This window comes from Sphingobacterium litopenaei (assembly GCF_014692495.1).
Classification (GTDB): Bacteria; Bacteroidota; Bacteroidia; order Sphingobacteriales; family Sphingobacteriaceae; genus Sphingobacterium; species Sphingobacterium litopenaei.
Genome location: NZ_JACOIJ010000011.1, coordinates 1 through 106335 on the forward strand (window position 1 = coordinate 1; position 106335 = coordinate 106335).

At 35.5% G+C, this 106335-nt stretch carries 98 protein-coding genes, 3 tRNA genes and 1 pseudogene; 43 read left to right on the plus strand and 59 right to left on the minus strand.

Going from position 1 to position 106335, the window contains the following annotated elements; all coding sequences use genetic code 11:
• Nucleotides 1-250 (plus strand): transposase (locus tag H8B04_RS07450; RefSeq protein ID WP_190301942.1); only part of this gene is annotated, 250 nt, incomplete at its 5' end.
• A gap of 242 nt (nucleotides 251-492) precedes the next feature.
• On the opposite strand, the gene H8B04_RS07455 is transcribed toward H8B04_RS07450, so the two are convergent.
• Nucleotides 493-582 (minus strand) — tRNA-Ser (locus H8B04_RS07455).
• 126 nt (nucleotides 583-708) lie between these two features.
• Entirely contained in the window at nucleotides 709-2838 is a 2130-nt protein-coding gene (locus tag H8B04_RS07460) for an HD family phosphohydrolase (protein ID WP_165291089.1), read from the minus strand.
• 166 nt (nucleotides 2839-3004) lie between these two features.
• Here H8B04_RS07460 and rpe point away from each other — a divergent pair, with 166 nt between their 5' ends.
• From rpe to H8B04_RS07495, 8 genes are all read left to right on the plus strand, one after another.
• The gene (gene rpe, locus H8B04_RS07465) at nucleotides 3005-3685 is read left to right on the plus strand and encodes a ribulose-phosphate 3-epimerase (protein ID WP_165291090.1); all 681 of its coding nucleotides are present in this window, start codon (nucleotides 3005-3007) and stop codon (nucleotides 3683-3685) included.
• 329 nt (nucleotides 3686-4014) lie between these two features.
• Nucleotides 4015-6777, plus strand: coding sequence for a bifunctional aconitate hydratase 2/2-methylisocitrate dehydratase (locus H8B04_RS07470; RefSeq protein ID WP_190301943.1), 2763 nt, complete (start codon nucleotides 4015-4017; stop codon nucleotides 6775-6777).
• Nucleotides 6778-7067: 290 nt separating this feature from the next.
• Complete coding sequence (locus H8B04_RS07475) at nucleotides 7068-9335, plus strand: aconitate hydratase (protein ID WP_190301944.1); 2268 nt, start codon at nucleotides 7068-7070, stop codon at nucleotides 9333-9335.
• Between the two features lie 126 nt (nucleotides 9336-9461).
• On the plus strand, nucleotides 9462-10169 hold the full coding sequence (locus tag H8B04_RS07480; protein ID WP_190301945.1) for a DUF6683 family protein: 708 nt from the start codon (nucleotides 9462-9464) through the stop codon (nucleotides 10167-10169).
• A 58-nt stretch (nucleotides 10170-10227) separates the two neighbouring features.
• A complete protein-coding gene (locus H8B04_RS07485; protein WP_165291094.1) occupies nucleotides 10228-11358 on the plus strand; it encodes an SPFH domain-containing protein in 1131 nt (376 codons plus the stop codon).
• A gap of 15 nt (nucleotides 11359-11373) precedes the next feature.
• Nucleotides 11374-12498 carry a zinc finger domain-containing protein gene (locus tag H8B04_RS07490; protein WP_190301946.1) on the plus strand — a complete coding sequence of 375 codons (1125 nt, stop codon included), beginning with the start codon at nucleotides 11374-11376 and terminating at the stop codon, nucleotides 12496-12498.
• A gap of 80 nt (nucleotides 12499-12578) precedes the next feature.
• Nucleotides 12579-12704 carry a hypothetical protein gene (locus H8B04_RS17265; protein WP_262891409.1) on the plus strand — a complete coding sequence of 42 codons (126 nt, stop codon included), beginning with the start codon at nucleotides 12579-12581 and terminating at the stop codon, nucleotides 12702-12704.
• Nucleotides 12705-12901: 197 nt separating this feature from the next.
• Nucleotides 12902-13399 carry a hypothetical protein gene (locus tag H8B04_RS07495; RefSeq protein ID WP_165291096.1) on the plus strand — a complete coding sequence of 166 codons (498 nt, stop codon included), beginning with the start codon at nucleotides 12902-12904 and terminating at the stop codon, nucleotides 13397-13399.
• Nucleotides 13400-13469: 70 nt separating this feature from the next.
• On the opposite strand, the gene H8B04_RS07500 is transcribed toward H8B04_RS07495, so the two are convergent.
• Genes H8B04_RS07500 through H8B04_RS07520 form a run of 5 tightly spaced genes read right to left on the minus strand, consistent with a single transcriptional unit; the run spans nucleotide 13470 to nucleotide 17154 of the window.
• Entirely contained in the window at nucleotides 13470-14459 is a 990-nt protein-coding gene (locus H8B04_RS07500; protein ID WP_190301947.1) for a bifunctional riboflavin kinase/FAD synthetase, read from the minus strand.
• Between the two features lie 8 nt (nucleotides 14460-14467).
• The gene (gene truB, locus H8B04_RS07505) at nucleotides 14468-15193 is read right to left on the minus strand and encodes a tRNA pseudouridine(55) synthase TruB (protein WP_190301948.1); all 726 of its coding nucleotides are present in this window, start codon (nucleotides 15191-15193) and stop codon (nucleotides 14468-14470) included.
• Nucleotides 15193-15987, minus strand: coding sequence for an undecaprenyl-diphosphate phosphatase (locus tag H8B04_RS07510; protein ID WP_190301949.1), 795 nt, complete (start codon nucleotides 15985-15987; stop codon nucleotides 15193-15195). Before H8B04_RS07510 ends, truB begins: the two co-directional genes overlap by 1 nt.
• 17 nt (nucleotides 15988-16004) lie before the next feature.
• Nucleotides 16005-16238: a DUF3098 domain-containing protein gene (locus H8B04_RS07515; protein ID WP_165291100.1), complete on the minus strand. Its 234-nt coding sequence runs from the start codon at nucleotides 16236-16238 to the stop codon at nucleotides 16005-16007.
• Between the two features lie 37 nt (nucleotides 16239-16275).
• On the minus strand, nucleotides 16276-17154 hold the full coding sequence (locus H8B04_RS07520; protein WP_165291101.1) for a cell division protein FtsX: 879 nt from the start codon (nucleotides 17152-17154) through the stop codon (nucleotides 16276-16278).
• Between the two features lie 222 nt (nucleotides 17155-17376).
• On the opposite strand from H8B04_RS07520, the gene H8B04_RS07525 reads away from it, so the two are divergent.
• A complete protein-coding gene (locus H8B04_RS07525; RefSeq protein ID WP_190301950.1) occupies nucleotides 17377-20349 on the plus strand; it encodes a leucine--tRNA ligase in 2973 nt (990 codons plus the stop codon).
• Nucleotides 20350-20401: 52 nt separating this feature from the next.
• Here H8B04_RS07525 and H8B04_RS07530 read toward each other — a convergent pair whose 3' ends face one another.
• Nucleotides 20402-21097, minus strand: a complete 696-nt coding sequence (locus H8B04_RS07530; protein ID WP_190301951.1) for a carboxypeptidase-like regulatory domain-containing protein — start codon at nucleotides 21095-21097, stop codon at nucleotides 20402-20404.
• Nucleotides 21098-21246: 149 nt separating this feature from the next.
• On the opposite strand from H8B04_RS07530, the gene H8B04_RS07535 reads away from it, so the two are divergent.
• Together H8B04_RS07535 and H8B04_RS07540 are read left to right on the plus strand one after the other, a co-directional pair.
• Complete coding sequence (locus H8B04_RS07535; protein WP_190301952.1) at nucleotides 21247-22365, plus strand: glycoside hydrolase family 88/105 protein; 1119 nt, start codon at nucleotides 21247-21249, stop codon at nucleotides 22363-22365.
• Nucleotides 22366-22374: 9 nt separating this feature from the next.
• Nucleotides 22375-24294, plus strand: a complete 1920-nt coding sequence (locus H8B04_RS07540) for a DUF2264 domain-containing protein (protein ID WP_190301953.1) — start codon at nucleotides 22375-22377, stop codon at nucleotides 24292-24294.
• A 45-nt stretch (nucleotides 24295-24339) separates the two neighbouring features.
• Here H8B04_RS07540 and H8B04_RS07545 read toward each other — a convergent pair whose 3' ends face one another.
• From H8B04_RS07545 to mazG, 6 genes are all read right to left on the minus strand, one after another.
• Entirely contained in the window at nucleotides 24340-25608 is a 1269-nt protein-coding gene (locus H8B04_RS07545; RefSeq protein WP_190301954.1) for a TolC family protein, read from the minus strand.
• 3 nt (nucleotides 25609-25611) lie between these two features.
• Nucleotides 25612-26745, minus strand: coding sequence for an ABC transporter permease (locus tag H8B04_RS07550; RefSeq protein ID WP_190301956.1), 1134 nt, complete (start codon nucleotides 26743-26745; stop codon nucleotides 25612-25614).
• 1 nt (nucleotide 26746) lies between these two features.
• Entirely contained in the window at nucleotides 26747-27697 is a 951-nt protein-coding gene (locus tag H8B04_RS07555; RefSeq protein WP_190301957.1) for an efflux RND transporter periplasmic adaptor subunit, read from the minus strand.
• Nucleotides 27678-28379: an ABC transporter ATP-binding protein gene (locus H8B04_RS07560; RefSeq protein WP_165291109.1), complete on the minus strand. Its 702-nt coding sequence runs from the start codon at nucleotides 28377-28379 to the stop codon at nucleotides 27678-27680. The genes H8B04_RS07555 and H8B04_RS07560 overlap by 20 nt, the downstream gene beginning before the upstream one ends.
• Nucleotides 28380-28427: 48 nt before the next feature.
• Nucleotides 28428-28934, minus strand: coding sequence for a pyridoxamine 5'-phosphate oxidase family protein (locus H8B04_RS07565; RefSeq protein WP_190301959.1), 507 nt, complete (start codon nucleotides 28932-28934; stop codon nucleotides 28428-28430).
• A gap of 367 nt (nucleotides 28935-29301) precedes the next feature.
• A complete protein-coding gene (gene mazG / locus H8B04_RS07570; RefSeq protein ID WP_190301960.1) occupies nucleotides 29302-30111 on the minus strand; it encodes a nucleoside triphosphate pyrophosphohydrolase in 810 nt (269 codons plus the stop codon).
• 94 nt (nucleotides 30112-30205) lie between these two features.
• Here mazG and H8B04_RS07575 point away from each other — a divergent pair, with 94 nt between their 5' ends.
• The 3 genes from H8B04_RS07575 to H8B04_RS07585 all read left to right on the plus strand — a co-directional run bounded on the left by H8B04_RS07575 (nucleotide 30206) and on the right by H8B04_RS07585 (nucleotide 31775).
• Nucleotides 30206-30511 (plus strand): hypothetical protein, encoded by a 306-nt coding sequence (locus H8B04_RS07575; RefSeq protein ID WP_165291112.1) that lies wholly within the window; start codon nucleotides 30206-30208, stop codon nucleotides 30509-30511.
• Complete coding sequence (locus H8B04_RS07580) at nucleotides 30512-31060, plus strand: DUF1543 domain-containing protein (protein ID WP_206366845.1); 549 nt, start codon at nucleotides 30512-30514, stop codon at nucleotides 31058-31060. It abuts the gene before it with no gap.
• A gap of 70 nt (nucleotides 31061-31130) precedes the next feature.
• Complete coding sequence (locus tag H8B04_RS07585) at nucleotides 31131-31775, plus strand: MgtC/SapB family protein (RefSeq protein WP_165291113.1); 645 nt, start codon at nucleotides 31131-31133, stop codon at nucleotides 31773-31775.
• A gap of 57 nt (nucleotides 31776-31832) precedes the next feature.
• Here the strand turns inward: H8B04_RS07585 and H8B04_RS07590 are convergent, their stop codons facing one another.
• The 4 genes from H8B04_RS07590 to H8B04_RS07605 form a co-directional block, all read right to left on the minus strand.
• Nucleotides 31833-33506 carry a sodium/sugar symporter gene (locus tag H8B04_RS07590; protein ID WP_165291114.1) on the minus strand — a complete coding sequence of 558 codons (1674 nt, stop codon included), beginning with the start codon at nucleotides 33504-33506 and terminating at the stop codon, nucleotides 31833-31835.
• 30 nt (nucleotides 33507-33536) lie between these two features.
• Nucleotides 33537-34694 carry a galactokinase gene (gene galK, locus H8B04_RS07595; RefSeq protein ID WP_190301961.1) on the minus strand — a complete coding sequence of 386 codons (1158 nt, stop codon included), beginning with the start codon at nucleotides 34692-34694 and terminating at the stop codon, nucleotides 33537-33539.
• A gap of 2 nt (nucleotides 34695-34696) precedes the next feature.
• Nucleotides 34697-35734 carry a UDP-glucose--hexose-1-phosphate uridylyltransferase gene (locus tag H8B04_RS07600; protein ID WP_165291116.1) on the minus strand — a complete coding sequence of 346 codons (1038 nt, stop codon included), beginning with the start codon at nucleotides 35732-35734 and terminating at the stop codon, nucleotides 34697-34699.
• 146 nt (nucleotides 35735-35880) lie between these two features.
• Nucleotides 35881-38427 (minus strand): TonB-dependent receptor, encoded by a 2547-nt coding sequence (locus H8B04_RS07605; RefSeq protein WP_223815320.1) that lies wholly within the window; start codon nucleotides 38425-38427, stop codon nucleotides 35881-35883.
• 484 nt (nucleotides 38428-38911) lie between these two features.
• Between H8B04_RS07605 and H8B04_RS07610 the strand changes: the two genes are divergently transcribed.
• Nucleotides 38912-42196 (plus strand): TonB-dependent receptor, encoded by a 3285-nt coding sequence (locus H8B04_RS07610; RefSeq protein ID WP_190301962.1) that lies wholly within the window; start codon nucleotides 38912-38914, stop codon nucleotides 42194-42196.
• Nucleotides 42197-42312: 116 nt separating this feature from the next.
• On the opposite strand, the gene katG is transcribed toward H8B04_RS07610, so the two are convergent.
• Both katG and H8B04_RS07620 read right to left on the minus strand, forming a co-directional pair.
• Nucleotides 42313-44595: a catalase/peroxidase HPI gene (katG, locus tag H8B04_RS07615; protein WP_190301963.1), complete on the minus strand. Its 2283-nt coding sequence runs from the start codon at nucleotides 44593-44595 to the stop codon at nucleotides 42313-42315.
• Nucleotides 44596-44936: 341 nt separating this feature from the next.
• Nucleotides 44937-45010 (minus strand) — tRNA-Arg (locus H8B04_RS07620).
• A gap of 211 nt (nucleotides 45011-45221) precedes the next feature.
• Here H8B04_RS07620 and H8B04_RS07625 point away from each other — a divergent pair.
• The 3 genes from H8B04_RS07625 to H8B04_RS07635 all read left to right on the plus strand — a co-directional run bounded on the left by H8B04_RS07625 (nucleotide 45222) and on the right by H8B04_RS07635 (nucleotide 46514).
• On the plus strand, nucleotides 45222-45746 hold the full coding sequence (locus tag H8B04_RS07625; RefSeq protein ID WP_165291119.1) for a YceI family protein: 525 nt from the start codon (nucleotides 45222-45224) through the stop codon (nucleotides 45744-45746).
• A gap of 91 nt (nucleotides 45747-45837) precedes the next feature.
• A tRNA-Ser gene (locus H8B04_RS07630) sits at nucleotides 45838-45922 on the plus strand.
• A 304-nt stretch (nucleotides 45923-46226) separates the two neighbouring features.
• On the plus strand, nucleotides 46227-46514 hold the full coding sequence (locus H8B04_RS07635) for a WYL domain-containing protein (RefSeq protein WP_190301965.1): 288 nt from the start codon (nucleotides 46227-46229) through the stop codon (nucleotides 46512-46514).
• 282 nt (nucleotides 46515-46796) lie between these two features.
• On the opposite strand, the gene H8B04_RS07640 is transcribed toward H8B04_RS07635, so the two are convergent.
• The 4 genes from H8B04_RS07640 to H8B04_RS07655 form a co-directional block, all read right to left on the minus strand.
• Nucleotides 46797-47492, minus strand: coding sequence for a DUF4397 domain-containing protein (locus tag H8B04_RS07640; RefSeq protein ID WP_190301966.1), 696 nt, complete (start codon nucleotides 47490-47492; stop codon nucleotides 46797-46799).
• 206 nt (nucleotides 47493-47698) lie between these two features.
• The gene (gene nhaA, locus H8B04_RS07645; RefSeq protein WP_190301967.1) at nucleotides 47699-48880 is read right to left on the minus strand and encodes a Na+/H+ antiporter NhaA; all 1182 of its coding nucleotides are present in this window, start codon (nucleotides 48878-48880) and stop codon (nucleotides 47699-47701) included.
• A 34-nt stretch (nucleotides 48881-48914) separates the two neighbouring features.
• Nucleotides 48915-50255 (minus strand): ABC transporter permease, encoded by a 1341-nt coding sequence (locus H8B04_RS07650; protein ID WP_190301969.1) that lies wholly within the window; start codon nucleotides 50253-50255, stop codon nucleotides 48915-48917.
• Nucleotides 50242-51171, minus strand: a complete 930-nt coding sequence (locus H8B04_RS07655; protein ID WP_190301970.1) for an ABC transporter ATP-binding protein — start codon at nucleotides 51169-51171, stop codon at nucleotides 50242-50244. The genes H8B04_RS07650 and H8B04_RS07655 overlap by 14 nt, the downstream gene beginning before the upstream one ends.
• 101 nt (nucleotides 51172-51272) lie before the next feature.
• Here H8B04_RS07655 and yihA point away from each other — a divergent pair, with 101 nt between their 5' ends.
• The 5 genes from yihA (at nucleotide 51273) to cmk (ending at nucleotide 56326) form a co-directional block, all read left to right on the plus strand.
• Nucleotides 51273-51896, plus strand: coding sequence for a ribosome biogenesis GTP-binding protein YihA/YsxC (gene yihA, locus H8B04_RS07660; protein WP_190301971.1), 624 nt, complete (start codon nucleotides 51273-51275; stop codon nucleotides 51894-51896).
• The gene (locus H8B04_RS07665) at nucleotides 51893-52756 is read left to right on the plus strand and encodes a UbiA-like polyprenyltransferase (RefSeq protein WP_190301972.1); all 864 of its coding nucleotides are present in this window, start codon (nucleotides 51893-51895) and stop codon (nucleotides 52754-52756) included. The genes yihA and H8B04_RS07665 overlap by 4 nt, the downstream gene beginning before the upstream one ends.
• A gap of 81 nt (nucleotides 52757-52837) precedes the next feature.
• Nucleotides 52838-55234, plus strand: a complete 2397-nt coding sequence (gene topA, locus H8B04_RS07670) for a type I DNA topoisomerase (protein WP_190301973.1) — start codon at nucleotides 52838-52840, stop codon at nucleotides 55232-55234.
• Nucleotides 55235-55236: 2 nt separating this feature from the next.
• Nucleotides 55237-55650 carry a hypothetical protein gene (locus H8B04_RS07675; protein WP_165291128.1) on the plus strand — a complete coding sequence of 138 codons (414 nt, stop codon included), beginning with the start codon at nucleotides 55237-55239 and terminating at the stop codon, nucleotides 55648-55650.
• 1 nt (nucleotide 55651) lies between these two features.
• The gene (cmk, locus tag H8B04_RS07680) at nucleotides 55652-56326 is read left to right on the plus strand and encodes a (d)CMP kinase (RefSeq protein WP_165291129.1); all 675 of its coding nucleotides are present in this window, start codon (nucleotides 55652-55654) and stop codon (nucleotides 56324-56326) included.
• A gap of 44 nt (nucleotides 56327-56370) precedes the next feature.
• Here the strand turns inward: cmk and H8B04_RS07685 are convergent, their stop codons facing one another.
• The gene (locus H8B04_RS07685; protein ID WP_190301974.1) at nucleotides 56371-56799 is read right to left on the minus strand and encodes a VOC family protein; all 429 of its coding nucleotides are present in this window, start codon (nucleotides 56797-56799) and stop codon (nucleotides 56371-56373) included.
• A 185-nt stretch (nucleotides 56800-56984) separates the two neighbouring features.
• Between H8B04_RS07685 and H8B04_RS07690 the strand changes: the two genes are divergently transcribed.
• Complete coding sequence (locus tag H8B04_RS07690; RefSeq protein WP_223815321.1) at nucleotides 56985-57908, plus strand: sugar phosphate isomerase/epimerase family protein; 924 nt, start codon at nucleotides 56985-56987, stop codon at nucleotides 57906-57908.
• A 134-nt stretch (nucleotides 57909-58042) separates the two neighbouring features.
• Here the strand turns inward: H8B04_RS07690 and H8B04_RS07695 are convergent, their stop codons facing one another.
• From H8B04_RS07695 to H8B04_RS07715, 6 genes are all read right to left on the minus strand, one after another.
• Nucleotides 58043-58840 (minus strand): HAEPLYID family protein, encoded by a 798-nt coding sequence (locus H8B04_RS07695; RefSeq protein ID WP_190302006.1) that lies wholly within the window; start codon nucleotides 58838-58840, stop codon nucleotides 58043-58045.
• 119 nt (nucleotides 58841-58959) lie between these two features.
• A complete protein-coding gene (locus H8B04_RS07700) occupies nucleotides 58960-59289 on the minus strand; it encodes a hypothetical protein (RefSeq protein ID WP_190301975.1) in 330 nt (109 codons plus the stop codon).
• A gap of 146 nt (nucleotides 59290-59435) precedes the next feature.
• Nucleotides 59436-59663, minus strand: a complete 228-nt coding sequence (locus tag H8B04_RS17050) for a hypothetical protein (RefSeq protein WP_223815323.1) — start codon at nucleotides 59661-59663, stop codon at nucleotides 59436-59438.
• An 8-nt stretch (nucleotides 59664-59671) separates the two neighbouring features.
• Nucleotides 59672-60295, minus strand: a complete 624-nt coding sequence (locus H8B04_RS07705; protein WP_223815324.1) for a penicillin-binding transpeptidase domain-containing protein — start codon at nucleotides 60293-60295, stop codon at nucleotides 59672-59674.
• Between the two features lie 132 nt (nucleotides 60296-60427).
• Complete coding sequence (locus H8B04_RS07710) at nucleotides 60428-60634, minus strand: hypothetical protein (protein ID WP_190301976.1); 207 nt, start codon at nucleotides 60632-60634, stop codon at nucleotides 60428-60430.
• Between the two features lie 213 nt (nucleotides 60635-60847).
• A complete protein-coding gene (locus tag H8B04_RS07715; protein WP_165291133.1) occupies nucleotides 60848-61636 on the minus strand; it encodes a Cof-type HAD-IIB family hydrolase in 789 nt (262 codons plus the stop codon).
• Nucleotides 61637-61733: 97 nt separating this feature from the next.
• Between H8B04_RS07715 and H8B04_RS07720 the strand changes: the two genes are divergently transcribed.
• Nucleotides 61734-62915 (plus strand): class I SAM-dependent methyltransferase, encoded by a 1182-nt coding sequence (locus tag H8B04_RS07720; protein ID WP_190301977.1) that lies wholly within the window; start codon nucleotides 61734-61736, stop codon nucleotides 62913-62915.
• Between the two features lie 135 nt (nucleotides 62916-63050).
• On the opposite strand, the gene H8B04_RS07725 is transcribed toward H8B04_RS07720, so the two are convergent.
• The gene (locus tag H8B04_RS07725) at nucleotides 63051-63950 is read right to left on the minus strand and encodes a hypothetical protein (RefSeq protein ID WP_165291135.1); all 900 of its coding nucleotides are present in this window, start codon (nucleotides 63948-63950) and stop codon (nucleotides 63051-63053) included.
• Between the two features lie 368 nt (nucleotides 63951-64318).
• On the opposite strand from H8B04_RS07725, the gene H8B04_RS07730 reads away from it, so the two are divergent.
• The 8 genes from H8B04_RS07730 (at nucleotide 64319) to H8B04_RS07765 (ending at nucleotide 71466) form a co-directional block, all read left to right on the plus strand.
• On the plus strand, nucleotides 64319-64495 hold the full coding sequence (locus H8B04_RS07730) for a hypothetical protein (RefSeq protein ID WP_190301978.1): 177 nt from the start codon (nucleotides 64319-64321) through the stop codon (nucleotides 64493-64495).
• A 154-nt stretch (nucleotides 64496-64649) separates the two neighbouring features.
• Nucleotides 64650-66275, plus strand: coding sequence for a tetratricopeptide repeat-containing sensor histidine kinase (locus H8B04_RS07735; RefSeq protein ID WP_223815325.1), 1626 nt, complete (start codon nucleotides 64650-64652; stop codon nucleotides 66273-66275).
• A 13-nt stretch (nucleotides 66276-66288) separates the two neighbouring features.
• Entirely contained in the window at nucleotides 66289-66954 is a 666-nt protein-coding gene (locus H8B04_RS07740; RefSeq protein ID WP_165291138.1) for a response regulator, read from the plus strand.
• A gap of 174 nt (nucleotides 66955-67128) precedes the next feature.
• Nucleotides 67129-69213, plus strand: a complete 2085-nt coding sequence (locus H8B04_RS07745; RefSeq protein WP_190301980.1) for a phospholipase D-like domain-containing protein — start codon at nucleotides 67129-67131, stop codon at nucleotides 69211-69213.
• A 15-nt stretch (nucleotides 69214-69228) separates the two neighbouring features.
• Nucleotides 69229-70215, plus strand: coding sequence for a hypothetical protein (locus H8B04_RS07750; RefSeq protein ID WP_190301981.1), 987 nt, complete (start codon nucleotides 69229-69231; stop codon nucleotides 70213-70215).
• Between the two features lie 32 nt (nucleotides 70216-70247).
• Nucleotides 70248-70781: a thermonuclease family protein gene (locus H8B04_RS07755; protein WP_165292600.1), complete on the plus strand. Its 534-nt coding sequence runs from the start codon at nucleotides 70248-70250 to the stop codon at nucleotides 70779-70781.
• A 48-nt stretch (nucleotides 70782-70829) separates the two neighbouring features.
• Complete coding sequence (locus H8B04_RS07760) at nucleotides 70830-71129, plus strand: DUF2752 domain-containing protein (protein WP_190301982.1); 300 nt, start codon at nucleotides 70830-70832, stop codon at nucleotides 71127-71129.
• Nucleotides 71116-71466 (plus strand): TM2 domain-containing protein, encoded by a 351-nt coding sequence (locus H8B04_RS07765; RefSeq protein WP_165292598.1) that lies wholly within the window; start codon nucleotides 71116-71118, stop codon nucleotides 71464-71466. Before H8B04_RS07760 ends, H8B04_RS07765 begins: the two co-directional genes overlap by 14 nt.
• Nucleotides 71467-71472: 6 nt before the next feature.
• Here the strand turns inward: H8B04_RS07765 and gloA2 are convergent, their stop codons facing one another.
• Together gloA2 and H8B04_RS07775 are read right to left on the minus strand one after the other, a co-directional pair.
• Nucleotides 71473-71859 (minus strand): SMU1112c/YaeR family gloxylase I-like metalloprotein, encoded by a 387-nt coding sequence (gene gloA2, locus H8B04_RS07770; protein WP_165292597.1) that lies wholly within the window; start codon nucleotides 71857-71859, stop codon nucleotides 71473-71475.
• Between the two features lie 3 nt (nucleotides 71860-71862).
• Nucleotides 71863-72762 carry a DUF72 domain-containing protein gene (locus H8B04_RS07775; RefSeq protein WP_190301983.1) on the minus strand — a complete coding sequence of 300 codons (900 nt, stop codon included), beginning with the start codon at nucleotides 72760-72762 and terminating at the stop codon, nucleotides 71863-71865.
• 194 nt (nucleotides 72763-72956) lie between these two features.
• Here H8B04_RS07775 and H8B04_RS07780 point away from each other — a divergent pair, with 194 nt between their 5' ends.
• A complete protein-coding gene (locus H8B04_RS07780) occupies nucleotides 72957-73838 on the plus strand; it encodes a tyrosine-type recombinase/integrase (protein WP_190301984.1) in 882 nt (293 codons plus the stop codon).
• A 14-nt stretch (nucleotides 73839-73852) separates the two neighbouring features.
• On the plus strand, nucleotides 73853-74194 hold the full coding sequence (gene hpf / locus H8B04_RS07785) for a ribosome hibernation-promoting factor, HPF/YfiA family (RefSeq protein ID WP_165292594.1): 342 nt from the start codon (nucleotides 73853-73855) through the stop codon (nucleotides 74192-74194).
• 72 nt (nucleotides 74195-74266) lie between these two features.
• Here the strand turns inward: hpf and H8B04_RS07790 are convergent, their stop codons facing one another.
• From H8B04_RS07790 to H8B04_RS07840, 11 genes are all read right to left on the minus strand, one after another.
• Nucleotides 74267-74755 (minus strand): GNAT family N-acetyltransferase, encoded by a 489-nt coding sequence (locus H8B04_RS07790; RefSeq protein WP_190301985.1) that lies wholly within the window; start codon nucleotides 74753-74755, stop codon nucleotides 74267-74269.
• A gap of 6 nt (nucleotides 74756-74761) precedes the next feature.
• Nucleotides 74762-75580 carry a ZIP family metal transporter gene (locus H8B04_RS07795; RefSeq protein ID WP_165291959.1) on the minus strand — a complete coding sequence of 273 codons (819 nt, stop codon included), beginning with the start codon at nucleotides 75578-75580 and terminating at the stop codon, nucleotides 74762-74764.
• 237 nt (nucleotides 75581-75817) lie between these two features.
• Complete coding sequence (locus H8B04_RS07800) at nucleotides 75818-78016, minus strand: glycoside hydrolase family 3 N-terminal domain-containing protein (RefSeq protein ID WP_190301986.1); 2199 nt, start codon at nucleotides 78014-78016, stop codon at nucleotides 75818-75820.
• Between the two features lie 240 nt (nucleotides 78017-78256).
• Nucleotides 78257-79390: a TlpA disulfide reductase family protein gene (locus H8B04_RS07805; RefSeq protein ID WP_190301987.1), complete on the minus strand. Its 1134-nt coding sequence runs from the start codon at nucleotides 79388-79390 to the stop codon at nucleotides 78257-78259.
• 19 nt (nucleotides 79391-79409) lie between these two features.
• Nucleotides 79410-80435, minus strand: a complete 1026-nt coding sequence (locus tag H8B04_RS07810; protein WP_190301988.1) for a hypothetical protein — start codon at nucleotides 80433-80435, stop codon at nucleotides 79410-79412.
• A 2-nt stretch (nucleotides 80436-80437) separates the two neighbouring features.
• The gene (locus tag H8B04_RS07815) at nucleotides 80438-80854 is read right to left on the minus strand and encodes a PKD-like family lipoprotein (RefSeq protein ID WP_190301989.1); all 417 of its coding nucleotides are present in this window, start codon (nucleotides 80852-80854) and stop codon (nucleotides 80438-80440) included.
• Entirely contained in the window at nucleotides 80854-81675 is an 822-nt protein-coding gene (locus tag H8B04_RS07820) for a DUF4843 domain-containing protein (RefSeq protein WP_165291956.1), read from the minus strand. Before H8B04_RS07820 ends, H8B04_RS07815 begins: the two co-directional genes overlap by 1 nt.
• Before the next feature lie 3 nt (nucleotides 81676-81678).
• A complete protein-coding gene (locus H8B04_RS07825) occupies nucleotides 81679-83175 on the minus strand; it encodes a RagB/SusD family nutrient uptake outer membrane protein (protein WP_190301990.1) in 1497 nt (498 codons plus the stop codon).
• Between the two features lie 18 nt (nucleotides 83176-83193).
• Complete coding sequence (locus H8B04_RS07830; protein ID WP_223815326.1) at nucleotides 83194-86565, minus strand: SusC/RagA family TonB-linked outer membrane protein; 3372 nt, start codon at nucleotides 86563-86565, stop codon at nucleotides 83194-83196.
• 147 nt (nucleotides 86566-86712) lie between these two features.
• Complete coding sequence (locus tag H8B04_RS07835; RefSeq protein ID WP_190301991.1) at nucleotides 86713-87894, minus strand: FecR family protein; 1182 nt, start codon at nucleotides 87892-87894, stop codon at nucleotides 86713-86715.
• A gap of 49 nt (nucleotides 87895-87943) precedes the next feature.
• The gene (locus H8B04_RS07840) at nucleotides 87944-88558 is read right to left on the minus strand and encodes an RNA polymerase sigma factor (protein WP_190301992.1); all 615 of its coding nucleotides are present in this window, start codon (nucleotides 88556-88558) and stop codon (nucleotides 87944-87946) included.
• A 246-nt stretch (nucleotides 88559-88804) separates the two neighbouring features.
• Here H8B04_RS07840 and H8B04_RS07845 point away from each other — a divergent pair, with 246 nt between their 5' ends.
• Together H8B04_RS07845 and H8B04_RS07850 are read left to right on the plus strand one after the other, a co-directional pair.
• Nucleotides 88805-89749 carry a fasciclin domain-containing protein gene (locus tag H8B04_RS07845; RefSeq protein ID WP_190301993.1) on the plus strand — a complete coding sequence of 315 codons (945 nt, stop codon included), beginning with the start codon at nucleotides 88805-88807 and terminating at the stop codon, nucleotides 89747-89749.
• A gap of 200 nt (nucleotides 89750-89949) precedes the next feature.
• Complete coding sequence (locus H8B04_RS07850) at nucleotides 89950-91158, plus strand: mandelate racemase/muconate lactonizing enzyme family protein (RefSeq protein WP_165291951.1); 1209 nt, start codon at nucleotides 89950-89952, stop codon at nucleotides 91156-91158.
• A gap of 69 nt (nucleotides 91159-91227) precedes the next feature.
• On the opposite strand, the gene H8B04_RS07855 is transcribed toward H8B04_RS07850, so the two are convergent.
• Entirely contained in the window at nucleotides 91228-91518 is a 291-nt protein-coding gene (locus H8B04_RS07855; protein WP_165291950.1) for a hypothetical protein, read from the minus strand.
• A 188-nt stretch (nucleotides 91519-91706) separates the two neighbouring features.
• On the opposite strand from H8B04_RS07855, the gene H8B04_RS07860 reads away from it, so the two are divergent.
• Nucleotides 91707-92519, plus strand: coding sequence for an alpha/beta hydrolase (locus H8B04_RS07860; protein ID WP_165291949.1), 813 nt, complete (start codon nucleotides 91707-91709; stop codon nucleotides 92517-92519).
• Between the two features lie 122 nt (nucleotides 92520-92641).
• Nucleotides 92642-93682 carry a fatty acid desaturase gene (locus H8B04_RS07865; protein ID WP_190301994.1) on the plus strand — a complete coding sequence of 347 codons (1041 nt, stop codon included), beginning with the start codon at nucleotides 92642-92644 and terminating at the stop codon, nucleotides 93680-93682.
• A gap of 85 nt (nucleotides 93683-93767) precedes the next feature.
• On the opposite strand, the gene H8B04_RS07870 is transcribed toward H8B04_RS07865, so the two are convergent.
• Both H8B04_RS07870 and H8B04_RS07875 read right to left on the minus strand, forming a co-directional pair.
• The gene (locus H8B04_RS07870; RefSeq protein ID WP_165291947.1) at nucleotides 93768-94472 is read right to left on the minus strand and encodes an LOG family protein; all 705 of its coding nucleotides are present in this window, start codon (nucleotides 94470-94472) and stop codon (nucleotides 93768-93770) included.
• Nucleotides 94473-94566: 94 nt separating this feature from the next.
• Complete coding sequence (locus H8B04_RS07875; RefSeq protein WP_190301995.1) at nucleotides 94567-94848, minus strand: SelT/SelW/SelH family protein; 282 nt, start codon at nucleotides 94846-94848, stop codon at nucleotides 94567-94569.
• 92 nt (nucleotides 94849-94940) lie between these two features.
• Between H8B04_RS07875 and recR the strand changes: the two genes are divergently transcribed.
• Entirely contained in the window at nucleotides 94941-95555 is a 615-nt protein-coding gene (recR, locus tag H8B04_RS07880) for a recombination mediator RecR (protein ID WP_165291946.1), read from the plus strand.
• 99 nt (nucleotides 95556-95654) lie between these two features.
• On the opposite strand, the gene H8B04_RS07885 is transcribed toward recR, so the two are convergent.
• The 3 genes from H8B04_RS07885 to H8B04_RS07895 form a co-directional block, all read right to left on the minus strand.
• Nucleotides 95655-96860: an MFS transporter gene (locus tag H8B04_RS07885; RefSeq protein ID WP_190301996.1), complete on the minus strand. Its 1206-nt coding sequence runs from the start codon at nucleotides 96858-96860 to the stop codon at nucleotides 95655-95657.
• A 119-nt stretch (nucleotides 96861-96979) separates the two neighbouring features.
• On the minus strand, nucleotides 96980-97927 hold the full coding sequence (locus H8B04_RS07890; RefSeq protein WP_165291944.1) for a bifunctional metallophosphatase/5'-nucleotidase: 948 nt from the start codon (nucleotides 97925-97927) through the stop codon (nucleotides 96980-96982).
• On the minus strand, nucleotides 97902-98654 hold the full coding sequence (locus H8B04_RS07895; RefSeq protein ID WP_190301997.1) for a 5'-nucleotidase C-terminal domain-containing protein: 753 nt from the start codon (nucleotides 98652-98654) through the stop codon (nucleotides 97902-97904). The genes H8B04_RS07890 and H8B04_RS07895 overlap by 26 nt, the downstream gene beginning before the upstream one ends.
• A gap of 214 nt (nucleotides 98655-98868) precedes the next feature.
• Here H8B04_RS07895 and metA point away from each other — a divergent pair, with 214 nt between their 5' ends.
• Nucleotides 98869-99816: a homoserine O-acetyltransferase MetA gene (gene metA, locus H8B04_RS07900; RefSeq protein WP_165291942.1), complete on the plus strand. Its 948-nt coding sequence runs from the start codon at nucleotides 98869-98871 to the stop codon at nucleotides 99814-99816.
• 107 nt (nucleotides 99817-99923) lie between these two features.
• Here metA and idi read toward each other — a convergent pair whose 3' ends face one another.
• The 7 genes from idi to H8B04_RS07935 all read right to left on the minus strand — a co-directional run bounded on the left by idi (nucleotide 99924) and on the right by H8B04_RS07935 (nucleotide 105190).
• Nucleotides 99924-100463 carry an isopentenyl-diphosphate Delta-isomerase gene (gene idi, locus H8B04_RS07905; RefSeq protein WP_165291941.1) on the minus strand — a complete coding sequence of 180 codons (540 nt, stop codon included), beginning with the start codon at nucleotides 100461-100463 and terminating at the stop codon, nucleotides 99924-99926.
• Nucleotides 100456-101166, minus strand: a complete 711-nt coding sequence (locus tag H8B04_RS07910; RefSeq protein WP_190301998.1) for a lycopene cyclase domain-containing protein — start codon at nucleotides 101164-101166, stop codon at nucleotides 100456-100458. The genes idi and H8B04_RS07910 overlap by 8 nt, the downstream gene beginning before the upstream one ends.
• Complete coding sequence (locus H8B04_RS07915) at nucleotides 101163-101579, minus strand: sterol desaturase family protein (protein WP_394354877.1); 417 nt, start codon at nucleotides 101577-101579, stop codon at nucleotides 101163-101165. Before H8B04_RS07915 ends, H8B04_RS07910 begins: the two co-directional genes overlap by 4 nt.
• A gap of 38 nt (nucleotides 101580-101617) precedes the next feature.
• Complete coding sequence (locus tag H8B04_RS07920; RefSeq protein ID WP_190302000.1) at nucleotides 101618-102067, minus strand: hypothetical protein; 450 nt, start codon at nucleotides 102065-102067, stop codon at nucleotides 101618-101620.
• Nucleotides 102064-102900: a phytoene/squalene synthase family protein gene (locus tag H8B04_RS07925; RefSeq protein WP_165291937.1), complete on the minus strand. Its 837-nt coding sequence runs from the start codon at nucleotides 102898-102900 to the stop codon at nucleotides 102064-102066. The genes H8B04_RS07920 and H8B04_RS07925 overlap by 4 nt, the downstream gene beginning before the upstream one ends.
• 11 nt (nucleotides 102901-102911) lie before the next feature.
• The gene (locus H8B04_RS07930) at nucleotides 102912-104387 is read right to left on the minus strand and encodes a phytoene desaturase family protein (protein ID WP_190302001.1); all 1476 of its coding nucleotides are present in this window, start codon (nucleotides 104385-104387) and stop codon (nucleotides 102912-102914) included.
• Nucleotides 104388-104518: 131 nt separating this feature from the next.
• Nucleotides 104519-105190, minus strand: a complete 672-nt coding sequence (locus H8B04_RS07935; protein ID WP_165291935.1) for a MarR family winged helix-turn-helix transcriptional regulator — start codon at nucleotides 105188-105190, stop codon at nucleotides 104519-104521.
• Nucleotides 105191-105406: 216 nt separating this feature from the next.
• Between H8B04_RS07935 and H8B04_RS07940 the strand changes: the two genes are divergently transcribed.
• Complete coding sequence (locus H8B04_RS07940) at nucleotides 105407-105934, plus strand: YciE/YciF ferroxidase family protein (protein WP_190302002.1); 528 nt, start codon at nucleotides 105407-105409, stop codon at nucleotides 105932-105934.
• 212 nt (nucleotides 105935-106146) lie between these two features.
• On the opposite strand, the pseudogene H8B04_RS07945 reads toward H8B04_RS07940, so the two are convergent.
• A pseudogene (locus tag H8B04_RS07945) lies at nucleotides 106147-106335 on the minus strand (IS256 family transposase); the annotation flags it as partial.

Consider the following 106335-nt stretch of genomic DNA (forward strand, 5'->3'; position numbering starts at 1 on the left):
TAGAAAAAATATGAAGGGATTAAATCTTTCTCAGACAGATAAAATTATGCTACGAAAACGAGCTATAATTGAATGTGTAAATGATGAATTAAAGAATATATGCAAACTACAACACACTAGACACAGGTCTGTAAATAACTTCTTATTGAATATTTTGGGAGCTTTAGCTGCCTATGCTTTCTTCCCTAAAAAACCTTCTCTAAATATTCAGTTTCAACAGCAAGAAAAGCAATTATTCCTTGCTGCTTAAACCGAACTCACGTTAAAATAAAAGCGTTCAGGAGTCAGTTTAGAGGGGTTGGTGATATTAATTTTTTCCTATTCAGATTGACTAAATTATTTGCTTAGTCCACAACTTTTGTACATGATCCTAAATCGAACCCTGCGGGTTCTCATCCCTTGGGTCTGCTAATTAGAAAATGTTGTGAAATATATTTCTGAGGTGGTGTATAACAAAAAAGCTCAATCTTTCGATTAAGCTTTTCAAAGTCTTGGCGGAAGGGGCGGGATTCGAACCCGCGGTACCGTTTCCAGTACGACAGTTTAGCAAACTGTTCCTTTCGGCCTCTCAGGCACCCTTCCGTGTTTCGACATTGCAAACATAAAGCAAAAAATCGATTCTACAAACTTTAAAGCGAGTTTTTTTAATATTTTTTTGTCGTTTCTTATTAACAATCTGAGAGTCAATAATAATGCTTTTTGGCTTGTTTAATCTTTTCTTTTGTTGATATCGTAATCGATGCGCACATGATAGATACTCATCAACATATTTTTAAATATTGTACTCACATCGCTAATATCTTTCAGCGTAATATTCGCATTGCTGAACTGTTTCTGCGCTAATTTATGGTCTACAATCTTGTCCACAAGGTTGCTGATGGAATCTTTTGTAGGCTCTTTCAACGATCTTGCGGCTGCTTCTACCGAATCGGCAATCATCAATACCGCTGTTTCTTTGGAAAATGGGATAGGACCAGGGTAGTGGAAAAGTGTTTCATCCACCAGCTTATCTGGATTATTCTGAATAAACTCATTGTAGAAATAATCCACACGCGTCGTACCGTGATGTGTCTTTATGAAATCAATAATAACCTCAGGCAATTGATGACGCTTGGCAATCTCAATACCTTTAAGCACATGCGAAATAATAATCTGCGCGCTTTGTTCTGACGTCAGTTCTTGATGCGGGTTGGTACCAGTCTTTTGATTTTCGATAAAATATAGCGGATTGACGATTTTTCCAATATCATGGTATAAAGCGCCCGCGCGAACCAATAGGGAGTTTCCGCCAATTTTGTAAATCGCAGCTTCCGCTAAATTGGCTACTTGCAAAGAATGCTGGAATGTTCCAGGAGCTTTTAAAGATAGCTCACGCAGTAATTTGGAGTTGGAATTGGTTAATTCCATTAAGGTCAAATCGGACACTATACCAAATAACTTTTCGAAAGCATAAATTAATGGATACGCCAATAAAGTTAAACCTACACTGACAAAAAAAGGTAAAATATCGCCCCAATAAATGCTGGTGAATGAACCGTTACGCGTCAATACCAAACCAATATGTCCGATGATATAAGTCGCTAAGATCAGTAAACTGGAAATAAGGAACTGTTCGCGCTTTACCATAGTCTTGATACTGTAAATCGCCACTAACCCAGACATAAATTGTAAAAACACAAAGTCGTAACTGTTTGGAACAAACAATGCCGTAATCAACACCATTAAGAGGTGAATATTTAAGGCAACACGCGTATCAAAAAGAATACGGAAGATGATCGGAACACCACAATACGGAATAAAATACAGACTGGACACACGAAGATGCAATGCCCAAGAAAATACCCCAAGCATTCCGATAATTACGATATAGATAATGGCCAATAAACGGTTGTTGTTGTAAATGTTTTTTCGGAAGAAAAACAAAAACACCATCAATAAGCTCATCGCTAAACCTACAACTAAGAATTGTCCCAAGGAGACATAAGTCTTATTACCCGAAATGCGAGCTTCATCTTCAAAGACTTTACGTAAGGATTCCAATTTTTGATAGGTGTCGTTGTTGACAATTTTATCTTTTTCAGCGATTAATTCACCTTTTTGAACCATACCACGCGTGGTGGAAATATTACTTAGCGCTGTTTGTTCAATTTTATTCGTTAAAGACTCGTTAAAGATATAATTAACTGTAATGTAGTTTTTCAGGACTTCTTCCAACCAACGTTTCTTACTGATCGTGGCATCTTTCTCCAATGCATGATGCGCGTATTCTATAGCGGATTCTATCGTAAAACAGTCCGCTGTATTTTTCTGTGTAGCAAGGTTATTATCAATTAAAGTAAAGTTATAGTTTGCTTCAGTTTCACTCACTTTTTCAGAATCCTCACCTTTATTTTGGTACCTGTTATTTAGCGAAAGAATACCGCGAGTGTACACGTAAGACAGGATATCTACACCTTTTTGCTTATACTTTTGAATATCCAAAGAAGGAACGGTATCCATTTGGCTGCTTTGCCATTTTTCGGCGATATCCGTCGTAAAAAGATCGATTTGTTCTTTGCTAACGGAAGATTGCAGATTATATACGGGCTGTACCGTCTTCAAAATATGCTGACGGTCACGGTCCAGCTCTTCTTTAGTTTTGTTGATAGCAAAATTGTAAGGAGAAACTAGATTCTCATGATTCCAGGCTTTTCCTTTTTGGAATTCATACTCAAATCGAGGTTGTTTGGGAAGAAACAGACAAATTAAAAATACGGTAAGTACAAGCATCCCATATTTCAGCACAGGGGAATCGTTCTTCCATTTATTATCTATATAGTTGATCTTAAGTTTTGCCACGCACTATAAAAATTGAGTAGTATACAATGATATAAACAAAAGTAATTAATTCTGTCCTTAATCTTGTAGTCTCGCAGATTATTAAGGAAATGTCAATAAGTAGATTTTGTTTGATAACGGAAAATTTTCGAAGTATCTTTGTGCAAAATTTTAATAAAAGATATTCATGTCAAATAATAAACATTTAATTGCTCCTTCGGTTTTAGCGGCAGACTTCGGGAATTTAGCGAGAGATGTTCAGATGGTTAATGCGAGTGAAGCAGACTGGTTTCACATCGATATTATGGACGGTGTTTTTGTTCCAAATATTTCTTTTGGCTTTCCGGTGATGAGCGCTATTGCGAAACACGCACAAAAACCTTTGGATGTGCACCTGATGATTGTAGATCCAGATCGTTACTTGAAAACGTGTAAAGATAATGGTGCTGAAGTGATTACGGTTCATTATGAGGCATGTACACATTTGCACCGCACGCTAGCGGCAATCAAAGAATTAGGTTGTAAAGCAGGGGTAGCATTGAACCCGCATACACCAGTTCAATTATTGAAAGATGTGATCCAAGATATTGACTTGGTATGTATCATGTCTGTAAACCCTGGTTTCGGCGGTCAAAAATTCATTTCACATACCTACACTAAAATCAAAGAATTGCGTGCACTTGCTTCAGGTGTTAATGATGATTTATTGATTGAAATTGATGGTGGAGTGACTACAGCAAATGCTGCTCAATTATTAGAAGCTGGAGCCGATGTATTGGTGGCTGGTTCTTTTGTATTTACTGCCGAAGATCCTATAGCAACTATAGCATCCTTGAAAGCGGTGGATATAACATTAAAACAAGCATAAACGAAATAAAGGCGGCAAATCGAAGGAAATGCCGCCTTTGTTTTTTAAAGGAATTAAATCGTCAAATTCTAATTTGTTTAGAATAATTCCAAATTAAGTTTGCCGTATTGACGACTTGTTATTAGCTGTTGATTTTTAGTATTTTTGTGCGCGAATTGACTTGCTGATAAATAATAAAACGTACAGCAAACGAGGGAAGTAAGGGGCTAGAAAATGCTGGATAGTGGGTAATCGTTATTCAATTTTTGTTTTAGCTTATTTTGTAACACATCAGGTAGTTTGAGGAATTTGACTTTTCAAACTGCTTTAAATTTTAGAAGACTAAATATATGAGTATTTACAACGGTTACGTACAAGAGGTTGTAGAACGAAAAGGTCAAGGATTACATCCTAAACCAATTGACGGAGCAGAACTTTTGAGCGAAGTTATTGCCCAAATCAAAGACACAAACAATGAACACAGAGAAGAGTCTCTACGTTTGTTCATTTACAACACATTGCCTGGTACTACTCCTGCGGCAGCTGTGAAAGCTCAATTCTTAAAAGAAATTATTTTAGGTCAAGAAGTAGTTGCGGAGATCACACCAACTTTCGCATTTGAGTTATTGTCTCATATGAAAGGTGGTCCTTCCATCAAAGTATTATTAGACATCGCATTAGGTGCTGATGAGGCTGTTGCAAAACAAGCTGCTGAAGTATTGAAAACACAAGTTTTCTTGTACGATGCCGATACTAATCGTTTGAAAGTTGCTTACGAAACGGGTAATGCTATCGCAAAAGATATCTTAGAGAGCTATGCGAAAGCAGAATTCTTTACCAAATTACCTGAAGTTCCAGAAGAAATTAAAGTAGTTACTTACATTGCTGCTGAAGGTGATATCTCTACGGATTTATTGTCTCCAGGTAACCAAGCGCACTCTCGTTCTGACCGTGAATTGCATGGTAAATGTATGATTACTCCTGCTGCACAAGAGGAAATCAAGGCATTACAAGCTTTACATCCTGATGCTAGCGTGATGTTGATCGCTGAAAAAGGTACTATGGGTGTAGGTTCTTCACGTATGTCGGGTGTAAATAACGTAGCACTTTGGACAGGTAAACAAGCTTCTCCATACATTCCTTTCGTCAATATCGCACCTATCGTAGCGGGTACAAATGGTATTTCACCTATTTTCTTAACTACAGTTGATGTAACGGGTGGTATCGGTATCGACTTACAAAACTGGGTGAAGAAAACTGACGAAAACGGTAACGTAGTTCGTGATGAAAACGGTGATGTAATTTTAGAACAAGCTTACTCTGTAGCTACAGGTACAGTATTGACTATTAATACAAAAACTAAAAAATTATACAACGGTGATGTTGAATTAAAAGATATTTCTAAATCATTCACACCACAAAAATTAGAGTTTATCAAAGCAGGTGGTTCTTACGCTATCGTATTTGGTAAAAAAATCCAAACTTTCGCTGCTCAAACTTTAGGTATTGAAGCTCCTCAAGTATTTGCGCCAGCAAAAGAAATCACTAAAGAAGGTGTAGGCTTAACTGCTGTGGAGAAAATTTTCAACAAAAATGCAGTAGGTGTTGCTCCAGGTAAAACATTACACGCTGGTTCTGACGTTCGTGTGAAAGTGAACATTGTAGGTTCGCAAGATACTACAGGTTTAATGACAGCACAAGAGTTAGAAGCGATGGCTGCTACAGTTATTGCGCCTAGCGTAGACGGTGCTTACCAATCAGGTTGTCACACAGCATCAGTATGGGATAAAAAAGCGCAAGCTAATATTCCTAAATTGATGAAATTCATGAATGAATTTGGTGTAATCACAGCGCGTGACCCTAAAGGTGAATATCACTCTATGACTGACGTTATTCACAAAGTATTGAATGATATTACAGTGGACGAATGGGCTATCATCATCGGTGGTGACTCGCACACGCGTATGTCTAAAGGTGTAGCATTCGGTGCTGACTCTGGTACTGTAGCTTTAGCTTTAGCGACTGGTGAAGCTTCTATGCCAATTCCTGAGTCTGTGAAAGTGACTTTCAAAGGTCAAATGAAAGAGCACATGGACTTCCGTGACGTGGTGCATGCTACACAATTACAAATGTTGCAACAATTCGATGGTGAGAATGTATTCCAAGGTCGTATCATCGAGGTTCATATCGGTACTTTATTAGCGGATCAAGCGTTCACATTTACAGACTGGACTGCAGAAATGAAAGCGAAAGCTTCTATCTGTATTTCTCAAGATGAGACTTTAATCCAATCGTTAGAAATTGCTAAGTCACGTATCCAAATCATGATTGATAAAGGTATGGACAACAAAAACCAAGTATTACAAGGTTTAATTGACAAAGCAAACAAACGTATCGCAGAAATCCGTTCTGGTGAGAAACCAGCTTTACAACCTGATGCTAATGCTTCTTATTATGCTGAGGTGGTAGTGGATTTGGACATTATCGATGAGCCAATGATCGCTGACCCAGATGTAAACAATGCTGATGTTTCTAAACGTTATACACACGACGTAATTCGTGGATTATCATACTACGGAGCTGATAAAAAAGTAGATTTAGGTTTCGTTGGTTCTTGTATGGTACACAAAGATGACTTAAAAATCGTTTCTCAAATTCTTAAGAATGTAGAAGCGGAAAAAGGTTATGTATCATTCAATGCACCGTTAGTAGTTGCTGCGCCAACTTACAATATCATTGATGAGTTGAAAGCGGAAGGTGACTGGGAATTCTTACAAAAATACTCTGGTTTCGAATTCAACGATGCATTGCCAAAAACTGCAGCCCGTACAGAATACGAAAACATTATGTACTTAGAGCGTCCTGGTTGTAACTTATGTATGGGTAACCAAGAGAAAGCGGCTAAAGGTGATACCGTATTAGCTACTTCGACTCGTCTTTTCCAAGGCCGTGTAGTAGAAGATAGAGATGGTAAAAAAGGTGAATCTTTATTAGCTTCTACTCCAGTAGTTGTATTATCAGCTATCTTAGGTCGTATCCCTACTGTAGAAGAGTACAAATCAGCTGTGAAAGGTATCAACTTAACGAAGTTCGCCCCAATCCCGACTAAATAGTTCGTTCTTAGAAATTTACTATATAAAGCGAGGTTTCCCGATAGGCGAACCTCGCTTTTTTGTTGTGTACACTTAAGAGTATATATATATATATTTATTCCTTTAATTGGTAATTTCTAATTATAATTCCCTTATCAGGAACTTTGTCTCCTTTTGTTTGTTAAAGAATAAATAACCTAATTTAATTAGAATTATTTTAAATTCAGTAAATGACAATTTCTAAACTAAACTTATTAAAAAATAATAGTAAATTGTCTTGTCAATTTTAGAATTAAATTATAATAAGAGATATGGCTTTTGATATAGACATGATCAAAAAAGTTTATTCTCAATACGATGAGCGCATTGCTGCTGCTCGTCAAGTTGTGAATAAACCCTTGACACTTTCAGAGAAAATTTTGTACGCACACCTTTGGGATGGTAGTGCTACTGAGGCGTACGAGCGCGGAAAATCTTATGTGGATTTCGCTCCAGACCGTGTGGCGATGCAAGATGCAACAGCGCAAATGGCACTATTGCAATTTATGCAAGCTGGACGCGCTAAAGTTGCTGTTCCTTCAACGGTACACTGTGATCACTTAATCCAAGCGAAAGAAGGTGCGGAAAAGGATTTGACTCGTGCTAAGAACGAAAGTTCCGAAGTATTTAATTTCTTGAGTTCTGTTTCCAACAAATATGGTATCGGTTTCTGGAAACCAGGTGCTGGTATTATTCACCAAGTAGTATTGGAAAACTACGCTTTCCCAGGTGGTATGATGATCGGTACGGATTCACACACGGTGAATGCTGGCGGTCTAGGTATGGTGGCAATCGGTGTTGGTGGTGCTGATGCTTGTGACGTGATGGCGGGTTTACCGTGGGAACTTAAATTTCCAAAATTAATCGGTGTTAAATTAACTGGTAAATTATCGGGATGGGCAGCACCAAAAGATGTAATTTTGAAAGTAGCGGGTATCTTAACTGTAAAAGGTGGTACTGGTGCTATCGTAGAATATTTTGGTGAGGGTGCTGAATCTTTGTCTTGTACAGGTAAAGGTACTATCTGTAATATGGGTGCAGAGATTGGTGCTACGACATCTACTTTCGGATATGACGAATCGATGGAACGTTATTTACGTGCTACAGGTCGTGCCGAAGTTGCGGATGCAGCAAATGCTATCAAACAACATTTGACAGCTGACCCTGAAGTTTATGCGGATCCAGAACAATATTTCGATCAAATTATTGAAATCAATTTATCGGAGTTAGAGCCATCATTGAATGGTCCTTTTACACCAGATTTATATACTCCAGTGTCACGCATGCGTGAAGAGGCACAAAAGAACGGTTGGCCTTTGAAAGTAGAATGGGGCTTAATCGGTTCTTGTACGAACTCTTCTTACGAGGATTTGACACGTGCGGCTTCAATCGCAAAACAAGCTATTGACAAAGGTTTGGTAACAAAAGCAGAATTTGGTATCAATCCAGGTTCGGAGCAAGTACGTTACACAGCAGATCGTGATGGTTTATTGAAAACCTTCGAAGATTTGAATGCGACAATCTTTACAAATGCATGTGGACCATGTATTGGTATGTGGGATCGTGCAGGAGCGGAGAAACAAGAGAAAAACACTATTGTACACTCATTCAACCGTAACTTTGCGAAGCGTGCCGATGGTAACCCAAATACTTATGCATTCGTAACTTCACCAGAAATGGTAGCAGCTATTGCTATTTCAGGGGATTTAGGTTTTAACCCTGTTACGGATACATTGACTAATAGAAATGGTGAGCAAGTGAAATTAGATCCACCTACCGGTGAAGAATTACCAGCATTAGGCTTTGATGTAGAGGATGCAGGTTACCAAGCGCCAGCGGAAGATGGTTCTTCGGTAGTGGTAGAGGTGTCTCCAACTTCAGACCGTTTGCAATTATTAGCGCCATTTGCTGCTTGGGAAGGAACAGACTTAACTGGTTTGAAATTATTAATCAAAACTAAAGGTAAAACAACGACTGACCACATTTCTATGGCAGGTCCTTGGTTGAAATATCGTGGTCACTTGGATAATATCTCGAACAACTTGTTAATTGGTGCCGTTAACTTCTTCAATGATAAAACAGACAATGTTAAAAATCAATTGACAGGCGAGTACGGTGCTGTACCAGCTACACAACGTGCATATAAAGCTGCTGGAATTGGTTCTATCATCGTGGGTGATGAAAACTATGGTGAAGGTTCTTCACGTGAGCATGCGGCTATGGAGCCTCGTCACCTTGGTGTGCGTGCGGTATTGGTAAAATCTTTTGCACGTATTCACGAAACGAACTTGAAAAAACAAGGTATGTTGGCTTTGACATTCTTGAATAAAGATGATTATGATAAAGTGCAAGAAAACGATAACATCGATATTGTGGGCTTGACTACTTTCGCTCCAAATACACCATTGACTATAGTGTTGAATCATGAAGACGGCTCAAAAGATGAAATCTTGGCGAACCATACGTATAATGCACAACAAATCGAATGGTTTAAAGCTGGTGGCGCATTGAATATTATTCGCGCGAACCAAGCGAAATAGTTATTTATAACATCTTAAAAAGCAAACCCCGACAGATTTTTTCTGTCGGGGTTTGCTTTTTAAGAAGATTATTATTGTAAATACGGCATTATTTATGAGTAGAGTTAATAGCTAACTATTGCGATTATGAACTTCAGATTATTACTCATCATAATTTTGATTCCATTTTATACCTTCGGGCAAGAAGTTATTACTTCTGGTGATGCCTTATACAGAACCACTTTCAGTTTGATAAATGGCTCCATTATGGAAGCAACTATCAAAAATTCCAAAACATCAAAGAGTAAAACGTCAAAAACCAAAGCTAAAATCAAAGATCTGACTTTTGAACGCTCAGAAAATCTGAGTAAAGAAATCCAAAAAAAATTTATTGCGAGTATGATTAGAATACAGCCTGAGCTAAAAGGTCCATTGGTTAAATCTTTTGAGAATAATAAGCTTCGAAATCAGTTTGATAGGCTATTAGCCGGATATAATTATTCAGCAACTGATATGGCCGACGTGGTAACAGCCTATTTAGTAATTTCTTGGCAAATCGTGCATAACAAGAATTTTGACGATAAAAATGGATTTAATGCAGTTCGAACTTGGGTAAGAGATATTCTCTTGAAAAGTGAGCAACTAGCCGTAATGGATAATGCTACGAAACAACTCTACGCAAAGGCATATGGCTACCAAACCATGTTGTGTTTTAACTCGTACAAAACTTTAATTGCCAAAAGTGATCAAAAAGGATTAGATCATTTAAGGAACAATTTGTATAAAAGTGTAAGAGATAGCTTTATCGATCTTAAATCTGTAAAATTAACCCACACAGGATTCGTCAAAATTTAATTTATCATTCTGTCTATTTTCTTATATTTAAGTATTATAAACTTAAATAAAAAAGCTAATGGGCCTTTTTGATAAATTAAGAAATGAATTTATTGATATCATTGAATGGGTAGACAACAGCCAGGACACCATCGTATGGAAATTTCCTAGATATCAGAACGAAATAAAAATGGGGGCACAGTTGACTGTTCGTGAAGGTCAAGCTGTTGTATTCATGAATGAAGGTGTGATTGCTGATGTATTTAGCGCAGGAAGATACGAACTCAGCACACAGAATATGCCTATCCTTACCACTTTAAGAGGTTGGAAATATGGTTTCAATAGCCCTTTCAAAGCGGATGTATTTTTTGTTAGCTTACGCCAATTCACAAATCAGAAGTGGGGAACGAAAAATCCGATTATGTTGCGTGATGCGGAATTTGGTCCAGTCCGTCTACGTGCTTTTGGAACCTATTCATTTAGTGTAAAAGATCCAGCAGTATTTTTGAAAGAAATAGCAGCTACAAATCCTGATTTTTCGGTTGAAAACATCAACGAGCAGCTGCGTAATTTAGCGGTATCACGGGGTATGGATGCTATCGCGGAATCTAAAATTCCAGTTCTGGATTTGGCATCCAATTACGATGAAGTTTCAAAAGTTATTCAAGACAAAATATCTCCTGAATTTAATGAAATAGGACTTAACCTGAACAAATTCCTAATTGAGAATATTTCCTTGCCAGAAGAAGTAGAGAAAATTTTGGACAAACGTAGCAGTATGGGAATAGTGGGAGATATGGGGGCTTTTGCGCAATTCCAAGCTGCAAATGCAATGGAAAAGGCTGCTGAAAATCCAAACGGGGGCGGAATTATGGGCGCTGGCATGGGAGCAGGTATGGGAATGGGCATGATGGGGCAGATGGGTAATGTCTTTCAGGAACGTAAGTTCGAAGGCAATCCTCAACAGCAGGCTTCTTCTGCACCACCGCCAATTCCTGGTCAGACACAAGTAAGTTTTTATTACGTCAGTCAGGGACAACAACAAGGGCCTGTCTCATTAGTTGAATTACAAAATTTGGTTTCCACTGGAGCTGTTCAGAAAGATACATTAGTATGGTATGCAGGTCTAGCAGCTTGGGAAAAAGCCGGAGATAACGCCGAAGTAGCTTCTTTATTCCAAAATACACCTCCTCCAATTCCAGGAGTTTAATTCGTTTGGGAAACTATGTCTTTTGAAGATAAAACTGCGGAGATTAAGAAAAATTTGCAATGTGCTGGCTGTGGTGCGCCTTTGCATTACTTGCCAGGCACTTCATTTATGTTGTGTTCGTATTGTGGTGCTAAGAATGAGATCCCTCAAATGGATGTCACACAGCTTACGCTCAATTTGACACCAATTCCAATAGAAGACTATTCAGCTGCTTTAGCCAACAAAAAGGATGATGTGCTGCATCAAGAAACAGAAATAGCAAGTTGTACGAATTGTGGTGCAAGTACGACTTTAGATTCTCACATTGTATCTACTAATTGTCCATTTTGTGCTTCGCCTTTGGTAATTGATCATCATACCGAGCGAGTTATTCGCCCTAATGCACTATTGCCTTTCGGAATAGATTATAAAATCGCTTTAGCCAATCTTAAAAAGTGGGGAAAGACACTTTGGTTTGCTCCAAATGATTTGAAATACGTGCTGGATGCGCATTCGGTCAATGGATTAAAAGGCTTATATATACCGTATTGGAGTTATAATGCTTTCGTAGAATCAGAATACGAAGGGGAAAGGGGGGATTATTATTATGAAAATCGAACAGTGCGCGATAATGATGGTAAAACCCGTACCATCCAAGAGCGAAGAACTAGATGGCGCCGTACCTCTGGTGTAGTTTCAGGTCAGTTAGAAGATATTTTGATTAGTGCGTCTACATCATTGTCTCAGTCTGATGCTAACAAAGTTAATTCTTGGAATTTAGAAAAATTAGTTCCTTTTGACGAGAAATATTTATCAGGTTTTCTGGCGCAAACTTTCCAAAAGAATCATCAGGATGGTTTTGAGCTGGCGAAAGAAGTGATTGATCAAGAAGTGCAATATTGGATTCGTCGGGATATTGGTGGGGATGAGCAACGAATACGAGATTATGATATGGAGCTCAGTGATGTCACCTTACGCTATATTTTATTGCCCTTATATATGTCTTCCTATCAATATAAAAATAAGACTTATAGTGTACTAATCAATGCTTTCTCTGGTAGAGTGTATGGTGCTCGACCATATAGTTTTTGGAAAATATTCTTCTTAGTTGTCACTATCTTAATTGTATTAGCTATATATTTTGCCACTACTGGATCTTAACTTTAGTCCTTTTGTCAGATATACCACTTTGGCGCGGTTATTGTTGTATATATAACAAATGATTAAAAGAAAGGTAAAATATGATCAAAAAACAAAAGGAAAAACAACACCTCGTGACAAGAAGCCCGTACATGTATTATGTAACTAACTGGGGATTCGTAGAAAAACCAACCAAACCAGAACAAAAACAAAATCAGAAACGTTAACAACGGAGTTAACTTTCTGATGAAAGTTAAAAATGATGTGCTTTTCCATACGAAAGCATTTTTTTGTTTATAGACCTTCCTAATTCCCTTTTTTTCTTCTTAACAATTTTTAACTAAACCCAGATTAAACAATTTGATTGTTTTCGCATCTATTGTGATATAAAGTTTATAATTAAAAAAGAAGGGAGAACATTAAAATGAAAAAGTTTTTATCTATTGCAATACTATTATCAGGAATTACATTTGGTGCATTTGCTCAAGAGGGAGCTCGCAAACCTGTAGATAAAAAATCATATGTACGCAAGGAGTTTGTTCGCAAGGACATGGTAAAAATGACACCAGAACAAATTGCTAAAAAACGTACAGATCAGCTTGAAAAAGAATTGAAATTGACTTCAAAACAACGTAATGAAGTGTACAAATTACAATTGGATCAAGCTAAGAAATTTAAAAAACAACAAGACGCTCGTGTTAAAGATCGTGAGAAAGCACGTAAAGAGCATTTAGCACAACGTGAGAAATTTGAAAAAATTCTTACACAAGAGCAACGCTCAATATTAAAAAATAAAATGGCGAAACGTTCGGAGCATAACTTCAAAAGAGGGGATGAGCGCAAAAAAAACTTCGATCGTCGCGATGATTCAAAACGTAGAATAGAAGGTAAAAGAACAGACCGTGATCGTAGAGTAGGTTAGTTTAATATAGTTTATTAGTTGGTTAGTTAATGAAAAGCCTTAATCGAAAGATTAAGGCTTTTGTATGTTATTAAGATTTTTGTTCTTCTTTAAAGTAAGCTCGAATCTTGAGTTCGTCTTCTTTGATTTGATGTTGTAATGCTTGTAAACTATCAAAACGCTCATCTTCGCGAATAAATTTCTTGAATCGAATACGAACAGTTCTGCTGTAAAGATCTTCGTCAAAATCTAGTAGATTGACTTCAATCTTGCGGTTCATACCGTCAACAGTCGGTCTTGTTCCAATATAACACATACCTATCCCTCGTTTAAGGATTTCAGTTTCCTGAAAATCGCCAGAAACAACATGAGGTACATGGGGATAAATATCCACTTCCACAGCATAAATTCCATAAGCTGGAATCAATTTATGTGATTCATGAACATTTAGATTCGCTGTTGGGAAACCAATTTGGCGACCTATTTGGTCACCTTTTTCTACAGTTCCAGTCAATTCAAAAGGATAACCTAAATAGCGATTAGCAATATCAATATCCCCTTTAATTAATGCTTCACGAATACGCGTTGAAGATACAGCTACATCTTCTATATCTTGTTTAGCAATTTCTTGCACCTGAAAATCAAAAATATGCGAGAAGTGAACTAAATCTTTGATGGAACCTTTGCGATCTTTGCCAAAATGATGGTCATAACCGATGATTATCGTTTTTGTACCTAATTTTTCTATCAGTACATTGCGAATGTATTCTTCTGGGGACATATTAGAAAAATCGCGAGTAAAAGGTGTTATAATCAAATGATCTAATCCACACAAGGCTAATTGATGTGCTTTCTCCTCGATATCATTGATCAGACGAAGGCTGTCATCACTTGGATTGATAATCAAACGAGGGTGAGGAAAAAAAGTTAATAATACTGTTTCGCCACCTGTCTCTTTTGCACAATCTACCAATTGCTTTAGTATCTTTTGATGACCAATATGCACACCATCAAAAGTACCAATCGTTACAATGGCATTTTTTAGGGGCTCAAACTCTTCTAAGCTTCTATATATTTTCATCGGATATACTATACAGTTTGTGTTGTTTCAGCCTTTTGAGCTCGGATAGCGGCGATTAATTCTTCTAAATTCCATGCCTTATCCACATGAAAATCGCCACTCATCGTACGGCGCAAACTCGATAAATGAGAACCATTATTTAAAGCTTTTCCAAAATCGTGTGCTATCGAGCGGATATATGTTCCTTTAGAACATTTGATTTTGAAATATACTAAAGGTAATTCTATCTTTTCTATTTCAAATTTTTGAATAGTAACTTGTCTTATTTTTAAAGCTACTTCTTCGCCACGTCTCGCTTTCTCGTACGCACGTTCACCATCAATCTGAACAGCAGAATGTGCTGGAGGATATTGTTCAATATCACCTTCAAAAGATTTTGCCGCAGCGTAGATTTGTTCTTTGGTGATACCCGAAATATCGAAAGTTTGATCAATTTCAGTTTCTAGGTCGTAAGATGGAGTAGTGGCACCCAATGTAATAGTTCCTGTATATTCTTTATCTTCCGCCTGGAATGAATCGATTTGTTTTGTTAATTTACCTGTACAGACAATCAACAAACCTGACGCTAAGGGATCTAAAGTTCCGGCATGGCCTACTTTCAATTTTAGTGGTTTCATCGTATTACGAAGTTTGCCCACTACATCAAAACTTGTCCACGTTATTGGTTTGTCGACCAATAAAACTTCTCCTTCAGTGAAAGCGAATACTTTGTCTGTTTTTTGAATTTCTTCCATTAAATAATCTGTAAGCTATGACCACTTAAAAGCATAGCTATAATCACTAACCCAACCACAATTCTATACCAACCAAACATTTTGAATCCATATTTGGTCAATAAATCTATAAATGTCTTGATGGCAATAATGGCAACCACAAAGCCAACAAGGTTTCCTACAATAAGTAAGTTAATTTCTTCTCCAGTGAACGTATGTCCTTCCTTGAAGAATTTGTACAATTTAACGACAGAAGCCCCCAACATCATGGGAATAGCCAAAAAGAATGAAAATTCTGCAGCTGCTTTGCGTGATAATTTTTGTGTCATACCACCCACAATCGTACTCGCCGAACGAGATGTGCCTGGTATTAAGGCCAAACATTGATAGCATCCGATAATAAAAGCTTGTTTGAAAGAAATATCATCCGACGATTCTGTAGTAGGTTTATTAAACCATTTGTCTACGAATAATAAGATCACACCACCAATAACTAGCATAACACCAACCATCAATGGGCTTTCTAATAAAGAATCAATAAAATCATTAAATACTAAACCTAAAATGGAAGCTGGAATAGCTGCCACAACAAGTTTGTAATAGAAATCCATTGATTTGAAAAATCTTTTCCAGTATAATACTAAAACGGAAAGAATAGTACCTAATTGTATAACGATAGTAAATAACTTGACAAATGCTGATGGTTCTAATCCCATCAACGCAGTGCCAATAATCATATGTCCAGTGGAAGAAACAGGTAAAAATTCGGTAAGGCCTTCTATTATTGCTAATATAATAGCTTCAAAATAACTCATTAGGTAAAAAAGAAAATTTATTTTTTGGGTTTATACAATATTGCTACGAATCCGATGGCAAATCCTAAAACGACAACTAGTGGTGCTAAAGTGATTTTAGTAAAACTATAAATGTCTTTAGTACCCATCATTAGTAAGAAACCAATTGCCACGACGATAATGCTAGCAATAAAGATGAGATAATTTACTTTTTGGAATACAAAAACCGAAGTCTTTTTATCCGAATTTGAAATTGTTTTATTTTCTGCCATAATTTTAAATCACAAAGGATTAATTTTTGATTTGATATTAACGATAAAGGCTATGCGATTTAGCTTTTAAATATTTCGTTACCGCAAAGTAAGTACTCAATGCTGAGATTAAAATACCTAATCCCACTACGACAATAAAGATAGCCACAAATTGTCCCCAGTTTTGTAAGAAAATTAATTCTGGAACTTGTTTTTGCGCAAACTGTAATGTGAAAATCAATAGTAAAATAGCAATTAATGCACCAATTAAGCCATGAATAATACCATAAATGATGTAGGGCTTGCGGATGAAACCTTTAGTTGCCCCAATTAATTGCATACTTTTAATCAAGAAACGTTGCGAATAAATCGCTAAACGAATGGTATTATTAATCAATGCTATTGCAATAACCAATAAAATAACCGTGAAAGCTAATACCACGATGGAGATAATGCGAATGTTTTTGTTCACCATATCAATCAAAGATTCCTGATAAACAATCTCTTTTACGCGACTATTTTTAGCAACTTTATCAATAAAAGGCTGAATACTGTCTGCATTTGCATATTGCTCTTTCAAGTAAATATCGATAGATGGTAATAGGGGATTTGTGCCCAAATATTCGACGAAATCTTCACCCAAATCTTCTTTTAGGTTTTTCGCAGCCAACTCTTTGGATACATATTCCGTACGCAAGACGTATTCTTCTTTTTCCAAATCTTTCTGTAAGGATAGTACATCGCCCTCATTGACATTATCATTTACGATTACATTCAATACGATGTTTTCTTTTACATACTTCGAAAGATTCTTTGCATGCACTAAGATTAACCCTAAAAGTCCTGTCATTAGCAATACCAATGCAATACTAATTACAGTTGAAATGTATACTGATTTTGTTTTTTTTCTTGGAGAGCCTTGTTCTATTACTGACATAAAGCTTGTGTTTTTAATTAGTGCGAAAGTAACGATTTCTGATGATTTTCGGGGAATAAATGTCAACTAATATGCGACGTTATGTTATAATTTAACATTTATTTACTTTTTATGGATGCGGGGAGTGACTCCATATCTCAAAATAATCCGTTTGTCGAAAAGTAATATTCAAAATTTGCCTTAAAATCGCTATTTTCGCAATTCTTTTATAAGGTACTAGAAATGGATTATTCGCATAAATCAATTGAGCAAAAGTGGCAAAAATTCTGGGCTGAAAACGGTACATTCAAAACCGCGGAGTCTACAGAAAAGCCTAAATATTATGTTTTGGATATGTTCCCTTATCCATCTGGAGCAGGGTTGCACGTAGGGCACCCACTGGGTTACATCGCTTCAGATATTTTTTCACGTTACAAAAGATTAAAAGGTTTCAACGTATTGCACCCAATGGGCTATGACTCATTCGGACTTCCAGCTGAACAATACGCTATCCAAACTGGACAGCACCCAGCGATCACGACGGAAACAAACATTAATCGTTATCGTGAGCAATTAGATAATATTGGTTTTTCGTACGATTGGTCTCGTGAAGTGCGTACTTCAGATCCTTCTTACTACAAGTGGACGCAATGGATTTTTATGCAATTGTTCAATGCTTGGTACAACAAAGAAACGGATAAAGCAGAGTCAATTGAAACTTTAATTACGAAGTTTGAAACTGCTGGTTCACAAAATATTAATGCGGAATCAGATGAAGATGTGTTGACTTTCACAGCTGAGGAGTGGAAAGCATTTTCGGAAGAAGAACAACAAAGAGAATTATTAAAATATAGATTAGCTTATCTACGCGAATCTACTGTAAACTGGTGCGCTGCATTGGGTACAGTATTGGCAAATGATGAGGTCATCAATGGGGTATCTGAGCGTGGTGGTTATCCAGTAGAGCAAAAGAAAATGATGCAATGGTCTATGCGAATCACCGCATATGCTGACCGTTTGTTGCGTGGTTTGGATACTATCGATTGGCCCGAGCCTTTGATTGAGATGCAACGCAACTGGATTGGTAAATCTGTAGGTGCATCTGTTAAGTTTCCAGTTCCTCAATTGGATACGAATATTGAAGTTTTCACGACTCGTGTTGATACTATTTTTGGTGTTTCATTTATTGTATTAGCGCCCGAACATGAGTTAGTTTCTGCTTTAACTACTGATGCTCAAAAAGCTGAAATAGAGTTTTATATCGATAAAACTTCGAAGAAATCGGAATTGGATCGTATGGCTGATACGAAGACAGTTTCAGGTGCTTTCACAGGCTCTTATGCGAAACATCCAATCACAGGTGAAGACGTACAAATTTGGATAGCGGATTACGTGTTAGCTGGATACGGAACAGGTGCTGTCATGGCAGTTCCTTCAGGGGACCAACGTGATTATGTATTCGCAAAACATTTCAATTTACCTATTATTCCGATTTCGGATTCTCAAAATATTGAAGAAGAAGCTGATCCAAATAAGGATGGTAAATACATCAATTCCGGCTTCATAAATGGTATGACATACCAAGAAGCTGTTCCAGCTTTAATTTCGAAGTTGGAAGGGTTGAAATTAGGTAAAGCCAAAATCAACTTCCGTATGCGCGATGCGATCTTCGGTCGTCAACGCTATTGGGGAGAACCAGTTCCAGTTTATTTCAAAAATGACTTGCCTTATTTGATTAAAGAAGAGGAATTGCCGTTGTTGCTTCCTGAAGTGGATAAATATTTACCAACTGAAACAGGTGAGCCACCTCTAGGTCGTGCTGAAAACTGGAAATACCAAGATCAGTACGAGTATGAATTGAGTACGATGCCTGGATGGGCAGGTTCGTCATGGTATTGGTTCCGCTATATGGACCCTAAAAATGCAGAGAGCTTTGCTTCTAAAGAAGCTACTTCATATTGGAAAGCTGTGGATTTATACATTGGTGGTTCTGAGCATGCTACAGGTCACTTGTTGTACTCAAGATTTTGGAATAAATTCCTGAAAGATTTAGGTTTCCACAATGAAGAAGAGCCTTTCAAAAAATTGATCAACCAAGGTATGATCCAAGGTCGTTCAAACTTTGTGTATAGATTGTCAAATTTTGGAACTATCAATTCAGATGTAAAGTTTAATAATATAATTGTTTCATATAATTATTATAAAGCTTTCATTGATTACTTTAACTCTTCTAAACTTGATGAAATTTATTTAGGTCAAGATGGGTTTTATGAGGATATAAATCAGGAAATTTTAATTTTTTCTTTAGATAAATTTGGGAAAGATTTAGCCAATATTGTCTTTGCAAAAGATTCATCATTAGAAAGATTAACTCTAAGGTATAACTCATTTACTCCTTTGCACGTAGACGTAAATATCGTGAGCAACGATATTTTGGATACAGAGAAATTCAAATCATTCCGCCCTGATTTTGCGGATGCAGAATTTGTGTTGGAAGATGGTAAATACATCTGTGGTACTGAGGTAGAGAAGATGTCAAAATCGAAATTCAACGTCGTAAATCCGGATGATATTATTGCGAATTTCGGTGCGGATACGCTACGTTTGTACGAAATGTTCTTAGGTCCATTGGAGCAGTCAAAGCCTTGGAACACAAATGGTATCGAGGGTGTATATAAATTCTTACGTAAGGTATGGCGTTTGTTCCATGATGCAGAAGGAAACTTCAATGTATCGGACGAAGAGCCTACCAAAGCAGAATACAAAGCCTTACACAAAATCATTAAAAAAGTAGAAGATGATATTGAGCGTTTCTCGTTCAATACTTCGGTTTCTGCCTTTATGATTTGTGTGAATGAATTGACGGATTTGAAATGTAACAAGCGCAAAATCCTTCAAGATTTAATTATCGTGTTGGAACCTTATGCTCCTCATATCACAGAAGAGCTTTGGGCATTATTAGGTAATGAGGCAGGAACTATTTCTTATGCTGTATATCCTAAGTTCAATCCTGAATATTTGGTAGAATCAGAATTTGCATATCCAGTATCTGTGAATGGTAAGATGAAAATGAATCTTCCGTTGGCATTAGATTTAGATGCGAAAGCAGTAGAAGAAATCGTCTTAGGCAATGCCGATGTACAACGTTATTTGGATGGTAAAGCCGTTAAGAAGCTAATCTTTGTAAAGGGTAAGATTATCAATATTGTAGTTTAAGTAAAATTACAGCATAAATGAAAGCCTCGAAATATCATTTCGAGGCTTTTTTTTAGTTGTTATCCCTGACGTTAACGATATTGAAAAATCTTTCTATCTTAAATTTTATTCTTTTTCTGAGACTAAATTGAGCTTTAACAACAACTTCACCAATTGTATCATCACTTTCTTCAAGTGTTATTTTAGTAATATTGTTAAAGTTTTGTGAATTTATATTTATTATTTTTGAATTATACCCAATATAATCAATCTTTAATTTATAATTTTTATCGTTCTCAATTGGGAAATGTACTATACCACTTGTATCTGATAAAAAATATTTTCCTGTATTCGGAATTTTAACAACAACATTAGATAATGGAACGTTTGCTGAGTCAACAAACTTAAGTAGAACTGTATCTTGTATATATTTATATTTTTTATTCAGAGTATCTTCATTTTGAATACCGATATCTACATATGATTTTTCTACAGCTTTCGCTGTGTTAAAGTTTGTAAAGAGAATAAATGAAGCAGTTATAGATAACCAATTATTAAATGTGAAATAGTTATTAGTTTTTTGTTGGGTAGACTTTAACCTACCACAAACCTTCTGATTAGATTTTTGAATATACGCTACAATATCCTTAGTTTCCCAACTCGTGAAATCAACGACTTCTGTATTGCAGACTTTACACATTCTTCCAAGTTCGGAAGGAGACATGTCATTATATTTTTCTGTGCAGGGATTGGGGATGTTTACTTTCATGTTGTAGGCTTATATTTTAGCTAAATATACTCGAAATTTAGCTTTTTTTTGAATAATCAAGCCAACATGAGTATCTTGATGGTTTAATTGATTCGAAAGAATAAGTCCGAATCAATTTTTTACTAGTCATTATATATCAAGCAAAACCTATGAAATCTAAGCTGAAGCTTTTTTTATTGTTATTATTTCTACCGAGCTTTCTAGTAGCTCAGAAACTTCCGAAGAAAAAAGAAGTCCTTCGTGTTCTCAATCTATCCAATAACTATTGGCAGGAAAAAAATCCAGCTGAAAAGTGGGCGTTTTGGGATATTGCGGCTTACCATACTGGAAATATGGAAGCTTATAAAATTACGAAGAATAAAAACTTTTTGGATTATTCAATTCGTTGGGCTGAACACAATGAATGGAAAGGTGCAAAATCGAATAATAAATCTGAATGGAAATATAGTTATGGAGAAAAAGACGATTATGTGTTGTTTGGTGATTGGCAGATTTGTTTTCAGACCTATATTGATTTATACAATCTAGCACCTGCGGATCACAAGATAGCACGTGCTAAAGAAGTCATGTCTTATCAGGTTAGTACAGCACAAAATGATTATTGGTGGTGGGCAGATGGCCTATATATGGTGATGCCCGTAATGACCAAATTGTATAAGTTGACAGGAGAAGAAATCTATTTGGATAAATTGAATACATACTTTGAGTATGCTAATAGCATCATGTTTGATGCGGAAGAAAATCTTTACTACCGAGATGCTAAGTACGTGTATCCTAAACATAAATCAGCAAATGGTATGAAGGACTTTTGGGCAAGAGGTGACGGTTGGGTTCTTGCAGGATTAGCGAAAGTTTTACAGGATTTACCTAAAGATTCTAAATATAGATCGACGTTCGAAGAAAAGTATGTTAAGATGGCTAAAGCAGTGAAAAATGCGCAACAGCCTGAAGGTTATTGGACGCGTAGTATGTTGGATAAAGATCATGCTCCAGGTCCCGAAACAAGTGGTACGTCTTTTTTTACTTATGGAATTTTGTGGGGTATTAACAATGGTTATTTGAGCAAGAAAGAATATTTAACTGCTGTTCAAAAATCCTGGAATTACTTAACGAAAGTAGCTCTACAACAAAACGGACATTTGGGTTATGTACAGCCAATTGGCGAACGGGCTATTCCAGGTCAAATCGTAGATCAGAATTCTACAGCACCTTTTGGGGTAGGAGCATTCTTATTAGCTGCTTCTGAAATGTATCGTTTAGTCAAATAATTGAAAATCATGTATACTAAGAACTTTAAATATATTTTCTCATTTTTATTCTGGATCATTCTATTGCATGTAGAAGCGCAAACTGTCTTCGAAGTTAAGAATCCAGATAAACAACTAAGTCCATTGACAGGGATGAATAGGGAGCATTGGAAAGATGCAGCAAAATATTTGTTGAATGGCGCTTTTTCATATGTTCACAGCATAGATGATCCATTTATTTTTCCAAAACAACCAGGACGTAGCTATCCACGTGATGGAAAACATAATGCTACGGAATTGCTGGAAGGTTTATGTAGAACTTTATTTCTAGGTTCTCCTTTGTTAAAGGAGGAACCGAATTTGAAATTAAATAATATCGCTTTAGCAGAATACTATAGAAACCAAATTATAAAGCTTTCTGATCCAAAAAGTCAGACCTATATTGCACATCGCGCAAAAAATGGAGGTCCTAGTCAGATTTTGGTGGAATTTGGTGCATTGTCTATTTCGTTGAAAGCTGCGCAAGAAGTACTATGGGATCCATTGTCAAAAGATCAGAAAGATCAATTGGCAGCGCTAATGTTAAGTTATGGCGATGGACCGACTATTGATATGAATTGGCGGTTCTTTAATATTTTTATTTTAAGTTTTTTCAAAGATCAGGGGTATAAGGTTAATGATGCCAAGTTGGAAGAGCTTTTGCAAAAGGTACTTAAAGATTATAAAGGTCAAGGTTGGTACACGGATAGTCCTTTTTATGATTACTACAGTATGTGGGCTTTTCAGATGTTTGGAGGTCTTTGGTCAGATATGTTTGGTCAGAAATACTATCCACAATATGCGAGTCAATTTATGCACAATTTGCGTGATTTAGCAGATACTTACCCGTATATGTTTGATCAGAAGGGACACATGATTATGTTTGGTCGTAGTATAGCTTATCGAATGGGTGCAACTAGTCCTTTACCATTGTTGGCACATTTGAAAAATAAGGAAGGGATTAACTTTGGATGGATGAGACGAATTGCTTCAGGCACAGTTTTGCAATTTCTTGAGCATCCAGAATTTTTAAAAGATGGACTGCCAACGTTGGGTTTCTATGGACCTTTTGAACCAGCGGTACAAGAATATAGCTGTAGAGCAAGTGTATTTTGGTTAGGTAAGGTGTTTATTACTTCTTTATTATTGCCAAAAGATAATATTTTCTGGACCGCGAAAGAAAATAATGGCGCCTGGGAAAAGGAAATTCCAAAGGCAAAGCTAGTTCAAAAATATTCCGAAGGATCTAATGTGTTAATTACAGATTATGGTAATATTGGTGCTTCTGAAATACGTGCTTGGGCAGGAACTTGGAAGATGGGTTATTATGAAGGAACAGAAAATTATACCAAACTTTCTTATAGCAGTATATTCCCTTGGCAAGCTGATTCCAAGGATGGTACTGTCTCGATGAATTATGCGATTTCAAAAGCAGATAATACGTATGAGACCTTCCGTTATTATGTATTTCAGAATTATGCGGATAACGTATATAAAAGAAGGGCAATCTGGGCTACAGATACTACAGTACAAATAAAATTGGCAGACGTAATGCAATCAAATGGTATTGTGCGAAGAGATACCTTATTAAATGCTAAAGGTAAGAAAGTGAATTTTGGACATTATGCTTTACCTGAATTCGCAGGGAAGACAGTAATTCAAAAAGAACAAAAAATTGGTGGACTTCAGGCAACAATTATTGACAATGGAAAATATCAATTGGCTTTAATTCCCAAAAAAGGCTGGGATAGCGTAAATGTTGTGAAATCTACAGGTTTGCATCCAGAATCGAATGTAAGTTATGTGATTCAAGCTTCAGCGGATATTAAAGAATATAAACATGTCTTCGAAACGATTTTACTCTTCAAAAATTCTGGGGAGAAATGGTCTAAAGCAGATTTGCAAAAATAACTAAAATGCCTTCAATAATATGAAGGCATTTTTATTTGGAAGTTATTAATCAATCAATAATTTTAATAAATCGTATTGCGCCTGCCAAACATCTTGTTTGGCTTTTTTGTAGCTCATCAGCACTTGGCTGTAATCTGTTAAAAGAATTCTTCCAGCTTTATAAGCTTCTTGTTGCTCTTGTTTATTCTGCAAAGCTAAAGTTTCTATTTTTTTATACGCTTCCAGTTTCTTCTCCGCAGCGGAGATTTTAAGTTTATTTTGCGTATTGTCAATTTCTTCATTGCGCGTAATTTCCTGGATTTGTTTGTCGATTAATTCGGCATTCAAAGAAATTTTGCGAATCGTTGGCTGTGAGGTGAAATATCCTGAAAGGGGAATGCGTAATGCCAGATTGACAAAGCTATTTCCAAACCATTCTTCTTTTCGTGCAAGTTTAAGTTCGTTGCTGAAATATTGTTCTCCTAAATAACCATTGAATGTTAAAGTAGGGAGCAATTGTTTCCTAACAGAAGCTAATTGCAGTTCCGAAATGCTTTTATCCACCTCAAGGGATTTGATGTCGTAATTTGTATTATCAAAACCTTGAATATTCCTTAGAATTTCCTCAAAATTAGAAGACAATTGCTGTATCGAATCTAGATTAGTGTATTTTCTTAATTCTTGGTCAGCTTCTTTCAACACAGACCAAGCTTCATAAACCTGAATATTATGTCTTTCTAATTCTTGTTGGGCTGCTATATAGCTCGATGAAAGTTCTCTACCTGCCTCGTATCTGGCTTTGCTGATTGACACAAGTTCTTCGTAAAATTGGGTGTCTTCTTGCGTAGAATTGTACTGTTCTGTAGCAAAAACAATAGAGGCGTAAGCTAGCGTAGCGTCTTTTTTCCAGTTTTGTAAAGTAAGTTGTAGATCGAGTTCTGATTTCTGAATTTCTAATTCTTTCTGACGCTCTTCAACTTTTCTGGTTGGATTAAAAATATTCCATTCGACTTGCACGCCTGCTTTTGATGACCATTTGGTTGCAAATTTTAAAGGAATAATTGCGCCTTCCTGCGCATTTGGATCAAACGCAATAGCCGGAACTGGGGTTGTCGGAATTATTAAATTTCGTTGTAGGTTTGCATCTATATAAAAAACTGGGATACGATTGGTTTTTATTTCCAAAAGTTCTTGTTGCGCTATTCTAGATTGCAGTTGATTTTGTTGGTATTTAAGGTTTTGATTCGCATTTTGCCATAGTTGTTCAATACTCAAAGTTTGACCTTGAACAGAGAAAGGAAATGCAAGTAATATATATGGAATTATTTTTTTCATAGTTTAAAAAACTGATGCTGGTTCAAGTTTAGCTATTTTACGAACGGCAAATAAGGATCCTCCAACAGATATAAGAAGCGTAATAAATAGCAGAAACAATGAAAATCCTAAAGTAATATCTATTGCTAATCCAGAATTAGCCACACCAAATTTGAATCCGTATAATAATAACATTGCTATAGCATAGCCTATAATGGCATATAAAAAGGCTTGTGCAATGATTAGTTTGTTGACATAGCCTTTGGTAGCGCCAATAGCTTTTAAGGTGCCATAATCTTTAATTCTGTCCAATGCAGAAGAATAAAGTGTTAATCCTATAATAAAGAAACCACTTATCATCGCAAATACCACCAAAGTACCAAAGCTCATACCCATATTGGAACTTATCAAAATCTCTTTAACAGTTGAATTTTTTAGTTTCTGCGCATCCCAAGCACGCAATTGCGGGAACAGTTGTTGTATATCTTGCTGAACCTGAGCTTTTGAAACCGTATCATTTAAATTAGCTATGATAATACTTACTTTAGAAGGAGAGGCATTCCCCAAAACATAGGCATTTTCCATTGAAGTATACATCAAACTAGCCCCGAACGCCTGCGCATTTTTAGTAATTACGGCTATTTTGGCACTTTTTCCATTGATTTCAATAGGTTTGTTTAAGAAAATGTCTGTTTTCCATGTTTTGGCATTGTACATTTCTGCTGATACCGAAAAGGGTTGTACTAAGTCTGCAATATGACCTTCTTCAATCTTTTCCTGAACTGGTCCCATTATAAATTGAGGTGAATTCGTGCCCACTAAAGTAACACCTGCCGTTTTACCATCTAAGAACGAAGCCTGGCCTGCAGTAAGTACCACAGGATGTGTAGATTCTATACCCGGAAGACTCCCAATTTGCTGTACCAAACGCTGATCAATAGCGTTGACAGCATTGATATTTGTACTTTGCGCTTCGATGATCCAAAGTTGATTATCTGTAACTGGGGCATTGCCCACAAGATTTCCCATTAAACCCATCAAAAAGAAAAGTAAGCTTAGTTGCTGACCAATCAAAAAGATACTGATTACAATAGCAGTGACAATACCAATACTTTTGGCGCGATCGTATTTGATAAATTTAAAAGCTAACCCAAGCATATTATCTTATTCTAATACTGCAATCTACTTTTGCATTGATGGTTAAATTCTTACCTTGGTCAAGACGGATCTTTATTTTTCGAACCCTTCTATCTTCGCCTTCGTTTGCACTTTCGTACAAAATGGATTTATTGGATAGAATAGGATTTGCATAGAATATCGTTCCTTGACCTAACGTATCTTTTCTACCCACAGGAGATATAATTACTTTCTGTCCTAACTGAATGTCATTTGCAAAAAGTTCATCCACTTCAGCTTCAATAATGGGATTTTCGATATTGATAATTTTTCCCAATTCCTGCGAAGAACCTATACTTTGACCTAATTTAGCCGTAAGATCAGTTATAATTCCTGTACTTGCCGCTTTGACTGTGAAGTCTGAAATTATATTTTGTGCTTTATTGATTTGAATTTGTTGTTCTGATTCAGTCAATTTCTGTGCACTAAGTTGCTTGCGTAAACCACGTAAGTTTGCTTCTTGCTGTTGCCAATTGGAGTAATCGGTTTCTAATTTTTCTTTAGTTTCGGCATTTTTGGCAACCAAGAGTTTTGAAGTTTCGTATTTTTCTTTTAGCTCTCGGGCATAAATTTCTGCTTTGGCAATATCCTCCGCTATGGTTTTGTTTTGTGCTCGAAGACTATTCAGTTGTGCTGTTGCTTGTTTTACATCCAATGAAGAATTCCCATATTCCAATTCGAATAGTATTTGATCTTTTTGAACAGAATCTCCTTCTTGTACAAATAGTTTAGCTATTCTACCTGCTGTAGCACTAGAGATAATAGCATAATCTTCCGCCGGCACTACTTTACCAATCGCTTTGACTTCATTGACCTCTTGCAGTATCTGTTCATTTGTTTTGCTATTTTCATTTTCCTTTTTGTCGGACGAACAAGCATACGCCAATGAACCCAGTATTAAAATTAAACACAGGTTATTTATAATCTTCTTCATTTTTGATGGTATTGGAAACTTGACCTTCTTCCACATATATAACTTTGTCTGCAAACTTCCGTAAGCGCAGATCGTGGGTAACAATAATAATAGCTTTGCCGCTGGTCGCTAAAGATTTTAATTCGTTCATAATTACTTCAGCACTTTTAGAATCTAAAGACGCGGTAGGCTCATCGCAAAGTATCATAGATGGATTTGTCACTAATGCACGAGCAATTGCCACTCGCTGCTTTTGTCCTCCGCTTAATTTTTTTGGAAGGTTGTACATCCTTTCTCCTAAGCCAACTTCATGCAATGCTTTTTTTGCTTTTTCTGTGGCTTCAGCTTTTGGAATACCTTGTAAAATCATGGGTTGCTTGACATTTTCAAGTGCATTAAGAGGTTCGATGAGGTTGAATTGTTGAAATACAAAGCCAATTTCGCGAAGACGAAGATGTGCTAAATCTGATTCTTTCAGTTTAGTTACTTCTTTTTCTTTGTAAAAGACTTGGCCCGAAGTAGGGTAGATGACGCAACCCAGAATGGAAAGTAAAGTAGTCTTTCCACTTCCGGATGGCCCCATAATTAGTGTCAATTTGTTTGTCTCAAAACTAATAGTAGTTTTATCTAAAGCTGTGATGGTCGTATCGCCAGTTTGGTAAATTTTGTTTACATCTATAAGTTTTACGATTTCTTTTTCCATCAGTAGAACTCGACTAAGTGTGAAAGTTTTTGAGACACAATAAATATACTAAATATTTAATTCTCCTTCACGTCCAATATCTACTTTTTGACCTGTTACAGCTGCCGAAGCCACTTTTACTAGCGTCATAAATTTGTTGGTCTTGGTATCCCAATAGTGTGCATCCAAAGGTGTTACTTTTAATACACGAATAGTTGGATCTACTTTTCCTCTTTCAAAGTAGACTTCCACAAATTTGCTCCAATACTTTTCAATGCGTTCTTGATCTCTGCTTGCTTCGGCAATACCATCAATGCTTACAAATGTGTATGATCCGGGATCTCCAAAAGCTAAAGAAATCTTAGGATCCACCTCAAGATTCTTATATGTTTCACTGTCAGATGATATCAAATACCAGATATTACCTTCTTCATCCACCTCTTGACGACTCATAGGAGTCTTATAAGGGTATTGTGCTCCTTTCGGGTAGGTGATCATCATCGCTACGTCAATACTATCAATCAATTCTCTTAATTTTTCGATAGCTTCTTGATTACTTAAATTTTCTGTACTCATATCTATATGTTTTGATATAAAACAATTTTAACCCCCAATATGTTCTATAGGTGGAGGTCAATATTTATGATTTTACAATTAAATCCCACTATCTATGTCGATACACCACTGGGAAAAGGGCACGCTTTATTTATAATTGATTATGGAATGCATCAAAACTCATGCTGGGTAGTTACCTTGGAGAGCAATGGAATTGTCAAGCATTTTGATGCAAACGATGTTATTATTTGTACAAACTTCACTTATCATATCAACAACGAAAGAAATGGTTTCGAAGTGGAACATGCGTCGTGATTGTTATGCAATGGGTGAAAAAACAAAAGGTTGGAAATGTATTCCAACCTTTTGTTTTTTTATGAAAGGAAGATTATAATCCTTTTGCTTTTGCTTCATTCCAGAATACATCCATTTCTTCCAAAGACATATCCTGCAATTTCAATTCTCTTGTAGCAGCTTGTTCTTCTAAATAAGTAAATCGGCGAATGAATTTCTTATTAGTACGTTCTAAAGCATTTTCGGGATTGATACCAATATGTCTGGCGTAATTCGTCAATGCAAAAAGTAGGTCCCCAAATTCCTGTTCTGCTTTTTCAATATCAATATTCGTGTTTTCGACGATGTTGTATTCCGTTTTGAACTCTTGCAATTCTTCTTCAACCTTTTTCCAAACTTCCCTTTTATCATTCCAATCAAAACCAACACCACGCACTTTATCTTGGATACGGTAAGCTTTTACTAGCGCAGGAAGACTTTTGGGTACTCCCGAAAGAACTGATTTATTGCCTTCTTTCAATTTGATTTGTTCCCAATTGGCTTTGACATCTTCGTCATCATTAACTTGAATGTCTCCATAAATATGGGGATGTCGAGTGATTAATTTATCACAAACTGAATTTAAGGCATCGGTGATGTCAAATGCATTTTGTTCTTCGGCAATTTTAGCATAGAAGACCATGTGCATGAGCAGGTCGCCTAATTCCTTTTTGACTTCGTCAAGATCATTTTCCAATATAGCATCCGCTAATTCATACATCTCTTCGATAGTGAGATGGCGAAGACTTTCCATCGTTTGTTTTTTGTCCCAAGGACATTCGATGCGTAAGGTATTCATTACATCTACTAATCGTTGAAAAGCGGAGGATGGAGTGTACTGAGTTTCGGGAGCTTGATGTGCCATAGTAATTTGATTGTGTACAAATTTACGATAAATGAAGTTAATCTAAACACTATGCTATACTTATCTGTTATACTGCTATAATAATACGAGAACTATGGAAACTAAATATGATTATCTCACTACAGCTGCGGCTTTAGAAGAATTAAAAGAATTAGGCTACGATAAAGATTTTAATATCGATTTTGATGAATTGCTTTTCTATGCAGAAGATTATGTGATAGACTATTTGTATAGATACGAAGGTATTACAGACCCAAGTGACGAATCAACAGTTTATGGACTACGTAATGTCAAGTCAGGAACAAAAGGCGTATTTGTGGTTGGAGATTTATCTTTGGTAGAAGGAAAAAAACGAGATATCATTATTAACTTAGAGATTAAATCAAAATCTCAAGCTTAAATGATCGATTTATACATGATAATTTTGGGATGTAATCTTAAAAACCGTTTTACAGAACAACATGATGTGTTTTTTGATATAGCTCCTTCCATAAAAGAACTAAAACAAAATATGTATGATTTTTGGCCCGAAGCTGGAGAAAAATTACACATTGATTCGTACAGAACTGTTCGAAAAGTTGATCAATATAAAATTCAGATCGTTAATAAAGATGAAACCATTAAAGATAATGGTCTTCATCTTTATTTTTTGAATTTGGGTGGCTATAAGCCGCAGGATATGGAAGAATATCATTATAAGCAACTTGTCGTGGCTACTTCAATGGCAGAAGCCATAGCTAAAGCGAAAAAAGATGTATTTTGGAGTCACCATAAGGAGCCACACGTGGACAATAAATATGGAATAGATGTAGATGATGCTTATTTAGTTGATGATATGTTAAGTCCAGATTTTAGGTTTAAATATAAAATCCATATTACCGCAAATGATGAAAATTTAGCTGAAGATGAATTGCATATAGGCTATTTAAAATTAAGCCGATTAAATTAGGAGAATTAAATTTGCCTATCTTTTGTCTAAATAATTCTGTTTCTTTGGATTATTAATCTATTATTTTGTTATGTTAGAATCTTTTCTTGAAAACGAACATTTTCATTCCATCTTAACTTCAATTGCTTGTGGTGCTATCGTAGGTTTAGAACGCGAATACAAAAATAAATCTGCAGGTTTTCGTACGGTTATATTAATATGTTTTGGGGCAACGATCTTTACATTGGCTTCTCGAATGGGAAATATGTCAGATGATCGAATTGCAGCGAATATTGTTACAGGAATAGGTTTCCTTGGTGCAGGTGTGATTTATCAGGGAAAGTTTTCAGTTCAAGGTTTAACTACTGCCGCTGTTATTTGGACGATGGCTGCTATTGGAATGGTTGTGGGATTTGGTAATCATTTGGCAGGAATTTGTTTAGCTATTGCTATGGTAGTTATTTTATCTTTATTTCAAAAAATTGAAACCTTACTGGCTTCTATTTTCTTGACAAGAACCATTCACATTACTTTCAAAGATAATTCTATCGAGCATCTACGCTCCTTAGAACAATTTTTGGAAACACACGAAGTCGAAGCGACAAGGAAAGGTATGGAAAAGGATGAAAATAGGTTAGAGGTAGTTTTTGAAGTTTCTGGAAAGCGTAAAAATGTGAGAAAACTAAATGAATCTATTATTCAGTTGGAATATGTCTATGCGTTTAGCAATATGTAAAAACTAAAAATGCGCTCCATATTGGGAGCGCATTTTTAATATAAGTTATTTTTATTCCTACCAGAAAGCAATATATAATGCCGCTGTAAGTCCAATTACGATCAAAGATAAAACCAGGAAAGTAGGGGACATTCGGAACATTTTTGTATCGATTTCCAGCCCATTAGGAACTACACCTTTTGCATTCTCATAAAGACTGATAATCACCATACCAATTACACAGAATAAGAATACAATAGTCATTCTATCCATAAATGGAATCTCATATACTCCATCCACAGGAATAGCAAAATTGATAACAGAAAGGAATTCTAAATCCATCAACTGACCAGAGAATTTCAATATTACAGAGAAAATGAAACCACCGATTGTTGCGAATAGTGCAGCGTTTGATGTTGTTTTCTTCCAGAAGAAACCTAAGATAAACATCGCGAAGATACCTGGAGAAACAAAACCTGTATATTCCTGGATGTATTGGAAACCTTGTTTTCCTTCACCCATTAAGGCGTTACCAACTACTAATGCAAGTAATGTTCCTAATAACATAGAAACGATAACAGAGATCTTTCCTACGTTCACCAATTTACTTTCACTCGCATCCTTGTTGATTGCTTTTTTGTAGATGTCTAAAGTAAAGATAGTGGCAATACTGTTTGCTTTACCCGCTAATGAAGCTACGATAGCTGCTGTTAATGCTGCAAATGAAAGACCTTTTAATCCTGTAGGCAATAATGTTAATAGTGCTGAGTAAGCTTTGTTTGGATCTTGAGCACCGCTACTCGTTAACAATAAATCAGGGTTAATAGCGCTCATATCATTTTTAATGATGTAATATACCGCGATACCTGGAATTACAACGATTAGAGGCATTAACATTTTTAGGAATGCAGCAAATAAAAGACCATTACGTGCTGTAGGTAAAGAAGCACCTAAAGCGCGTTGTGTAATATACTGATTACATCCCCAGTAACTTAAATTCGCAATCCAAAGACCACCAATTAACACACTGATCCCTGGAAGATCCATATACCCGTGCTTGTCTGGTGTAAAAATCATATCGAAATGTTCTGAAGCTCCTGTTTGTAATTTAGAAAGACCAGAGAAAAATCCTTGACCTTCCGAAACAATATCTAAAGCAATATAAGTAGCTACAAAACCTCCAATTACTAACACTAATACCTGGATTACATCAGTGTAACCGATTACTTTCATACCACCTAATGTGATAATAACGGCAAATATGGAAAGTAAGATAATACATGTACTCACATCTATACCCGAGATACCTGCTATCGCTACAGCACCTAAAAATAGAATAGACATTAAATTTACCACGATGTACAACATCAACCAGAATACCGCCATAATCATGGCTACCGTGCTGTTGTAGCGCTGATGAAGGAATTGTGGCATCGTGAATATCTTATTTTTAAGATATACAGGCATGAAGAATATCGCCACCACAATCAGCGTAATAGCTGCCATCCACTCATAGGCTGCAATAGCAAGTCCTACGGTGTAGCCTGAGCCACTCATACCGATGAATTGTTCGGCTGAAATGTTGGAGGCAATTAAGGAAGCTCCAATAGCCCACCAAGTAAGGGAACCTTCAGCTAAGAAATAATCTTTTGAATCTTGAACTGCTGATTTCTTTTTATAGTAAATGTATAATCCGTAGCCCGCTACAATTACAAAATAGACTATAAATACAATGTAATCTTGAATTTGCATAATATTAAATTGGTTGTTAGTTTAGGGTGATTAAAGGATTTCATGTGTCCCGTTTGATATAGAAACCTTAATCGGGATTAAATTTAAATTAAATTTATTAAAATACAAATTACTTAATTTATCAATTACATTTTGTGATTTTCCTTTTTCAATAATATTGATCGTGCATCCGCCAAATCCACCGCCCATCATACGTGCTCCCGCAACTTCAGGGTAAGTAGAAACAGTGGATACTAAAAAGTCTAATTCTTCACAGCTTACTTCATACTCTTTACTCAAGGCCCAATGCGCAGCGTATAAAAGCTGACCTAATGTTTTAATATCATTGGATTTTAAAGCTTCAGCAGCTTTCAATAGGCGTTCGTTTTCTTCTACTACGAATCTTGCTTTTTGATAATATTCTACTGAGACAGGTTTTACCAATTCGTCCAATTGTGCTAATGTCACATCGCGAAGAGATTCTACTTCGGCATATTTTTCTTTTACTAAAGCTACTGCTGATTCACAAGCCTCACGTCTTTTGTTATAAGCAGAAGATGCAAGAGAATGTTTTACATTCGTATTCAACAATAAAATTTCGTAGCCATCTAATTCAATAGGAATATATTCGTAATCCAAACTGCGACAATCCAATTTGATTAAGCTATTATCTTGTCCAAATACAGAAGCAAATTGGTCCATGATTCCGCAACGAACGCCTACAGCCTCATGCTCTGTTTGCTGTCCAACCTTTGCAATGTCTAATTTGCTAAGATTCAAGTCAAATAATTTACTCAAAGCAAAAGAAGTGGCGCATGTTAACGCTGCTGATGAGGATAATCCTGATCCCAGGGGAACATCACCGACAACCACAAGATTATATCCAGAAATTTTATCAGACTTTTTGCTCAATATACGTGTAACGCCTAATATATAATTCGTCCAAAGTTCTGGGCCGAATGTAAGTGAAGTCGTATCTGTATCATATTTTTCATTGTAATCAATAGAAAATAACTCGATTTTGTCATCTTCTCTTGCTGAAATTCCAATGTACACACCTTTATCAATGGCGGCTGGCAATACAAATCCATTGTTATAATCTGTATGCTCACCAATCACATTAATTCTCCCTGGTGACTTTACAATAATTTGAGGTTCACTATTAAAAACACGTTGAAAGGTGTCTTTAATTTGGTTATCTAAACTCATATTTACGCTTTTTTATAATGTATAGTGCTTTGTTTTTTAATAATGTCAGCTGCGGTTTCAGGTGTGATATCACGTTGAGGACCGCCTAGCATTTCGTATCCAACCATAAATTTTTTTACGGATGCCGAACGAAGGAGAGGAGGATAGAAGTGCATATGCCAATGCCATTCTGGATGTTCTCCGTCATTTACTGGAGATTGATGCATACCTCCCGAATACGGAAATGATGTGCTAAATATATTGTCATAACGAATAGTCAATTCTTGTAATGTCTTAGCCAGATCTTCTTTTTCTTCAGCTGTGAATAGACTGATGTTTTGAATATGACGTTTGCTGATAATGATTGTTTCAAAAGGCCAAGTTGCCCAATAAGGAACTAATGCTACGAAATGGGTATTATCTATTATGATTCTTTCTTTAAGACAAAGTTCAAGATCTAGGTAGGCTTTAAGCAACGATACACCATTTTTCTCAAAATACTCTTTCTGTCTAGCTGTCTCGATCAAAATCTCATTTGGCAATGAACTCTGAGACCAAATCTGTCCATGGGGATGCGGATTGCTACATCCCATGATAGCACCTTTGTTTTCGAAAATTTGAATGTATTTGATCCAATCTTTTTGAGATAATTCCACGAATTCATTTTGCCAAAGATCCACTACTTTCAATATTGATGGAACATCCATCTCAGGTAATGTTAAATCGTGTCTCGGTGAGAATGTGATTACTTTACAAATGCCTCGCTCTGCTGTAGCTTGAAGTAGATCTGCGTTGTTATATGTCCCTTCGGATGTGTTTTCTAGAATAGCAGAAAAATCGTTTGTAAATACGTACGTGTCTTTATAATCTGGGTTTTCCGTACCGTCAGCTCTTTTGTTGGATGGGCATAAATAACACGTAGGATCGTATTGCGGTCGATCATCTGTCGCTACATCTTCAACTTTACCTTGCCAAGGTCTGTTGTTTCTGTGTGGCGAAACTAATACTTTTTCACCCGTCAATATATTTAGACGGTGGTGAGGTTGATTAAGGTCTAACATGTGAGTAAGTTTATTGGGGGAGCAATTTAGCAAAAAACTTGGTTTGTTTTAATACATAATTAATTTTTTTATGCTCATAAAGCAAAAGGGGCTTCAATATAATTGAAAGCCCCTTTTCGAGATAAATATCTAGTGTGTGATATTTCTTAGAATGTGAATTTCACTGAACCGCTCCAAGTACGTCCCCAACCTACTAATACGTAGTTTGAAGTATTAATACCTTTCCAGTACTCAGTAGTGGCTGTAGCATCCATATTTGAAGTAGCATCAGATAAATAGAATTTATCAAATAAGTTATTCACGTTTACACGTAAACTAATTGCGTTTTTATCGCTGATTTGTACTTTGTAAGATATACCAGCATCTACTAAATCGTAGTTTGGCAATTTCAAAGTAGCAGCGTTTGAAGGCAATGAACCGTATAATCTTTCGAATCTTCTGTAATCTCCGTCCACTGATAATCCGTTGGAGATGAAGAATTTCAGACCAGCACCATAAGATGTTTGAGCAGCATCACCTACTTTGATACCAGTAAGGTCTCTTTGTGTTTCTTCTAATACTTCACGGTCTTCATTACGTAAGATTGAGTTAGAGATACCTTCGTATTTCCAGTCACCTACTGATCCGAAACCTTTAACTTGTAAGAAAGAAAATGGTTTTGCAGCAACTTCTAATTCCAAACCTTTGTGGTCTTGTTTTACACCGTAGTTTGTAGTATAGATAATTTCACCTAATTGAAGGTTTTTACCCATTGCAGTGTATTTGTTTACAGCACTTTGGTTTGCAGTTTGTGAACTACCAGTTACACGGTTAGCCCAAGTAGTTTTGTAAGCATTTACAGCAACATCTACGTATCTAGAATTGTATTTATAACCTAGTTCTAAACCTAAGATTTCTTCGTTAATAGCGTAAGGATTTACAACATTTGTGTAATAAGCGAAGATGTTATTTTGGTATGGTTGACGTGAGTAGAAACCAGCGTTACCAAAAATTGTATGTCCACCTAAAGTATAGCTCAAACCACCTTTTACGTTGTAACCAAAGTTGTTAACGTCTTCAGAGTCTTGATTTCCTTCAGTATATTGGAATACGTCTTTACGGCTATTGTGTTGTTGTGATAATGAACCTTGGAAGAATGCAGTGAAACCGTTTTTAGCGTATTCGATTTGACCGAATAAACCAGCATAGCGGATGATTTGGTTGTAATCCCATGCTAATCTATCTTCGATAGAAGATGGTTTGTCAGTCCAAGTTTTCCAAGGATTCGTAGAGAATTCATTAGAAACATTAGTAAGACCTGGTAAAAATACATTACCTGTATGTGCAATGCTAGAAGCACCTAATAAGTCAGTTACTTGTCTGTAGTGTTCACCTTTGTAATCACGTAAATCGAAACCAACATTAAAGTTTAAGTTTTCGTTCAACTCACGGTTGTAATTTGAAACTATACCATACCATTGGTGGTTGTTTACGTCAGCTGCTAAATAAGGAACTTTTGCAGAAGTAGCATCCTTACGAGAAGATTGACCACCACCACGTGCCATTGAAGCATATACTACAGTTCCTAGAGTTGATTTATCTGAAATTTTCCAGTCCCAGTTTAAGTTAGCTACTGGTTTGTGGTAGTAGTTTTTACGGTAGTTAGTTTCTGTACCGTTTACAATTACCACATTGTCATTGTATTTTCTACCTTCAGATAAGAATTTTGATAATCTACCAGTGTAACCTTGATTGTGCCATTGTGGAGCACCAGTTACCATTAAGTTTAAGTTGTGGTTCTCGTTTACTTTGTATCCAACAGATAAGAAGTAGTTTTGACCAGCACCTTCTGTTTTGTTCATGTAACCATCACCTCTCCAGTCTGTGAACATTGCTGATACAGCGAAACCATTTTTCATCAAACCAGTGTTGTAAGCGATAGTTGATCTACGCAACATGTCATTACCTACAGTACGTTTTACAAAACCACCTTCTTTCATATCAGTAGATTTTGTAACAAAGTTAATTGTACCACCTACAGAGGAAATAGCTAATTTAGAAGAACCTAAACCACGTTGGATTTGTACCAATGAAGAAATGTCCGAAAGACCACTCCAGTTAGACCAGTACACACGACCGTTGTCCATACCATTGATAGGCTGACCATTCAATAAGAATGCAGTGTTTGATTGGTCGAAACCACGTGTAGTCATTGACGACTCACCAAAACCTTTAGCTTGACCACCTACATATACTGAAGGTGTATTAACTAAAGTAGCTGAGATATCTTGTCCACCTACTTTCTCTTCAATCTCTTGTTGTTTGATTGTAGATACAGCGATTGGAGTTTTACGACCTTCTGCAATATCAATCAAATTTCTACCTACAACAATAATTTCATCAAGTGATTGCTCAGATGTAGGTACTAAAATAATTGTACCGATAGGAGCTGTAGAAGAGAAATTAATTTGTTGAGTTTCGTGGCCGATGAATTTGATTTGAAGTTGGCCGTTGGATTGGTTTGTAGTCAGAGAGAAGTTGCCGTTAGCATCTGTTGAGGTGCCTTCTTTACTTCCAGCGACTAAAATTGTGGCACCAGCAACTGGCTGTTTGCCATCGGTTACTTTACCAGTAATTACCTGTTGGGCTAATGCAACATTACTGGTAAGCATGAATGCCACAGAGGCATACAAGAGGGTAGATTTTTTGTTCATCTTTTTGAGATAAATATTAAATTGGTTGCAAAGGTAACTTATTTTTTTTGAAGTGTAAAATAATGTTAAATCATACCTAAAAGCTATTTAAAAAGTTGTTTAAAAAAGTCAATAATTAATTTATAAATGCCATTAATTTCATTTGAAACTATATTAATATACACGGTAAGAATTTGATTCTTAATAAGAATGTTTGTTAAACAACAATGAAGATAGCCGATGATTATAAAAGTCATGTAAATGTAATTTTTTTACACAATGAGAACTTTTCTTAACTCTAATGTTGAAGAGAAAAAAATATTTATTTGAGAATATTTTAATTAAATAACCTTTGTTTTTTTGGATTAAGATAATATGCCATATTTTTTTATCTTTTCTTCAAAAGTCAGTAGATTATGAATATGTTAAGTTTTTGAGATGTGTTAAAATTTGTTAAAATAAATCCTAATTTTACACCATCATTAGCTAAACAAAACAAAACCGCATGAAAAAAAATCTACTTTTTTTTGCGCTGCTATTATCCAGCTATGGCATAGTAGAAGCACAAGTTACCACCAGTAGTCTTAATGGTGTAGTTACCCAAACCACAGGCCAATTTACTGCAGGCGCCACCATTAAAGCAACGCACTTACCCTCAGGAACAGTTTACTCAAGCTCAGCAAATGCGCAGGGACGTTTCAATGTTTCGAATATGCGTGTGGGTGGGCCTTACCGTATTGAGGTGAGTTATGTAGGGCAGGACAAATTAGTATACAATGATGTATACTTACAACTAGGTCAGCCTTTTATACTAAATCCTGTGTTTGGTGAGGCAGCTACAGCCTTGGACGAAGTAACTATTACAGGTAGTCGTCGTAAAAGTGACAAAAATGGTGCTTCCACAGTGGTAGGTCGTTCACAGATAGAAAACTTACCTTCTATTTCTCGTAGTGTTAACGACTTAACACGTTTAACTCCACAAGCAAATGGTACAGCCATTGGAGGTGGTAACTACCGTGCAAACAATTTTACGGTCGATGGGGCTAACTTTAATAATCAATTTGGTATAGGCCAAAATGTTCCTGCAAATGGATCTCCTATATCTATTGATGCTATTGAACAGATTGTCGTTAATGTGACACCTTTTGATGTACGTCAATCGGGGTTTACAGGTGCGGCAGTGAATGCTGTTACTCGATCTGGACGTAATGATTTTTTTGGTTCCGCTTTTTATACAGGACGCTCAGACCACCAACAAGGTGTACGTGTTAAAGATCGTCAAGTGGCAATAAACGAAATGCAAGAAAAACAATATGGTTTTAGTTTAGGTGGCCCTATTGTTAAGAACAAATTATTTTTCTTTGTAAACTTAGAGCAAAATAAAACTACAGAACCAGGCCCAACTAAAGTTGCAGATGATGCTAACAATATACAATTTGGGTCAGGTAATACATCTATAGCAAGACCTACATATCAATTTTTGGATGAAGTACGCAATTATTTAATTTCTAAATATGGTTATGATCCAGGTGTTTATCAAGGTTATTCAAATAAGAGTAATAATGATAAGGTATTTGCAAAAATCGACTGGAATATAGCAGATAATCATAAAGTAAATTTTAGGTATAATCAAGTTAAAGGTAAGTCTCCTTCACAAATTAGTAATTCATTTACAGGTTCGGGATTGTCTAATCTAAGTCGTACAGGTTCAAATGCATTACACTTCTCTAATTCAAACTATTTCCAAGAAACCAATTTGTATTCTGGAGTAGTGGAGTATACTGGTAAATGGGGGAATACAAATAATACATTGCGTGCAGCCTACGTACATCAAAACGAACCTCGTTCATCAGCGGGTGATGACTTTCCTTTAGTTGATATTAAAGATGGAAATAATATCATTACTACGTTTGGTTATGAGCCGTTTACATATGGAAATTTACGTGATGTGAAAACTTTGACATTATACTATGATGGAGTATGGTCCGTTGATAATCATCAAATTACTTATGGCGCACAATATGAAGGGAGTACAACTAAAAATGGTTTCCAACGCTTTGGTGCAGGATACTATTTATATAATTCATGGAGTGACTTTGTAAATGGAAATAAAGCAGCGAATTATGTGTTGACTTTCCCACTAACAGAAGATGGCTCACAAGCTTTTCCTTCTTTTAAATTTGCTCAATATTCTGCTTTCATCCAAGATGAATATTCAGTTAACAGTAAATTGAAATTAACTGCAGGTTTACGAGTTGAAATGCCTACTTTCCCAAATATCTCTGCAATGAAGACTCATCCTTTAGTGGAGCAATTGACATTTGCTGACGGTATTAAATTGAATACAGGAGCGACTCCAAAATCAAGAATAATGGTTTCACCTCGTGTGGCATTTAATTATGATGCGTATGGGGATAGATCCTTAATTTTCCGTGGAGGTTCAGGTGTGTTTACAGGTCGTATTCCATTTGTATGGATAGTAGCACAATCGGGTGATGCGGGTATGTTGCAGTATACACAGATTTTTGCGAATAATGCTATTCCAGATTTTAATCCAAATATCAAAGCTAATTTCCCAAGTCCTCTTCCAGCCGCAGGTAGTTCGATTCCTAGCAGTGTTTCAGCAATGGATAGAAATTTGAAATTCCCTTCGACATGGAAGTCTTATTTGGCTGTTGATCATACTTTACCTGGTGGTATTATCGGGACAATAGAAGCTATCTACAACAAAGATATTAATGCGGTGGTAGCTAAAAATGTGAATTTAGTTGAACCTACTCAATTGGACATTGCAGGGTATGGTGATACTCGATTCATTTACCCTAATGCAACAGCAGATAAATATATTAATAAATTGAATTCTGCAGGTCAAGCTGTTGCAAATGGAACAAATCGTTTTGATCCTACATATATGACTAATGCAAAGGGGGGACATTATTATTCTGTCACAGCCCAATTGCAAAAAAATAACTGGAATGGACTTTCTGCTTCCTTATCTTATACTTATTCAGCGGCTAAAAACTTCGGTGATGGAGCGGGAGACCAAATTGCCAATTTATGGTCAATTCCTCCAACCAACACAGGTAATCCAAATGTTCCATCTTTAGGATATACGACCAATATTGTTCCACACCGTGTGGTGGGATTTGCTTCTTATACTAATAGTTGGATAGGAAACTTAAATACAACAATGACATTATTCTATTCAGGATCTTCTACGGGTAGAATGAGTTATGTTTATGCTGGTGATTTTAATAGAGACGGTAATAGTAATAATAATGATCTTATTTATATTCCGAAAGATGCATCCGAAATCCAATTTGTTGACATAGCTTCTGGAAATAATAACTATGGAGGAAGAGGTTATACAGCACAGGAGCAATCAGAAATTTTCTTCGATTTGGTAAATAATGATGATTATTTAAAGACAAGAAAAGGTAAATATGCTGAACGTAATGGTGGTATTATGCCTTGGAGAAATCAATTTGATTTTCGTTTAGCGCAAGAGTTATATAAAAATATAGCGGGAGGAAATAATTCTTTAGAATTTTTCTGGGATGTATTCAATATTGGCAACTTGTTCAATTCTAATTGGGGAATATATAAGTCAGCTAGTACGCAATTGTTAAGACCTCAAAATACAAGTGCTATCACACCTGATGGAACCACAAAACCTAGATTCCAATTGAATTATAACAACGGAGATATCATAAGATCTACAACATTTAATAATGAATCTATATCATCTACATATTACATGCAGTTTGGTATAAAATTCAAATTCAATTAATAGAAAGCATTTGAGTTATTTTAAATAATTATCAAAGCTAATTACTAAACAAAAGCAAGGAAGCCCCGAAAATTCGGGGCTTCCACATTTTAAAGAAGTGTGTGTGTTATTATGTATTAAGCTAAATCAAATCTGTCTGCATTCATTACTTTATTCCAAGCAGCAACGAAATCGTTAACAAATTTATCTTTTGCATCTGCAGAAGCGTATACTTCAGCAATTGATCTTAATTCAGAATTTGATCCAAATACCAAATCATTACGTGTGCCAGTCCATTTTGCTTGTCCTGTTTTGCGATCTGTACCTAAATAAGTTTCTTTAGATTGATCCATCGCTTTCCACTGCGTGGCCATGTTCAATAGATTCACAAAGAAGTCATTTGTTAATTGACCAGGTCGATCGGTGAAAATACCGTGATTTGAATTATTGAAATTGATGTTAATAGCACGTAGACCACCAAATAATACAGTTAATTCTGGAATTGTCAAGTCTAATAATTGTGCTTTGTCAATTAATAATTCCTCAGTAGAGACTGCAGGATTGTTGTATTTGCGGTAGTTTCTAAATCCATCAGCCACCGGTTCTAGCCATTTGAATCCATCCACATCAGTTTGTTCTTGTGAAGCATCTGTACGACCAGGAGCAAAAGGAACTGTAATGTTATGACCTGCCTCTCTAGCTGCTTTCTCGATAGCTGCTGCACCACCTAAAACAATTAGGTCTGCTAATGATACTTGTTTGCCTGATTGGCTAAACTTAGCTTGTAAACCTTCTAAAGCAGTTAAAACTTTACCTAATTGAACAGGGTTGTTTACTTCCCAGTGTCTCATAGGTTCTAAACGGATACGTGCACCGTTAGCACCACCGCGCTTATCCGAATTACGGTATGTAGAAGCCGAAGCCCAAGCTGTAGACACTAATTCTGAAACAGATAAACCTAAACCAAGAATTTTTTCTTTTAATATAGCAATATCAGAATCACTTAATGTGTAGTTCTCAGCTTTTGGAAGCGGGTCTTGCCATACAAAATCTTCTGCTGGAACTTCTGAACCTAAATAACGAGATTTTGGTCCCATATCACGGTGTGTCAACTTAAACCAAGCTTTTGCAAATGCATCAGCGAATTCGTCTGGATTTTCTAAGAAACGACGACCAATTTTCTCATATTCTGGATCGAAACGTAAAGCTAAATCCGAAGTAAGCATTGTCGGTCTAATTTTTTTGTTTGGATCGTGTGCATGAGGAATGATTTCACCTACATTCTTAGCGACCCATTGATGTGCTCCTGCAGGCGATTTTGTCAATTCCCATTCGAATCCATATAAGTAGCTCAAGAATAAGTTAGACCATTCTGTGGGCTTACTTGTCCAAGTTACTTCTAATCCTGATGTAATGGTATCGGCACCTTTACCTGTTCCGTACGAGTTAGCCCATCCCAGCCCTTGTGATTCTAATTCCGAACCTTCTGGATCAGATGCAACATGATCCGCTGAAGCAGCCCCGTGTGTTTTTCCGAAGGTGTGACCACCAGCTATCAAAGCTAATGTTTCTTCATCATTCATACCCATTCGGCTAAATGTATCGCGAATGTCTTTAGCTGAAGCAATAGGGTCAGGGTTGCCATCTGGTCCTTCAGGGTTTACATAGATAAGCCCCATTTGTACCGCTGCTAATGGATTTTCTAAATCTCGAGACTGGTGTTTTTCGCTGTTTGTATCTTCAACGATAATTGTTCCATCATCTTCATCGCTATTTACACCTGTGGAACCACCTTTACCGTATCGAAGATCACCACCTAACCAAGTTCTTTCTGAGCCCCAATACACATCTTGGTTTGGTTCCCACACGTCTGCACGACCACCGCCAAAACCTAGAGGCTTGAAGCCCATAGATTCTAAGGCTACATTACCTGTTAGAATCATTAAATCTGCCCAAGAAATTTTGCGACCATATTTTTGTTTGATAGGCCATAGTAAACGACGTGCCTTATCTAAGGATACGTTGTCAGGCCATGAATTCAATGGTGCAAATCGTTGTTGACCTTGGCCACCGCCACCACGTCCGTCTTGTAGACGGTACGTTCCAGCGCTATGCCAAGCCATACGGATAAATAATGGACCGTAATGTCCAAAGTCAGCAGGCCACCAATCTTGTGAATCTGTCATTAAAGCATGAAGATCCGCTTTCAAGGCATCTAAATCTAATGATTGAAACTCCTTCGCATAATCAAAATCTTCACCCATTGGGTTAGTTTTGGTATCATGTTGCTTTAGGATATGTAAGTTAAGCTGGTTTGGCCACCAATCTTTATTTTGGGTACCACGTCCGGCTGCATTATTTTTTTGCATGGATCCATTGTGAAATGGGCATTTGCTGATGTCATTTGAACCGTTTTCCATATTCTAATTGATTAAATTTTTTTATTATTTGTGTTTGTGATTTGATATAAAATTAAGCAGAAAACTCTGAGTAATAAAATAATAAAACTTTATTCAATATAGTTATAATTTATAATACGTTTATATGTTATTAATTTTTATCTATATTTATTACTAAAATAAGATTGCAAAATGTTTTAAAACTTGGATTCTTATAAAAGAAGAATATATATTAAATCAGCTTTAAAAGAGTTTCAAAGTAGTAAGATAGGTATTTACTAAATGATAACTCCGCTAAGGAAGAACTTGGAATAGGGATATAAAAAAAAGTCCTCCAGAAATCTGAAGGACTTTGAAAGAAGTACGCCAAAAGGGATTCGAACCCCTGACCGACGGTTTAGAAAACCGTTGCTCTATCCAGCTGAGCTATTGGCGCTTCCCTTTCGGTAGTACAAAAGTAGTATTTTGTAGATTATTTCCAAAATATATATGCCAAATTTTGCTTATATTTCAATAACTATTTGCTAGACAATTGAATAAATTTTACTGAATTTCTTAATCTAGATTAAGAAATCGAATAGCAAGGGCAATCTATCTTTGTAGGACACAGAAATAAATAATATTCATCATTTAATATAGACTTAATTATGGCAAATTGGCAATTAGACCCAGCACACAGTGAATTAGAATTTAAAGTTCGTCACATGATGATTTCTACTGTAAAAGGACAGTTTAAATCATTTGAAGTAAATTTAGAAAATGCTTCCGATGACTTGACTCAAGCACAGGTAGAAGTAAAAATAGAAGTCGATTCTATCGATACTAAAAATGATCAACGCGATCAGCATTTAAAAAGCTCAGACTTTTTTGATTCAGCAAGCAATCAATTTATAACTTTCAAGTCTACTTCAGTGGCAAAAGAAGATGACGATGAATATAAAGTAACTGGCGACCTTACGATCAAAGGAATTTCTAAATCTATTACTGTAGATGTAGAATTTGGAGGTGTTGCAAAGGATCCTTGGGGTAATGATAAAGTGGGATATACGGTAAGTGGTAAAATAAATAGAACGGATTTTGATTTAACTTGGAATGCGGCTTTAGAAACAGGAGGGGTAATGGTGTCAGAAGAAGTGAAATTTTCAGCAGATTTACAATTTGTAAAATCTTAATATCCAGCGGAATGTTGTTCTAATGCCCTTTAAAAGCATTTTATTTTAAAATAAATTTTGCAAATCAGGGTAGAATTTCTACTTTTGTGGCGGAGAGTTGGCAGAGTGGTCGAATGCGGCGGTCTTGAAAACCGTTAACTGTCACAGGTTCGGGGGTTCGAATCCCTCACTCTCCGCAGAAAATGCTTCATCGAAAGATGGAGCTTTTTGCATTTATCCCCCCTTCAAGAACTTAAATCTCAAAACATTTTTGAGTAGAAACTTATCCCTCCAGTATAGCAAGTATTCTTCGATATTTTCTGTATATGATTGTTACTAATTCCTTTTTCTGAGCAATTAGAGATTGATTTTATCTGAGTTTACGGTTTCCCGTATTTAGGAAGAATTGATTTGTAGTATGTTTACACGAATACCAACATGTCTTAATTTTTAGTCAATAGCTGTATAAATATTTAAGCATATAAAATTTACAAGATAACTATGAGAACAGAAATTATAAATGCAATCAAAAATCAACAGATAATTAAATTATATTATGAAGGAGAATTAAGAATAGTAGAACCTCATTGTTATGGAATAACTACAGCGGGTAATGAAGGCTTGCGAGCTTATCAAATTGGTGGATATTCTTCGTATGAATCAATAGGATGGAAAATGTTTTATTTGGGTAGAGCCGATGATGTTGTTATTACAGAACACAATTTCATAATTAGAACTGGCTATAAAAAGGGAGAAAAAGGAATGTCTGTTATTTTCGCTGAAATTTGATTATGTAAAAAATATAGAAATTCGGGACGATGTTCAGTAGGCTACTCCTTTGAAATAGTTGTTGATTATATAATTGGAGAGTTTTGAGGATCGTTAAGGATTGGAAGAAGACTTATATAAATCCTTCGAAAAGCAATAATTAAACATAGTAAACCAAAGAAGACCAGGGTTTATAAAATGAATTTAATCCCTCGTGTAAAGGCTAATATTTAGAAATACTACTCTTAAATAAAAAAGGTCTTAAATACTTTAAGACCTTCATGGCAAATTTATATTTGGTATTTAATTTCTGTATTGTTGATGAGCAATAAGCTCATAGGTGTTTTCCGTGTTGTGCTTTATTAATATCAAGGTATAATACATTCCTGTACTCAAATTGATATCTTTTTCAGCTAAAGTGTCACCTGCACTATTTTTAGCTATTAATTTCTTTTGACCTGATGATTGTGATACAAATTTGAAGCTATTATTTGAAAGCGTATTGCCATCGTAGGTACGGTTTGCAAAAACTTCATTTTCTCCTATGTATAAATCAACATTAATCTTGTCGTAAGCTAGATTCACAAAACGAATCCCCGAATTAGTAGATAAGTTATTTAGTAATGTATCACTGACCACATGCTGACCTACTTTATTTTCAGCTTTTGAAAAAACGATGGAGGTATATAAAAGGCTATCTTTAATAGCGTAGGTACTGTCGATTAGAATTTTGTTGGTAGGGTCTATAGTTTGAATTTTTCTGTTTCCTGGGTAGAGATAAACAAAATTGATTCCTTTAAAAGGTAGCGGATTATTCATTGTCTGAATAAAGTTGTTGTCCGCTTTGTGAATAATGGAATTATAACCTGTATGTACATTAATCATTGTGAAACCCGCTTGAGGAATGTTAGGAGAATTAAGATCATCCTTCAGGCAACTTGTCATCACAAATGAGCTTGCAATTGCTAAAAAAAATAATTTAAAAATATGTGTATTCATAAGACTGTTGTTTTAATGCTTTTATAGATAAAACGCAAGAACAACATGTTTAGCTACACATATACTAAGAAAGGCATCCCATTTTTATGAGATGCCTTTCAAATAAGAGTTTAAGTTGATTAAATTATTGTAAATATACCCTCTAGGTTAATGATATTTCCTAATCTGAAATTTAATATATCTTTTTTGTAGCTATCTAGCTATAGCTAATCTATTTGTGTGTTTTTCTTACCTAATGCTGAAAGATAGGTATATCCTAAAACTCCAGCTAGTAAAGATGCTACAAGTATAGCTAATTTTGCTTCTTCGATATGTAAAGCGTCTGAGAAAGAAAGCATAGCTACGAAAATAGACATCGTAAAACCAATACCTCCGAGTAATCCTACACCAAACATATGTTTCCAGCCTGCGCCTTCAGGTAAGGAGGATAAACCAGATTTGACACATAGCCAACAGGTCAAAAGAATTCCTACAGATTTACCCACAATAAGTCCCAAAATAATACCTAATCCCATTGGTGACGTAAGACCGCCTAACATATCTGTACTTAAGACAATAGCCGTATTGACAAAAGCAAAAATCGGAATAATAATAAAGTTCACAGGTTTAGCTAATAGATGCTCTAATTTTTCTAATGGAGACTCTTTCTCGTCTGGAGTTGTAGGTAAAGTCATCGCAGTAAGTACACCCGCAATGGTGGCGTGAATACCCGAGTGATGGATAAAGTACCACATAAAAATTCCAGGAATGATATAAGCTAGGATGTTCTTTACTCCAAATTTGTTGAAGGCTAATTGTAAGGCGAAAATTCCTCCAGCATACAATAAATAAGTATAATGTAAATCGGAAGAATAGAAAATAGCAATTACGAGAATAGCTAATAAATCGTCCACGATAGCTAAAGCTGCTAAAAATACTTTTAAGCTTGCTGGTACACGTTTGTCCAACATCGATATTACCGCTAAAGCGAAAGCAATATCAGTAGCCATTGGGATACCCCAACCATGATGCGTATCTGCATTATGGTTAAATATGGCATAGATAGCAGCAGGCAATAAAGCACCACCAATGGCAGCGAAGATTGGAAGTGCAGCTTTTTTAGGTGAAGCTAATTCCCCTTCTACTAATTCGCGTTTGATTTCTAATCCTACTAATAGAAAGAAAATAGCCATAAGACCGTCGTCAATCCATTGTTTTATACTGTAATTTAGTTGAATAGATTCATTTTCAAAACCTACTGTAGTAGATAAAAAGGTAAGTAAACCTTCTCCTAAAGGTGAATTGGCAATAATTAAAGCTAGGACAACGCAAATAAATAAAATTATTCCTCCGCCAGTGCTGGACTCGAAAAACTCTTTGAATGTACGTAAATTAATAAGTTTTGACATGATATGTTTTTGTGATTTCTGATTGTAAAAGTAATTAACTTTTGTATTTAAACCATTTTATAAGCTCTTTGTAGCTTGCTTTCTTTCCATACATTAATATTCCTACACGATAAATACGCGCTGCAAACCAAGTAGTTAGAATAAATCCTAGGATTAATAAAATAGCCGAAATAATGATTTGCCACGTTGGAACTCCAAAAGGTATTCTAACTAACATAGCAATTGGAGAGGTAAAAGGAATAAAGCTTAACCACATTGCGACCGAACCATGTGGATTGTTTATTAAGACACCAAAAGAAAGAGCGTAAGTTAATAATAAGGGCATTGTAATAGGAAGTGTAAACTGTGAAGCTTCGGTTTCACTATCTACTGCCGAACCTACTGCCGCAAATAATGCACTATATATAAGGTAGCCTCCCAAGAAGAACACAAAAAAGCAAACTACTATCTCCGTTAAATTCAAGGTTTGTAATAAGCCTATAATTTCAACGAATGTTTCTCCATCAAAAGAAGAGGAAGTTTGATCTATTGGTGTATCCGCCATCCCAATCTGTTGCGATTTGTTTTGCATCAGTTGATTAGCCAAATCTTCTTTTGAAACAATAGTGCTGGATGCTATACCTGCTAAGGTGATAGAAACGATAATCCATAGCGCAAACTGCGTTAACCCGACTAGACCAATACCTATAATTTTTCCCATCATGAGCTGAAATGGTTTTACTGACGAAATTATAACCTCAATAATACGGCTGTTTTTTTCTTCAATAATACCACGCATGACTTGTGAGCCATATAAGAATAAAGAAATATATACCAGAATCGACAGGGCCAACGAAATAGCCATGGCAACTTCGGTGTTGGATTCTGTGGCGGTTCCATCTTTAATTTCTTTGGATTTGATAACCACATTGGATTTAATAGCGCGACGCATATCTTTAGTTATGCCATAGGATTCATATTTTTTATCCTTAATTATACGATTAAGGCTGTCGCGAATCTCAGCTTCAGTCGAAATGTTTGGTTTGTCTACAGACAAAAATTCTACAGATTCACTATCGTAAAAATCTCTCGGAATATGAAGAATACTTGTGTTGTCTTTTGCAGAATTGATACTCTTTATTTGTTGTTGTATATCTTGATTTTCTTTTAGATAAGTAACGTTTTTTGAAGAATTCAATTTGTTGATGACATCATTAGTTTCATCTACGATATAGACTACAGTGTGACTTTCGTCAAAGCTTTTTTTCGTTAGAAAAATAACGCCGACGTACATGGCTATAAAAAATAACGGTACTAAAAAAGTCGTAAGTAAAAAGGATTTTTTGCGAACACGTGTCAAATATTCACGTTGTATGATAAGTTTAATTTTGTTCATGAATGATTTCCTGCGTTTGTGTTACCTTTTCAATAAAAATATCGTGAATAGTTGGAATAATTTCCTTGACTTGATTAATCATGACTTGCGGAATGAGATAGTTCAAAACGTCATTCAGCTGATATGGCGAATTAATTTTGATTTTTATCTCCACATGATCTTGTTGTGCCGTCAATTCCAACAAATCATAGAGTGGGTTTTCGTGGCTGACCAATTTTCCAGTAGGTGTAAATTCAATAAAATATGATTGGTTTTGGTATTGTTTTTTGATTTCTTTTACCGAACCATCCAACACTTTCTTAGATTTATTAATCAATGCAATGTTATCACACAGCTCTTCAACTGTTTCCATTCGGTGAGTGGAGTAGATGATAGTAGAGCCATTTTTATTTAATTCGAGTATTTCGTCTTGAATGATTTGTGCATTGACAGGGTCGAAGCCAGAGAACGGTTCGTCCAATATAATGAGCTTAGGTTCATGTAGAATAGTTGCTATGAACTGAACCTTTTGTTGCATTCCTTTACTTAGATCTTCAATTTTTTTATCCCACCAAGTGGAAATGTCTAATTTCTCAAACCAATATTGCAGACGTTTTTTCGCTTCAGATTTACTCAAACCTTTTAACTGGGCTAAATATATCATTTGCTCGCCGACTTTCATCTTTTTGTACAATCCTCTCTCTTCAGGAAGGTAGCCGATTTGTTCTATATGCTTAGGCGAAAGTAGTTCATTATCAAAATATATTTCTCCAGAATCAGGAGCGGTTATTTGATTGATAATACGTATTAAGGAAGTTTTACCAGCCCCATTAGGTCCCAGGAGTCCAAAGATTTTTCCTTCAGGAATATCTATCGAGACATCGTCTAATGCACGGTGATTGGCATACTGTTTAACTATGTTTTTTAAGATTAACATTTTTTAATAATAGGTCGACTAAAATACTAATAATTACTCGATGTTGGATGTGGTAAATTGCCTGCTTTTAGATTTCTTAAAATAAATTCTACCTTTGTTCTATGCTAGTAAAATCCGCAGAATTTGTTTGTAGCAATACACAGGTCGATAAATTGCCTGCTCCGAATCTACCCGAATATGCTTTTATCGGTAGATCGAACGTGGGTAAATCTTCGTTAATCAATGCTTTGACGAATCGTAAAGGTTTGGCGAAAACCTCACAAAGACCAGGTAAAACCCAGCTAATTAATCACTTTATTATTAATGATAATTGGTATTTGGTCGATTTACCGGGGTATGGTTATGCCCAAACATCCAAAAAAAACAGAGAAGATTGGGGTAAATTCATACGTTATTATTTAACGAGAAGAGAAAATCTACAATGTATTTTTGTGCTAATCGATTCGCGTTTAGAACCCCAGAAGATAGATTTGGACTTTTGTTGTTGGTTAGGAGAGAAGGGGTTACCTTTTATGTTGATTTTCACTAAGGGTGATAAACAATCTAATGTGAAGTCCGATCAAAATATGGCAAAGTTCAAAAGAGCTCTGCTGAAATGGTTTGAGGAAGTGCCAAGAAGATTTTTGACTTCTTCTGAAGAGAAAGTTGGTTTAGAACCAATTTTGGCTGCTATTGACGAAATAAATGCCGGTTTTGAGCCACCAATTGTTACAGAGGAGATATGAAAAAATACATGTCTTTAGTGCTTTTTGCACACAGTATATTTGCTTTACCTTTTGCCTTCATAGGTTTTTTTCTAGCCGTTAGTACGACGGCTTTTGAGTTTCAATGGTCCTTGTTGGGCTTGATGCTGGTTTGTATGGTTACCGCGCGTAATGCCGCTATGGCATTCAATCGTTATTTGGATAGAGACATCGATGCGCTGAATCCACGAACAGCTGTGCGAGATATTCCGGCAGGACGTATAAGCCCTAAACAAGCACTTACTTTTACCTTAATAAACTGTGCTATCTTTATTGGAGCGACTTATTTTATCAACCCAATGTGTCTTGCATTATCGCCCGTGGCTTTATTTGTAGTATTGTTTTACTCGTATATGAAACGTATTTCAGCACTTTGCCATTTGGTTTTAGGCTTAGGGCTTGGATTAGCTCCTGTAGGTGCTTATATGGTTGTTACAGGACAATTTCATATTATTCCAATATTTTATGGACTGGCTGTTTTGACTTGGGTAAGCGGATTTGATATTATTTACGCGTTACAAGACGAAGAATTTGATAGGGTGAATGGATTAAATTCTATTCCAGCAAATTTTGGAGGACCAAAAGCTTTGAAAATTTCGGAAGTGCTGCATCTACTATCATTTATTTTGGTATTACTTCCTGCTTTTTATACTGAAGTAGGACTTTTGTATTATCTAGGAGTGGCATTTTATGGTATATTATTAATATATCAACACCGTATTGTCAGTCCCACAGATTTGTCCCGTGTGGATAGAGCTTTTATGACAACGAATGGTATTGCATCGGTCATATTTGCTGTATTTTACTTGTTGGATATCGTGAGTGGACACTGGCTTTTTTAAAAGAATAATTAGGTTTATTGATAAAAAATATTGTCATTCCATTTTGAAATAATAATATTTGCAGAAATCTTAACATATTAAATGGCTAAAAATTTATTAATTGTGGAGTCGCCTGCGAAGGCAAAAACGATAGAGGGTTATCTAGGGAGTGACTTTTTGGTAAAGTCAAGTTATGGGCATATTCGTGATTTGGTGAAAACCGATGATGCAATTGATACCGATAATAAGTTTAAACAAAAGTATGAGGTTCCAGCTGATAAAAAGGCTGTGGTCAGTGAATTAAAGAAATTAGCAAAGGTTGCAGAGACAGTTTGGTTAGCATCCGATGAGGACCGCGAGGGAGAAGCTATTTCTTGGCACTTGTTTGATACATTAGGACTAAAAGATGATAATACCAAGCGTATTGTCTTTCACGAAATCACCAAACCAGCGATTCTTAAAGCCATTGAATCACCGCGTAAGATTGATTATAACTTAGTAAACGCACAGCAAGCACGTCGTGTATTGGATAGATTGGTAGGTTTTGAATTGTCGCCAGTATTATGGCGCAAAGTGAAGCCTTCACTTTCGGCAGGTCGTGTACAGTCAGTAGCTGTACGTTTGATTGTGGAACGTGAGCGTGAAATTAATAGATTTACGCCAGAAGCATCGTTTAAGATTGTTGCAATATTTAATACAGGTAAAGCTAGAGAATCTTTCAAAGCCGAATTGCCCCATCGATTTGCGAAAAAGGACGAAGCAGAGAAATTCTTGAATGACTGTATTAATGCAGCTTATTCGGTTACGAACTTAGAGAAAAAGCCAGCAAAACGAAATCCTGCAGCACCTTTTACTACTTCTACCTTGCAACAAGAGGCAAGTAGAAAGTTAGGGTATTCTGTAGCGCGTACGATGCAAGTTGCACAACGTCTATACGAAGCAGGACATATCACCTATATGCGTACGGATTCCGTAAACTTATCGGATACGGCAATTCAAGGTGCACAAGATGAGATTCTAAAAGCTTATGGTGAAAAATATCATAAAAAGCGTCAATATAAAACGAAGTCTAGTGGAGCTCAAGAAGCACACGAGGCTATTCGTCCAACCTATTTTGCGAATCACAGTATCTCGGCAGATCCATCAGAAGTTCGTTTGTACGAATTGATCTGGAAGCGTGCTATTGCTTCGCAAATGAGTGAAGCAGAATTTGAGAAGACTGTTGCAAAAATCTCTGTTTCAACACGTAGTGAAGAATTGACTGCTACAGGTGAAATCATGAAATTTGATGGTTTCTTGAAAGTGTATATGGAGTCATTGGACGATGATAATGATAATACCGTTGATGAGGATTCTGATAATGCCTTATTGCCACCATTGGAAGTGGGGCAAGCATTGAATCTAAACGATATGACGGCGACAGAGCGTTTCTCACGACCTCCAGCACGTTTTACGGAAGCTTCATTGGTTAAGAAATTAGAAGAATTGGGTATTGGCCGTCCTTCTACCTATGCACCGACGATTTCAACTATACAAAATCGTGGTTATGTGGTGAAAGAAGATCGTGACGGTAAACCAAGAGATTATAAAGTGTTGACTTTAAAAGAAGGTCAGGTTTCAGAAGTTACGAAAACAGAAATGACTGGTGTAGAGCGCAGTAAAATGTTCCCTACCGATATCGGTGTTTTGGTGAATGACTTCTTGGTAGAACACTTCAAAGGTATTGTAGACTTCAATTTCACAGCGAAAGTAGAACGAGAGTTTGACGAAATCGCACAAGGAAATAAAGAGTGGACGGACATGTTGGAAAATTTCTACAGACCATTCCATCACGAAGTAGAAGATACGTTAGAAAATGCAGAACGTGCTTCACACGAACGTGAATTGGGTGTTGATCCAGTTTCAGGCAAGCCAGTGAGTGTGCGTGTAGGTCGTTTCGGTCCTTTGGTGCAGATCGGTTCCCAAGATGACGAAGAAAAACCTGTGTTTGCTTCGTTACGTAAAGGACAAATGATTGAAACCATTACTTTCGAAGAAGCGATGGAATTATTCAAGTTGCCAAAGAAAGTAGGAGAGTTCGAAGAGAAAGAAATGACAGTAGCTATTGGTCGTTTTGGACCTTATATCCGTCACAATTCAGCGTTCTATTCTTTGCCAAAAGGATTGGATCCATTGGATGTGACGCAAGAACAGGCTATTGAAATTATTCAAACTAAACGCCAAAAGGATATCGAGAAAGTGATTCGTGTTTTCGAAGAAAACCCAGAAGCACAAATCGAAAATGGACGTTGGGGACCTTTCGTCCGTTTTGGAAAACAAAACTTGAAAATCCCTAAAGGAACAGATGTCAATACGATTACGTACGAGGATGTGTTGAAATGGGCTGCTGAAGATCCAAAAGCTCCTAAAGCGAAAGCAACAAAAGCTACGGCTAAAACAACTGTAAAAAAGACAACAGCGAAGAAAACAACAACAAAGGCTGCGACGAAAAAGAAATAAGTATGAAGAAGGATTTGCCTGTTAATATAGTTGAAGATATTTCCATTGCGGTAGTATTAGAAAATGCTACGCCTGATTCCAAAAGTTGGACTGTATATTTGGTAAATGAGAAAAATGTAGCCTTAACGAATGTTTTGGTTTCTTCCAAAGGCTACGGCCAAAAGGAAGGAAGAGAAGTGAAAACTACTACGCTACGACATTTCTTGGGTGACGTATCTGCCCACTCCGCTGTACAGATTGAGGTGATTGATACGCAAGTTTTCGGGTTGACTAATGAATATTGGTTGAGCTATTATATTGAGAATACGATTTACGACAAAAAATATATTTTCCTTCCAGAAAGTATCGTCGATGAGAATCTATCGAAGGTTCCATTGGTAAATAAGCCAGGAGTAATTATTGGAGGGAATAACTAAGATGGCAAGAGAGAATTTTATTATTGCAATAGATGGTTTTTCTTCTTGTGGAAAGAGTACCGTTGCAAAAGCTATTGCTAAGAAGTTAAATTTTGTATTTGTGGATAGTGGAGCGATGTACCGTGCGGTGACGCTTTACTTTTTACGCAACAGAATCGATTTTAATGATACAGAAGCTATAAATAAAGCTTTAGAAAATATTCATATTGATTTTATCCCCAATACGGAGAAAACACAAATTCTACTAAATGGTGAGGATATTTCGGATGAAATCCGCCAAATGGAAGTCTCAGAGAAGGTAAGTGAAGTAAGCGCAATCAAAGAAGTACGTCATGCCATGGTGGCACAACAACAAAAATTGGGTGCACGCCGTGATATCGTGATGGATGGTCGTGATATTGGTACGACAGTATTTCCAGATGCCGATTTGAAAATCTTTATGACTGCTGATCCACTTGTGCGTGCTAATCGTCGTTTTGCCGAATTGACAGCTAAAGGCGAAACTGTTACTTTGGAAGAGATAATTGAAAATCTAGCGCATCGTGATCATATCGATAGCACACGGGAAGAAAGCCCATTGCGACAAGCGGAAGATGCTATTGTTTTGGACAATTCGAATTTGACACAAGAAGCACAGTTGGATTTTGTCTTAGAAGAATACAATAAAAGAAAATAAGAACAGATAAGCCTTTTGAGAATCATCGAAAGGCTTTTTTATCTTTACTTTGCGGCATCCAAGAACTCCTGGATATTAAACTTCTTCATACGCATAAAGGCTTGGGTAACTTTGGAAGCGGTAGAAGGATTACTCATCAATTCGCTGAGTATAGCAGGAACAATCTGCCAGGATACTCCAAATTTATCATCCAGCCAACCACAACGATTATAAATGCCGCCTTCACCTAATTTTTCCCAATAATGGTCAATTTCTTCCTGGGTATCACAGGTAACGACATAAGAATTGGCAGGAGAGAACTTATACTGTGGACCACCATTCAACGCCATAAAGCGTGTGTTATTTAATTCAAAAATCGTAACCATAGGATTCTGCGAGAGGATTTTTGAGTTTTTAAAGATAGTGCAGTAAAATTCAGCTGCTACTTGTGCTAGACCATCAAACCACAAGCATGGATATATTGTATGTGTCATAAAGGCTATTTATTTGAAGAAATAATTTTGTCTATAAGCAGTTTTTGAGTTATATAAAAATAATGAATTATGCTCAGTTAGAGTTCAAAACGTAAAAAATAAGTTATACATAAAGATTTATTACAAATTGTAAAAGACTTTTGGCATCTTAGTCAAAAGTCTTTTTTATTGATACAGACCTCTACATGATGAATCGTAAATCCTTTATTCGCAATACTTCAGCATTATTTGCAGCTTCTTTTATTTCAGAGAGCTTTGCTTCCTCTGCTCATAACTGTCCGTCCACTTCAACTGCTCCTCTGAAATTGAAAAAGGGGATCAGTTACTATATGATAAAAGAAGATTTGTCCGTGGCTGATAAATTCAAGTTGGTAAAGGATTTAGGATTTGATGGTATAGAAATCAATTCTCCAGGTACATTGGATATCAAAGAGCTATTAAAAGCACGTGATCTTAGTGGGGTGGAGATATTGGGCACCGTGAATAAAGATCATTGGTCCAAGCCGCTTTCTAGTCCTGAGGGATCTGTACAGCAATTTATCGTAGATTCTGTCGCGAAATCTATAGAAGAGACGAAGCAACTAGGAGGAGATACTGTTTTGGTAGTTCCTGGAGTAGTTAATGCACAAGTGTCTTACGAAACTGCTTACCAAACAGCTCAAAAGAATATCCGTAAGCTGATTCCTTATGCGGAAAAACACAAAGTGAAAATCGCCTTGGAAAATGTTTGGAACAATTTTATCCTAAGCCCTGTAGAAGCCAAACGTTTTGTAGATGAAATTAATCATCCTTTGGTGGGATGGTATTTTGATGTGGGCAATGTGTTGCGTTACGGTTGGCCTGAACATTGGATTGAGACTTTAGGTAATTGTATTTTCAAGGTGCATATCAAAGAATTTAGCCGTAAGGTCATGAATGAGCAGGGGCTAGGTAAAGGTTTTGGTGTACCACTAACAGAGGGCGATATTGATTGGAAAGTAGTGATCCAGTCTCTACAAAAAATCAATTACAAAGGGGAATACTTGGTTCTGGAATTAGGAAGCGCCGATCAAGCGCAATTGCAAGATTTTTCTAACAGATTGGATAAGATTATTGGGTATAATGTGTAAAGAGGAATGGTTGAGGAAGAGATTAAGAACAAAAATCAAAGACATTAGATGTAAGACAATAAATAGGTGTAAGATATCAAAAAATACAGGCTTTAAAATAATTAAAGTCTGTATTTTTTGATATGCTCTTCTTTCTATTTTTTATGAGAAGGTTCCCATATTAACCTTAAAAAGGAACTCATGCGTTGGTTTTCACGAGCTATAGGTACTCTAACTAATATACCCAACATTGTTTGATCGCTAATAGTAAGTCGCATTTGAGGACGAATAGTCATATCGAAATCCCGGTGTTCGAAAGATTTATTGAATTCTATTCCGATAAAGTTTCTGGTTCCTTCTATCATATAATGAATGTTAGAATTAATATCGTAAGCAGTGTGGGTAGATTTTGTTTTGAAATGATGAATAATCCTCGGACCAGTATAAACTAAGGTGTGAAAGTTTCTTCCCCAACGTTTGGCTGCCACGAAAAATGGATTATACACATTTCCATATATAAGTGGATTTCCAAAGTTTTTGAAATCAGAAAATTCAAATTCGTTTATGTAGCCCATAGCTAATGAAGTGTTTAATTTTTCGCTCACAAAAATAGTGTATTGACCTGCCAGTTTTAAGCTGTTTAATCGGTTAGCAGGTACGGCTTCAACAGTGACGTTTCGCATTTCAGAATGAAACGTGAAGGGTAGCTCAATTTCTAAACCCAATCTATCGATAGGAGCCCACTCATATTCTATTAGAGTTTCGTATTCATCAAACTCTAAGTTATCCGTCATCCCTAAACCAATATTCCATTCTTTTTCGCCTTTTCGTGCGCCTAAATCACGTATTAGATCAATAAATAGAGGTTCGGCGTGCTGGACTTTTGGTAATTCTTTTTTTAGCGAATCGAGTTCTAAAGTGGAATCTGTTGCGATATGCTGCTGTGCATAAATAGTTGTCTATAAGTCAAGTAATAGTGTCGTATGTAATGATTTTAATATATTCATAAGAAAATTTTCGTAAATACAAGATTAGCTTCAAAAACTGTTGATTTTTGATGTCATGAAGTGATTTATGAAAATTTTATCTCAGGAGGAGGAGTTGTATTTTTTATAAATAGAAAGGAGTGAGGTGCTAAATAAAAGGCTGCATAGCATTTTCTTAATTCATCGCGATAGGGAAATATCTGATTATAAGTGTGCGGCAATATCCAGATATTGCTAAAATCTTTTTTAAGGTATAATTTGATATTATCACCTTCTTCAATTTCATTAAAAGCATCTTCATATCCTAAGAAAGTCTCTACTACTAATTCCAAAATACTTTCCTGAGGATTCTCCGAAATATTTTTGGAAATAAGTTCTGATACATCAATACTCATATTGAATAAATGCAGTGCCATTAATCCACAACCGATTTTATAAAGTATGTTGTTTTTAATATTTACCAGCATTTATTGTAAAAACTATCAGATTTTGTTTTATAGGTATTGAATGATATGACACACAAAAATAGTAAATCTTCAGATTATTAGAATCGCTTAGCGATTTAGTCTATAATTCCCAAATCACTAAACACTTTTTTCGTAATAATCTTCCGACAGTTTCCAAAGTCAGCTCTATTGTTTTTTCGGTCTTGCAACAGTCGCGTAGCGAAATTAAAAATACCTTTTTTCGATTTAATATAACCTGTCCACCAGCCGGTATTTATATTTTTATCTCTTGTCCACCCTGTCTTTGCAAATAGGCTGTAATCTTCCGCTTTTTCAGATAACATTACCTTTTTTACGATATGCATATTTCGACTTGAGAACGAAGCTTCTCTTCGTATAAAGCTGTAAGAAATTCTACTTGATTTTTGGGTGAAATAGCAAAATCTCCAAAATTCCAGAAATCAGCATCCTCTTGTGATAAGTTGTTATTTCCGTAATGGCATTTCGAAAGGTATTCTTTGTATTTATCTTTTCCGATTTTCTTTGCTAATTCGACGAAAACCCAACCTGCAGAAGATTCAAACGCTTCAGATACCGACATATCGTGATAGATGTCAGGTCTATAACCGTATTTAATGGTATCCGTTTCGCCAACCCATTTCACGATATCCTGCTCAGTTTTGATCGTGTTGGTTTCTAATGCGATAAGCAAATTAATAATTTTAAATGTTGAAGCAGGCAAGGTTTCTAAGTGGATTCCTATAGTATCGGATATCATCCATTTTTTATTTTCGAGATGATAAATAGCGATTGAACCATCTACAGCACAATCTTCGCAGTAAGATTTAAATTTTTCAGACGCCAAAATCTCAGCCTGCTCTATAGGTTTGTATTTGCTTGTGTTAAGCTTGTGCTGCGAACACGCACAATAGCTGAATAGATAAATAAAAAGAAGACTGAGTCTTAAGAATTTCATTCTTTGTTTCAGATTTACAGCATAAAGACAAAAATATACAAGATCAATCCTGTAATACAAGTCAACGCCATATCCCACATGCCGATTTTTCCCCAAAGACGGTGAGTTTTGCTAAATTTACCTGGTCTTGGATTATTTCCAAATTTCTTCCAAGATACTGGAATCAAAAATATTCCAGATCAATGAAGTCGTAATGGATAGGAACGTGTGGAAGTAAATCATAAAATTGAGAAAGAAAGTACCTTCATACGAAGAACCTTTTACCATTTCAAAGATACCTCCATTTTGCTTCATGTCGTATTCAAAAAGCAATACAACAAAAAACAAGATTAGAAACATCGTAACTTGAATGTTTTTATGCGCCTTATAAATTTCCTTCCTGTTTTATTTTCTTTACTGAATACCACAATATAGGCAAAATAATTACCATTGACACAACTACAATATCCATTAATAGACCACAGCGTGCTCCGAAAATACTCGGTGGAAATGATAGATTCATTGATTTTATTAAGAGACAATAAGATTTTTACTATTAAATTAAGACAAAATCTACAAAATACCAAAATGCTTTAAAGCATTCCAGATACCGTCTGAGTCAACGTCATCAGTAATATAATCGGCAATTTCTTTCACTTCTGGATTGGCATTGCCCATGGCTATGCCTATACCCACATGCTTCAGCATAGTAATATCATTACCACCATCGCCAAACGCCATTGTATTAGCTCTATCAATACCAAAGTAATCACAAAACACATCAATACCTACTTGCTTACTTTGTCCTTGTGGATTTACATCAGCAAACAGGGGAGACCAGCGTGAAGCCAAAGAGTTTGGCATTACTTGTTGCATAAATTCTTTCTCTTCTTCAGGTCCCATAAAGATATTAGTCTGAAGAATAGACGTGATATCCACTCTATCAATATCTACCAACGGCGGGACAGGAAGATTAAGGTGGGCATACATACCTGCTATTTCAGGAGTCACATCATGAATAGTCACTTCCTTTTCGGACATAAACGAAAAGCTCAACGGCTTTTCTTTGGCATAGTCTAAGATAGATTGTATATCCTTCGGATCAATCGCTTTTTTAAGTAGGATTTCGCCTTCTTTAGTGACGCAGTATCCGCCATTGAAAGTGATATAACCATCAAAGTTAAGATAGCGCACATGATCAATACTATTGATCGAACGACCTGTAGAAAGGATGGCTTTAATACCTTTGGCTTGCAATTGTTCGATGGCTTCTTCGGTAGAAGCAGCTACTTCGTGGGTTTTGAAACTCAGTAGGGTACCATCAATATCGAAAAAAACGGCTTGAATTTTTGGGTTTTGCATATGAATGTAATGTGGTTCAAAAGTAAAAAGATATTCTTCAAAATTCAACTTCGGAGGCGCTTTTCGTATCTTTGTGCCATTCATCAATAGGACACACATGAGCGTTTTACCCACATTCTTGACTCAAATTAATGAAAGTATAGCTAATGAGAGCTTTATCAAAATGTCTTTGGGAAATTACAAAGGCACTGTCGAACAGCTAAAGAACATCTACATCAAAGCTGTACTGATAAAGCGCGAGCTTAAACTTTCCTTTACCTACCGCTACAAAACACGTGATATTACCAAGAATTTTGAGGTAGAGGCAGGTCTTGCGGAGATAGAACAGCTGCTCGATCCAAAAGGTTTTCGAATCTGTACGCTGTTTACAACTGCGGAGAATAAAATTTGTGAGCTGAATGGCAAACAGGTTTGGACGCTGAAATCCGAGAATCCTACTGCTACAAAACCTATGCACTTGTCCCATGACAAACAAAAGGAACGTAAGGTAGGCGATTCTAATAAAACATATTTGAAGGAATTGCGCCTGACCGATGAACATGGTAAGGTTTATAAAAATGCTCAAGATAAATGGAAGCAAATCAACCATTATATAGAATTGTTAAGTACAGAGTTGAATGCTTTGCCTGCTAAGGATCTATTGCGTGTGGTTGATATGGGAGCAGGAAAGGGTTATTTGACATTTGCTTTGTATGATTACCTAAACAATGAATTGAAGCGTAAAGCACAGGTCGAAGGCGTAGAATACCGCAAGGATTTGGTGGAATTATGTAATGCCATCGCGCAGAAAAGAGAATTTAATGCGCTGAATTTTGTGCAGGGAACGATTGAGGATTATAAACCGCAATCGGATTTGGATATTTTAATCGCGTTGCATGCCTGCGATACCGCAACAGACGATGCAATTTACAAAGGTATCCAGCACAATGCGAATCTTATTGTCGTGGCTCCTTGTTGCCACAAGCAAGTCCGTCGCCAGTTGGAACAGGTCAAAGCAAAAAATGATTTGTCCTTTATGACTAAACATGGCATCTTCTTGGAGCGTCATGCTGAAATGTTAACAGACGGAATCCGTTCGTTGATATTGGAATATTTTGGTTACCAAACGAAGGTGATGCAGTTTATTTCAGATGCTCATACACCTAAGAATGTGATGATTGTAGCCATCAAGAAAAGCATTGATAAAGCTAAACAAGCTGAAATCTTAGATAAATTGAAATCCGCTAAAGCTTATTTTGGTATTGAATACCACTATTTAGAAAAGATTTGTGGATTGTAAGTAGAACAAATCCCTTGCTCAAATAAGCAAGGGATTTATTGTTAATTATTGTTTCGAGACGAAATGAGAATCTTTTTTAGACTTCTCACTACACTTACACTATGCTATGTTCGAAAGGATAGGGTAAACATCCTCTTATTTGTATTTACTCGCATTCAAAGAATCCGTTCGACCATATTTTTGGATAATATATTCAGTGGCAGGCTTAAGACGTTTGTCCTTATGTATCGGATGAGCTCCAGGATATGTAAAAAATTCCACTTCATTGTTTATTTTAGAATACCATACCTTGTTTTTATCTTTTTTCGTTAAGGTATCTGGGCGGGTAATCTTTTTCAAGTTGAGTATAGCCCCATCGTTTACCCGAATGATCACATGACTGGATAATGATTCCCCACAATCTATCGAAATATATTGTTCGCCGTCCCAATAGGCACAATGTTTAGTTTTTAATTGATTATACGTAATAAAACTTATAGGTATTAATGCAACACTCATTATTGAAATAAGTGATTTTTTATTTATACCAGATAATTTACTTAACCAGTTAAGATTTCTAGGCTTCTCAATATTTTCATTTTCCTCTTTAATATTCGGTTTTTCCTCTATCTTTTCCTTTGTAAAATGCTTTTCATCGGTAGTTTCTGATATATCCGTTTCTTCATTTTCTAGATTTTCTGCTCTCCATTTATGATATGGACGCGGCTGAAAATCAATTAAGACTGCACTTAACTTTACAATTATTTCGCTAGGTTCTTTTGTATTGCCAATTAGAAAATTTTGAACGGATTTCATTTTTCCTAAATCTGTTTTTCGAATTGCTTTTTCAATATTTTCATAGCTTTTTTCGGGATTAAAAAATTCCTGAAAAATAGGCATATCATTAGCTGTCAATCCATCTTTAACACAGCTTATAGCGTAATCTCTAAGATTAGCTGGCGAAGGATTGCTCAATCGTGTAGACATGGACGAATTATCTTTTTTGGCGATGTAATCGTTTAAAACTTCGGATCTAAATCTATCAAATTCAAACATACTTAGGTTGTATTGGATGTAACATTTCAACGTATAAAATGTAACGAAAAAGTCTACTTAATCTAAACACATTCCATTTACGGAAAAATCAGAATTAGCAGAAATATCGGAAATATCTGCATATATGCCTTATCAACGAGAATATCTTTGCTAAAGAAATCCAAACATCTCCGCAGGTTAGTTAGCGGTAAATATATAAAATGGATTTTAAAAGGGATGTGTTGAGGGCATATTTAAAAATGGGAAGTATAAATATCTTCCCTTAGTACATACCGCTTCCCACAAAATCAGAAGGCCTTCTGAAATAGACTGTGCTTGGCAGATAGGAAACTGCTAAGACAATTTGTTTGACCTTAAATTTTTATAAAATGAAAATGATTTTGTTCATAGCCTTGCTATGGAGTACGGGGACAGTATGCACTTTACAGAATGAAAGTACAATTATTGCAAATAATGGTGAAGAAAATACGGGTGATAAATCCATAGTTCGCCCTCCAATTCCACCTATTCCGCCAATTCTTCCTTTAGGAATGAATAATGCTTAAAAAAAATAAAGGCAGGTATATCTTACCTGTCTTTATTTTTTACTAAATTGTTATACCAAATAATTAATAATTTATCGCATTGAAACTCTATTATACTCTACTTTTATTCTTTTTGCTATTCATTTTCTCTTGTCAAAATCGACAGACTTCTGAGTTGGATTCTAAGAAAACGGATACCACTAATATTAATTATCTAACAGCTAATAAGTTACTTCAGGAAAATAAATTAGATAGTTCATTTATCTATTTTGATTTAGCTTCAGATGAATTTTTAGCAAAAGGAGATAGCCTCAATGCAGCTACTTGTTTGATACAGATGGCTGTAACTCTTTATATGGAAGGCGATTTTTATGGTTCGCAAGAAACTTCCATTGAAGCGGACAGACTTATAAACAAGGAAAATCCTTCTCATGCCGCTTTATTGGCTTACAACTATAATAACATAGGCAACGCAATTTCGGGTTATAGTGATCATTTAAAGGCTATACCTTATTACGATTTAGCTATCCAATATTCTTATGATAGTGTTACGGCTTTATCCTATGAAAACAATAAAGCTGTAACCTTATCCTATATCAATAATTACAAGGAAGCTAGTGAAATTTTTAAGAAGATTCTACAATCGAATATATCCTCTCAGGCTGAGTACGCGCGCGCATTGTCCAATTATGCAAATAGCCATTGGCGGGTGGACCTGAATTACAATCCGCTTCAGGATTTACGTAAAGCTTTGGCTATTCGTCAAAAAGAAAATGATTTGTATGGTGTAAATGCATCTTATGCTCATTTATATTATTACTTTAAGGACCGAAATCAGGATTCAGCACTGTATTATGCGCGTAAATCATACGCATTAGCATCGCAGTTAAATAATACAAAAGATATAATTAATGCTTCGGAAAAGTTGGTTCAATTAACACAGTCTGATTCCTCCCAACATTATTTTAAGATATATAAAGAATTAAGTGACAGTGTGCGAATTGCTCGTTTGAAGGCCAGCAATCAATATGCGATGATCCGGTACGAGGCTGAAAAAAGCAAAATGTTAAATCTACAGTTGGAAAAGGATGTGTTGGATAAAGATTTACATTTGGCACAACAACGCATGATCTTAGTTGTGGTTGTAATTTCTACATCTTTGGGCATTGTTTTTTTTGTGTATAGATACAATAAACGTAAGAAAGAGCTTCAATTGGAGGCCGACAACAGAATCAAAGAAAATAAACTCAAAACATCTAAAAAGGTGCATGATGTTGTTGCCAATGGGATATATCGCGTCATGTCCGAATTAGAAAATATTGAAGATTTAGATCGGGAGGATTTATTGGATAAATTAGAAATCATGTATGAGAAATCTAGAGATATCTCGTATGAGACAGAAGAAAAAGATCTTGAAAAACCTTTCTCAAAAGAAATTTCCTACTTATTGAAATCATTTGCTCACGAGAATTTAAAACTCTTTATTGTCGGAAATGAGGAGGAACTATGGAAAAAAATATCTCCACAAAATCGGAAAGAACTACTTCCTGTAATACAAGAACTTTTAGTGAATATGCGCAAACATAGTGAGGCTAATGAGTTGATTTTTAAGGTGGAAGAACTAGGTGTGGCTTTGGGAATTCATTATATAGATAATGGAATTGGCTTTCCTGCAGAAATAAAAAAAGGCAATGGACTTATGAATACGGGAAACCGTATGGAAAAGATTGGAGGAGCAATTAATTTTGATTTGACAAGAGAGAAAGGAGCACATATTATTATCACGGTTCCTTTCGAGTAAACAATAGAAATATATGTTCAAAAAAGTTTTAATTGCAGAAGATCACGAAGTGGCCAATATTTCAGTACAGCGCACATTAAATGATTTGGGGGTGCAAGAAGCTAAATATGTCTATTATTGTGATGACGCATTAGCTTGGGTGAGTAAGGCTTTGCAAAATAAAGAGCCTTATGACTTGTTAATTACGGATCTTTCTTTTGAAGAGGATCATAATGTACAGCGCATAACAAGTGGTGTGGAATTGATTAAAGCTGTTAAGGTCATTCATCCTGACATTCAGATTATTGTCTTTTCAGGGGAAAATAGACCTGCCATTGTCAATAAATTGTTCCACCAATATGGTATCGATGCCTATGTGCGCAAAGCTAGACATGATGCCCAACATCTGAAAGAAGCTCTGCAAGCAATATCCAATGGTCAATCTTATATGTCTTATGACATTAAGCAATCACTGAAAGAACAGAATTCTTACGAATTTAGCCATGTAGATATACACATAATTAAATTGCTGTCCGAAGGAATCAAACAAAAGGAAATTCCGAATTATTTAAAACAAAAAAATATCAAGCCATCAGGGCTCAGCAGTATAGAAAAAAGATTAAGCACGATGCGTGAGGTGTTGTCTTTTACCAAAAATGAACAATTAGTCGCTTACTGCAAGGACAAAGGAATTATATAGTAACACACATTACTATTTATCTAACCCCAAATTAACATAAATATGAAAAGATGAGTAGGCCATAATTGGTCTACTTTTTTTTATTAAAAAGTTTGCGATTACGGGAACCCGTAAGAAAATCATTTGGTTGTAAGGTAGATTTGAGTAATTATTAACTACTTATAAAAACCTTAAATGAATTATCAACATTTGGTTCAGGATAGTCTTTCAGATAATAAGGAAATTATAGAAAGAATTAAGAAGGAATTATTAGAGGCTCAAAGGGAGATTCTTGTTGCGATGGCATGGTTTACTGATGACGATCTGTTTAAAATATTATTGAATAAGGCAGATCAGGGATTAGAAATCTCAATAATCATAGCGGAACATGCTGATAACGAAAAACTGGATTTTGATTTATTAAATACTAAGCCAAATGGGGAGGTGATAAAGATCAAAAATGTAGGATATGGTATGATGCATCAAAAATTTTGCATTATAGATAAAGAAGTGGTAATAAACGGCTCATACAATTGGTCTAAAAATGCTAAAAATAACCATGAAAATGTTATTGTGACGAATTTTTCTAAAACAGTTGAAGAGTTTCTAAATACTTTTCATGATATGAAAGATCGTGCTATTCAAGTTTTGAGTGGAGTTCCGATAAATCAAATTCAAGTTAATAACAATTATGTTCAATCGCAAAGAGATACCAAACCAATGGAAAAGTTAAGTTTTCAAGAACAATCATTGATAGAATTTAAACAAGTGTTAGATAATATTATTGCAACGGAAGTCGGCTCTCTAGATAAGGGTTTAATTAGTCAAAGTGCTTATAATAGAGCGAAGGAAAATAATGGCGATCATCAAGTTCTTCCTCAAGCCATGGATAGTTTATACTCTAATTTTATAAATGAAATTGAAGTCGTTGCTGAGAAAAAAACACGTTTGAAGAATAGAATAGATGAACAGTTAAAGTTGAGTGTGGGAAATATAGAAATAAAGACAGAAAATGAAATAAATACAAAAAAGGAAAATTATCAACTTGAGGACAAAAATCTTAAAGAAAATATATTAAATACTGAAAAGGAAATTGAAAAGGCACAATCTACTATTGAAAGTAATTTAAAAACTCAGGTGCCTTTTTTTCAGGCTCAGATTGAGAAGATAAGGCAAAAGATTAATGAGCAAAGAATTGAGTTTGTAAAACCTCCGATCGATTGGGTAAAATCTGTCATTCTTTGTGTTCTTTTATTCTTATTAATCTCATATATTTTTGTTTTTTATTCTTCAGTAGCATATATTTTTATGTTCTCAAATGAAGAGGCTATAGCAGAAGCTCTAAGAGGGGGAAATGTGATTACTCCGGAAGTTTTCAATCCTCATGCAATTACTAATATTTGGAAAAAAGGTACAGGGGGAATCTTATTTTTGATGTTATTTGTTTCTATTCCATTAGGGTTAGGCATGTACGAATATTTAGCTAAATCCTCGGATGAGGAGATAAACAAGAGTGATAATTCCCGAACCAATATATTATCTAAGCTATTCAATAAATTTGGCGGTCTTTTATTTATCCTAGTGGTGGATGCTTTTATCGCATATAAAGTTGCTATTAATATCAATAAAGTTGAAAATTTAAAACATAGTAGAGAACTTACGGAGGTTACATTCGTAGATATGTTAGGGACTAGTAACTTTTGGCTGGTGTTTATTTTAGGAACCTTGGGCCTATTTTTGTTTTCTAAAGTATTTAATAAACTAATTGCCTCTGTAAATAAAAGAAATCAAACACATCAAGAAGCTATTACCAAGCAAATTATTGTCAATTTGGAATCGGATATTGAGAAATATGAAAATGATATTAAGAATATCTATGCTAATAATGATGAATTAAAAGCTAGCTTGTTAGTGTTGAATGCAGATCTGAGTAGTTTGAAACAAAGGCTTCAAATCTTACCTATACAGCATACTGACGAAATAAATGATTTAAGACAACTCTTAAATTCATTTAATGAAAAAATTATAAACTTTTCTAACATTTATAAAAGTCAAATTGATAACGACAAACTGCCAATTTCTAAATCTGAAATGGAAAACAGATGTAATATTTTCATGGAAGGCTGGAGTAAATATTTATACGAATTCTACGCCGTACAATTAGCCGAAATAAAAACAAAAGACGCCATACAAGAAATTGAAAATTGGCTAAAGTCTATGCATTGGCAAGTTGACTCGTCTTTGGACTTAAAATTAGATTCTTTAACAGTTAATAATTAGTCATCTATATTTGATATGTGTATAAAAAATTTTCTTTTAAGCGTTGTTTTATTAACTTTTTTAATTTCTTGTGGGTCCAGTAGCAATACTGATGAGAATGCTAAGCGAGATACTGTGTATGTTAATGATTATAACGTATTATTAGTTCCAGATTTATCTAATAGAATTAATCAAAATATTCATCCAAAACCTGTTCATGACACCATGATTCTATCGAATATTTTGGATAATATTAAAGTATTAGTTGATTTGAAAGGTCGCAGTTTGAATCAATGGGATATTTACAAGTTTGATTTTATTAATAAATCGACTATAAATAATTCAGATGTTTGTAAGCCTGAGGAGTTAGAAATTAATCTTTTGCGATTCAAAGGTAAATTGGCTGAAGCTGCATCTTATTTAAGGGATAGTATTGATAAAGATATTTATCTATTTAAATCCAATGTCAGAAGTATTTATAATTATTCCATAAATAATTCAGCAGGAGCTGATTTGTGGAATTACTTTAATGAGACTATCACAACATCTTTAAAATTAAGAGAATTAGAAGATATTACTTCTCCTACGAGTACAGTTCTTGATCCTATTGTTTTAAAGCGATATAAGAATGTAGTTGTTTTATTTACTGATGGATATATTGAAAATGCAAATAAGGCAAATGGATATGTATTTGATCCTAAACGGATAACTAAAATTAGAAAGGAATATAATGCTAGTGGACAAAAAGATTTAGAGAAGTTTATTCTTTCTAATCAGGAGTATTTACTTCGCAAAACTACAAATGATTTAAAAGGGGTAAATGTATTAGTGTTAGAAATGATTGATAGGTCATTAGATAAAAACGGAGTAGCGAAACATCATCCAACTGATTTTCAAATAATGAAATTAATTTGGAAAGAATGGTTGACAGCATCAGGTGCAGATATGGTAGAAGTTCATCAAGCAGTGAAAAAGAAAGATGAGGGTTATGCGTTAGTAAAAAGCTTCATGGAAAAGTTATAATGAGAGCTATCTTTGTTGTCTAAATTAATATCATGCTAAAACACTTATTACTATTTATTACTTTTCTGCTTTCTTATTGCCAATCTCAGAACTATTCCTCGAGTACTGTTCCTTTTGAAGAGAATTTTGAACGGGAAATGTATCACAATCCCACCATATTCAAAGTAGATACTTTTGTGGATGGAGACACTTTTTGGGTATTAAATCATGAAGGAAATCGCGTGAAGATTCGTTTGATTGGAATAGATGCTCCCGAGAATAAATCCGTTTTCAATAAAAAGAAGCATCCGTTCGGTGCGCATGCTAAAGCATACGTGGATAGTATACTGACTAGTAATCCTTATATCAAATTGACATTTGATATCGATTCTTTAGACCGATATGGAAGAACATTAGCCTATGCTTATCTTAATGACGGTACCTTCCTAAATGAGAAGATAATTCGTGAAGGCTATGCTACCTTGATGACTATTCCGCCTAATATTACTTATGAGAATCTCTTTTATGAAGCGCAAGTATATGCTAGAGAGCATGCATTAGGAATTTGGAAAGACAGTATTCAATAGCTATTGTTTTATTTTTCTTTTCTCTCTAACTTAGTTAGTATTATGCCTATGATGATAAAGAAAATACCGCTTGAAATATTAATATGGTTAGGAGCGTTTATTTGGCTTTATAATCTTCAGATAGATAAAGAAAGTATTTCGATTTGTCCAATTCATGGACTGGGATTTAGTTGGTGTCCAGGTTGTGGGCTTGCTCGGTCAGTAAGTTTATTAATGCATGGACAGGTACATGCTTCCTTTAAAATGCATTGGTTGGGATTTCCTGTCTTTGCTGTTCTAATTTACCGCATAATTCAATTGACTAAAAATTATTTAACACTCATAAAACCTAAAAATGACACAATTTAATCCTTTCATACATTTAGATAATATCTCTAATGATGAATTAATCTACCTCAATCAAATCACGGCTAACCTTAATGAAACCCAATTGCGCAGTTTCGTACAAATCTATGCCACTAGACGTAAAAAAGCTCAGGAAATTCTTATTTATACATTATTAGGCCTTATCATCATCGCTGGAGTGCAGCGCTTTGTATTGGGACAAATAGCTATGGGAATCGTATATTTTCTAACAGGTGGTTTTTGTTTAATCGGTACTATTGTAGATTTAATTAATCACAAGAGTATGACGAACGAATACAATAGAAAAGTAGCCGGAGAAGTTATGCAGATTATTAGCTAATCAACTTTATTTCTCATAAAATTCTAACGGTAAACAATCTGGGTCGGTAAAGAAAAAGAATCTGTTACCTGTTATCTCGTCTATGCGAATAGGTTCTGTGGGGATATTGTGCGCTTGAAGCTCAAAAGCTGATTGCTCGATATCATCCACTTCAAAAGCAAGATGTCTTAATCCTAAAGCTTCAGGATAAGAGGGGCGAGAAACGTAATCAGGAAAAGAAAAAAGCTCAATAATGTATTGACCATTTAGTGCTAAATCTAACTTGTAAGAATTTCGTGCCTCGCGAAAGGTTTCTTTCAAGATGTCTAAGCCTAAGATTTCAGTGTAGAAATGTTTAGACTTTGCGTAATCGCTTACAATTATTGCGATATGGTGTATTTTATTGAGCTTCATATATTAAAATAAAGTAGAGCCACCTTTTTTAGGATCGTCTGGTTTCTTGGGTATTGGAAGATTTGTTCCGATAGCTTTATTTAATTTTTCTATAAAATGTGCAGCTAGTAGAGGTGATTCTACTTCTACATTTTGGTGAATAAAGAAATATAATCGTCGTAACCCTGCTTTTTTCCATTCGACAATGGTTTCAATCAACTCATCTAATCGCGTATAATCCGAATGGTGATTTGCTCCTACATAACGTACAAAAGCTGTCGGCGTAGTCAAGCGCATATGCATCATGTCGCGTCTTCCAGCAGTATCCACCAAAACATTGGTTTTGTTAGTTTCTTCCAACAGTTTATAGAATTTTTCTGCTACCTCTGGCTTAAACCATTCTTCGTTACGTACCTCAACAGCTAAAGGATAGCCCTTAGGGAATTCTTTGAGGAATTTTTCTAATCTATCAAAGTCTTTCGGTTTGAAATTATCTATAAGTTGCAAAAATGCCATTCCAAATTTGTCTTCAAAAAGCACGGTAGCATCCACAAATTCTTTTACTTTCTCATCCGTGTTCAAAAGCCTAGAAAAATGGCTAATGGATTGCGGAATTTTCGGAAAGAATTTGAAATCTTTCGGCGTTTTTTCACGCCAAGTTTCTACTTGCTGTTTGCTTGGGGAATTATAGAAAGTAGCATTTAACTCGATAGAATTGAATTGGGTCGAATAATAAGCCAGTTCATCTTTTGTACCTCTAGGATAAAAACCTTTTAGGTCAGTCTTATTCCATTTGGCACATCCCACATACACTTCCAACGGATTATCATTTTTATTTTCGTTCAATAAAGCAATAGTTTCCGGCGGTGTTGGAGGAATGGTAAAATCTATAATTGAAGGATCTGGTACTTGTCCGAATTTCATATCTCTAATATTTACCTAAAGATAGGTTAAAGCTTTTTTATATTCAAAATCACATCGATATTCTTATGTTTTGCTCATCTTATCACACTTTTTTCTCCAAGAAAAGTTTTATTTGAGTTTTCGTAAACAATCTAATCGTTAATCTAGTTATATTACTAGATATTATTTATATTGATTGATGTTAAACAATATCTATGTATAAAAGCAGTTTCATTAATTTTTTAAAGTACGAGAAGCTTTATTCAGCACATACCATTACGGCCTATGATACAGAAGTGCAATCGTATTTAGATTTTCTAGAAGCTGAGGGAATGCCTTTCGAAGAGGTAGATTATAAATTTTGCCGCTATTACTTCGCTACGATGAAGGAAAAAGGAAAAACAGCTACTTCGGTGAACCGTGCTATTTCTGTTCTTAAATCATATTATAAATATCTTCAGCGTGAATCTTTATCTACTAGCAATCCGGTTCATTTGATTAAAGCCTTGAAAGTAGGAAAGAAGTTGCCTGTTGTTGTAGAGAAGGAGAAAATGACGGTGCTGTTAGAACAGATGGAAGATATGGAAGATTCATTCGAAAATAGCCGAGATTTTATAATAGTAGAATTACTGTTTGGAACAGGGATACGTTTAGCGGAATTGTTAGAAATAAAAGAGCGGGATATTGACTTTTTCAATAAAAAAATCCTTATATTAGGTAAGAGGAACAAATTAAGGTTTGTTCCGATGTATTCAACATTGATCCATGAACTTAAACAGTATTTAGAAAAGAAAAAAGAAAGTAAACTACAAAATAATTCAGAGCATTTGATCGTTACAAAAGAAGGGAAGAAAGCTTATCCTAAACTGGTATATCGAGTGGTAAATAAATATCTAAGTATGATAACATCGCAACAAAAACGAAGTCCACATATATTAAGACATAGTTTTGCTACATCACTGCTAGATAACGGAGCTGATCTGAACGCGATTAAAGAGTTATTAGGACATGCAGGATTGTCTGCCACGCAGATTTACACACACAATTCTGTAGAACGATTAAAAAATATTTATAAACAAGCACATCCAAAAGCTTAAAAAAGGAGGAAAACATGAACGTAACTGTGCAATCAATTAAATTCAATGCTGATCAAAAATTGATCGATTTTATTAAAAGAAAAACTGCGAAATTAGAGCAATTTTTGGATAATATCATTGAAGGGGTATGTTACTTACGACTAGAAAATGTGGAAGATGAAGCCAACAAAATTGTGGAATTGAAATTTAATATTCCAGGAACACAGTTATTCGCTAAAGCTCAGGCGAAAAGCTTCGAAGAGGCAACTGATGTTGCAGTCGAATCCTTAAGAAGACAGATTAACAAGCATAAAACGAAGACTCGTACAGCAGTTAGTAATCACAAAGAACTGTTGTCAAGCGAAGAAGAGTTTTAGTTTTTTAAATAAATGATTTATAGGAAAGGGATGTTGAAGAAACATCCCTTTTTCTATTTTATAAAGTTTGTGCTATTTGGAAAAACTAAATGTTAATCTATCGTATAGTAAATCTTCTTCAGAAGGATTAAACAGTTTCATTCCAGATTTTATACATACTTTTTGTGATGCTACATTATTAGAGTACATTCTTGCAAAAACTTTTGCGGCATGCAAATGATTAATACAGTAATCTATTAATTCTGAACAAATCAGCGTTCCGAAACCTTTACCCCAAAACTTTTGATCTATTATAAAGCCAATTTCATAGCAGTTTAATTCAGGATAATTAAAAATGGAAGCTTCCCCTAGAAAGTTATTATTCAAAGTTTTAACGATGTGAATTCCTATACTATCCTTTTGAAATTTTGAGATTTTTTCAGCGACAGATTCAACTTCCCAAATTTGTGATGAATTAGGAATATATTTCATTACTTCAGCATTGTTATATAAATTTCGTAATGAAATTATATCCTCTTTGGTTGGAGGAGAGATAATAAAAAGGCTATTTTTAATAAACATATCTGGCTAACCTAAAGCAACATCTAAGGTCATCATAAGGATAAATCCAAAAATAAATCCTAGCGTAGCTAAATCGGAACTTTTATTTTGCTGAGATTCTGGAATAACTTCCTCTATTACTACAAATATCATCGCTCCAGCTGCAAAAGAAAGGGCATAAGGTAATATAGGCGCAAAGAAAGTAACTGCGAAAGCACCTAAAACTCCTGCCATAGGTTCTACAATAGCTGAAGCTTGGCCGTAGAAAAAACTCTTTCGTCGGGATAAGCCCATTCTTCGTAAAGGCATAGCGACCGCAATTCCTTCAGGAAAATTCTGTAAACCAATACCAACAGCCAAGGCTGTAGCTCCAGCAATACTCGCTTCAGGTATACCTGCTGCAACACCTCCAAACAAAACCCCCACAGCCAATCCTTCTGGGATGTTATGCAACGTGATAGCTAGAATCATTAAAGTAGTTCTTTGCCAAGGAGTTTTTACACCTTCTACTTGCTGAAAGTTGTGGTGTAAATGGGGCAGAATCTTATCAATACTATACAAGAAACCTGCGCCTAGCAGAAAACCAATTATAGTCGGAACCATTTGTGTAAAGCCTGTTCCTTCACTCATATTAATCGATGGAATCAAAAGACTCCACACACTCGCAGCAACCATGACTCCGCCAGTAAAACCGAGCATGGTATCCATGATATTTTTATTGTAACTTTTGAAAAAGAACACAAATGCAGAACCCAAAGCTGTTACAGACCACGTGAATAGGGTAGCATATAATGCAGCGGTAATAGGATTGATACTTTCTAAATAGGTTATGACTGAATCTAGCATTTATCGTTTCTTAGTTTTTGTTTGACGTCCATAAAGATACAATTCGCCTAATAAATTTCACAAATAGAAGTGAGTTAGATAAATAAAATATTTAAAACCTGTTTAATTTTAAAAAATATGGCATGTTGAGCTAGCCTAAACATCACGAAAGCTTGTGCAGATTAATTTTTATATAGACATAGAAAATCCCCTCCAAAACATTGCAGGGGATTAGCATTATGATACGATTGTGTTATGTTAATTAAGAACGAATTTAGCTTCTTTGTCCGCTACTTTTAACTGAAAATCACCAGCTTCTAATAGGCGCTTTCCTGTAGCGTCAGGAAATGACAAATCACGGGTAGGATCTATTTCAAAAGTGTAAGTCACCATTTCTCCAGCTTTAATTAGTTTCTTCTCAAAGTGTTTAAGTTCTTTCACTGGTCTGGAAATAGAGGAATGCCAATCACGGATAAACCAATGTACTGTCTCTAAACCATCTTTTTTACCTGTATTTTTTACGGTTATAGAAGCTACTAGTTTATCCGATTTATTGATATTATCTTTTGACAGTTTGATATCGCTGTACTCGAAGGTGGTATAGCTCAAGCTATATGCAAATGGATATAGTGGCCCTTGTTGTACATCCTGATAATGTCCTTGATATACACGCGCTGATTGTCTATGATTATAATATATTGGGATTTGTCCTGTAGAATAAGGAAACGTAATTGGTAATTTACCAGATGGGTTAATTCTGCCTGAAAGTATGCCTGCTAATGGAGCACTTCCAGCAGTACCAGGTTGCCATATCGCAATAATACCATCTACCAATGGCTCGATGAGTGCTAATTCTATCGGTCTACCGCTTGAGAATACCAATATTATTTTTTTACCAGTAGTAGCGATATGCTTTATTAAGTCTTCTTGGATTTGAGGTAAAGCTAAGGATGAGCGTGATGCATTTTCGCCACTCCAACCAGCTTTTTCTCCCAAATAAAGAACTACTATATCTGATTTCAAAGCTGCTTGGTACGCAGCATCAAATTCGGACTTGTCATCGCCTTCAAAATCACAACCGCGTACATATTCAAAATTGACATTAGACCCAAATTCTTTGATCATACCCTCATAAAAAGGTACTACATCTTTCGTTTTTCCAAAACCTCTCCATGATCCCATTACGTGATCATTGTCTTTTGCAAATGGTCCGATAAGCGCGATATTTTTAACAGATTCTAGTGGTAAAACTTGATCTTTATTTTTTAATAATACCATCGTTTCTTCGGCATACTTTTCTACGGTCTTAATATCTTCTGGTAATAAAAATCGTTTATCATCTGGCAAGACATGGACATAAGGTTTCTCAAATAAACCCAATTCAAACTTCAATTTTAATATTCTACGAACCGCATCATCAATTTGAGCAATGGTTATTTTTTTCTCTTTTACCAATTCTTCCAGGTGTCGGCCGTAAATATTGTCCACCATATCCACATCCGTAGTTGCCAAAAATGCTTTTAAACCAGCTTCTTTATCATCCTTTGCTACACCTTGACTTTTTAATTGATCTATACCATACCAATCCGATACAATTAAGCCATTGAAACCTAATTGTGTACGTAATACATCTTTTAGCCAATGTGTATTGGCAGTAGAAGGAATACCACTAATATCATTGAAAGAACTCATCAAAGTGGCTGCTCCAGCATTGATCGTAGCAATATATGGGGGTATATAAGTTTCCCAGATAGATTGCGGAGAAATATCTGTATAGACATAATCACGACCTCCTTCACTATGGCTATAACCGATATAGTGTTTTAGACATGCTGCTACGTGTAAGCTATCATAGGGTTGAGTACCCTGATAGCCTAATATCGTCGCCACACTAAATTGTGCATTGGTATAGGGATCTTCACCATAACCTTCAGATACGCGACCCCAACGAGGATCGTAAGCCACATCAATCATAGGAGAGAAGGTCCATTCAATACCACCTAATCTTGACTCTTTGGCTGCTATTGCAGAAGCCTTCTTAGCCAGATCTAAATTCCAAGACGCAGCCTGACCAAGGGGAATAGGATAAATTGTTTTGTAACCGTGTATGACATCAAAAGCAAACAAAATGGGAATTCCCAATCTAGACTCTTCTACAGCTTTCTTTTGTATTTTATTTCTGAATACAGGATCCGAACTCGAAAAAATTAAAGAACCTACTTCTGGAGAAAGCTCGTTGACCGATTTTTCGATGTTGTTGGGGTTATCTTTATCGCCTTCGGTGTATTGATTCAATTGCATGATTTTCTCTTTGAGCGTCATACGCTTCAATAAATCTTCAACACGTTTCTGAACTGGCGCCTTAGCATTTTTATATACTTCCTGAGCATCAACGGATTGAAACAGCAGAAAAGAAATAAAAAATAAACATACTGGTTTTAGTTGATTTACTTTCATTAAGCTACAAATAGTTTAGTTTAATTAAATAATTAGGTTGTTTAATTTACTAAGGTAATTTAATTTGTTTTAAACAAGAAATTTTGCTATTTAAAGTTTATGATTATTTTGTTGTAGCTTAATATTAAAGTGCTGGTTATTGTCTTTTCGGAAATCCAGGAAATTGTATTTCTCATAAAATAAAAATCCTCGTAATATGCTTAGCATATTACGGGGATTGAATGAATAATATATGAATTACTATTTAATATATTCAGCTAGTACTTTGTGTAGGTTTTCTTGTTTTAGATTAATAGCCACAATCTTTCCTGTAGGGTCGATAAGGTAGTTTTGAGGAACACCGCGAACCCCATAAAGCACTGCTGCATCGTTTCTCCATCCTTTAAGATCAGCTGCATGAATCCAAGGCAAGTCATCATCTTTGATAGCTTGTAGCCAAGCTTCTCTGCCGTTATTATCATCGATTGAGATTGCAAAAACTTCTAGGCCTTTTGGTTTAAAGTTGATATAAGCTTTCTTGAGATTTGGATTCTCTGCACGACATGGACTACACCAGCTCGCCCAAAAATCCAAAAGAACGAACTTTCCTTTAAAGTCTGACAATTGCACCATCTTGCCCTGTTGATCAGGTTGTGCAAAGTTTGGTGCCATACTTCCAATAACAATATTTTTATCTGCATATATTCTGGCAGCCAATTCTTTTCCTCTAGAGGAATTCTGCAAAGATTTATTTAAGTCTAAGAAAATAGTTTCGATAATCTTTGTACCTCTTTTGTTTGCTACTTCAGTTAAGGCATCAACCGCAAAAATCGAATTCGGATTTTGCTTGGCAAACATAAGTTGTTGATCGTTTCTTTTATCGAATTTTTCATCAAATTTTTGTTTTATTGCGGCATATTGTTCGTTTTTATCCACAGCATCTTCAGGCACAGCGGAAAAGGCTGCATTACCTTGGTCGATAATATCCATAAAGTCGCCACCGATAAAGTTGATGTATTGCACAAAAGATTCATGAAGAGGGGATTTTGTTATCGCAACTTTTTTAAGGGACTCCGTAATATTGAAGTTGTAATTTTCATTTCCTATGTAAAAATATAAACGGTCTCCTGTATTTTGTGTGCGGAGTTTGCCTAAGCCTTGCGTGTCCAAAATCATACGTGCGTAATTGGGCTCGTCTACTTCACCTTTAAACGTAAATTTTCCTTGTTTGATAACGGTAGAATCAGAGAAGGAATAGCCATCGCGCTGATAGTCTAAATATAATTTACTGCCTTCAAATTGTTTAGCAGCTTTACCCTGAATAACAAAGCCGTTTTGTCCAAATACGCTTACATTAAATAGGATGGATGCGAGTATTATATATATAAATTTCATGTTTCTAATTTTTAAAAGTTTAACGCCATGTTATATCTATTGCTTTTCCAGGAATGCCTTGAATCGTATTTTTAAGGACACCATTATTTCCTGTAGAAACATTGGTATAATAAAGAGATGTACCCGCTCCGACGATTAATGTTTGCTCGTCATCAGATAGTTTTATCATAGATACCTCATTTGAAAATTTAGCATCAATTTCTACTAAATTCTGATTAATAGGAGTGTAGCTATATACTTTGTTCGCGTGAGCAAAATAGATATAGCCATTTTTCGAGGCTATCATTTTAGTTTTATCGGTTATTATTTGTTGGTTGATAAAGCTCTTTTTGTGTAGCGGTGTGAACGTAAATGGACCATTGAAATTTACATTAAATTTCAGTTCATAAACTGTTCCGCTCACATCTTTACAATAAGCATACGTATCAGTATTGTTTATCTGTACAATATCCAATAGTTCTAATCCAATATTTGTAGGATCAAAAATAGCACTGTTGGTTACTGTATACTGTGTACCGAAAAACATTGGTGCGCCATATAAGTTGAATCGTAAAAACTGTTTTCTATTCTTATCAAAAGCAATTATACTAACCATGTCATTAATATTGCTCAGAATAAATTTGTCGTGCAGTTCATAGTCCCCATCTGCATAAGTTCCAAACATACCATACGTATTCGCTTGATCCCATGTCGTCGTGATACCGCCGTAAAACTTGCCATTAATAACGCCCATCAATACCCCTTGTACATGTTTTTGAAGACTACCTATTTCTATGGTAGGCGGAGCGAGGAAGAAATTGTCTTTGATAGTTCCTGGCTTTAATTCCTCTTGTTTTAGATTGTTTACATCCAATCTTACACCTTCATTCTTACAAATAACCCAATAACCTAGAGGTGTATTTCCTGTGAACTTATTCGCCAAAAAATGAACCGAAAGGGGATGGTCAGGCAATGATTTTAAATTTATGGCTTCATAAATTCTTGCCTGTACTTCACCGCTAGGTTTGATAAATGACAATTGTGTTGTGCCATTTTCTTCACTCAAAACTAAAGAACCCGTCGAAAATTCAGTTTTTCCTGAATCTTGAAATCATAGAAATACTTGATTCCATTTGTTTTGTTCAATAGGGTTAATCGGGCATTATAAAGTTTAGCTTGTAATCCGAACACCGTACGTAATGCACTTCCTTCGTAGGTATATTGAGAAGGATCAATAGCTTCAGGAACCGCGATTTCCCAAATACATTCAATCTCTTCTTTTGCTATGTTTTCGAATTTTGGGTTAATAATTAAACTATCACCCACCATAGCATTATATATGGTGTCCAGTCCTACCACTTTGGGTTCTAAAGGCATATTGTATTCATAGTTGCCTTTATCCTTATAACATGATGTCAGCATCAGAATAAGAGATAAAGCCAAGCTAGAGCCAAATCGTGTTATATTCTTTGATTTTCTTTTCATTATCTTACCTCTCTTCCTAGTTCGTCAATAAATCGGAATAAACCCGAACCTGTATTTTTACGTAATAAAATCGTTCGATTGGGATTATCCTTGTGATAAAATTTGTAGGTTACTCCATTGTCATCCGTGCTAAGTACATACCCTTTTTCTGGATTTTTGTCGACCCATTGAAAAGGATTGTTAAGCATCATATTGAGCAAATCTGCAAAAAAGAGATTTTTTGGTGCATCTAAACCATCCATCGTCAATGTAGTTTGTTCGGTTGCAATTAAAAAGAGTTGATGTTTGGTTCTTGAATACTCCCCAAGCCACATACTCCACCACATCGGTTGTTCTAATCGTGCTGAAAAAACTACTTTAGCTCTAATGATATTTGGATTTTCAATATGAAAATCTGCGCTTTCTTTGAGTTTGACAATGACAGATACACTATTTTCTTCTAGGTCAGGAGTATTATAAATCACCAGTGGTAGCGTAGTTTTTCCATCTCCTGAATTCATAACATAACTCTCAGCCAATTTTTGATAATGTACACCTTCCTGCGCCGAAGAGGAATCCACTTCTATATAGGCATGGTATACGCGATCTTTATCTTCTCTTATACCCGAAATACTAACAGGAATATAAATGGTATCGGAAGCTTTGTTAATATTGTAAGCAAATGTGTATACTATACTGTCTCTATTTGCATTACTTAGATTAAAATATATTCCAGTATTATGATTGTACGTTAGCAATTCGGCTTTCTGGCAAGCTGCCAAGAGTAGAAAAACCAGTAAAAAACTCCCTATATTATATTTAAATGTCGAATTTGTTTTCATGCATCAGTCTTTTTGATTTCCATAAATGATCTCATCGTCTGGAAGAGGTAAAACAAATATTTTGTTGTCAGGCTGAATACTCTTGCCTTGTAATCCTGCAATCGGAAGGTGTAGTCTTTTATAGGCGTAAAATAATTGACCTTCAGCAAATGTATCTTTTCTCAGTTCTTTCACAATTTCTTGTAGGAATTCTTGTTTATTTGAAACTTGAGTAGCTTGCCCAATTCCTCTATTACGACGTATTTCATCCAAATATTGAATAGCTTGCGTAGGATTACTATCGTAACTACTTTCAGCAGCAATTAAGTATACTTCACTTAATTTGATAGCAGGAGCCATAAGATAGTGCAGATTTGCGCTTTCATTGTCCGAAAGAGAATTTCTGCGGTATTTTACAATTGTAGATAGGTAATTGTTTCCATTGCTTACTGTCATAAACCAATGCATATAACGCAAATCCGTGGCGCCTACGCTGGAAGTTTCATAGATAGTTTGTGCATCAATTTGTTCCAAATACATGCCGCTATTCCCACTAGAAAACCAATTGTTATTTAACTCATTATTTAGCAATGGGACGTACCAACCAAACAACAATTCTTTGTACTGGATACGATCTTTATTTTTTTCATCTACGGCGATAAAATCAGTAGTATTCGTCCAAGGGAATTTTTTAGCATCGATTACTATTTTAGCATTTGATAAGGCTTGATTAGTCTCACCTTTGTATAAATGTACACGAGCCAATGCCGCACAAACCGCATAATAATTCATTCGATGTCTTCTGTTTTGAAGGAAAAGCTGCGGGTTGGTTGTTTCAGAATTCAACAATGTATCGGTCTGATTTGGGTAGCCAATTCTATATGAACTCTTCAGAATAGGGTCTTTTTGTAATAAAACTTTAGCCTTTTCTAAATCATTGATGATAGAATCTAATACAGTCGTCACTGTTCCAAATGGAGTGGAAAGGTTACTGTATACCGTAACATATGGAATAGCTTTAGCGGTAGGATTTTCCTTATAGCTTGGAGCAAATAATCGTAGCACATCAAAATGCAGATATGCTCTTAAGGCTAAAGCTTCTGCTTTAATGATATCGTAATTGTTCTCCAAGAAAATATTACGTTGCTGATCGATGTTTGCAAGTATAAGGTTAGCGTTGACGATTCCATTGTAAAGACCTTTCCAAACATTATCTTTTCGCGCGATAAAATATTGGTCATCGTATTTATATTCAGATGTTGCTTTATAGCGAAATGGATCAAATGTAGCCGTCGTATAGTTTTGTGCTAATACTTCTGGCATTCCTACAGTTAATTCTTTACCATAAAGATCCGTTTTGCTTCCTCTGATATAAATACCCAATAAGGCTTCTTTGAATCCATCTTCTGTCGTGAAAAGTTCCGTTTTGTCAATTTCCGTTTCCGGTTTGATGTCAAGCCACTTTGCACATGATGTACACAGTAAGATGATAAGGATATATAATGATAGCGATTTTCTCATTTTCAAATATTTATTCGGTTAAAATGATGCTTGTAAAGCCAAACTCACACTACGTGCAAATGGATAAGAAATACCTCTTTCTTGCTGAATAGATGACCATCTTAATAAATCATTTGTAGTAGCACTAATTCTTAGATTAGAAAGTCTCAACTTCTGTGCAAATTCAGGGTTAGCGTCATACGACAAAAACAAGGATTGCAAATTTACTAGATTATCATCCATGATGAATCTTGAAGAAACACGTGTTTGCCCCAAATCACTAATGCTTTTGTAAAAAGAGCGATCGCCTGGTTGTTTCCATTTGTCTGCTAATACTCTGTAATCCACATTGTAGCGAGGGTCAGCATTTTCCACACGATCTACTAAAGTTTGATTGTAAGATTTACCTCCTACGCGTACTTGTACGTATGTTACTGCAGAGAATTGTTTATATCGTACTGTTGCTCCTAAAAATCCTTCTGCTTTTGGTGTAGCTACCGCAACTACTGCAATATCTTTTGCATCCCAATTGTAAGTTAATGAACCGTCTTTCTTTCTGAAAATTTCCCGACCATTTTCTGGATCTATACCCAGCGAAGGAACGGCATATATAGCGTCTACTGACTGGCCTTCGTTGTATCGCAATAATGGAACACCCATTAAATCGCTGCCTCCTTGTGCTTCATCGACACGGTCGTTGTAGCTTTTAAGTGCATTCGATATTTTCACAATTTTATTCTCATTGCGAACGATATTAGCCATAAAGCTCACCGTCCAATCGGAATTTTTTACCGCAAAAGCATTGAAATTAACTTCGATACCTTTGTTTTCCATATCACCCAAATTCTCTTTGTAAGAGACAAATCCTGTTGATGGGGCAATATTGATATCCGCTAGAATGTCTTTTGTCAGTTTGTAATAATATCTAGCCGAAAGGGTAATTCTATCTTTCCAAAATCCAGCATCTATACCAAGATCTGTAGATCTTGTTTTTTGCCATCCCAGATTTTCGTTACCATAATTGTTTACGATAGCTCCAATTCCGGATGAATACCAGTTATTTTGATCATAGTTATATGTAGTACGAGACATGTATGGAGAAAATTGAACAGCTCCCGTCATACCTGTGGTTGCTCTAAAACGCAAAAGGGATACTACGTCCGTATTAAACCATTCTTCATTATGTGTATTCCATCCAATACCAGTAGACCAGAATGGTGCAACTCTATTGTTCGACCCAAATTTAGAAGAACCGTCAGCACGAACTGTTGCATCAATTAAATATCGGTTGTCGTAAGAATAGTTTGTACTTAAAAATGCACCTATAAGCCTAGATTGTTCCAGACTACTATATGGCTTGGCATTTTCAAGATAGCCTTTGGAGAATCCAATGCTGCTGAATCTATCATTTGCGAATCCATGTGCAGTGAATGAACGATAGTCAGAAAAATCGCTGCGTATATTTGATCCAGCTACGACATTGATGTAGTTTTTACCTAGACTTTTCATGTAATTCACGCGGATATTTCCATCCCAATACATTTCATCATTGTTGCCACTGGTGTAACTTCCTTTTTCGTCAGTCTGCGAAGTAGGGTAGTTGTAGAATTCATTTGATTTTGGAGACAAAAAGTAATCGTAAAGATTCATTCTTTTCAAGAGACTCAATTGCCCTCTCAATCGTAAGCCCGAAACAATTTCATAATCTATCGCAAAATTGTTCATGATTTCAGAATACTTAGACTTGTCAAAATTGCTTAATGTGGCGTTGTACAAAGGATTCAATACATTTTCTTTTTCCGAAGCACCATTACTGTAAAATCTATCCCAACCACCAACTTGCTGAAGAATGTTTCCGTTGTCATCGGTCATCCGATAATAGGGATTCATTCGCGCATAATTCGCAAAACTACCATATGGTGATTCCAACGCATTCACCATGGTGATGGTTAATTCATTTTGAAATCTGAGTTTGTTCTTTAGGTTATAACTTAGGTTTACGCCTCCCGAATATTGGTTTCTCGAAGATTCTTTCATAACTCCAGGTCTAGTTTGATAGCGTAAATCTATACCATAACGAAACGTTGAAGCACCACCTTCAAGATAAATAGCATGTTTTTGACCTATGGCTGTACGTACAGGTTGTGATATCCAATCCGTGTTTACGCCTCCTACAACATTTTTAAGTTTGTTGTAGTATAACTTATCCAATTCAATCTGCGAAATGTTTTGGTTTTCATTGCTGTAAAGACCAGCAAGTCTTTCGTACTCCAATTTTTCTGCAGCATTTAGGAGTTTGTAATCCGTTAGATCAGGAGCATTTACGTGTGTCTCGTGTGAATAGCTTAGTCTTAACTGTCCATCTTTTGGTGCTTTCGTGGTGATGACCACGACGCCATTAGCAGCTCTAGAACCATAAATGGCTGTAGCAGCAGCATCTTTCAGTAGCGTTACAGATTCAATACGTGTCATGTCCAAATCCAACACTTTAGTCACGCTGATTTCGTACCCATCTAAGATGAAAGCGGGCATATTGGTATTTGTCGTAATATTATCGCGACGCAATATCTCATTGTTGCCAGTAGGTAAGGAAGATGTACCACGTATCGTGATATTAGGCATTGCATTGGGATTAGATCCAAGAAGATTATTATCTAATAATTTGAAGGATGGATCAAAAACCTGTATAGCTTGCAACACATTTTGAGGATTCACTTGTCTTAATTCTTCTCCAGATTTAGAAATAGCAGTACCCGTGAAAGAGTTTTTGTTGATAGCCTGATAGCCCGTCACGATTACTTCACTCACATTGCTTACTTCTTCTTTAAGCGCAAGCGTATATTCAAATTTATCATCAGATAATTTGATTCTTAAGGTTTCATAACCCAGCATTCTTACTACTATGATTCCGTCTGAAGGAGCTTTATCTAGTTGAAAAACACCGTTTTCGTTTGTGTTACCTAGGTTAGTTGTTGAAGAAGAGATGGTAGCACCTGCTATTGGTTCTTTGTTCTGATTGGTGATTTTTATCACAATACGAGATTGTTGAACCTCCTCCGTATTTCTATACAACTCCGTTGTTCTTCGACTTTCTTTTTTCGTTAGAACGATCGTATGATCTACTATTTTGAAACTTACAGGTTGCTTTTCAAACACTTTTTGTAAGTATGTTTCGAGAGGCATATTTCTAGCCTCAATAGATATGAGCTGGCTACCCTCCAGCATACTCTTAGTTCCCAACACCTCAAATTGAGTCTGCGACTTAATAATCTGCAGAATTTTCTCCAAAGATTCTCTTTTGGAAGTATGGGTAATAGTCTGTGCATTAGAAGCCAAACTGATTTGTAAGAAAGCTATAAAATACAGTAACGTGGTTAGTTTTATCACTCGTAATAAGTAATTTAAATTCATTAAATTTGTTAAGGTTTAGTTAGAGTTCTGTTACTTACACATAGTCAAGCTCAGTATATACTGAACCGATTTTGAGCGGGGAAATGTGGCAGCATTTCTCTGCTTTTTTATATTATTTATATATTCTAATAAGTCCTCCTTTCATAATTATTTCTTGATTAGTTTTTTGATAAAAAGTTTTTTATCTGTTGATAAAGTATAGGTAATATCGTTGTGTTCAAGTAGCGTTAGAATAGTAGATAAATTGTTGTTTCGGAATGTTCCGCCGAAAAATTCAATATTAGGTACATCATGATCTATAATAACATCAATATCGTACCAGCGCGATAATTCTTGCATCACCTCTTTCAGCTTCTTGCCATCAAAATTGAATTTCCCATTAATCCAAGCGATTTCGCTTTTGGAATCAATTTCTTGCAGGAATACTTTATTTGTAGTGATCACACTTTGTTGTCCGGGCTGAAGAATTGTAGGTAGCAAAGTTTTATTAGTTTTAGGTATTACTTTTACTTTTCCTTCTACCAATGTGGTTTTCGTACCCGAATTTGCTTCGTATGCATTTATATTGAAAGTGGTTCCCAGCACTTCAATTTCTTGTTGTTTAGATTGAACAACAAAAGGTTGTTTTTTATTAGGTGTGACTTCAAAATATACTTCTCCAGTAATGGAGACTTCCCGTTTATTACCAGAAAAAGTAAGAGGGTAGGACAAAGAACTCGCTGCATTCAGTTGTGCTTTTGTTCCATCTGGAAGGATAATTTTATAATATCCGCCACGAGGTGTATGGATTTCAGCGGAAGTAATATCATCTGTAGAAGTAATCTCTTGTCCATTACTATAGGCGATAGAAGTTGAATTGATTGATACAGACTCTTGATTATTATCCAGCGTATAAGACTTTCCATTAGAAAGTTTTATCGTAGCTTGGTTGTTTGCAGGTTTGTAATCGATGGGCGAGTTTGCGATATCTTGATTATCGATTTTTTGATACCATTGAGTAATTAAAGTTATGGAACCAAAAACAAGAAGGCAAGCAGCAGCTATATATGCGAATAAACGTCCAATTTTTGGTTTTTCAATTTGTCTTTCGGTATTATTCAGTTGTTCCTTTACGTCTTTCCAAGCAGAGGCTACATGGATTTTTTCTAAATATTCAAAAGCTTTTTTTTGATCGCCCTTATCTAAACATTGCTGATACAATTCTTCATTACGCGAAGAGGCTGAAACCCAAGAAGCAAGTTCTTCGGCTTCAAAAGCAGTAAGATTATCATTGATTTTTTTGCGTATAAGAAAACTTATTCTTGGAGCTTCTTCTTTATTTAGGTGCATATTCGCGTATTGATTTTAGCCTTAATACCACACTAAATTGAAAAAGTACTCATCCCAATGAAAATTTTTCAAAAATTTTATAAACCGATAAAAATATTAGATAGGTTTCGGGTGTTAGGATGCTTCGAAGTTGTTTGATGGCTCTTAATTTGTAATTTTTAACAGTTTGTAATGAAATTTGCATTTCATCTGCTATTTCTTGATTAGTTTTTCCTTCCAAATAAGAAAGTATAACGACCATTTTCGCTTGTTCTGGTAATTTTTGTATGGCAGCATACAATTCTCCCATTACTTCTGCATGAATTATTTGATGTAGCGGAGAATCTTCGTATTGCTCCTGATTATCAAAAAAATATTCTTCGCGCTGAATAGAACGTTTTAAAGCAAGCTGTTTATTCAGCGCAACTTGTTTAGTGCTTTGGTATAAAGAGTTTTTTAGATGTTCTAAGGACTTATAATTTTTATCGCTTTTCCAGATTTTAATAAATGCCTCTTTGGCAATATCTTCTGCAAGCGTTTGGTCAGTGCCGAAACTCGATGCGTAAAGACACAATCTTGGATAGTACTTTTCAAAAACATATTCAAAAGCATCCTCATCCAACTGAGCTAAACGCTCAAGCAGATAATTCTCCTCATTAAATAGTTTAGAATTTGATGAATTCACTTTTCACAAGATAGATGGTTTAGAATAACACAATTAGAAGTATAAATGTGCTTGTACAAATCTAGTACAATTCTGTGATATAATTAAATAAGGCGTTAAATGATAAGAGTGCTGAATAGAATTTACTTTTTACAATTTTTAATTAGGTAGAATAAAAAACTAATTCAATAAAAATTAGTATAAAAATAAACTATTTTAAATTTTGATTGTTTATATATGTACTATTAAACTTTAACAATTTATTTTATGAAACTTACATTAAATTCTACCAAAAAATGTTTTTCGGCCTTTTTACTTGGGGTATCCACCTTAGCAGTGTCTTGTTCGGATGATGATACAACAGTAACACCGACTAATACCATTGTGGATCTCGTGGTTAGCTCTCCAAATTTTTCAACTTTAGAAGCTGCGGTATTAAAAGGTAATGTAGCTACCACACTGAGTGGTAATGGACCATTTACAGTATTTGCACCAGAAAATGAGTCTTTCACGAATTCGGGTATTACCTCTTCTGTTTTAGAAAGTCTTTCTGCAGATCAAGTAAAAGATATTTTACTTTACCATACACTTAGCAGTAGAGTAAATGCAGCGAGCATTCAGACAGGAACCAATGCAGTGAAAACTGCAAATGGTAAAGACATATATGTAACAAAAAATAATAATGGGGTTTTTGTAAATGGATGGAAAGTTACCCAAGCTGATATTAATGCAAGTAATGGTGTTATTCATGCTATCGAGCGTGTACTGATGCCAGCTCCTGGTAATATTGTAGATGTGGCTCAAGGAAATCAAAATTTATCTTATCTGGTAGCAGCAGTTCTACGTGCGAGTCAAGGTTCTACCAATGTCGCCCAAGTACTAACGGGAGCGGGGCCTTATACAGTTTTTGCACCTACAAACCAAGCTTTCATTGATGCTGGTTTCGCAACCATAGCTGCTATTCAGGCTGCGGATCCAAATACATTAGCGAATATTTTGACCTATCACGTGTTGTCAGCTCGTGCATTTTCATCAGATCTAACAAACGGACAAACATTAACTACTGTAAATGGTGGCACATTAGCTGTTCAATTGGGTACTGGAGCGAGCATAAAAGGAAATAATAATTCTACTGGTGCACAGATTACAGGAATGAATATGATGGCTACAAATGGTGTAGTACATGTGATTGATAAAGTATTACTACCGTAACGTATTTTTATTAAATAATTAGTGTGAAAGAGCGGCAAGAAATTGTCGCTTTTTTGTGTTTAAGGCTTTATAATTAATCAGGGAGAAGTGGCTGTATAAATTCTAAACAGAATGAGACAATTTGGTATAAATCTGAACCATTCCTGTACAAATTACTATAGCATAAATATCTAATTTTAAACAAACTATCCTTTTTTCCTATGAAACGAAGAAATTTTATTCAAACATTAAATTTAGGTATAGCATCTTCGATCTTATTGAACTCTGACTTGAATGCTAAAACTATTTTAATAAATGCTTCACAAGATTCTGACTTATCCTATCATCGTATTCAGAATATAAAACTTTCGAATGTACGAATGCAATACCCACGTTTAGTAGGTAAGAATGCGCGGTTGGACATTCATGGTTATGGACCTCGAATTGATATTTGTATTCTTGAAACAGATAAAGGTGCAATGGGGTGGGCATCATTGCGTGGTTCTATACGTGGAGCACAGGATTTGGCAAAAGAAATCATCGGAAAAAAGGTTAGTGAACTTTTTGCAGTCAATGTGGGTATTTCCGATTCAAAATTTATTCCTTTTGATGCGGCACTCCACGATTTGGCTGGAGTAATTTTACACAAACCAGTGTATGCTCTTTTAGGCCAACAAAAGCCAATTCTTACGAAATATTATTCGGGAATGATTTATTTCGATGATTTAGAACCTGCACAAAATCCGAGTGGAATAGATAAAGTATTGGAGAATTGTAAACAAGACTATGATTTTGGCTACCGTCAATTCAAAGTTAAAATAGGGCGAGGCAATCGTTGGATGTCTTTTAGAGAAGGTTTGAATCGAGATATTGAGGTTACCAAAAAGATAGCTCAAGCATTTCCTGATTGCGAAATTTTAGTGGATGGCAATAATGGATTTGCAGTGGATGAATTTATTCAATATATGCAAGGAATTTCTGGTGTTAATCTATTTTGGATTGAAGAACCTTTTCATGAAACCGTAGCTGAATACACATATTTCCGAGAATGGCTAAATAAGGAAGGTATAAAAACATTATTAGCCGATGGAGAAGCAGATGCGGATCAAAACTTTATAATGGAGCTTTTGGATAAAAAACTTATAGATGTGCATCTCACGGATATTGAAGAGTTAGGATTTACCTATTGGCGAAAATTGATGCCTCGATTGAAACAAATGGGCGCTCTATCTTCACCCCATGCCTGGGGATCATTACTCAAAACACATTATATTTCACATCTCGCTGGCGGTCTAGGTAATACCGTGACTATAGAGGGTGTTACTAGCTTTTCTGACGACGTGGACCTTACTGGATATAAAATTGTAAAAGGACAATTGGTTCCTCCAGCAAGTCCAGGATTTGGCATGCCCTTGTTGAAGAAAATATAATTTCTTATCATAAAAATTAGCACCCAAGCTTCAAACTTCAACGAAGCTTGGGGTAAATTGATATGGCACTCAAAGAACCACAGAGATGTCCCACAATGTCATTCCTACAGTTATGCTTGGTGCATTCGGATTATTGATTTGTAATTCGGGATCGATAATCAATTCCACAGATGGTTTTGTTAAATCGTCTTTAGCGTCCATTATGCCGCCTTTTTTGCCCATATCTACGAGGGCGAACCGAACTTTTGGGGTATCTGGAGCAAAAGCTGGTAGGTTGGAAAAAATTCGACCAAATTTTCCTTTATCAAAATACTTGGATAAAAATGGTACGACATTCTGATAAGCATGCCCATGTCTCATAATTTTTGGTTTTAGGTAGTGATTAAGTTGATTATAATAGTATACGTTTAAACAACGTATTGGAGTTGTTGTTTTCTTTTAGATAAAATTATTTTCGATTGAAAAATATTTTTTAAAACTGGGTGTCTGAAAATCAAGTGCAGATATTATCAAGCTTTTGATTATCTTTAATTTGAATTTATCGATCTATGAGAGTACAATATTTGATTATTTATTTTTCGATTTTTATATGTGGTTGTCGTTCGGTCCAAAATACAGATTCAGACCCCATTCCTGTACACGATAGCCTAACAATATCGTCTAATCTTTTAAATGAAAATCGGGTAATTAATATATGGTTGCCTGAAATCTATAAACAGAGTACAGACTCTTTGACTGTATTATATATGGCGGATGGAGGTGTCAAGGAGGATTTTCCACACATCGCCAATACGTTAGAAAAGTTGATAAATGAAGGAAAGATAAGGCCTTTAATTCTAGTAGGTATTGAAAATACGATTAGAAGACGTGATCTTACCCCCAAAACTGAAGTAGAAAAAGACAAAGAAGTAGCTACAGTTGTGGGAGGATCGGAGAAATTTAGAGCTTTTATAAAGCAAGAATTAATTCCAGAGATCGATAAAAGATACCGCACCCGTGCAGAAAGAGGTATAATTGGAGAATCCTTAGCAGGTCTTTTTGTGATGGAAACATTTTTTACAGAACCTACTTTATTTACTCACTATATTGCTTTTGATCCCTCTTTGTGGTGGAATAATCATTTTTTAAATCGAAATGCAACTTCACTTTCTGATCTAGCCGACTCAACAGATTTGTGGTTTGCTGGTTCAAGTGCGGAAGATATTTCTATCCACACGAATGAACTTGCACAGATTTTGAAGGCAAATACTGTTAAAAAGCTGAAATGGCATTACTCGGATGAACCAAAAGAAAAGCATAACACCATCTTTAGAGCAACAAAGGAGAAGGCGCTTCTTTGGACTTTTGGGCTAGCCGATTAATAATAACTGGTGTAAACTGCCTTAAACTTATTATATGAGGACATTCTACGTTTATGTTACGTTAATATGAAGATGTTGTGAGTTTTATTAGGTAGTTTTGTATACATCAACTTTGATTTGGGGTGACACATCAACAGAAAACAAATATTATTAAAAAGGAAATTATTGCTTCATATAAAACATTAAAAGCAAAATATCCTGTTCTTAGATATCAAAATTTTATCGGCTTTTCCATATTTATCAGCTGCCTTCTTTTTAGTGCTGGTTTGGGTTATCTGTGGTACGTGGATATGATTCCAGCTTGGGCTTTGATATTAGGAAATGCCTTTTTATTTGGGGTATTGCATGAGCTGGAGCATGATCTTATTCATTTTATCTATTTCAAAAATAACCGGATTGTACACAATATTATGTTGTTGTTTGTCTGGTTAGTGCGTCCATTGACATTAAATCCATGGTTTAGAAGGGTATTACATTATCATCACCATAAGTTTTCTGGAACTCCACATGATGTGGAAGAGAGAGGGGTAACCAATGGCGAAAAATGGTCTTTGAAAAGGTTGTTATTTACACCAGATTTGGTAATTGGTAATCTATTGCGTGTCGTAGGATTATTTAGCGATATTAAACGTGAAGTAGATAAAGGTAACCTGAAATTCCAAACGGCTAAAAAACTGAAATTAAGTGGTGTATTTGGGTTAATTCCCTTTACCATATTGTCTCACGTAATTTTGTATGTATTCTTTACGGATATCTTTTTAGATTTCTTACATGATAAATATCAGCTGAATTGGGTAATGCCTGATGCTATTAAAAATATACTGACCTGGTGTAATCCTATTATTTATATTGTCTTATTGCCAAATTTATTACGTCAATTCTGTTTGCATTTTATCACTTCCAATCTGCATTATTTTGGTGATGTGGAGCAAGGTAATGTCATTGAGCAAACACAGGTATTGACAGTATGGTGGACTTATCCATTTCAATTGTTTTGTTTTTTCTTTGGATGGACCCATGCGATACATCATTTTGTAGTTAATGAGACTTTTTATATCCGTCATATTGCACACAAGAAGGCACATGAGATTATGCGCAAACATGGTGTACGTTTCAACGACTTAGGTACATTCAGACGTGCTAATCGTTATCATGAAATCTAGTACTTTCAATTTTAATTTCATAGCACAAACAAAAAATGCTTCCAATTTTGGAAGCATTTTTTATGAAGTAAGATTGCTGTAAATTCTAGAAGTTTGGTTTCAATAAATACTTGTCGTAGAATCTGAAGATATGTTCAACTGCATCTTCGGCGGTGTCAACGATTCTGTAAAGTTTCAAGTCTTCTTCTGAAATGTAAGCGTTGGTAAGCATCGTTTTTTCTACCCATTCCAACAAACCTCCCCAATAATCAGATCCGACCAATACGATAGGGAAACGCGCAATTTTACCTGTTTGAATCAATGTAATCGCCTCGAATAACTCATCCATCGTTCCAAATCCTCCGGGCATCACGATATATCCCTGTGAATATTTCATAAACATGACCTTGCGTACAAAGAAGTAATTAAACTCCAATAGTTTATCGCGGTCAATGTATTTGTTGTGGAATTGCTCAAAAGGTAATTCGATGTTAAGACCTACGGATTTACCACCTACACCATGTGCACCACGGTTAGCAGCTTCCATAATACCGGGGCCACCACCTGAAATTACTCCATAACCTTTTTCGGCTAGAAGACTCGCAATTTTTACGGTCATTTGGTAATATTTGTGGTCTTCTGGAGTACGAGCAGATCCAAAAATTGAGACACAAGGTCCGATTTTAGCTAATTTTTCAAAGCCATCTACAAACTCCGACATGATTTTGAAAATCTGCCAAGAGTCTTTTACTTTTATTTCTTGCCAGGTTTTGTTGGCGAATGAATTTCTAATTCTGTTTTCTCCCGTCATAATAATTCTCTCTATCTGATAATTGCAATATAATAATTTTAACCAATTTCTCTGGATGAAAATGGTGCGACAATTTTTATTTTTCTATAATAATTTAAGCCTTTCTATCAGAATGTCCCAGACTTTTGTCTGGACAAATCTGGTTACGAACCAGCTGCTTAATTATTTTTATGTCTTTAAAACCATCTTCGCGTTTACGATCAAAAATAATTTGGTCGCTCGTACGAATCTGAAAACGTCCTGCCACTTCAGAAGGTATTAATGTGACGCCATAGACTTCTTCTTGGAAGGTAGTTAATAATTCTTGAGCCATATAAGTAGCGCGCAAAAGCCAGCCACATTTGGGGCAATATTCAATTTCAATTGTCGGTTTCATCGCAGTAATATTACAAATTTTGTTCCATACTCGTCGTTCGTTTGCGTATATCTTGATACTTGTCTGACAGAAAAAATAGTTACCTTTGTACAATGAATTTTTCATCTAAACTATTAGAAAATGCTGTGGAGGAGTTTGGTCGTCTGCCTGGAGTAGGGAAGAAGACAGCTTTGCGTTTGGTGTTGCACCTTTTGAAGCAACAGGACGCGGAAGTAACTCGTTTTACCCAGTCGTTGAATCTTTTAAAGGAAAAAATTCAATATTGCAAAGAATGTTATAATATCTCAGACGATGAAGTCTGTGAAATATGTCTTTCTGTGAAGCGTGATAAATCTACCATCTGTGTGGTCGAGGATACACGTGATGTGATGGCGATAGAAAATACAAACCAATATCAAGGTGTGTACCATGTCTTAGGTGGATTGATTTCTCCTATGGACGGTGTAGGACCTTCTGATTTGAAAATTGAAGGATTGTTACAGCGTCTTCGTGCTGGAGATGTCAAAGAAGTAATTTTAGCCTTATCTGCGACGATGGAAGGCGATACTACGATATTTTACTTGTACCGAAAATTGAAAGAATTTAATGTGCAGGTAAGCACCATTGCTCGTGGTATTGCTTTCGGAGGGGAATTAGAATACGTAGATGAGATTACTTTGGGTCGTTCTATTCTGACACGCGTTCCCTATGAACGTAATGTAGGATAAGATTTTTTTAACGCTCATTGTCATTCATGAAGGAAGCTCCAAACCTAGCTATTAACGTATTTAATAGGTTATGTCTTTTTATCTGAGCTATATCGCCAATTAAACTTTCATTCGGCTGATTATCCAATAAAATCCTAAAGAAGCGGTAAGTAAAGTCGTACCCGCTACTGTCCATAATACACTGTACCCAAAATGTTCAGCTAAGTAAGTACCGCAATAAGGTGAAAATATATTGGCTGCCGCAAAAGCTAAAGAATTAAATCCCATATAAGCCCCTTGATTATGCAATCCTGCTCTTTTGATGGAAATGGTAGCCATAAAGGGTAAGGTCAACATTTCGCCTGTCGAAAGGATAAACATCGCCATATACAACCAAATAATACCAAAATCTACATTTAGCATAAAATAGGATAGGGCGGTGATAGCTGTTCCCCAAACCATTACTTGTCGCACTGAAAAACGATGTTCTACGAAATGAACCAATACCATTTCGAATATTACAATAACGAAGCCACTAAATCCCAACAATAACCCAATCTGTCCAGCATCTAATGCATAAACGTCTTTGTAGAATAAAGGAAGTGTGCTTAGCAATTGCAAAAATCCCATCGAGAATATACAACATAAAATGTTGAATATGACGAAGAGTCCGTCCGTATACGCGTTGCGCTCTTTTGGTTTGGGTTTAGTCTCTTCTGCCTTAATTGGCGCTTGATTTTGAGTGCGATTTCTGAAGAAATAAATAAAAACGAATACAGCTACTGCCGCACCTAGTGCATTACCATAGAAAATCCAATTGTAAGAAATTGAAGCTAAGAATCCGCCCAATGCCGGACCTATGGAAAAACCTAAATTAACCGCCATTCGGTTTAAAGAATAGGCTCTAGTAATATTTTCAGGCTTCGCATAACGTGCTACAGATACCGAGTTGGCTGGTCTGAAAATATCAGCTACCATAGTTAGTAAAAAAATCATTGGAGCTAAAGTCTCAAATGTTCTAAAACCTGGTAAAATCAAGAATAATGGAATAACAGCAATCTGGCTCATAGCCTGCACTTTGAAACTTCCAAATCTATCTGTTAGCCAGCCCCCGAACCATGAGCCACATACTGAACCAAGACCGAAACAACCCAATACTAATCCAATCTGTGTTTTGGAGAAGCCTAATTCTGAGGACATATACATCCCAAGAAAAGGAATAACCATCGAGCCTGTCCGGTTTATCAACATGACAAGTGCCAACAACCATGCAGCAGGTGATAGTCCCTTGTAAGAATTTATATATACTTGAAAAATAGACTTCAAAACTAATTTACTTTAATTTTTTATGTAGTTTCTAATTTTAATATTATAAAATGATACCTTTTAGAATTGATGTAAAAGCAATAAAATTATCCTTTTTACTTTTGAATTTTTACTTATTATTACGCTAAATCTTGGTTCAATAAATAATTGTTATATGCAATTTTCTTTTCTTTGGTCTTAGGATTGAAAATAAAATCAATACGTCCTAAGACAGCTCCGCCTGTTGCAGCTTGATTTACTATTGTAATTTTGCCTGCTGCATTTTTTACCTCAGTTGGCTTTTCTAATAAGGTGTGTGTGTGACCGCCGATGATTAAGTCAATGTCTTTGGTAGCTGCCGCCAAACGTAAATCCGATACTTTATCCTCTTCATAGGTATAACCTAAGTGCGAAAGACAAATAACAATATCACATTTGTGTTTGCTTTTTAACGTGGGGACAATCTTGTTCGCTACAGCGATAGGATCTAAATAACGCATTCCTGCATAGTTTTTCTTGTCGACTAAGCCTTCAATGTCCACGCCAAGTCCAAAAACACCTATTTTGATTCCTTCTCGCTCAAAAATAACATAGTCTTTGGTTTTACCCGCTAATGCAGTTTGCGAAAAGTCGTAATTAGCTGTGAGGAAAGGAAATTTTGCTTTATCAAAATGTTTTAGAATTCCTGCTATACCGTTATCAAATTCATGATTTCCAAAAGTACCTGCGTCGTATTTTAATTTGGACATTAAAGTTAATTCAACTTCTCCGTCAAACAAATTAAAATAAGGAGTACCTTGAAACATATCTCCCGCGTCAAATAAGAGTACATTTTTCTCTTCCTCACGGATTTTACGAATCAATGTACTGCGCCTTGCCACACCGCCTAAGCCTTGAAGACGAGAACCGTCCATGGGAAAAGGCTCAATTCGACTGTGTACATCGTTTGTATGTAAGACGGTGATTTTAATTTCTTTTGATGGTCTTCCCTGAACAAATTGTGGAAGTTGGCTCACAGCTAATGCACCACCTAGAACACTTAAATTTCTTAAGAAATTTCTTCTATTTAATGACTTTAATTCTTCCATCTATTTGTGTATTTATGGTTTTACCCTCTTTTGTTAATTTCTCTATATAATCTATCAAGCCTTTTCGTACAATGATTCCAGTATCAGTACGCTTGATAGGATTGTTTAATCCTTCCATATAATCACCCCCATTGGCTAGGTAATCGTAGGTTACAAGTTTGTAGGTTTTGTCGATATCAAAGGGCTGATTGGCAATAAAGACATTTATCGGTTTACCGGCTTTAATATCCATTTTCAAACCCGATACAGGTTGACCTTCAGTTTTAGCAATAAAATGCAATAAGGTATTCATATCTTCACCGGATATTTCTAGGATTGTCACTGCATTTTCAAAGGGCATTAACTCAAACACATTGCCTACAGTTACATTTCCTTGTTTGATATCAGCGCGGATTCCGCCTTTAGTAGCCAAAGCTACTTGTGCGTTAGGATCTTGTAACTTCCCGATTTCCAATAATGCATCGGTAAAAAAATTACCGGCAGAAGTCTCAACTTGCGAACGGCTGCGTGTAAGGCTATATTCTGTATAACCAATCACACGATTCATTTCGTTTTCCAGCTTATGTTTGAATGGAATGTAATAGTTGACGATTGCCGTGTCTTCAGCAATACTGTTATCGACTTTGTAGTTTATTTTCTCCTGTTGGAGGGAATATTGTGGTGTGCGGCAATATGTAAATGTACTTGCTACAACCAGTAATGCTAATATCTTGGTATAAGAGCGCATAGTGTAGAATTTTCGTTAGTGCGAAGCTAAGAAGAAAGTACGGAGGAACAAATTAACTTTTTGTAAAATTTTAAAGTTTACTAGAAATCATATTATTAAAAAAATAGCTTGTAATTTTTTATAAACAAGTATAAGTTGTAATTTGGCAGCTCAATTCTCGGACAGAGATTTTTTAGATAGTATAAGACCTAAACAGTAGGAGGAAAAGAATAAGATGCCAGTAAAGATACCCGATAATTTGCCAGCGATAGAACTGTTAAAACGTGAGAATATTTTTGTCATGAGTAGTTTGCGCGCCAACGAACAAGATATTAGACCGTTGCGCTTACTTGTGTTGAATCTGATGCCTCTTAAAATTTCAACAGAAACAGATTTTATACGTTTGCTGTCAAATAATCCTTTGCAGGTAGAAATGGAATTCTTGCGTTTAGAAACGCATGTTTCCAAAAATACACCTCAAGAACATTTGGAAATGTTCTATAAAAACTTTGATGAAGTTTCCGAACAGTTTTATGATGGTTTGATAGTAACGGGAGCTCCAGTAGAAATGCTTCCTTTTGAAGAAGTTAATTACTGGAATGAGCTAGTCAAAATTTTTGATTGGGCGCGTACGCATGTCACATCATCCTTATATATTTGTTGGGCTTCTCAAGCTGCATTGTATCACTTCTATGGTGTAGAAAAAGTGCCATTGGAAAATAAATTGTTTGGCGTATTTCAACATGCTGCTTCTGATAAAAAACATCCATTATTCAGAGGATTTGACGATGAATTCTATATTCCACATAGCCGACACACGACGATCGAGCGTGATGACGTATTGTCAAAAGCAGGACTACGTATTCTTTCTGAATCTCCAGAAGCAGGTATTGCTATATTGAGTTCAAGAGGTGGACGTGAGTTTTATTTGACAGGTCATTCGGAATACAATCCTTATACTTTGCATGAGGAATATGTTCGCGATGTGGAAAAAGGTGCGGATATTAAACTTCCTCACAACTATTACAGAAATAATGATCCTTCGCAAGAGCCCGTGGTACGTTGGACCAGTCACGCAAATTTACTATTCAACAATTGGTTGAACTATTATGTTTATCAAGAAACACCTTTTGATTTACGTGATCTTCCGAAAATGGGAGATATTCAAGATCAAAGTGAATAGCTTATGTGAAAATAAAAGTAAAAAGGCATTGATTTATTCAATGCCTTTTTAATTTTATTTTCTATACTTTTGGAATTCACAAATTTCTGACATTGTCTGTTTTATTTTTAGTCGATATCTATGGTCTGTAACATATGATCTTTCACACGGTGCCATACATCTTTGAACCAATAAGTGAATTGTTCGGGATGTTTGTTCATCCAACTTTCCAGTTTTTCTGTATTGATCCATTTATAGGCTTGTACTTCTTCTGGATTTGGATGTGGTTCTGAGTTGCTTATTCCAAAAAGCACTACATCAAGTTCATGTTCGATTAGGTTATTTTCTACTTTGGCATGGTAGATAAACGTAAATAGTTCTTCCAAATTTGCAGACATATTCATCTCATAAGCCAATCTATCCTTTGCGGCATCCAATGTGTTTTCATTGATTTGTTGATGTGAACAGCAAGTATTTGTCCACAGGTTAGCTCCATGATACTTACCAGTAGCACGCTGTTGTAATAGAAGTTCGCCTTTTTCATTGAAGATGAATATGGAGAAGGCACGATGTAAAGCACCTTTAATGTGTGCTTCATATTTGTCCATGGTCCCTAGAACTTTATTTTGTGTGTCGACTAAGACGACATGATTTCTTTCTTTACCCATAAGATTTCACTTTTACTTGTGTGCGCGCAGCGAACTTTTTGAAGAAAAATAAATTCCAAAGAATCATTACATATCCGTAGACTGCATCTTCAATAGGAATTGTTCCTATTCGGATATTAAGGAATTCCTCTGAATTGTAATTTACAATTGGTGACTCTAACCCTGTACCCGTTAATACACCATTTACGGGCAAGAATCCTGCCATCAAAATAAAATAAATTAAAGAAGCTTCTCCAATCCATTCCGTTTTGTTGATGAAATGTAAATAAACCATGGTAGCAATTGTGGCTATGGCTGTCACTAAGGTGTATGTACGGTCGTGAAATTTTAATGCCACAACAGCGCTAACTATTACTGTGATGAAAACAATAATATTATTAAAACCATTTGCCCAGTCTAAATTGAAAAACTTGGTAAGGCAATAATAGGTGAATACGCAGCTGAAGGGAATACAGATAAAAAATAAACATTCTTCCAAGGGAAGATTAAAAAGATCAATTCCCAGCGTATATGTCTTGTTAAACCACCATACACCATGTGCTGTGAACCACACGTCCCACAATATAAACGGAATGGCAACAAGGACACTTGCCATTAAAAATGGTTTGAAATAACGGTCAAATCTGATTCTTTGGTCAAACGAAAAAACGAAACAGATAATAATCGTCAAGAAGTTAATTAATATATATGTATAGGCTATCATGAATTTTTAAAGTAGATTTTAAAGTACTTAATCGGCACAAATAAAAAACCAAAACACTCTCCATCTTCTTTTTGCACATGTTTGTGATGTTGTTTATGTGCGCGACGTATGGCTAATAGATAAGGAGAATTTGTGTCTCTTAGTATTTTAATACGTTGATGTATAAATATATCATGTACAAAGAAATAAGCTATTCCATATAAAGTAATTCCTAATCCTAAGAAGAACGGAAATGTAAGACCATCACGACTACCGAAATAGAAAAGAAGGATAGCAGGAATGGAAAATATAAAGAAGAAATAGTCATTTTTCTCAAATGCTCCTTCGTGACTATGATCGTGGTGATCTTTATGCAATGACCACAGGAATCCATGCATCACGTATTTGTGAATGAACCAGGTAATCGGTTCCATGAAAATAAAAGTCAGAATTACGGTCAGTATATTCATTGTTATTTTACTTTTAATAATTCTTTAATATCAGCTTGTAAAGCAGTTTCGCTTGTTGCTAAATAGTTGTGCATCATCTTTTTATCTGTTGCTAATTCAGCATTGTATCCTAAGAATTTTGGAATAGATAATTGTATCGCGTAGCGTATATATCGAAGTTCCACATCCCTAGAATTTTGCTGAATAGCTTTTTCTAGTAGTTTCTTTCCTGAATTGAAAGAAGATAATTTCTGAATCGGATTAATCTGATGGTTTGCTTTGATCATCGTAAATGCTCCTAAGTAACCTAATATCTTTGCGTCTGAAGGTTTGTTTTCTAAGTCTTTAATCATGAGAAAACATACTTCTTTATTAGTTGGCGCTAAGGCTAAATTCTTTCTGTAGTGCTGGAATTTATCTTCGCTAAATGCAGAAAATGATTTTAAAAAAATAAATAAGACAATTATCTTCATATTCTATCCATTTTCAAATTCCAGTAGGATTCCATCATTAAATACATTTTCTCCGTATTTGGAACGCTGGTACGTTTTTGTAAAATATCACCACTAGATTTTACTCTAATTTTTTTGAATAAAGACCAATAATAACGATAGGCAAGATAGACTCCAAATTTTGATGAATTAGGTAGCATTTTAATCCCCACAAGTGCTTCTTTAAATTCGCCTTCAATTTCTTTTTCAATTATTCTTTTCGTGTCATCGTTGAAGGTAATGAAGTCTAAATTAGGAAAATAAAAACGTCCTAATGTATAATAATCGTCTTTAAGATCACGCAGGAAATTAATTTTTTGAAAAGCACTTCCCAATTTCATTGCAAAAGGCTTTAATTCTTCATATTTTTTCAAATCTCCTTCTACAAAAACGTGCAAGCACATTAAGCCAACCACCTCAGCAGAACCTAAGATATATTCATCATAGTTTGCTTTGGTGTACGTTACTTTATCCAAATCCATGGACATGCTATGTAAAAATTGATCGATTAACTTTTTATCAATGCTGTATTTGTGTACTGTCTCCTGGAAGCATTGAATAATAGGATTGATAGAAATCTTCTTTTCCAGCGCTTCATTTGTTTCGCTGATTAATTGATTTAATAATGTCGCTTGATCATATCCATGAAAGCTGTCTACTATCTCATCGGCTAAGCGCACAAATCCATAAATTGCATAAATTGCTGGACGTAATTTGTGGTCTAATGCTTTGATACCCAATGAAAATGAGGTGCTGTACGTTTGTGTCGTACATTTACTAATCTGGTAGGCTAGATTGTCATAAATTGTTTTCATAGCTTAGCTTATTAAATTTCGTTTGCAACTATTTTTCCTGATATAATTGACGGAGGTACCCCAGGTCCAGGTACAGTCAACTGACCCGTATAATGTAAGTTTTTTAATTTCTTATTTCGGATAGCTGGTTTGAAGATAGCTGTTTGCTTTAGCGTGTTGGCTAACCCGTAAGCATTTCCTCCGTAGGCATTGTAATCTTCTTTGAAATTGTTGACACAATAACTCTTTTTGTAAATTATGCGGCTCTCTAAATTAGAAGTTCCAGTATGCTTCTCTATGCGGGCAAGCATCTCTTTAAAGTACTTGTCTCTCATTTCTTCATTGTCCTCAATATCGTTTGCTACAGGAAGCAACAAGAATAAATTTTCATCCATTTCGGGAGCAACTGAGGGATCAGTTTTTGATGGACAGCAGACATAGAACAAAGGTTTTTCAGGCCATTTTTTGTGTACATAGATATCATCAATATGATTATCTAGTTCATGCTCAAAAAATAATGTATGATGTTTTAGATTTTCAATTTTTCCTTTTACACCTAAATAAAAAATTAAACATGAAGGGGCAAAGGTTCTAGTATTCCAATATTTATCATCGTAATTTCTTCTATCTATAGGTAAAAGTTTTTCAGTGTGGTGGTAATCGATTGAACTTATTACTTCGTCAAAAAGGAGTTCTTCGCCATTTACCTGAATAGCTTGTGCCTGATTCCCTACAGTTTTTATTGAATTTATTTCAGATTCAAAATGAAACTTAACACCAAGATTCTCGGCTACCTTTTGCATTGCTTTAATAACCTCGTAAAATCCGCCCATAGGATACCAAGTTCCCAATGCATAGCCACCATAATTCATCAAACTATATAAGGCAGGAATATTGGATGGTGCAGCTCCCAAGAAAATAACTGGAAACTCCATTATCATTTTAATTTTAGGATCATGAAAGAATTTAGCTACGTAGTCGTCAAAATTGCTAAGCAAGTCCAGTTTTGTCGCATTTTTAAGAATTTGTAATGAAGCAAATTCAGTCCAGCTGTGGCAGGGTTTATGGATAAATTGTTTCATGCCCACTTCATACTTATGCTTTGCCGCTAACATAAATGTATCCAACTTTTGGGCAGCACCTCCCTCAAAACTTTCAAACAAGATTTTTAGATCCTCATATTTTTCGGGAATTTGAACTTTATCTTTTTCGAAGATAATTTCAAATTGAGGATGTAAGGATTTTAATTCGTAAAAATCGGAAGTTCTATATCCAAAATCTTTAAAAAAATCTTCGAACACATCAGGCATCCAATACCAACTTGGTCCCATATCAAAGGTAAAACCATTTGACGTGGTAAATTGACGTGCTCTTCCTCCAGCTATGGCATGTTTTTCAAAAACTTGAACTTCATATCCTTTTTTTGCTGCATAACATGCTGCAGAAAGACCTGAAAATCCTGCTCCTAGAATTGCTACTTTTTTATGATTTTGTTTTGAGGTGATCATTAGTTTTAAAATAAACCTTTTTGTTTTATAAAAGTATATAATTGTACTATTAAAAACAAGGTGTTATATAAGATAAACCATTTTTTATTAAAATAGTTTGAATTGATTTACAATAAATTTAAAATAGTGGTTTAATTATGCTTATTCGCAATAGTATAGTTTTCGTACGCTAGTTTTAGCAATTCTTCCTGGCTAATATTTTGATTATAAATTTTTTGATGGAATTTGTCCATTTTGGATAGCAGACGAGCCAATTCTAATTTTTCTTTCTCGGTAAGATCTGCTGTCACTATTTTAGTTGCTTTACGGATATCATCCATTTTGTGATTTAGATAAGTTTTTCCTTCTTCGGTAATTTCTAAGATTTTACTTCGCTTATCTTTAGTAGAATCGATTTGAATCGTCCAACCACATTTTATTAAGCGATTAATGATTTGCATTCCTGTTGGCTTATCCATTTTATTGCGACGAATAAGTTCTGTTTTAGACATGGCGCCAAACGAATTTAATGTAATAAGATAAATAAATTCATCCTGCGTAGAGAATTGTGATTCGTGAATAGCAGATTTGGAGTAATTTTTTGCGTATTTATTCATATGCACTAATAAAGTGCTGATGACACTTTCCACGGAACGACCGTTTGCTTTGCCTTCCCATTCTATATTTGATGAAATGGAATCTGATTTAGTGTCAATAATCCATTGCATAAATCCGTCACCACTCAAAGGGTAGGAATCATTATGATTGGAAGTTTCAAAGGACTCCAAGAGAGTCAATACTTCTCTAAGCAAATCGTATCGCATAACAAGGATTTAAAAATACAAATATAATCTAATTTAGGATTTTTTTATACAATTATTGAGCCGTAAATCACATATATTAAAATTGTATGTATTTATTCTGGTATCTAACGAACCAAATACGTAGAGATAATAAACAAATACCTGTTCTTCCTAAAAACTAAACTCATTTCAATTTCAGAGGTTAGTAGCGTAAACACAATTAAAAAAATAAAAATTATGGCAACTTCGAAACAACAAGAGGGAATGAAAAATGCACACTTACATGAATTATTGGTTGACGGACTAAAAGATATGTTAGGTGCAGAAAGACAATTATTAAAAGGTTTGAAAAAAATGTCAAAAGCAGCACAAAGCGAAACATTAAAAGAAGCTTTTGATACGCATTATCAACAAACAGAAAATCAAATTGAGCGCTTGAAAGAAGTTTTCAGTAATTTGGGAATTACAGCTCGTGGCAAAAAATGTAAAGCAATGGAAGGTCTATTAGAAGAGGCTGACGAAATTGCTGAGGAATTTGAAGATAGTCCTGAAGTGTTGGATGCCGCATTAATTACAGCAGCACAAAAAGTAGAACATTACGAAATTGCATCATACGGATGCTTAGTAACTTTTTCGGATTTGATGGGCCATTCAGAAGCTGCAGCTATTTTAAAAGAAATTTTAGCTGAGGAAAAAGAAACAGATGAGCTATTAACCGAAATTGCAATGGGAGAAGCAAATGTATCTGCCGGTGCAGAAAAATAAGCCGAAAAATCACCTAACAAAATAGGGAAAAAAATAGCAGTGCTTTAAAGGAGGGCACTGAAAAAGTCCCCTTTTATATTGGGCCAAAAAAAAAGGAGTGGAAAGTGCATTTTCTACTCCTTTTTTTGTATCTTAAATTAAGCTTTAAGGAAGTGTAAAGCAAACTGTGTCATTGAGCTCTAAATAGATATAGGTCCCCTTCGGACCTATATCTATTTAGAGCCGCCGAAGGCTTTCATTCTCTCACCAAATTTAAGGTGGAGTTGTTGCATTGTCAAGCCCCAATTACGAATTGGCATAGTCCATTTTTTGCTTATGTTTTGTATTGCCAGATAAATTAACTTTAATAACGCTTGATCTGAAGTAAACGCTCCTTTTGTTTTAGTCACTTTCCTAATTTG

Bases quoted from the DNA above. Each gene is read 5' to 3' on its own strand.
- recR (WP_165291946.1), top strand. From the start codon at position 94,941: ATGAATTTTTCATCTAAACTATTAGAAAATGCTGTGGAGGAGTTTGGT.
- H8B04_RS07700 (WP_190301975.1), bottom strand. From the start codon at position 59,289: ATGGCACTGCATTTATTCAATATGAGTATTGATGTATCAGAACTTATT.
- H8B04_RS07565 (WP_190301959.1), bottom strand. From the start codon at position 28,934: ATGAGTACAGAAAATTTAAGTAATCAAGAAGCTATCGAAAAATTAAGA.
- H8B04_RS07515 (WP_165291100.1), bottom strand. From the start codon at position 16,238: ATGGCAGAAAATAAAACAATTTCAAATTCGGATAAAAAGACTTCGGTT.
- H8B04_RS07500 (WP_190301947.1), bottom strand. From the start codon at position 14,459: ATGAAAATATATAGAAGCTTAGAAGAGTTTGAGCCCCTAAAAAATGCC.
- H8B04_RS07860 (WP_165291949.1), top strand. From the start codon at position 91,707: ATGAGAGTACAATATTTGATTATTTATTTTTCGATTTTTATATGTGGT.
- cmk (WP_165291129.1), top strand. From the start codon at position 55,652: ATGGCAAGAGAGAATTTTATTATTGCAATAGATGGTTTTTCTTCTTGT.
- H8B04_RS07850 (WP_165291951.1), top strand. From the start codon at position 89,950: ATGAAACGAAGAAATTTTATTCAAACATTAAATTTAGGTATAGCATCT.
- H8B04_RS07755 (WP_165292600.1), top strand. From the start codon at position 70,248: ATGCTAAAACACTTATTACTATTTATTACTTTTCTGCTTTCTTATTGC.
- H8B04_RS07920 (WP_190302000.1), bottom strand. From the start codon at position 102,067: ATGAAGATAATTGTCTTATTTATTTTTTTAAAATCATTTTCTGCATTT.
- H8B04_RS07830 (WP_223815326.1), bottom strand. From the start codon at position 86,565: ATGAATTTAAATTACTTATTACGAGTGATAAAACTAACCACGTTACTG.
- H8B04_RS07820 (WP_165291956.1), bottom strand. From the start codon at position 81,675: ATGAAAACAAATTCGACATTTAAATATAATATAGGGAGTTTTTTACTG.
- H8B04_RS07805 (WP_190301987.1), bottom strand. From the start codon at position 79,390: ATGAAATTTATATATATAATACTCGCATCCATCCTATTTAATGTAAGC.
- H8B04_RS07795 (WP_165291959.1), bottom strand. From the start codon at position 75,580: ATGCTAGATTCAGTCATAACCTATTTAGAAAGTATCAATCCTATTACC.
- H8B04_RS07610 (WP_190301962.1), top strand. From the start codon at position 38,912: ATGAAAAAAAATCTACTTTTTTTTGCGCTGCTATTATCCAGCTATGGC.
- H8B04_RS07750 (WP_190301981.1), top strand. From the start codon at position 69,229: ATGTGTATAAAAAATTTTCTTTTAAGCGTTGTTTTATTAACTTTTTTA.
- rpe (WP_165291090.1), top strand. From the start codon at position 3,005: ATGTCAAATAATAAACATTTAATTGCTCCTTCGGTTTTAGCGGCAGAC.
- H8B04_RS07655 (WP_190301970.1), bottom strand. From the start codon at position 51,171: ATGTTAATCTTAAAAAACATAGTTAAACAGTATGCCAATCACCGTGCA.
- H8B04_RS07640 (WP_190301966.1), bottom strand. From the start codon at position 47,492: ATGAATACACATATTTTTAAATTATTTTTTTTAGCAATTGCAAGCTCA.
- H8B04_RS07790 (WP_190301985.1), bottom strand. From the start codon at position 74,755: ATGTTTATTAAAAATAGCCTTTTTATTATCTCTCCTCCAACCAAAGAG.
- H8B04_RS07915 (WP_394354877.1), bottom strand. From the start codon at position 101,579: ATGGAACCGATTACCTGGTTCATTCACAAATACGTGATGCATGGATTC.
- H8B04_RS07635 (WP_190301965.1), top strand. From the start codon at position 46,227: ATGAGAACAGAAATTATAAATGCAATCAAAAATCAACAGATAATTAAA.
- H8B04_RS07470 (WP_190301943.1), top strand. From the start codon at position 4,015: ATGAGTATTTACAACGGTTACGTACAAGAGGTTGTAGAACGAAAAGGT.
- H8B04_RS07580 (WP_206366845.1), top strand. From the start codon at position 30,512: ATGATCGATTTATACATGATAATTTTGGGATGTAATCTTAAAAACCGT.
- mazG (WP_190301960.1), bottom strand. From the start codon at position 30,111: ATGGCACATCAAGCTCCCGAAACTCAGTACACTCCATCCTCCGCTTTT.
- H8B04_RS17050 (WP_223815323.1), bottom strand. From the start codon at position 59,663: ATGTTATCTGAAAAAGCGGAAGATTACAGCCTATTTGCAAAGACAGGG.
- H8B04_RS07560 (WP_165291109.1), bottom strand. From the start codon at position 28,379: ATGGAAAAAGAAATCGTAAAACTTATAGATGTAAACAAAATTTACCAA.
- H8B04_RS07895 (WP_190301997.1), bottom strand. From the start codon at position 98,654: ATGCGCTCTTATACCAAGATATTAGCATTACTGGTTGTAGCAAGTACA.
- hpf (WP_165292594.1), top strand. From the start codon at position 73,853: ATGAACGTAACTGTGCAATCAATTAAATTCAATGCTGATCAAAAATTG.
- H8B04_RS07855 (WP_165291950.1), bottom strand. From the start codon at position 91,518: ATGAGACATGGGCATGCTTATCAGAATGTCGTACCATTTTTATCCAAG.
- H8B04_RS07605 (WP_223815320.1), bottom strand. From the start codon at position 38,427: ATGAACAAAAAATCTACCCTCTTGTATGCCTCTGTGGCATTCATGCTT.
- H8B04_RS07835 (WP_190301991.1), bottom strand. From the start codon at position 87,894: ATGCACCTAAATAAAGAAGAAGCTCCAAGAATAAGTTTTCTTATACGC.
- katG (WP_190301963.1), bottom strand. From the start codon at position 44,595: ATGGAAAACGGTTCAAATGACATCAGCAAATGCCCATTTCACAATGGA.
- H8B04_RS07535 (WP_190301952.1), top strand. From the start codon at position 21,247: ATGAAATCTAAGCTGAAGCTTTTTTTATTGTTATTATTTCTACCGAGC.
- H8B04_RS07780 (WP_190301984.1), top strand. From the start codon at position 72,957: ATGTATAAAAGCAGTTTCATTAATTTTTTAAAGTACGAGAAGCTTTAT.
- H8B04_RS07585 (WP_165291113.1), top strand. From the start codon at position 31,131: ATGTTAGAATCTTTTCTTGAAAACGAACATTTTCATTCCATCTTAACT.
- H8B04_RS07705 (WP_223815324.1), bottom strand. From the start codon at position 60,295: ATGAAATTCTTAAGACTCAGTCTTCTTTTTATTTATCTATTCAGCTAT.
- H8B04_RS07940 (WP_190302002.1), top strand. From the start codon at position 105,407: ATGGCAACTTCGAAACAACAAGAGGGAATGAAAAATGCACACTTACAT.
- nhaA (WP_190301967.1), bottom strand. From the start codon at position 48,880: ATGTCAAAACTTATTAATTTACGTACATTCAAAGAGTTTTTCGAGTCC.
- H8B04_RS07665 (WP_190301972.1), top strand. From the start codon at position 51,893: ATGAAAAAATACATGTCTTTAGTGCTTTTTGCACACAGTATATTTGCT.
- H8B04_RS07510 (WP_190301949.1), bottom strand. From the start codon at position 15,987: ATGAGTTATTTTGAAGCTATTATATTAGCAATAATAGAAGGCCTTACC.
- H8B04_RS07720 (WP_190301977.1), top strand. From the start codon at position 61,734: ATGAGCGTTTTACCCACATTCTTGACTCAAATTAATGAAAGTATAGCT.
- H8B04_RS07545 (WP_190301954.1), bottom strand. From the start codon at position 25,608: ATGAAAAAAATAATTCCATATATATTACTTGCATTTCCTTTCTCTGTT.
- H8B04_RS07800 (WP_190301986.1), bottom strand. From the start codon at position 78,016: ATGAAAGTAAATCAACTAAAACCAGTATGTTTATTTTTTATTTCTTTT.
- H8B04_RS07555 (WP_190301957.1), bottom strand. From the start codon at position 27,697: ATGAAGAAGATTATAAATAACCTGTGTTTAATTTTAATACTGGGTTCA.
- H8B04_RS07845 (WP_190301993.1), top strand. From the start codon at position 88,805: ATGAAACTTACATTAAATTCTACCAAAAAATGTTTTTCGGCCTTTTTA.
- H8B04_RS07625 (WP_165291119.1), top strand. From the start codon at position 45,222: ATGGCAAATTGGCAATTAGACCCAGCACACAGTGAATTAGAATTTAAA.
- H8B04_RS07675 (WP_165291128.1), top strand. From the start codon at position 55,237: ATGAAGAAGGATTTGCCTGTTAATATAGTTGAAGATATTTCCATTGCG.
- H8B04_RS07715 (WP_165291133.1), bottom strand. From the start codon at position 61,636: ATGCAAAACCCAAAAATTCAAGCCGTTTTTTTCGATATTGATGGTACC.
- H8B04_RS07710 (WP_190301976.1), bottom strand. From the start codon at position 60,634: ATGTTTCTAATCTTGTTTTTTGTTGTATTGCTTTTTGAATACGACATG.
- idi (WP_165291941.1), bottom strand. From the start codon at position 100,463: ATGGGTAAAGAAAGAAATCATGTCGTCTTAGTCGACACACAAAATAAA.
- H8B04_RS07875 (WP_190301995.1), bottom strand. From the start codon at position 94,848: ATGAAACCGACAATTGAAATTGAATATTGCCCCAAATGTGGCTGGCTT.
- H8B04_RS07485 (WP_165291094.1), top strand. From the start codon at position 10,228: ATGGGCCTTTTTGATAAATTAAGAAATGAATTTATTGATATCATTGAA.
- truB (WP_190301948.1), bottom strand. From the start codon at position 15,193: ATGGAAGAAATTCAAAAAACAGACAAAGTATTCGCTTTCACTGAAGGA.
- H8B04_RS07775 (WP_190301983.1), bottom strand. From the start codon at position 72,762: ATGAAATTCGGACAAGTACCAGATCCTTCAATTATAGATTTTACCATT.
- H8B04_RS07575 (WP_165291112.1), top strand. From the start codon at position 30,206: ATGGAAACTAAATATGATTATCTCACTACAGCTGCGGCTTTAGAAGAA.
- H8B04_RS07550 (WP_190301956.1), bottom strand. From the start codon at position 26,745: ATGCTTGGGTTAGCTTTTAAATTTATCAAATACGATCGCGCCAAAAGT.
- H8B04_RS07930 (WP_190302001.1), bottom strand. From the start codon at position 104,387: ATGATCACCTCAAAACAAAATCATAAAAAAGTAGCAATTCTAGGAGCA.
- topA (WP_190301973.1), top strand. From the start codon at position 52,838: ATGGCTAAAAATTTATTAATTGTGGAGTCGCCTGCGAAGGCAAAAACG.
- H8B04_RS07730 (WP_190301978.1), top strand. From the start codon at position 64,319: ATGAAAATGATTTTGTTCATAGCCTTGCTATGGAGTACGGGGACAGTA.
- H8B04_RS07765 (WP_165292598.1), top strand. From the start codon at position 71,116: ATGACACAATTTAATCCTTTCATACATTTAGATAATATCTCTAATGAT.
- H8B04_RS07685 (WP_190301974.1), bottom strand. From the start codon at position 56,799: ATGACACATACAATATATCCATGCTTGTGGTTTGATGGTCTAGCACAA.
- H8B04_RS07650 (WP_190301969.1), bottom strand. From the start codon at position 50,255: ATGAACAAAATTAAACTTATCATACAACGTGAATATTTGACACGTGTT.
- H8B04_RS07475 (WP_190301944.1), top strand. From the start codon at position 7,068: ATGGCTTTTGATATAGACATGATCAAAAAAGTTTATTCTCAATACGAT.
- galK (WP_190301961.1), bottom strand. From the start codon at position 34,694: ATGAGTTTAGATAACCAAATTAAAGACACCTTTCAACGTGTTTTTAAT.
- H8B04_RS07725 (WP_165291135.1), bottom strand. From the start codon at position 63,950: ATGTTTGAATTTGATAGATTTAGATCCGAAGTTTTAAACGATTACATC.
- H8B04_RS07480 (WP_190301945.1), top strand. From the start codon at position 9,462: ATGAACTTCAGATTATTACTCATCATAATTTTGATTCCATTTTATACC.
- H8B04_RS07490 (WP_190301946.1), top strand. From the start codon at position 11,374: ATGTCTTTTGAAGATAAAACTGCGGAGATTAAGAAAAATTTGCAATGT.
- H8B04_RS07890 (WP_165291944.1), bottom strand. From the start codon at position 97,927: ATGGAAGAATTAAAGTCATTAAATAGAAGAAATTTCTTAAGAAATTTA.
- H8B04_RS07925 (WP_165291937.1), bottom strand. From the start codon at position 102,900: ATGAAAACAATTTATGACAATCTAGCCTACCAGATTAGTAAATGTACG.
- yihA (WP_190301971.1), top strand. From the start codon at position 51,273: ATGCTAGTAAAATCCGCAGAATTTGTTTGTAGCAATACACAGGTCGAT.
- H8B04_RS07690 (WP_223815321.1), top strand. From the start codon at position 56,985: ATGATGAATCGTAAATCCTTTATTCGCAATACTTCAGCATTATTTGCA.
- H8B04_RS07540 (WP_190301953.1), top strand. From the start codon at position 22,375: ATGTATACTAAGAACTTTAAATATATTTTCTCATTTTTATTCTGGATC.
- gloA2 (WP_165292597.1), bottom strand. From the start codon at position 71,859: ATGAAGCTCAATAAAATACACCATATCGCAATAATTGTAAGCGATTAC.
- metA (WP_165291942.1), top strand. From the start codon at position 98,869: ATGCCAGTAAAGATACCCGATAATTTGCCAGCGATAGAACTGTTAAAA.
- H8B04_RS07495 (WP_165291096.1), top strand. From the start codon at position 12,902: ATGAAAAAGTTTTTATCTATTGCAATACTATTATCAGGAATTACATTT.
- H8B04_RS07870 (WP_165291947.1), bottom strand. From the start codon at position 94,472: ATGACGGGAGAAAACAGAATTAGAAATTCATTCGCCAACAAAACCTGG.
- H8B04_RS07825 (WP_190301990.1), bottom strand. From the start codon at position 83,175: ATGAGAAAATCGCTATCATTATATATCCTTATCATCTTACTGTGTACA.
- H8B04_RS07525 (WP_190301950.1), top strand. From the start codon at position 17,377: ATGGATTATTCGCATAAATCAATTGAGCAAAAGTGGCAAAAATTCTGG.
- H8B04_RS07745 (WP_190301980.1), top strand. From the start codon at position 67,129: ATGAATTATCAACATTTGGTTCAGGATAGTCTTTCAGATAATAAGGAA.
- H8B04_RS07590 (WP_165291114.1), bottom strand. From the start codon at position 33,506: ATGCAAATTCAAGATTACATTGTATTTATAGTCTATTTTGTAATTGTA.
- H8B04_RS07935 (WP_165291935.1), bottom strand. From the start codon at position 105,190: ATGCGATACGATTTGCTTAGAGAAGTATTGACTCTCTTGGAGTCCTTT.
- H8B04_RS07520 (WP_165291101.1), bottom strand. From the start codon at position 17,154: ATGTCAGTAATAGAACAAGGCTCTCCAAGAAAAAAAACAAAATCAGTA.
- H8B04_RS07600 (WP_165291116.1), bottom strand. From the start codon at position 35,734: ATGTTAGACCTTAATCAACCTCACCACCGTCTAAATATATTGACGGGT.
- H8B04_RS07910 (WP_190301998.1), bottom strand. From the start codon at position 101,166: ATGATAGCCTATACATATATATTAATTAACTTCTTGACGATTATTATC.
- H8B04_RS07815 (WP_190301989.1), bottom strand. From the start codon at position 80,854: ATGAAAAGAAAATCAAAGAATATAACACGATTTGGCTCTAGCTTGGCT.
- H8B04_RS07760 (WP_190301982.1), top strand. From the start codon at position 70,830: ATGATGATAAAGAAAATACCGCTTGAAATATTAATATGGTTAGGAGCG.
- H8B04_RS07530 (WP_190301951.1), bottom strand. From the start codon at position 21,097: ATGAAAGTAAACATCCCCAATCCCTGCACAGAAAAATATAATGACATG.
- H8B04_RS07740 (WP_165291138.1), top strand. From the start codon at position 66,289: ATGTTCAAAAAAGTTTTAATTGCAGAAGATCACGAAGTGGCCAATATT.
- H8B04_RS17265 (WP_262891409.1), top strand. From the start codon at position 12,579: ATGATCAAAAAACAAAAGGAAAAACAACACCTCGTGACAAGAAGCCCG.